The sequence below is a fragment of the Azospirillum lipoferum genome, from assembly GCF_024170005.1.
GTDB classification, from domain to species: Bacteria; Pseudomonadota; Alphaproteobacteria; order Azospirillales; family Azospirillaceae; genus Azospirillum; species Azospirillum lipoferum.
Genome location: NZ_JALJXJ010000010.1, coordinates 111,792 through 225,537, shown reverse-complemented (window position 1 = coordinate 225,537; position 113,746 = coordinate 111,792). Strand labels below are relative to the sequence as shown.

The 113,746-nt window shown below is 67.0% G+C and carries 99 protein-coding genes and 1 tRNA gene (2 of these 100 only partly in view); 37 read left to right on the top strand and 63 right to left on the bottom strand.

The window, feature by feature from the left end; all coding sequences use genetic code 11:
- Positions 1-333, bottom strand: partial view of an NAD(P)-binding domain-containing protein gene (locus J2848_RS22660; RefSeq protein WP_246193978.1) — the 5' portion only. The gene continues 159 nt to the left of window position 1, outside the view; only the first 333 of its 492 coding nucleotides appear in the window; the start codon lies at positions 331-333; the stop codon falls past the left edge of the window.
- Between the two features lie 184 nt (positions 334-517).
- Positions 518-1,300, bottom strand: coding sequence for an NUDIX hydrolase (locus tag J2848_RS22655; RefSeq protein WP_170307101.1), 783 nt, complete (start codon positions 1,298-1,300; stop codon positions 518-520).
- Between the two features lie 201 nt (positions 1,301-1,501).
- On the opposite strand from J2848_RS22655, the gene pyk reads away from it, so the two are divergent.
- Positions 1,502-2,968 (top strand): pyruvate kinase, encoded by a 1,467-nt coding sequence (pyk, locus tag J2848_RS22650; RefSeq protein WP_149232570.1) that lies wholly within the window; start codon positions 1,502-1,504, stop codon positions 2,966-2,968.
- A gap of 44 nt (positions 2,969-3,012) precedes the next feature.
- Here the strand turns inward: pyk and J2848_RS22645 are convergent, their stop codons facing one another.
- Both J2848_RS22645 and J2848_RS22640 read right to left on the bottom strand, forming a co-directional pair.
- Complete coding sequence (locus J2848_RS22645; RefSeq protein ID WP_109086305.1) at positions 3,013-3,702, bottom strand: GntR family transcriptional regulator; 690 nt, start codon at positions 3,700-3,702, stop codon at positions 3,013-3,015.
- Positions 3,703-3,849: 147 nt separating this feature from the next.
- Positions 3,850-4,506, bottom strand: a complete 657-nt coding sequence (locus tag J2848_RS22640) for a thiamine phosphate synthase (protein ID WP_149232571.1) — start codon at positions 4,504-4,506, stop codon at positions 3,850-3,852.
- A gap of 353 nt (positions 4,507-4,859) precedes the next feature.
- Here J2848_RS22640 and oxlT point away from each other — a divergent pair, with 353 nt between their 5' ends.
- On the top strand, positions 4,860-6,167 hold the full coding sequence (gene oxlT / locus J2848_RS22635; protein ID WP_149232572.1) for an oxalate/formate MFS antiporter: 1,308 nt from the start codon (positions 4,860-4,862) through the stop codon (positions 6,165-6,167).
- A gap of 70 nt (positions 6,168-6,237) precedes the next feature.
- Here oxlT and J2848_RS22630 read toward each other — a convergent pair whose 3' ends face one another.
- From J2848_RS22630 to J2848_RS22615, 4 genes are all read right to left on the bottom strand, one after another.
- Positions 6,238-6,648 (bottom strand): flagellar basal body-associated FliL family protein, encoded by a 411-nt coding sequence (locus tag J2848_RS22630; RefSeq protein ID WP_149232573.1) that lies wholly within the window; start codon positions 6,646-6,648, stop codon positions 6,238-6,240.
- A 179-nt stretch (positions 6,649-6,827) separates the two neighbouring features.
- Positions 6,828-7,709, bottom strand: a complete 882-nt coding sequence (panC, locus tag J2848_RS22625; RefSeq protein WP_149232574.1) for a pantoate--beta-alanine ligase — start codon at positions 7,707-7,709, stop codon at positions 6,828-6,830.
- Positions 7,710-7,878: 169 nt separating this feature from the next.
- On the bottom strand, positions 7,879-8,043 hold the full coding sequence (locus J2848_RS22620) for a hypothetical protein (protein ID WP_042704268.1): 165 nt from the start codon (positions 8,041-8,043) through the stop codon (positions 7,879-7,881).
- A gap of 236 nt (positions 8,044-8,279) precedes the next feature.
- Positions 8,280-8,354, bottom strand: a tRNA-Val gene (locus J2848_RS22615).
- Between the two features lie 242 nt (positions 8,355-8,596).
- On the opposite strand from J2848_RS22615, the gene J2848_RS22610 reads away from it, so the two are divergent.
- The gene (locus tag J2848_RS22610) at positions 8,597-9,427 is read left to right on the top strand and encodes a DUF3108 domain-containing protein (protein WP_149232575.1); all 831 of its coding nucleotides are present in this window, start codon (positions 8,597-8,599) and stop codon (positions 9,425-9,427) included.
- Here the strand turns inward: J2848_RS22610 and J2848_RS22605 are convergent.
- Together J2848_RS22605 and J2848_RS22600 are read right to left on the bottom strand one after the other, a co-directional pair.
- Positions 9,372-9,647 (bottom strand): hypothetical protein, encoded by a 276-nt coding sequence (locus J2848_RS22605; RefSeq protein ID WP_211103201.1) that lies wholly within the window; start codon positions 9,645-9,647, stop codon positions 9,372-9,374. The genes J2848_RS22610 and J2848_RS22605 overlap by 56 nt on opposite strands.
- A 390-nt stretch (positions 9,648-10,037) precedes the next feature.
- On the bottom strand, positions 10,038-10,718 hold the full coding sequence (locus J2848_RS22600) for an HAD-IA family hydrolase (protein WP_149232576.1): 681 nt from the start codon (positions 10,716-10,718) through the stop codon (positions 10,038-10,040).
- Between the two features lie 397 nt (positions 10,719-11,115).
- On the opposite strand from J2848_RS22600, the gene glmU reads away from it, so the two are divergent.
- Entirely contained in the window at positions 11,116-12,468 is a 1,353-nt protein-coding gene (glmU, locus tag J2848_RS22595; RefSeq protein WP_149232577.1) for a bifunctional UDP-N-acetylglucosamine diphosphorylase/glucosamine-1-phosphate N-acetyltransferase GlmU, read from the top strand.
- Between the two features lie 52 nt (positions 12,469-12,520).
- The gene (glmS, locus tag J2848_RS22590; RefSeq protein ID WP_149232578.1) at positions 12,521-14,347 is read left to right on the top strand and encodes a glutamine--fructose-6-phosphate transaminase (isomerizing); all 1,827 of its coding nucleotides are present in this window, start codon (positions 12,521-12,523) and stop codon (positions 14,345-14,347) included.
- Between the two features lie 279 nt (positions 14,348-14,626).
- Here glmS and J2848_RS22585 read toward each other — a convergent pair whose 3' ends face one another.
- From J2848_RS22585 to J2848_RS22535, 11 genes are all read right to left on the bottom strand, one after another.
- Positions 14,627-16,462 carry a methyl-accepting chemotaxis protein gene (locus tag J2848_RS22585; RefSeq protein ID WP_149232579.1) on the bottom strand — a complete coding sequence of 612 codons (1,836 nt, stop codon included), beginning with the start codon at positions 16,460-16,462 and terminating at the stop codon, positions 14,627-14,629.
- A gap of 48 nt (positions 16,463-16,510) precedes the next feature.
- Entirely contained in the window at positions 16,511-17,617 is a 1,107-nt protein-coding gene (locus tag J2848_RS22580) for a protein-glutamate methylesterase/protein-glutamine glutaminase (RefSeq protein ID WP_149232580.1), read from the bottom strand.
- 3 nt (positions 17,618-17,620) lie between these two features.
- Complete coding sequence (locus J2848_RS22575) at positions 17,621-18,514, bottom strand: CheR family methyltransferase (protein WP_246193979.1); 894 nt, start codon at positions 18,512-18,514, stop codon at positions 17,621-17,623.
- Positions 18,511-19,008, bottom strand: a complete 498-nt coding sequence (locus J2848_RS22570) for a chemotaxis protein CheW (RefSeq protein ID WP_149232581.1) — start codon at positions 19,006-19,008, stop codon at positions 18,511-18,513. The genes J2848_RS22575 and J2848_RS22570 overlap by 4 nt, the downstream gene beginning before the upstream one ends.
- A gap of 75 nt (positions 19,009-19,083) precedes the next feature.
- Positions 19,084-21,300 carry a methyl-accepting chemotaxis protein gene (locus J2848_RS22565; RefSeq protein WP_149232582.1) on the bottom strand — a complete coding sequence of 739 codons (2,217 nt, stop codon included), beginning with the start codon at positions 21,298-21,300 and terminating at the stop codon, positions 19,084-19,086.
- An 83-nt stretch (positions 21,301-21,383) separates the two neighbouring features.
- Positions 21,384-21,836: a chemotaxis protein CheW gene (locus tag J2848_RS22560; RefSeq protein WP_149232583.1), complete on the bottom strand. Its 453-nt coding sequence runs from the start codon at positions 21,834-21,836 to the stop codon at positions 21,384-21,386.
- A gap of 71 nt (positions 21,837-21,907) precedes the next feature.
- The gene (locus J2848_RS22555) at positions 21,908-23,923 is read right to left on the bottom strand and encodes a chemotaxis protein CheA (protein WP_149232584.1); all 2,016 of its coding nucleotides are present in this window, start codon (positions 23,921-23,923) and stop codon (positions 21,908-21,910) included.
- Positions 23,920-24,288 (bottom strand): response regulator, encoded by a 369-nt coding sequence (locus tag J2848_RS22550; RefSeq protein ID WP_149232585.1) that lies wholly within the window; start codon positions 24,286-24,288, stop codon positions 23,920-23,922. Before J2848_RS22550 ends, J2848_RS22555 begins: the two co-directional genes overlap by 4 nt.
- A 5-nt stretch (positions 24,289-24,293) precedes the next feature.
- On the bottom strand, positions 24,294-24,617 hold the full coding sequence (locus tag J2848_RS22545) for an STAS domain-containing protein (RefSeq protein ID WP_149232586.1): 324 nt from the start codon (positions 24,615-24,617) through the stop codon (positions 24,294-24,296).
- Positions 24,618-24,841: 224 nt separating this feature from the next.
- Positions 24,842-27,928, bottom strand: a complete 3,087-nt coding sequence (locus tag J2848_RS22540) for an efflux RND transporter permease subunit (protein WP_149232587.1) — start codon at positions 27,926-27,928, stop codon at positions 24,842-24,844.
- Positions 27,928-29,061, bottom strand: a complete 1,134-nt coding sequence (locus J2848_RS22535; protein WP_149232588.1) for an efflux RND transporter periplasmic adaptor subunit — start codon at positions 29,059-29,061, stop codon at positions 27,928-27,930. Before J2848_RS22535 ends, J2848_RS22540 begins: the two co-directional genes overlap by 1 nt.
- A gap of 140 nt (positions 29,062-29,201) precedes the next feature.
- On the opposite strand from J2848_RS22535, the gene J2848_RS22530 reads away from it, so the two are divergent.
- From J2848_RS22530 to J2848_RS22505, 6 genes are all read left to right on the top strand, one after another.
- On the top strand, positions 29,202-30,017 hold the full coding sequence (locus J2848_RS22530) for an oxidoreductase (protein WP_149232766.1): 816 nt from the start codon (positions 29,202-29,204) through the stop codon (positions 30,015-30,017).
- 145 nt (positions 30,018-30,162) lie between these two features.
- Complete coding sequence (locus J2848_RS22525) at positions 30,163-31,464, top strand: MATE family efflux transporter (protein ID WP_246193980.1); 1,302 nt, start codon at positions 30,163-30,165, stop codon at positions 31,462-31,464.
- A gap of 67 nt (positions 31,465-31,531) precedes the next feature.
- Positions 31,532-32,110: a TetR/AcrR family transcriptional regulator gene (locus tag J2848_RS22520; RefSeq protein ID WP_149232590.1), complete on the top strand. Its 579-nt coding sequence runs from the start codon at positions 31,532-31,534 to the stop codon at positions 32,108-32,110.
- 47 nt (positions 32,111-32,157) lie between these two features.
- On the top strand, positions 32,158-32,820 hold the full coding sequence (locus J2848_RS22515; RefSeq protein WP_246193981.1) for a TetR/AcrR family transcriptional regulator: 663 nt from the start codon (positions 32,158-32,160) through the stop codon (positions 32,818-32,820).
- 123 nt (positions 32,821-32,943) lie between these two features.
- Positions 32,944-33,693, top strand: a complete 750-nt coding sequence (locus J2848_RS22510) for a DUF6683 family protein (protein ID WP_149232592.1) — start codon at positions 32,944-32,946, stop codon at positions 33,691-33,693.
- A gap of 8 nt (positions 33,694-33,701) precedes the next feature.
- Positions 33,702-34,136, top strand: a complete 435-nt coding sequence (locus J2848_RS22505; protein ID WP_149232593.1) for a hypothetical protein — start codon at positions 33,702-33,704, stop codon at positions 34,134-34,136.
- Positions 34,137-34,156: 20 nt separating this feature from the next.
- Here the strand turns inward: J2848_RS22505 and J2848_RS22500 are convergent, their stop codons facing one another.
- On the bottom strand, positions 34,157-35,041 hold the full coding sequence (locus J2848_RS22500; protein ID WP_149232594.1) for a LysR substrate-binding domain-containing protein: 885 nt from the start codon (positions 35,039-35,041) through the stop codon (positions 34,157-34,159).
- 148 nt (positions 35,042-35,189) lie between these two features.
- Here J2848_RS22500 and J2848_RS22495 point away from each other — a divergent pair, with 148 nt between their 5' ends.
- Both J2848_RS22495 and J2848_RS22490 read left to right on the top strand, forming a co-directional pair.
- Positions 35,190-36,395, top strand: coding sequence for an MFS transporter (locus tag J2848_RS22495; RefSeq protein ID WP_211103202.1), 1,206 nt, complete (start codon positions 35,190-35,192; stop codon positions 36,393-36,395).
- 43 nt (positions 36,396-36,438) lie between these two features.
- Positions 36,439-37,200 carry an SDR family oxidoreductase gene (locus J2848_RS22490; protein ID WP_149232596.1) on the top strand — a complete coding sequence of 254 codons (762 nt, stop codon included), beginning with the start codon at positions 36,439-36,441 and terminating at the stop codon, positions 37,198-37,200.
- Positions 37,201-37,225: 25 nt separating this feature from the next.
- On the opposite strand, the gene J2848_RS22485 is transcribed toward J2848_RS22490, so the two are convergent.
- Positions 37,226-37,954, bottom strand: coding sequence for a GntR family transcriptional regulator (locus J2848_RS22485; RefSeq protein ID WP_149232597.1), 729 nt, complete (start codon positions 37,952-37,954; stop codon positions 37,226-37,228).
- 125 nt (positions 37,955-38,079) lie between these two features.
- Here J2848_RS22485 and J2848_RS22480 point away from each other — a divergent pair, with 125 nt between their 5' ends.
- Genes J2848_RS22480 through J2848_RS22450 form a run of 7 tightly spaced genes read left to right on the top strand, consistent with a single transcriptional unit; the run spans position 38,080 to position 46,781 of the window.
- Positions 38,080-39,453: a M20 family metallopeptidase gene (locus J2848_RS22480; RefSeq protein ID WP_149232598.1), complete on the top strand. Its 1,374-nt coding sequence runs from the start codon at positions 38,080-38,082 to the stop codon at positions 39,451-39,453.
- Positions 39,450-41,036, top strand: a complete 1,587-nt coding sequence (locus J2848_RS22475; protein ID WP_149232599.1) for an ABC transporter substrate-binding protein — start codon at positions 39,450-39,452, stop codon at positions 41,034-41,036. The genes J2848_RS22480 and J2848_RS22475 overlap by 4 nt, the downstream gene beginning before the upstream one ends.
- Positions 41,037-41,040: 4 nt before the next feature.
- On the top strand, positions 41,041-41,988 hold the full coding sequence (locus J2848_RS22470) for an ABC transporter permease (RefSeq protein WP_149232600.1): 948 nt from the start codon (positions 41,041-41,043) through the stop codon (positions 41,986-41,988).
- A complete protein-coding gene (locus tag J2848_RS22465) occupies positions 41,981-42,811 on the top strand; it encodes an ABC transporter permease (protein ID WP_149232601.1) in 831 nt (276 codons plus the stop codon). The genes J2848_RS22470 and J2848_RS22465 overlap by 8 nt, the downstream gene beginning before the upstream one ends.
- Positions 42,808-44,394 (top strand): ATP-binding cassette domain-containing protein, encoded by a 1,587-nt coding sequence (locus J2848_RS22460; RefSeq protein WP_149232602.1) that lies wholly within the window; start codon positions 42,808-42,810, stop codon positions 44,392-44,394. The genes J2848_RS22465 and J2848_RS22460 overlap by 4 nt, the downstream gene beginning before the upstream one ends.
- Positions 44,395-44,412: 18 nt before the next feature.
- Positions 44,413-45,639: a M20 family metallopeptidase gene (locus J2848_RS22455; RefSeq protein WP_149232603.1), complete on the top strand. Its 1,227-nt coding sequence runs from the start codon at positions 44,413-44,415 to the stop codon at positions 45,637-45,639.
- Complete coding sequence (locus J2848_RS22450) at positions 45,636-46,781, top strand: M24 family metallopeptidase (RefSeq protein WP_211103203.1); 1,146 nt, start codon at positions 45,636-45,638, stop codon at positions 46,779-46,781. The genes J2848_RS22455 and J2848_RS22450 overlap by 4 nt, the downstream gene beginning before the upstream one ends.
- 88 nt (positions 46,782-46,869) lie before the next feature.
- On the opposite strand, the gene J2848_RS22445 is transcribed toward J2848_RS22450, so the two are convergent.
- The 8 genes from J2848_RS22445 to J2848_RS22410 all read right to left on the bottom strand — a co-directional run bounded on the left by J2848_RS22445 (position 46,870) and on the right by J2848_RS22410 (position 54,593).
- Positions 46,870-47,583 (bottom strand): histidine phosphatase family protein, encoded by a 714-nt coding sequence (locus J2848_RS22445; protein WP_149232604.1) that lies wholly within the window; start codon positions 47,581-47,583, stop codon positions 46,870-46,872.
- Positions 47,580-47,978, bottom strand: coding sequence for a DUF6285 domain-containing protein (locus J2848_RS22440; RefSeq protein ID WP_149232605.1), 399 nt, complete (start codon positions 47,976-47,978; stop codon positions 47,580-47,582). The genes J2848_RS22445 and J2848_RS22440 overlap by 4 nt, the downstream gene beginning before the upstream one ends.
- Positions 47,979-47,991: 13 nt before the next feature.
- Entirely contained in the window at positions 47,992-49,038 is a 1,047-nt protein-coding gene (locus tag J2848_RS22435; RefSeq protein WP_149232606.1) for a phosphotransferase family protein, read from the bottom strand.
- Positions 49,035-50,231 (bottom strand): acyl-CoA dehydrogenase family protein, encoded by a 1,197-nt coding sequence (locus J2848_RS22430; protein ID WP_149232607.1) that lies wholly within the window; start codon positions 50,229-50,231, stop codon positions 49,035-49,037. The genes J2848_RS22435 and J2848_RS22430 overlap by 4 nt, the downstream gene beginning before the upstream one ends.
- Positions 50,232-50,252: 21 nt before the next feature.
- Positions 50,253-51,020, bottom strand: coding sequence for an SDR family NAD(P)-dependent oxidoreductase (locus tag J2848_RS22425; RefSeq protein ID WP_149232608.1), 768 nt, complete (start codon positions 51,018-51,020; stop codon positions 50,253-50,255).
- Between the two features lie 356 nt (positions 51,021-51,376).
- Positions 51,377-52,876, bottom strand: coding sequence for a tripartite tricarboxylate transporter permease (locus J2848_RS22420; protein ID WP_149232609.1), 1,500 nt, complete (start codon positions 52,874-52,876; stop codon positions 51,377-51,379).
- A gap of 14 nt (positions 52,877-52,890) precedes the next feature.
- On the bottom strand, positions 52,891-53,433 hold the full coding sequence (locus J2848_RS22415; RefSeq protein WP_170307102.1) for a tripartite tricarboxylate transporter TctB family protein: 543 nt from the start codon (positions 53,431-53,433) through the stop codon (positions 52,891-52,893).
- Positions 53,434-53,519: 86 nt separating this feature from the next.
- On the bottom strand, positions 53,520-54,593 hold the full coding sequence (locus J2848_RS22410) for a tripartite tricarboxylate transporter substrate binding protein (protein WP_149232611.1): 1,074 nt from the start codon (positions 54,591-54,593) through the stop codon (positions 53,520-53,522).
- A gap of 112 nt (positions 54,594-54,705) precedes the next feature.
- Here J2848_RS22410 and J2848_RS22405 point away from each other — a divergent pair, with 112 nt between their 5' ends.
- A complete protein-coding gene (locus tag J2848_RS22405) occupies positions 54,706-55,005 on the top strand; it encodes a hypothetical protein (protein ID WP_149232612.1) in 300 nt (99 codons plus the stop codon).
- Positions 55,006-55,076: 71 nt separating this feature from the next.
- Here J2848_RS22405 and J2848_RS22400 read toward each other — a convergent pair whose 3' ends face one another.
- The 7 genes from J2848_RS22400 to J2848_RS22370 are packed head-to-tail and all read right to left on the bottom strand — an operon-like array spanning position 55,077 to position 64,786.
- Complete coding sequence (locus J2848_RS22400) at positions 55,077-56,423, bottom strand: MmgE/PrpD family protein (RefSeq protein WP_149232613.1); 1,347 nt, start codon at positions 56,421-56,423, stop codon at positions 55,077-55,079.
- A 35-nt stretch (positions 56,424-56,458) separates the two neighbouring features.
- Positions 56,459-57,655, bottom strand: coding sequence for a CaiB/BaiF CoA transferase family protein (locus J2848_RS22395; RefSeq protein WP_246193982.1), 1,197 nt, complete (start codon positions 57,653-57,655; stop codon positions 56,459-56,461).
- A 19-nt stretch (positions 57,656-57,674) separates the two neighbouring features.
- Entirely contained in the window at positions 57,675-58,880 is a 1,206-nt protein-coding gene (gene pcaF, locus J2848_RS22390; protein WP_149232615.1) for a 3-oxoadipyl-CoA thiolase, read from the bottom strand.
- A 27-nt stretch (positions 58,881-58,907) separates the two neighbouring features.
- Positions 58,908-60,965: a 3-hydroxyacyl-CoA dehydrogenase NAD-binding domain-containing protein gene (locus tag J2848_RS22385; RefSeq protein ID WP_149232616.1), complete on the bottom strand. Its 2,058-nt coding sequence runs from the start codon at positions 60,963-60,965 to the stop codon at positions 58,908-58,910.
- Between the two features lie 10 nt (positions 60,966-60,975).
- On the bottom strand, positions 60,976-61,830 hold the full coding sequence (locus J2848_RS22380) for an alpha/beta fold hydrolase (protein WP_211103204.1): 855 nt from the start codon (positions 61,828-61,830) through the stop codon (positions 60,976-60,978).
- A gap of 15 nt (positions 61,831-61,845) precedes the next feature.
- Positions 61,846-63,933: an acetate--CoA ligase family protein gene (locus J2848_RS22375; protein ID WP_149232617.1), complete on the bottom strand. Its 2,088-nt coding sequence runs from the start codon at positions 63,931-63,933 to the stop codon at positions 61,846-61,848.
- Between the two features lie 28 nt (positions 63,934-63,961).
- Positions 63,962-64,786, bottom strand: a complete 825-nt coding sequence (locus tag J2848_RS22370) for an enoyl-CoA hydratase/isomerase family protein (protein ID WP_149232618.1) — start codon at positions 64,784-64,786, stop codon at positions 63,962-63,964.
- Positions 64,787-65,002: 216 nt separating this feature from the next.
- Between J2848_RS22370 and J2848_RS22365 the strand changes: the two genes are divergently transcribed.
- The 3 genes from J2848_RS22365 to J2848_RS22355 all read left to right on the top strand — a co-directional run bounded on the left by J2848_RS22365 (position 65,003) and on the right by J2848_RS22355 (position 68,517).
- The gene (locus J2848_RS22365; protein WP_149232619.1) at positions 65,003-65,821 is read left to right on the top strand and encodes an IclR family transcriptional regulator; all 819 of its coding nucleotides are present in this window, start codon (positions 65,003-65,005) and stop codon (positions 65,819-65,821) included.
- A 581-nt stretch (positions 65,822-66,402) separates the two neighbouring features.
- Entirely contained in the window at positions 66,403-66,903 is a 501-nt protein-coding gene (locus tag J2848_RS22360) for a tripartite tricarboxylate transporter TctB family protein (protein ID WP_149232620.1), read from the top strand.
- 84 nt (positions 66,904-66,987) lie between these two features.
- Entirely contained in the window at positions 66,988-68,517 is a 1,530-nt protein-coding gene (locus J2848_RS22355; protein WP_246193983.1) for a tripartite tricarboxylate transporter permease, read from the top strand.
- A 130-nt stretch (positions 68,518-68,647) separates the two neighbouring features.
- Here J2848_RS22355 and J2848_RS22350 read toward each other — a convergent pair whose 3' ends face one another.
- The 5 genes from J2848_RS22350 to J2848_RS22330 form a co-directional block, all read right to left on the bottom strand.
- Entirely contained in the window at positions 68,648-69,679 is a 1,032-nt protein-coding gene (locus tag J2848_RS22350) for a glycoside hydrolase family 3 N-terminal domain-containing protein (RefSeq protein ID WP_149232622.1), read from the bottom strand.
- Positions 69,680-69,706: 27 nt separating this feature from the next.
- Positions 69,707-70,507 carry a DeoR/GlpR family DNA-binding transcription regulator gene (locus J2848_RS22345; protein WP_149232623.1) on the bottom strand — a complete coding sequence of 267 codons (801 nt, stop codon included), beginning with the start codon at positions 70,505-70,507 and terminating at the stop codon, positions 69,707-69,709.
- Complete coding sequence (locus J2848_RS22340) at positions 70,504-71,142, bottom strand: HAD family hydrolase (RefSeq protein ID WP_149232624.1); 639 nt, start codon at positions 71,140-71,142, stop codon at positions 70,504-70,506. The genes J2848_RS22345 and J2848_RS22340 overlap by 4 nt, the downstream gene beginning before the upstream one ends.
- Positions 71,143-71,387: 245 nt before the next feature.
- Positions 71,388-72,275 carry a sugar phosphate isomerase/epimerase family protein gene (locus J2848_RS22335; RefSeq protein WP_149232625.1) on the bottom strand — a complete coding sequence of 296 codons (888 nt, stop codon included), beginning with the start codon at positions 72,273-72,275 and terminating at the stop codon, positions 71,388-71,390.
- On the bottom strand, positions 72,272-73,393 hold the full coding sequence (locus J2848_RS22330) for a Gfo/Idh/MocA family protein (RefSeq protein ID WP_211103205.1): 1,122 nt from the start codon (positions 73,391-73,393) through the stop codon (positions 72,272-72,274). The genes J2848_RS22335 and J2848_RS22330 overlap by 4 nt, the downstream gene beginning before the upstream one ends.
- Before the next feature lie 66 nt (positions 73,394-73,459).
- Between J2848_RS22330 and J2848_RS22325 the strand changes: the two genes are divergently transcribed.
- Entirely contained in the window at positions 73,460-74,284 is an 825-nt protein-coding gene (locus J2848_RS22325; RefSeq protein ID WP_149232626.1) for a helix-turn-helix domain-containing protein, read from the top strand.
- Positions 74,285-74,341: 57 nt separating this feature from the next.
- Here J2848_RS22325 and J2848_RS22320 read toward each other — a convergent pair whose 3' ends face one another.
- On the bottom strand, positions 74,342-75,031 hold the full coding sequence (locus tag J2848_RS22320) for a hypothetical protein (protein WP_149232627.1): 690 nt from the start codon (positions 75,029-75,031) through the stop codon (positions 74,342-74,344).
- Between the two features lie 403 nt (positions 75,032-75,434).
- Here J2848_RS22320 and J2848_RS22315 point away from each other — a divergent pair, with 403 nt between their 5' ends.
- From J2848_RS22315 to J2848_RS22280, 8 genes are all read left to right on the top strand, one after another.
- A complete protein-coding gene (locus J2848_RS22315; RefSeq protein ID WP_149232628.1) occupies positions 75,435-77,237 on the top strand; it encodes a thiamine pyrophosphate-binding protein in 1,803 nt (600 codons plus the stop codon).
- Positions 77,238-77,353: 116 nt separating this feature from the next.
- Positions 77,354-78,664: a histidinol dehydrogenase gene (gene hisD / locus J2848_RS22310; protein ID WP_149232629.1), complete on the top strand. Its 1,311-nt coding sequence runs from the start codon at positions 77,354-77,356 to the stop codon at positions 78,662-78,664.
- Between the two features lie 142 nt (positions 78,665-78,806).
- Positions 78,807-80,054: an ABC transporter substrate-binding protein gene (locus J2848_RS22305; RefSeq protein ID WP_149232630.1), complete on the top strand. Its 1,248-nt coding sequence runs from the start codon at positions 78,807-78,809 to the stop codon at positions 80,052-80,054.
- A gap of 99 nt (positions 80,055-80,153) precedes the next feature.
- Positions 80,154-81,044, top strand: a complete 891-nt coding sequence (locus J2848_RS22300) for a carbohydrate ABC transporter permease (RefSeq protein WP_149232631.1) — start codon at positions 80,154-80,156, stop codon at positions 81,042-81,044.
- Between the two features lie 49 nt (positions 81,045-81,093).
- Positions 81,094-81,975, top strand: a complete 882-nt coding sequence (locus J2848_RS22295) for a carbohydrate ABC transporter permease (RefSeq protein ID WP_246193984.1) — start codon at positions 81,094-81,096, stop codon at positions 81,973-81,975.
- A gap of 4 nt (positions 81,976-81,979) precedes the next feature.
- Positions 81,980-83,077, top strand: a complete 1,098-nt coding sequence (locus J2848_RS22290; protein ID WP_149232633.1) for an ABC transporter ATP-binding protein — start codon at positions 81,980-81,982, stop codon at positions 83,075-83,077.
- Between the two features lie 11 nt (positions 83,078-83,088).
- The gene (locus tag J2848_RS22285; RefSeq protein WP_149232634.1) at positions 83,089-84,585 is read left to right on the top strand and encodes an FAD-dependent oxidoreductase; all 1,497 of its coding nucleotides are present in this window, start codon (positions 83,089-83,091) and stop codon (positions 84,583-84,585) included.
- Positions 84,586-84,587: 2 nt separating this feature from the next.
- Positions 84,588-86,228 (top strand): GMC family oxidoreductase, encoded by a 1,641-nt coding sequence (locus tag J2848_RS22280; RefSeq protein ID WP_149232635.1) that lies wholly within the window; start codon positions 84,588-84,590, stop codon positions 86,226-86,228.
- 123 nt (positions 86,229-86,351) lie between these two features.
- On the opposite strand, the gene J2848_RS22275 is transcribed toward J2848_RS22280, so the two are convergent.
- Genes J2848_RS22275 through J2848_RS22265 form a run of 3 tightly spaced genes read right to left on the bottom strand, consistent with a single transcriptional unit; the run spans position 86,352 to position 88,069 of the window.
- Complete coding sequence (locus J2848_RS22275; RefSeq protein ID WP_149232636.1) at positions 86,352-86,666, bottom strand: YciI family protein; 315 nt, start codon at positions 86,664-86,666, stop codon at positions 86,352-86,354.
- Positions 86,667-86,691: 25 nt separating this feature from the next.
- Entirely contained in the window at positions 86,692-87,324 is a 633-nt protein-coding gene (locus tag J2848_RS22270; RefSeq protein WP_149232637.1) for an FMN-dependent NADH-azoreductase, read from the bottom strand.
- 43 nt (positions 87,325-87,367) lie between these two features.
- Positions 87,368-88,069: an alpha/beta fold hydrolase gene (locus J2848_RS22265; RefSeq protein WP_211103206.1), complete on the bottom strand. Its 702-nt coding sequence runs from the start codon at positions 88,067-88,069 to the stop codon at positions 87,368-87,370.
- A gap of 266 nt (positions 88,070-88,335) precedes the next feature.
- Between J2848_RS22265 and J2848_RS22260 the strand changes: the two genes are divergently transcribed.
- The gene (locus J2848_RS22260) at positions 88,336-89,370 is read left to right on the top strand and encodes a GlxA family transcriptional regulator (protein ID WP_149232639.1); all 1,035 of its coding nucleotides are present in this window, start codon (positions 88,336-88,338) and stop codon (positions 89,368-89,370) included.
- Between the two features lie 291 nt (positions 89,371-89,661).
- Here J2848_RS22260 and J2848_RS22255 read toward each other — a convergent pair whose 3' ends face one another.
- The 13 genes from J2848_RS22255 to J2848_RS22195 all read right to left on the bottom strand — a co-directional run bounded on the left by J2848_RS22255 (position 89,662) and on the right by J2848_RS22195 (position 106,955).
- On the bottom strand, positions 89,662-91,059 hold the full coding sequence (locus J2848_RS22255; RefSeq protein WP_149232640.1) for a sensor histidine kinase: 1,398 nt from the start codon (positions 91,057-91,059) through the stop codon (positions 89,662-89,664).
- Positions 91,052-91,738, bottom strand: coding sequence for a response regulator transcription factor (locus tag J2848_RS22250; RefSeq protein ID WP_149232641.1), 687 nt, complete (start codon positions 91,736-91,738; stop codon positions 91,052-91,054). The genes J2848_RS22255 and J2848_RS22250 overlap by 8 nt, the downstream gene beginning before the upstream one ends.
- 2 nt (positions 91,739-91,740) lie before the next feature.
- A complete protein-coding gene (locus J2848_RS22245) occupies positions 91,741-94,755 on the bottom strand; it encodes an efflux RND transporter permease subunit (RefSeq protein WP_149232642.1) in 3,015 nt (1,004 codons plus the stop codon).
- A complete protein-coding gene (locus J2848_RS22240) occupies positions 94,752-95,939 on the bottom strand; it encodes an efflux RND transporter periplasmic adaptor subunit (protein ID WP_149232643.1) in 1,188 nt (395 codons plus the stop codon). The genes J2848_RS22245 and J2848_RS22240 overlap by 4 nt, the downstream gene beginning before the upstream one ends.
- A gap of 19 nt (positions 95,940-95,958) precedes the next feature.
- Complete coding sequence (locus tag J2848_RS22235; RefSeq protein WP_170307103.1) at positions 95,959-96,780, bottom strand: MipA/OmpV family protein; 822 nt, start codon at positions 96,778-96,780, stop codon at positions 95,959-95,961.
- A 149-nt stretch (positions 96,781-96,929) separates the two neighbouring features.
- Complete coding sequence (locus J2848_RS22230) at positions 96,930-97,895, bottom strand: D-2-hydroxyacid dehydrogenase (protein ID WP_149232645.1); 966 nt, start codon at positions 97,893-97,895, stop codon at positions 96,930-96,932.
- Between the two features lie 18 nt (positions 97,896-97,913).
- A complete protein-coding gene (locus J2848_RS22225; RefSeq protein WP_149232646.1) occupies positions 97,914-99,374 on the bottom strand; it encodes an amidohydrolase in 1,461 nt (486 codons plus the stop codon).
- A gap of 58 nt (positions 99,375-99,432) precedes the next feature.
- Positions 99,433-100,317 (bottom strand): DMT family transporter, encoded by an 885-nt coding sequence (locus tag J2848_RS22220; RefSeq protein ID WP_149232647.1) that lies wholly within the window; start codon positions 100,315-100,317, stop codon positions 99,433-99,435.
- 56 nt (positions 100,318-100,373) lie between these two features.
- Positions 100,374-101,873: a M81 family metallopeptidase gene (locus J2848_RS22215; RefSeq protein WP_246193985.1), complete on the bottom strand. Its 1,500-nt coding sequence runs from the start codon at positions 101,871-101,873 to the stop codon at positions 100,374-100,376.
- A 78-nt stretch (positions 101,874-101,951) separates the two neighbouring features.
- Positions 101,952-103,187, bottom strand: coding sequence for an aminotransferase-like domain-containing protein (locus tag J2848_RS22210; protein WP_149232649.1), 1,236 nt, complete (start codon positions 103,185-103,187; stop codon positions 101,952-101,954).
- Between the two features lie 49 nt (positions 103,188-103,236).
- Positions 103,237-104,829, bottom strand: a complete 1,593-nt coding sequence (locus tag J2848_RS22205; protein WP_149232650.1) for an ABC transporter substrate-binding protein — start codon at positions 104,827-104,829, stop codon at positions 103,237-103,239.
- Positions 104,830-104,881: 52 nt separating this feature from the next.
- Positions 104,882-105,409 (bottom strand): ureidoglycolate lyase, encoded by a 528-nt coding sequence (locus tag J2848_RS22200; RefSeq protein ID WP_149232651.1) that lies wholly within the window; start codon positions 105,407-105,409, stop codon positions 104,882-104,884.
- 70 nt (positions 105,410-105,479) lie between these two features.
- Positions 105,480-106,955, bottom strand: a complete 1,476-nt coding sequence (locus tag J2848_RS22195; protein ID WP_149232652.1) for a M81 family metallopeptidase — start codon at positions 106,953-106,955, stop codon at positions 105,480-105,482.
- Between the two features lie 203 nt (positions 106,956-107,158).
- On the opposite strand from J2848_RS22195, the gene J2848_RS22190 reads away from it, so the two are divergent.
- The 3 genes from J2848_RS22190 to J2848_RS22180 all read left to right on the top strand — a co-directional run bounded on the left by J2848_RS22190 (position 107,159) and on the right by J2848_RS22180 (position 110,737).
- Complete coding sequence (locus J2848_RS22190) at positions 107,159-108,133, top strand: LysR family transcriptional regulator (RefSeq protein WP_149232653.1); 975 nt, start codon at positions 107,159-107,161, stop codon at positions 108,131-108,133.
- Positions 108,134-108,211: 78 nt separating this feature from the next.
- Positions 108,212-109,270, top strand: a complete 1,059-nt coding sequence (locus tag J2848_RS22185; RefSeq protein WP_149232654.1) for a dipeptidase — start codon at positions 108,212-108,214, stop codon at positions 109,268-109,270.
- A gap of 96 nt (positions 109,271-109,366) precedes the next feature.
- Positions 109,367-110,737 carry an FAD-dependent oxidoreductase gene (locus J2848_RS22180; protein WP_149232655.1) on the top strand — a complete coding sequence of 457 codons (1,371 nt, stop codon included), beginning with the start codon at positions 109,367-109,369 and terminating at the stop codon, positions 110,735-110,737.
- A gap of 43 nt (positions 110,738-110,780) precedes the next feature.
- Here the strand turns inward: J2848_RS22180 and J2848_RS22175 are convergent, their stop codons facing one another.
- The 3 genes from J2848_RS22175 to J2848_RS22165 form a co-directional block, all read right to left on the bottom strand.
- Positions 110,781-111,953, bottom strand: a complete 1,173-nt coding sequence (locus J2848_RS22175; RefSeq protein ID WP_246193986.1) for an ABC transporter substrate-binding protein — start codon at positions 111,951-111,953, stop codon at positions 110,781-110,783.
- A gap of 173 nt (positions 111,954-112,126) precedes the next feature.
- Positions 112,127-113,692, bottom strand: coding sequence for an acyl CoA:acetate/3-ketoacid CoA transferase (locus J2848_RS22170; RefSeq protein ID WP_149232657.1), 1,566 nt, complete (start codon positions 113,690-113,692; stop codon positions 112,127-112,129).
- Positions 113,689-113,746, bottom strand: the 3' end of a protein-coding gene (locus J2848_RS22165; RefSeq protein ID WP_149232658.1) for an enoyl-CoA hydratase/isomerase family protein. The gene runs 686 nt beyond the window's last position; only the last 58 of its 744 coding nucleotides appear in the window; the start codon falls outside the window, past its right edge; it ends in the stop codon at positions 113,689-113,691. Before J2848_RS22165 ends, J2848_RS22170 begins: the two co-directional genes overlap by 4 nt.

The following is a 113,746-nucleotide window of genomic DNA, read 5'->3' as shown; positions in this document are numbered from 1 at the left end:
ACTGCCGCCCAGATCGATGATGGGATTGATGGTGAGGCCGGGGCGTACCCGCGCATCGGCCAGCAGGACGCCCAGATCGGCGAGCCGCAAGGCGTTGGCCGAAACCTCAGCGGGCGACAGGGACGACAGGTCGATCACCAGCGCGCCCGGCGCCAGGGCGGTGGCAAAGCCATCGTCGGCGAACAGGGCGGCCTCGGCCGCGTGGGCATCGGGCAACAGCATCATCACGACGTCGCAGGCCCCGGCACGGTCGCGGAACGCGCTGCGGCCATGACAGTCGTGGTGCAGCCGGTGCCCGGCCTGCCGCAGCCTGTCCATGATCGCATCGGCCATCTCCCCATCCCCGATGAACCCGACATCCATTGCGCGATCCTCCTGCCTCCGCCCCGGCACCATTATCGGGCGCCGTCATCCGGCGCCGAGCGTCAGTCTGGAGATTGATTGCGCATTCCGCGTCGCACAATAGCACCATCGCGCAATTTTCACATCGCGGAAACCCGCCTAGGCTTGCCTAATCTTACCCAAGCCTAACATGCTCGGCAGCGGTCTCCAGTGGCGAAAAGCCGCAGCCGGCTGGGATCCGGAACGCCGGACCGGCCGGCGCTTCCACCAGCCGCGGCAGGATCGGCGGCGGAAATCCGCCATCGCTTCGGGCACAGGCCAGCGCCGCCGCCACGTCGGCACAGCCGGCCAGTCGCAGCAGGGTCATCCGGGTGGCGAAGACCAAGCGTCGCCGCCCGGCCTCCTCCTCCGCCAGCAGGCGGCGCGGGGTGGCCCACAGCGCACCGACCGCCTCGCCGCCGTCGCAGACCGGCTGCTGTCCCTCGGGCGCGGGGGCCAGGAAGAACAGCGTGTCGAAGCGGCGGGGCAACATCTCCGGTGTCACCCAGCGCGCCAGCGGCGCCATGCGGCCGAGGGCGGGGACCGCACCCACCCGCGCCAGCGCAACGGCGAATCCCTCCCCCGCCGCCAGCGCCCGGCGCAGCCCGTCGAGCGCGGTCGGGGTGAGGGGATCGCGGGAAAGCAGCAGGCCGCACTCCTCCGCGCACTCCCGCAGGGCGGCGACGCGATGCGCGAGATCGGCCGGCGGGTCTCCGTCCGGCCAGCGGGTGTGCCAGTGCGGATCATGGTCCGCCGCCTCCAGCCGGCCGCCGGGGAAGACGGTGGCGCCGGGGGCGAAGCGCAGGCCGGGATGGCGTTCCATCACCAGCAGTTCCAGCCCCTCGGGTCCATCCCGCAGCAGGATCAGCGTGGCGGCGGGATGGGGCGGAACGGGGCTTTCAGGTACGGTCTCGGACATACCCAACTGTCGCCGACGGGCCGGGCGGCTGTCCATCTGCGGCGGGAGGAACCACTCTCACGATGCGGAATAAGGAGCGGGCGCCGTTTGACCATCCGGCCTAGCACTTCCAGCATCGGACCAACACCGAACCTCAACTCATCATCGTTCGCCAGTCCCGCCCCTTTTTCGTGAAGGGCCGGGTGGAGGAAGGCTGTCGTCATGCCGTTTCACCGCAGCACAAAGATCGTCGCCACGCTGGGCCCCGCCAGCTCGTCGGAAAGCCAGATCACGGCCCTGGCGCGGGCCGGTGTGAATGTCTTCCGCCTGAATGCCAGCCACGGCACCCAGGCCGAACATGCCGAGCGCTTCGCCCGCGTCCGCGCCGCCGAGAAGACCGTGGGCCGGCCGATCGGTGTCCTGCTCGACCTCCAGGGGCCGAAGCTGCGGGTCGGCACCTTCGGCTTCGGGCCGGTGGAGCTTTCCATCGGCGACCGCTTCCGCCTGGATCTCGACCGCCGGCCGGGCGACAGCCGCCGCGTCTGCCTGCCCCATGCCGAGGTGTTCGCCAGCCTGGAACCCGGCCTGGACCTGCTGCTGAACGACGGGCGCATCCGCCTGCGCGTCCTCGATTGCGGCCCCGACTTCGCCGAGACGGAGGTGGTGGCCGGCGGCATGCTGTCCGACCGCAAGGGCGTCAACGTCCCCGGCGCGGCGCTGGCGCTGAGCGCCCTGTCGGAGAAGGACCGCAGCGACCTCGCCTTCGGGCTTGAGCTTGGGGTGGACTGGATCGGCCTCAGCTTCGTCCAGCGGCCGGAAGACATCCTGGAAGCGCGCGAGCTGATCGGCAACCGGGCGCATGTGATGACCAAGATCGAGAAGCCGGCCGCCCTGCCGACGCTCGACCGCATCATCGAGCTGTCCGATGCGGTGATGGTGGCGCGCGGCGACCTCGGCGTCGAACTGCCGCCGGAGGACGTGCCGGGTTTGCAGAAGAAGATGATCCGGCTGAGCCGTGCCATGGGCAAGCCGGTGATCGTCGCCACCCAGATGCTGGAATCGATGGTGTCGGAGCCAACCCCGACCCGCGCCGAGGCCTCCGACGTCGCCAATGCCGTCTATGACGGGGCCGACGCGGTGATGCTGAGTGCCGAATCCGCCTCCGGCCGCTATCCGGTGGAGGCGGTGGCGATGATGGAGCGCATCGTCCGCCGGGTGGAGGGCGATCCGCTCTACCGCCGCATCATGGACGCAGACCATCCCAGCCCGGAGGCGACCGCCCCCGATGCGCTGACCGCCGCCGCCCGACAGGTCGCGGAGACGATCAGCGCCGCCGCGATCGTCACCTACACCACCACCGGCTCGACCACGCTGCGCGCCTCGCGCGAACGACCGAGCGTGCCGATCCTCGGCCTTAGCGCCAACGAGGCAACGGCACGGCGGCTGTCGCTGGCCTGGGGCGTCCATGCCGTGCTGACCGACGACGTGGCGAATTTCTCGGAGATGGTGGGCCGCGCACTGACCGCAGCGGCGGATGCGGGCATCGGCCGGTCGGGGCAGGCGCTGGTGGTCACCGCCGGCGTGCCGTTCGGGACGCCGGGCAAGACCAATGCCCTGCGGGTCGTGACCATCGACGGGGACGACGTGCCGAAGGTGGAGACGGCGCAGAGGGAGACGATAACGGCCTGAGATCCGGCAGGTTCAGGGCGGCGCAAGCCACCCTGGCCTATCCCTCACTCCAGGAAGTCGCAGTGCTTCTCCACATGCGCGGCCAGCCCCATGGTGTGCTCGCGCACCAGCCGCTCGGCGAGGTTGGCGTCGCGGTCCTCCAGGGCCTTGATGATGGCGCGGTGGTCGTGGATGGAGCGTTCGGCCCGGTCCTCCTGGCCAATGGTCAGCTTGCGGATCGCCCGCATGTGGATGAACAGGTTGTCGGTGACGTCCTGGATCAGCTTCGACCCGCTCAACTGGATGATGCTTTTGTGGAAGGCGATGTTGGCGTCGGAATATTCGCTGACATGATCCTTCGGGCTGCGCTGCTCGAAGTTGCCGAACAGGTCCCACAGCTTGTGGATCTCCGCCGCCGGGGCGTGTTCGGCGGCCATGCGGGCGGCCATGCTTTCCAGCGCGGCCCAGACCTGGATCATCTCGATGATCTCGGTCTTGGTCTTGCGGACGACGAAGATGCCGCGGCGCGGCTGCAGGCGGATGAAGCCCTCCTGCTCCAGCAGGGTCAGCGCCTCGCGGATCGGGGTGCGGCTGACGCCGAGCTTGTCGCTGAGCTGCCGTTCGTCCAGCCGGATCTCACGGTCATGGTCATAGATGTCCATCTCCGTGATCGCCTGCTTCAGCGCGTGATAGACCTGACTGCGGAAGGTGGTTCCGGTGTCGAGGGGCTGGACGTTGAGAGCGGGAACGGTCATGGAGTCGATGTCCTCATGTCTCGCCGGACGTTGCGGCGCACCCGGCCGGGTCCCGGTTCGGGACCATTGGCGTTTTCGTATCCTACATACCAGATGCATGCAAGGCGTTGAAATGTCCAGGGGGACAGGCGTGAAACCCGCCTGAGGTCAAGCGTGGGGCAGTGTCGCGGATCCAGCCGGCGCCAATGCTGCCAGCAGCGGCGCCAGCGCCTGCGCGTCGCGCATCGCCAGCCCCATCACCGCGACGCCCGCCGCCCCGGCGACACGGCATTCCGCCACCGCATCCGCACGGTCGAGGCCGCCCAGCCCGATCACCGGCACACCCCTCGCCACGCCCAACGCCACCCATCGCCGCAGCCCGGCGGCGCCCAGGCAAGGCCCGTAGCCCGGCTTGCTGGCGGACGGGAAAACCGGCGAGAGCGTCACGTAATCGGCCTGCCCGGCCGCCCGCTCCATCGCCTCGGCACCGTCCGAGTCGTGGAACGACAGGCCGATCAGCGCCCCCACCCCCAGCAGCGCGCGGGCCGCGGCCGGATCGCCGTTGGAGGGGAGATGCACCCCGTCCACCCCCGCCGCCGCCGCCAGTGCCGGATCGCCATGCAGGGTGATGCGCGCACCCCAGGGGCCTGCCCGCACCACCAGGGCGCGAGCCAGCTCCACCCGCTCTCCGTCAGGCAAATCCTTGTCCCGCAAGGACAGCCAACGCACACCGCATGCGAACAGACGCTCCGCCACCTGCGGCAGCGGCCGGTCGGCCAGCCTGCGATCGGTGATCACCAGCAGCGGCGGCTCGGGCAGCGACATGGGACCACATCCTTCTGATCGGCCGCTCATCATCACAGGACGTGGCGCTTTCGGCCAGCCCGCGGATCAGGATTTTTCCAGCTGGCGGAAATCCAAGGGATTCACATCGACATTTCGCATGCATGTTGCTGGGACAACAAATGGTTCGTATTGACATCATCCGACAAACTGACGATCGTGAGGGCGGGCATGGGGCATTTGGCATGCCAGCAACCATAAGTTGGTGTTAGGGCGCCCCATCCCGGTCGCCTTTTTTCCGGACCGGATACCAGAACCAAAGAATGCGGCCACACAAAAAGCCAAGGGTCCGGCGGTCCGAACAGAACATGTCGGGTGCAATGGGGAGGAAGGACATGGTGCGTGACGCGCACGGCAATACGGCCCAGGTCGCACCCTGGGGCGGGCGCTGGATGCAGCTGGCCATCGGCATCGTCTGCATGTCGATGATCGCCAACCTGCAATATGGCTGGACCCTGTTCGTCGAACCGATCGACGACAAGCATGGCTGGGGCCGCACGGCGATCCAGGTGGCCTTCACCATCTTCATCGTCACCGAAACCTGGCTGGTGCCGGTGGAGGGCTGGTTCGTCGACAAATTCGGCCCGCGCATCGTCGTGCTGGTGGGCGGCGCGCTGTGCGCCCTGTCCTGGGCGCTGAACGCGGTGGCGGACTCGCTGGTGCTGCTCTATCTGGCTGCGGTGATCGGCGGCATCGGCGCCGGCGGCGTCTATGGCACCTGCGTCGGCAACGCGCTGAAATGGTTCCCCGACCGGCGCGGGCTGGCCGCCGGCCTGACAGCCGCCGGCTTCGGCGCCGGCTCCGCCCTGACGGTCGTGCCGATCGCCACCATGATCGAGACCTCCGGCTTCGAGACCACCTTCATGACCTTCGGTCTCGGCCAGGGGCTGGTGATCCTGGTGCTCGCCTGGTTCCTGGTCGACCCGCCCAAGCTGGGCTATGGGCAGGCGCGCGGCGGCTCCGCGCCGCAGCGCCGCCAGTATGCCCCGCAGGAGATGCTGCGCACGCCGGTCTTCTGGCTCATGTACGGCATGTTCACCATGGTCGCCGCCGGCGGCCTGATGGTGACCGCCCAGCTCGGCCCCATCGCCGCCGACATGGGGCTGGTCGATGCGCCGGTCAGCATCCTCGGCCTGACCCTGCCGGCACTGACCTTCGCCCTGTCGATCGACCGGGTGATGAACGGCATCACCCGTCCCTTCTTCGGCTGGGTGTCCGACCATATCGGGCGCGAGAACACGATGTTCATCGCCTTCACCATCGAGGCGGTCGGCGTGATGGCGCTCAGCGCCTACGGCGCCGATCCGGTGGCCTTCGTCATCCTGACCGGTCTGGTGTTCTTCGCCTGGGGCGAGATCTTCAGCCTGTTCCCGGCCTGCTGTGGCGACACCTTCGGTTCGCGCTTCGCCGCCACCAACGCCGGGCTGCTCTATACCGCCAAGGGCGTGGCCGCCCTGCTGGTCCCCGTCGGCAACCTGATGGTAGAGGCGACCGGCAGCTGGCAGACCGTCTTCTACAGCGTCGCCATCGTCAACGCGCTGGCCGCCTTCCTCGCCCTGTTCGTCCTGAAACCGCTGCGCGCCCGCTATGTCGCGGCAGCCAGCAGCACCGCCCCGCGCCTGACCACCCGGCTGGCCGACTGAAAACCGACCGATCGACTGCAAGAGCCGGCCCCCGGATGCATTCCGTCGGGCCGGCAACTTTTTTGGGGTGTTACCGGACCACCATCCGGTCCAGCAGGATTTCCTTCACCCGCACCCCGCGCAGTTCGCGGTCGAGCACCCCGGCGATCGTGGTCTTCATCAGCATCGCCCCCTCGGCGCCGGTCAGCTGCTGCGGATCGATCTGGCGCATGCGGTCGGACAGCCGGTCGGAGATGCGGGGCACATAGGGATCGGCGACCTTGCCGTCCACCGCCGGGTCGATTTCCAGCAGAACCTTGACGTCCACCATCCGGGCATCGCTGCCGCCCAGGCTAAAGGTCATCATCGGCAAGGCGGCGTATTTCTTGTCGGGCCCCTGATGCGCCTGCGACGCCGGTGCGCGACTGCGGCTGGCCACGACGGCACCGGTCGCCCCAAGCGCGGCCAGCACCAGCAGCAGGCCAGTCAGAAGGAGCGGCATCAGGGAAACCGTTTCCCCATGCCGGTTGCGACGAACGAGCCGCAAGATCGCCTTTCCGCCCCCATCGCGGGGGTCACGAGACCCGTCGGGGGCCATGCCCACAATGGAATGCTAGGCGCGCAACAAATGCCGGTCAAATGCCGATAGCGGGGTTCGCCAGCATTCCCGGCCCTCCTTCGTCAGCCGACTGGGATCACAGGCACATTGTCGATCAGCCGGGCCTTGCCCATCCAGGCGGCGGCCAGCAGACGGGCGGGACGGGTGACGGCGGTCACCGGCTCCAGCGTTTCCGCATCGCGCAGTTCGACATAATCGATGGTGCCGAAGCCGGCCTCGGCGATGCGGCCGCGGATGCCGGTCAGGGCGCCGTCGACCTCGGCGCCACGGGCGAGTGCATCGGCCGCCGCGGTCAGCGCCCGGTTCAGTTCGGGAGCGCGGGCACGCTCGTCGGCGCTGAGATAGGCGTTGCGCGACGACATGGCGAGCCCGTCGGCCTCGCGCACCGTCGGCAGCCCTTCGACGCGGACGGGAATGTCGAGGTCGCGGGTGAAGCGGCGGATCACCATCAGCTGCTGGTAGTCCTTCTCCCCGAACACCGCCACGTCGGGCAGCGCCTGGAGGAACAGCTTGGTCACCACCAGCGCCACGCCGCCGAACATCTGCGGCCGGAAGGCACCGCACAGCCCCTCCGCCGGGCCGCCGACCGAAATGGCGGTGGCAAACCCCTCCGGATACATCGCCCGCACCGTCGGCGCATAGAGCGCGTGGCAGCCGGCCGACGCCAGCTTGGCGGCGTCGCCGCTCTCGTCGCGCGGGTAGCGGTCGAAATCCTCGTGGGGAGCGAACTGGGTCGGGTTGACGAAGATGCTGGCGACCACCCGGTCGGCCAGCGCGCGACCACGCCGCACGAGGCCCAGATGCCCGTCATGCAGCGCGCCCATGGTCGGAACCAACGCGACGGTCAGCCCTTCGCGGCGCCAGGAGGCGACCTGGGCACGCAGGTCCTCCACCGTCCGCAGGACCGGCAAGGGACAGGAGGTCGGGGCGATGGTCGGCGTCATGGCGTCGGTCCTTGCGCGGCGAAAACGGGCGCTGGATAACCCGACGGACCGTTCCTGTCCAGAAAAGCTTTCCGCAGGACAGACTGTTTCCCGAACATCATGGTTCGGCGCCCGCGGCGGAGAGGGCGGCCTCCTCCCTCCGCCGCGGTTTCGGATCGACGCCTAAAGATCAGCGCTTGATCGTGATGCCGACGAGATAGGCGAGATTCGCCCAGGCCAGCAGCGTCGCCAGCAGCGCGGTGAAGGACGGAACGAAGACCACCGAACCGATGATGACGGCGAGGACAGCGACCAGCAGGGCGAGGGAGAGCAAAGCGATACGGGTATCGTCCATGTGAGTTGGCTTTCAGAAGCGGGTGACAGGGATGGTGTCCTGTCTAGCCTATTGCAGCGCAAAAAGGGCTGATCTGCGTCAATCCACCGCGGATTCACCGATCACATGAGCATCTTATAATGCATGTTTTTCGTGTGGTTCGCGCACCCGGCACGACTTGCATCCGGCGGCCATGACGTGCCGACCGATGCCCAGAAACAAGAAAGGCTCCGGACAATGTCCGGAGCCTTCTTTGATGGTGGGCGCGACAGGGATTGAACCTGTGACCCTTCGCGTGTGAAGCGAATGCTCTCCCGCTGAGCTACGCGCCCGAACCCTGAAACTTTTTACCGATCTCTTTAGCGTCGCGACCGTCTTTCGCCGGCCCCGCCGCTGCGGTGGGCGGGTTTCTACGGCCTTCCCCGGCAGGTGTCAAGCATCAGATTCATCCCCATCTTAAAAAAGAATTTGCTGCCCGCAGGAGACCCGGACCGTGCCCCAGCCCAGCCCCCGCCGCCTCCCCCACGTCACCCGACCCTGCCCTGGCCGGCCAACCCTTGCCCGAACAGCCCTGATGGCGGCCGGTCTGTCCCTGCCCTTGCTGGCGCTGTCCACGCTGGTGGCATCGGCGGAACCGGTGAAGGCGACCTACCGGGTCTTCGTCGGCGGCGTCACCGCGCTGGACGTCGATGCGATGCTGGACGTGGCCGGCGACCGTTACCGCATCGCGGTGTCGGCGGTGACCGGCGGCACCATCGACCGGCTGTTCAACTGGCGCTCGGACTCGCAGAGCGACGGCTATGTCCATGGCGACGATCTCCGGCCGGCCAGCCATCGCCAGACCAGCCTGCTGCGCGGGGAACCCCGCAACGTCACCCTGACCTACGGGCCGCAGGGCGACGTCTCCACCAGCGTCACGCCGCCGCCGGAGAAGGACGACCGCGAACCGGTGCCGCCGGCCCTGCAGCGCGACACGCTGGACCCGCTGACCGCCGTGCTCGACCTGCTGTTCGCGGTGGGGGCGAGCCAGAACTGCAACCGGTCGCTGCCGGTGTTCGACGGCCGGCGGCGCTATGACATGGTGTTCAGCGAGGTCGGACGGCGGATCGTTGACCCGTCGCGCTACTCGATCTTCTCCGGCGTCGCCCAGCAATGCCGGGTGACCTACAAGCCGGTGGCGGGCTATGCCCGCTCATCCTCGGGTGGCCGGTTCTGGCAACGGAGCAACCCGGCGGACCGGCCGCCGGTCGATCTGTGGCTGGCGCCTGTCGCCGCCGGCTATCCGCCCCTGCCGGTGCGGCTGGAGACGGACAGCGACTTCGGCAGCGTCGTGGTCCACCTGACCGGCGTCACGCCGCCAGCGGCAGACCGCCGGGCCGGGGCGTCGCCGCAGCCGGGGCGCTGACTGGGGGAATCACCGGGGCAACCGGCCTGACGGCGCCGGGGGAGCGGGTGTCCAGGATCATGTCGGACGACACCATGCCGGCGCGCCGCACCGCCTCGCCTATCGCCGAAACCGACGGCCAGAGGAAGCGGCCTTCCAGTTCAAGCAGCCTGCCGTCCAGCAGCGCCGCAAAGCCGCCCAGTTTGCCCATATGAACGATCCGAGCCATGCGAGAAGCCATGGTGGAGTTCCTTCCCATCGGCGACCGCCGTGACGCTGGCCGGACAGCGGCATCCTGCGACGCCGTCCGACCCGCACCCGGCAGGTTCTTGATTGCTTGTCGTGCCTGCCGGCTGCGGCGAGCGTCAGCAGCAGGACGGTGGCGGTGAAGGCCAGCGAACCGGCCGTCAGGGCATTGTCCTGCATCATGGCGCGTCCTCCCCGGCTCGGCGTCCTGTCGCCCGACACTATCGGATCGACCCTATCAGCTTAGGGGCTTTACCGTTTCGGCACGCGGGTCCTGAGGGATACCCCTGCTGTCCAAAAGGATAGTATCGGTGTATGCAACGGTCCGTGCGCCGCCCGGTCGCGGCGACAGCCCCGGCCGGCGCTGTTCGTCAGGCAGCGTCCATCACGAGAAAGCCAGTCGCATCAGCCCCTCCGGCAGGTCGGCAAAGCGGTCGAGGATCAGATCGGCGCCCAGTTCCTCCACCGGCATGCGGGGATAGCCGTAGCTCATGGCGACCACCGGCACGCCTGCCGATCGTGCCGCCTTCACGTCGTTGCCGTTGTCGCCGATCATCGCCGCCCGCGCCGATCCATCCTGGGCATCCAACTGCTCCAGCACCCAGGTCAGATGACGGCCGTCCGGCTTCTTCACCGGCAGGGTGTCGCCGCCGGCAACCGCGCCGAACAGCCCCTCCAGCCCCATGATGCCCAGCAGCTTGCGGGTGATCCGCTCCGGCTTGTTGGTGCACAGACCCAGCCGCACCCCACGCGCCGCGAGCGCCGCCAGGGTCTGCGCGACGTCGGCATAGAGCACCGGCGGTTCAGCGTCGTCATAGTAGGTGTCGAGATAATGGCGCAGCACCGGCTGCACCGCTTCGTCCCCCAGCGGCTCCCCCGTCGCGGCGAAAGCCTGCCGCACCAGCATCGCCGAGCCGTCGCCGACCATCGTCCGCACCTGCGCCTCGGTCAGGGCGGGGCGGCCGAATTCGGCCAGGGTGCGGTTCAGTACGCGGGTCATGTCGGGCGCGCTGTCGATCAGCGTTCCGTCGAGGTCGAAAACGAGCGCCTGGAAGGGAAACGGCATGGAAAGCCCCGCAATCTGCCATGGATCTGACGATGTCCCGTGGATAGCACGGGGTCCTGCCGACCAACCACCCGCATGGCAGCAACCCAGGCCAGACATGCAGCGGGCCAAACATGTATCGCCAATTGTCCAAAAACCGTCCGAAGCGTCTATCTCCGGCGTCCGGCTTTCCCCAGACCTAGCCCGGCGCGGCTATGACAGGCTGAAACAAAAGTTGACTTGGGCTTCCACGGCGTGCTGTGGCACACCACTCTCGGAATTGCGGATGGTGCGGCACCCACTCCGGAAGAAGCGTCGTCCGTTCCGGCAGTGATGTCTTAACCTTTCCCGGCTCAAGTACGGCGTCCTCATCGACCGGTTTCCCCCTCCACCTCAAGGCTCGACCAGGAACACCACCATGGCCCATCGTCCGCTCGCCTGCGTGATTCTCGCCGCCGGCAAGGGCACACGCATGAAATCCGATCTGCCCAAGGTGCTGCACCGGGTTGCCGGCCGGCCGATGGTCGGACATGTGCTGGCCGCGGTGAAGACGCTCGACCCCGACCATGTCGTCGTCGTGGTCGGCCCCGGTATGGACAGCGTGGCCGCCGCCGTCGCCCCCTACCCCACTGCGGTCCAGCATGAGCAGCGCGGCACCGCCGACGCCGTGCGCGCCGCCTTCGGCCTGCTGGAGGGCTTCACCGGCGACGTCATCGTTCTGTATGGCGACACGCCGCTGGTGACGCCGGACACGCTGCGCGCCCTGGTGCAGGCGCGCCGGCAGGCGAGCGATCCCGCGGTGGTGGTGCTGGGCATGCGGCCCGACGATCCCGGCGCCTATGGCCGCCTGATCCTGAACGCCCGCGGCGGGCTGGAAAAGATCGTCGAGTATCTCGACGCCAGCGAGCAGGAGCGCGCGGTCACCCTTTGCAACGCCGGCCTGATGGCGTTCGACGGCGCCCGCATGTTCGATCTGATCGGCAGCGTCGGCAACGACAACGCCAAGTCCGAGTACTACCTGACCGACGTGGTCCAGATCGCGCGGCGCGCCGGCATGGCCTGCGCCGTGGTCGAGGCCGCCCCAGCCGAGGTGGTCGGCGTCAACTCCCGCGCCGAGCTGGCCGAGGTGGAGAAGCTGCTGCAGCGCCGCCTGCGTAAGGCGGCGATGGACAACGGCGCCACGCTGATCGATCCAGACAGCATTTTCCTCAGCGTCGACACCAGGCTCGGCCGCGACGTGGTGGTCGGTCCCGGCTGCTTCTTCGGCGCCGGGGTCACCGTCGGCGACCGGGTGGAGATCAAGCCCTACTGCCATCTGGAAGGCGTGCGCATCGACAGCGGCGCCGTCATCGGCCCCTATGCCCGGTTGCGCCCCGGCGCCGAGATCGGCCCGGACGCGCATATCGGCAATTTCGTCGAGGTCAAGAACGCGGTGATCGAGGCCGGGGCCAAGGCCAACCACCTGACCTACATCGGCGACGCCCGCGTCGGGGCCAAGGCCAACATCGGCGCCGGCACCATCACCTGCAATTACGACGGCTTTGCCAAGAGCCGGACCGAGATCGGCGCCGGCGCCTTCATCGGGTCGAACAGCGCGCTGGTCGCCCCGGTCGTCATCGGCGACGGCGCCATCGTCGGCGCCGGCAGCGTGGTGACGATGGCGGTGGAAGCGGACGCGCTGGTCGTCGCCCGCGGCAGCCAGAAGGCGTACGCCGGCTGGGCACAGCGTTTCCGCGAACGGAAGCAAAACGAGAAAGCAAAAAAGTCGTAAGGTCGGTTCGGGTCTTCTCTCCGGTCGGCATCTTTTCAGGAGCATCAGGTCCATGTGCGGCATCATCGGCATCAACGGCATTCACGACGCGTCCCCCCGGCTGGTGGAAGGCCTGCGCCGGCTCGAATACCGCGGCTATGACAGCGCTGGCGTCGCCACCCTGGTGAACGGCCACATCGAGCGCCGCCGCGCCGAGGGCAAGCTGAGCAACCTGGACCTGAAGCTGCGCGACCTGCCGCTGTCCGGCAATGTGGGCATCGGCCACACCCGCTGGGCCACCCATGGCGGCCCGACGGAGAACAACGCCCACCCGCACGCCACCAAGCGCGTCGCCGTCGTCCACAACGGCATCATCGAGAATTACCAGGAGCTGAAGGACGAGCTGACCGGCCACGGCTACGTCTTCGAAAGCGCCACCGACACCGAGGTGATCGTCCACCTCGTCACCTATTACCTGGACCGGCACGGCATGACGCCGGTCCAGGCCTCGGCCGCCGCCTTCAAGCGCTTCACCGGCGCCTTCGCGCTGGTGCTGATCTTCGCCGGCGAGCATGAGCTGATGATCGGTGCCCGCCACGGCACGCCGCTGGCCGTCGGCTATGGCGACGGCGAGATGTATCTGGCGTCCGACGCCTTCGCGCTGGCGCCGCTGACCAACCGCATCTGCTATCTGGAGGACGGCGACTGGGTCGAGGTCAGCCGCACCGCCGCCATCGTCCACGACGCCGCCGACACGGTGGTGGAGCGGCCGGTGAAGACCACGGCGGTGTCCGGCGCCCTGATCGGCAAGGACGGCTATCGCCACTATATGCTCAAGGAAATCTACGAGCAGCCGCAGGTCATCGGCGACACCCTGAACGCCTACATCAACCCGGAGACCGGCACTTTCACCCTGCCGGACTTCCCCTTCGACCTGGCTGGTGCCTCCAAGCTGACCATCGTCGCCTGCGGCACCGCCTATTACGCCGGCTTCGTCGCCAAATACTGGTTCGAGACACTGGCCCGCATCCCGGTCGAGGTCGACATCGCGTCGGAATTCCGCTATCGCGAGGCCCCGCTGCCGCCGGGCGGCATCGCGCTGTTCATCTCGCAGTCGGGCGAGACGCTGGATACGCTGGAAGCCCTGCGCTACTGCAAGCGGCAGGGCCAGAAGATCCTGTCGATCGTGAATGCCCCGGAAAGCACCATCGCCCGGGAATCCGATGCCGTTCTCTACACCATGGCGGGTCCGGAGATCGGCGTCGCCTCGACCAAGGCCTTCACCACCCAGCTGACCACGCTGGCCTGCCTTGCCGTCACCGTCGGCCGAGCCCGCGGCGCCATCGACCAGGAGCGGATGCAGCAGATCGCCCACGCCCTGCGCGAGGTCCCCGCCCGCGCCGCCGACGTTCTTGCCCATGACGAGCGGCTGAAGGAGCTGGCGCAGGAGGTTTCGGAGGCCCGCGACGTGCTCTATCTCGGCCGTGGCGCCATGTACCCGCTGGCCCTGGAAGGGGCGCTGAAACTGAAGGAGATCAGCTACATCCACGCCGAGGGCTACGCCGCCGGCGAGCTGAAGCACGGTCCCATCGCGCTGATCGACGACAATGTGCCGGTGATCGTGCTGGTCCCGTCCGATGCGCTGTTCGAGAAGGTGGTGTCGAACGTGCAGGAGGTCTGCGCCCGCTCCGGCAAGGTGCTGCTGCTGGCCGATAGGAAGGGTATCGACAAGCTGAAGGACAAGGTCCGCTGGTCGGTCGAACTGCCGGCCTGCGACCCGCTGGTGGCGCCGCTGCTGTATGCCATTCCGGTGCAGTTGCTGGCCTATCATACAGCGGTGCTGAAGGGCACCGACGTGGACCAGCCGAGGAACCTGGCGAAGAGTGTGACGGTGGAGTAAGGGGTGTTGAGTGCGGGCATTGTTGTCTGCGGACAAAGATGTCCGCACATGGACAATAAAGCCTGCGCATGCTTCAGCCCTGCGGCGTTCCCGGAAAGGCGTTTCCTCAATTGAGGAAACGCTTCCGAGGGAGCGAGTCTCGGGCCGGGGTGACCTGTCCCTTGCGCACCATCACCATGATCCAGTGGCCGGCGATGGTGCGGCATGCGGGATGGAGGCTCTTAAATAAGCCGTCAGGAAATCCGGGGCGTTTCAAACCGCCGGGCCGGGCCACGATCATCACAGAAAGAATTCGTCAGTATCGCCGCCCTTGTCCCCGGTCTCTTCCATGTGATGGACGCCAACGAATTCCGCGTGCGTTTTCCGCTCCCGTTCCGCGGTATAAAGGTTGCCGAACAACCGATGCAGGTTGTCAACGACTCCTGGAGCGGGGCTCTGGTTGATCGTCACGCTTGCCTCCATCCGCTCGACAAAGCGGCGGGCGAAGGCCTCCAACCGCTGCTCGATCGCAAGGCGATCCATGGTGCCGGTCAGAAGCCTGGACACCTCCAGACAGTCCGCGGTCAGGCCGGACAGGGACCGCATCTGGTCGGCATGCAGCCGGTTCAGGCAGTCCATCGAACTCCTCATCTCTCCGGCCAGTTCCTTGGCCGACCGTTGATCGGTCCCCGACCGCAGGTCCAAGGCATTCGCACGCCGGGCTGCCGTCTGGATGGCCTCGGTGATCGCCTTCGACACATCTTCGGTCCGCCGGCTGCACGCGCGCAACTCCTGCGCCACCACGCCCAATCCGCGTCCCTCGGTTCCAAGGCGCGTGCATTTCAGCGTCGTATTCAGCCCCATCAGCCGCATGTCGGTATCGATCGACCGGATGGCCCGGACATCACGGCCCATGGCATCGAAGCCGTGCGAAACCTCGACCACCCGCTCCCTGAGAACGTCGTCGGACCGGCAGTAGTGATGCAACAGGTCCAGGGCGCGATCGACGTCCTGCGCAACATCGGCGAGAACGGAGCCATCGGTGCTCCCGGCAGCACCGGGATCGCCGCGGCCCGAACCGAACAGCTCCGCCGCCTCACGGGCGATGGCGTCGGCATCGCGGACAAGCGCGTCCAGATTGGCCTTCAACGAAGCCACCTGACTGCCGAAATCGCCGTTCGCCTCCTCATATTGACGGATCTGCAACGCGCAGATCGCCACCGACAGATCGGTCCGGTGATCTCGGTCCAGATCCGCGAGCCATCGCAGATCCTGCGGCAACGCCGCTGCCTTGGGCGGATCCCGGGGCGGGTCCGCCAGCAGCCCGAGCACATCCAGCGCCGTCCCGATGTGGGCCAGCCGCTGGCAGGTGAGGTCGCCGACCTGAAGATCGCTGATGCAACGGGCGATCCGCTGGCCGATCTCGCCGGCACGCCCGGCGAAGCGGCGGGCAGCCTGCTGCGCGGTGTTGCGGCAGGCGGTCAGCGTGTCCAGGCTGCCCTGCAGCCGGCGTCCGACATCGTCCAGGCGCGTCCGGTTGTCGCGCTGGAAGATGGCGGCCCCATCCCTCGCCGTCGAGATGGCGGTCCGCAATTCCGCAAGATGGCCGACCGCCTGTGTCGTCGCCTCCTCCGCCAGACGATGGAGCCGATCGATCTCACGATTGAAGACGCTGAAATCGTCGCTGCCGGACCGGATCTGAACCGATTGGACCTTCGCGTTGATCGCCAGGGCGGTGATCTCGCCGATGATCCGGGACAGGCTGCCGAGCAGGGCCGCCATCTCGGCGCCCGATTCGTCCAGGCCGGTCAGGTCATCCAGCGTTTGCCGGAGGTTGGCCACCAGCCCGTCCGTCACCCCGCGGACCCTGCCCAGCCGGCCGGACGCATCGGCGCCGTCTTCCTTGTCGATCAGCGCGGACAGCGTGCGGAACCGTTCGCCGATCGCCTCCATCCGGGCCAGCGTTTGCGACAGCGTCTCGCCGACCGCCAGGAACGCCGCTTCGATCGGCGCCGACGCGTCGTGCAGTTCGGTCTTCAGCGACCGGACCACCCCGATGTCGAGACCGGATGGCAGAGCCCCGGTGCCGGCGCGGGAGAGGTCCCCGAAGGCCGCCCTGTCAAGGATGCTGTCCATGCCGAAACCCTTACGCAGTCAATTGTGCCGGGAGGAAAGCGAGCGTCGTCATGATCGGTCATGCCGCAGAATCTCGCGGGCGATCGCGGACAGGCCGACCACTTTCCCGACCCCGCCCCGGGCGATCGCCTCCTTCGGCATTCCGAAAACGACGCAGCTCTCCTCGTCCTGGGCCAGGGTGAAGGCACCGGCTTCCTGCATCTCGCGCATCCCGGTGGCGCCGTCGTCCCCCATGCCAGTCATGATGACACCGACCGCATTGCCGCCGGCGCAGTGCGCCGCCGAGCGGAACAGCACGTCGACCGACGGCCGGTGGCGGGAGACCAGCGGCCCGTCCTTCACCGCCACCAGATAGCGGGCCCCGCTGCGTTGCAGCAGCATATGGCGGTTGCCCGGGGCGATCAGCACCTGTCCGCGCAGCACGGTGTCGCCGTCGCGCGCCTCGCGCACCGTAACCTCGCACAGGCCGTCGAGGCGGCGGGCGAAGGCGGCGGTGAAGCTTTCCGGCATATGCTGGACCACGACGATGCCCGGACTGTCGGCAGGCAGCGCCTCCAGCACCTCGCGCAGGGCTTCGGTGCCGCCGGTCGAGGCGCCGATGCAGACGACGCGCTCGGTGGTCCGGGCCATCGCCCCCTTGCCGGGTGCCGGCATCATGACGTCGGCGCTCAATTTCGGTTCGGGGACGCGGGGGCGTCCGGTCCCCCTTGCGGCGACGGTGGCAATGGCGGTGGCGGTGCGCGGGCGCGGGCGGGCGCGGGCAGCCGCCTTGACCGTGTCGCAGATGCGGACCTGGGCGTCGAGCAGGCTCTGGCGGGTGTCGATCCGCGGTTTCAGGATGACGTCGACGGCCCCGGCTTCGAGCGCCTGCATCAGGGTCTCGCTGCCGTCCTCCACCAGCGAGGAACACATCACCACCGGTATGGGATGCTGGCTCATCAGCTTGCGCAGGAAGGTGATGCCGTCCATGCGCGGCATCTCGACGTCCAGGGTGATGACGTCCGGCGCCTCCTCCGCGATCCGGCGGACGGCGGCGTAGGGATCGGCCGCGGTTCCCATCACCTCGATCTGCGGATCGGACGACAGGATGTCGGTCAGGGTCTGGCGGACGGTCGCGGAGTCGTCGACGATCAGCACGCGGATCCTCTGGCCCATCGCTCAGCTCCGGATGAAGATGGCGGAGCCGGCCTGTTTCAGCGGCAGGTCCATGTTGGTGATGGTCTCGCTGTGGCCGATGAACAGGCAGCCGCCGGGACGCAGATGGCCGCACAGCTTCTCCAGCACCTTTTTCTGCGTCATCTTGTCGAAGTAGATCAGGATGTTGCGGAAGAAGATGACATCCATGTCCGTCGGGACCGGATAGGTCGGGTCCATCACGTTGAGCCGGCCGAAGCGGACGGACTGGCGGACCCGCGGCACCAGCCTGACCGTCAGATCGTCCGGATCGCGCGACCGCATCAGATAGCGGGAGGCGAAGGGTTCGGGCACCATCCGGGCCATATCGGCGGGATAGACCCCCATCCTGGCCGTCGCCAGCGCCTCGGTGCAGATGTCGGTCGCGATGATCTCATGGCGGATCGGCATGCCCGCACGCTCCTGCTCCAGCAGCAGCATGGCCACCGTATAGGGCTCCGCCCCGGTCGAGCAGGCGGCGCTCCAGATCTTCAGCGGGCGGTCGCGGCCGGGATGATGGGGAAGACGGGACAGTGCCGGAATGGCGGTGCCCATCAGGTAGCGGAAATGATCGATCTCGCGGAAGAAGTCGGTCTTGTTGGTGGTGACGGCGTCGATCAGGTCGACCAGTTCGCTCTCCAGCCCGCCGCCGTCCAGCACATGGCGGCAATAGGCGTTCAGGTCCGGCAGGCCCAGGATGCGCAGCCGGCGCCGCAGCCGGCCCTCCACCATCGTCCGCTTGGTCGGCGGCATGCGGATGCCGGTGTGGCTTTCGATGATGGCGGCCAGCCGGCTGAAATCGCGCTGCGACAGGCCATCATGGGCTGGCGGCCGTGCCGCTGCGTCGACCAGCGGCGGGGCGTCGACATCGATCATCATGCGGCGTCCGCCACGGTCAGCAGGGCCACGTCGTCCTGGGCGAACAGACGGGCGATGTCGAAGACGATGACGAAGGTTCCGTTGGAACGGCCGATCGCCTGGATGCAGTCGGACCGCCAGCGCCCCCCCACCTGGGGCGGCGTTTCCAGATCCTGGCCATCGAGCGACGTGACTTCGAAAACCCGGTCGGCGACCACACCGACGGTCAGCGAAGCCTCCTGCCCCTGCTGCGGCACGTCGAGCACGATGATCCGGGTGTTGGCGGTGGGCGGCACCGCCGGCAGGCCCAGCTTGACCCGCAGGTCGACGGTGGGCACCCCTTGTCCCCGCACGTCGATCATGCCGACCAGGAAGGGCGGCGCATGCGGCAGGCGGGTGATCGGCTGGAGGTCGAGGATCTCGCGCACGATGCCGACCTCAATGGCGAACACTTCGCGATCGATGCCGATCGTCACATATTGCGCCGGTTCGCGGGGCGCGGTCGCGCTGGTCATCTGCGGCTTCCGGTTCGGGGGACGGGACGGCACTGAAGGGAGCGGCGCCGAATGCGCCGCCCTTTGCCGGTGCGATCACATCGCGGTGTAGCGGGCATCCATGTCGTCGGGCCCGTTGCCGCCTTCGAGCGCGATCTTCACCCCGCGGTCCTTGCCGTTCAGCTTCGCCGCCGGCTTGTGCGACAGGGGGATGACCGCGGCGGGGCGGCGGGCGGCGGCAGCGGGCGCCGGCCGTACGGGAGCCGCCTGGGGTGCCGGGCTCCGGGTCATGGCGCGGGCGGCGGCCTTCTCCTCCACCGTGAAGTAGGAGATCGTGTCCTGAAGCTGGGTCGCCATCGAGGACAGCTCCTCCGAAGTCGCCGCCATCTGTTCCGACGCGCTGGAGTTCTGCTGCGTCACCTTGTCGAGCTGCTGGATCGCCTGGTTGATCTGCTCGGCGCCGATGTCCTGCTCGCGGCAGGCGGCGCTGATCTCCTCGACCAGTTCGGCGGTCTTGCGGATGTCGGGCACCAGCCGGGCCAGCATCTGTCCGGCCTCCTGGGCGATCTTGGTCGATTCCGCCGACAGGGAGCTGATTTCGGCCGCCGCCCCCTGGCTGCGCTCGGCCAGCTTGCGCACCTCGGAAGCGACGACGGCGAAGCCGCGGCCATGCTCGCCGGCCCGCGCCGCCTCCACCGCGGCGTTCAGCGCCAGCAGATCGGTCTGGCGGGCGATCTCCTGCACGATGCTGATCTTCTCGGCGATGGTCTGCATCGCCTGCACCGCCTTGTTGACCGCCTCACCCGAGGCCTGGGCATCCTTGGACGACTGGCGGGCGATCTTTTCGGTCTGGGTGGCGTTCTCGGCGTTCTGCTTGATGTTGGCGGCCATCTCCTCCATCGAGGCCGAAGCCTCCTCGGCGGCCGACGCCTGTTCGGTGGAGCCCTGCGACAGTTCCTCGGAGCTGGCCGACAGCTGCTGGCTGCCCGCCGCCACGTTGTCGGAAGCGGACAGCGCATCGGTCACGACGCCGCGCAGCTTCTCCAGCATGGTTTCCAGCGCCATGCCCAGCGTGTCCCTGTCGGACAGCGGACGGGCCTGGACGGTCAGGTTGCCGCGGGAAATCTCCTCGGCCACATCGGCGGTCGCCCGCAGGTTGGCGGTCATGCTGTTGAGCGCCGTCACCAGATCCTTGATCTCGTCGTCGCTCGACACCTCGACCTTCTGGCCGAGGTCGCCGACCGCCACGGCGTCGGCCAACCCGACCGCCTTGCCGAGACCGCGGGCGATGGAAATCGCGATGTAGGCGCCGGCGGCGATGGCGATCAGCAGGGCAAGGGCGACGGCGCCAATGGTGATCGCACGGATCTGGGCGTAGGTGGCCTCCGCCGCCTGCTTGTCCGCCGCCATGCCCTTCTCGGCATCGGCGACCAGTTCGTTGGCCACCTGGCCCAGCTTGGAGGCGGCGGTGCGCACCTCGCCGACGGAGAGCGCCAGCGCCTTGACTTCGGTGTTCTTCACGGACAGGGCAACGGCTTCATTGATGATGCGTTCATAAACACGATAGCGGTCGATGAAGGTGTTGAAGGTCCGGATGTCTTCGTCGGACGTCAGGCGCCCACGGATGTTGTCCTGCTGCTGGGAGATGCTCTTCATCACATCGGGAAACGGCTTCAGCATCGCCGTGGTGGCCGCGTCGTCGGAAACGAGCAGGGCGTTCCTGATGATGACGCGCGCATTGGCCCAGTCCGTCGTCATGCGCCGGACCAGGTGAGCGATGGCGATCTGGTCCCCCGTCGCCTGGGAGCCATTTTCCACGCGGTCAAGCAAAGGCCGCAGGGCTTCCTGCGCCGCCGCGACCGAGTCATTGCCGGCACCGGTCAGCAGTTCGGCACCCTTTGCATTGGAATGGACACGGCCGATCGAGCGGACCTTGTCCTGGGCATTGGTGAATTCCGTCATCAGGGCTTCGACCTGCGCCGCCTTGCGGGTACCCTCGGCGTCGGCAACGCGCCGGTACTGTTCCAGGACCCCCTTGAGTTCCTCCCGGCGGGTCAGCATCCCCTTGTCGAAGCGGTCCATGTCCTCTTCGCTGCTCGACAGCAGGAAGTTCTTCTCCTCGCGCTGGATCAGATAGACCAGCGTCGGCATCTGACGGGCGACGTTGATCCGCTGGGCCGAGACATCGACCAGCCTTTCGATCTTATCGTTCAAATCGGACAGACCGTTCAGGGCGATGCCGGCGGTGGCGGCGGACAGCAGGATGACCGTGCCGAAGGCCGCGACGATTTTGGCTTTGATGGAGATGCGCATGGTCGTTCCTTGCTCCGCGGACCAGTACGGCGTGTCCGATGAATGGGACGGCGCCGGCCGGTCTGGTTTCCGTTGGCCGGATTTCAGTGAGTCGTGAAGATCCGGACGATGTCCGGAATGACGATGAAGTCGTCGCCGCGCTTGCCGATTCCCTTGATCAGTTCGGGGTTCCAGCGCATGCCGATGTCCGGGGTACCCTCGATCGAGGCGCCGGAGATGCTGGTCACCTCATGGACCTTGTCGGCCAGCAGCCCGACGACCGTCGGCTCCTCGTCCAGCTCGATCTCGACGACGACGATGCGGGTATCGATGGTCGGCGGCGTGCACTCCATGCCGAACCGGATCCGCAGGTCGGCGAGCGGCACCACCTTGCCCCTCACGTTGATCAGATGGCTGACCAGCGGCGGCGCGCCCGGAACCTCGGTCTGCGGCACGATGTCCAGGATCTCGTGGACCGAATTGGCGTCGATGGCGAAGATCTCGCCACCCAGCCCCAGGGTCAGCGCTTCGAAGGATCGGGTCTCGGTGTCGGTCATGTCGACCTCCTGACGTCAGGCTCTTGAAGAGATGCCGGTGCGGCGCGGCCGGGCCGCTGCCCGGCGGATTGTCACGAGGCTTCGCGCCGCTGCTCCTGGACCTGTCCGGCGGCGACGATCTGGGCGATGTCCAGGATCAGCGCCACCGAGCCGTCGCCCAGGATGGTGGCGCCGGAGAAGTTGGCGACGTCGGCGTGGAGCTTCGACATCGACTTGATGACGGTCTGGTGGTCGCCCAGAACCTGATCCACCACCAGCCCGACCCGCTTGTCGCCGGAGGAGATGATGACGACCTTCTGATAAAGATCAGGGGGATGGCGGACGCCGAAGCTGTCGCGAAGCCGCAGGAACGGCACCAGCGCACCGCGGATGTTCAGGAAATTGCGGTTGGCGTGGCGGCGCTCGACGTCCGGCGGCAGCTCCACGCATTCCTCGACGGCGAACAGCGGAATGACGTAGCGGCCCTGCCCGACCCGGACCAGCAGGCCGTCGATGATCGCCAGCGTCAGCGGCAGGCCGAGCGTGATCTCGGTCCCGCCGCCGGGGGTGCTGGACACCTCGATGGTGCCGCGCAGCCCGTCGATCGTGCGCTTGACGACATCCATGCCGATGCCGCGTCCCGACACGCTGGTCAATGTCCGCGCCGTCGAGAAGCCGGGATGGAAGATCAGCTGGAACAGCTCGGCATCGGACAGCTTGGCGCCGGGCGGGATCAGATCCTGCTCCTCGGCCTTCGCCCGGATGCGGTCGCGGTCCAGCCCGCGCCCGTCGTCGCGGATGGTCATCAGCACGCGAGTGCCCGCATGCCGCGCCGACAGGTGGATGCGGCCCTGCGGCGGCTTGCCCGCCGCCACCCGGTCGGCCGCCGGCTCCAGCCCATGGTCCAGGCTGTTGCGGATGATGTGGACGAGCGGGTCGTTCAGCCGCTCGATCATCGTCTTGTCCAGTTCGGTCTCCTCGCCGGACATCGTCAGGACCACGTCCTTGCCGAGTTCCTGCGACAGGTCGCGAACCAGCCGGCGGAACCGGCCGAACAGCGATTCCACCGGGACCATGCGGATCCCCATGGTGATGTCGCGCAGCCCGTTGGACAGCCGCTCGATCTCTTCGGTAACGGACTTGATCTGAAGATCGACACTGTCGGAAATCAGCTGTTTCAGGCGGGCATGGGCAATCACCAGCTCGCCGACCTGATCCATCAGATCGTCGAGCCGCTCTGCCGGCACGCGGATCGAATTGGTCGCCGGATGCGCCTTTCCCTTCTCGGCGGCGGCATCCGCCTTCGGCACGGCCGGCTCCTTCGGCGGAACATGCCCGGTCACGGCGGACGGTTCCCGCGAAGGCGGAGCGGGCGGCTCGGACGCCACCACCGCAGATTCCGGCTCCGGCACTGATGCCGACACCGGCTCGATGGTCAGTTCGGTCTCGTCGATCACGAAGATGAACACGTCTTCGATGGTCGAACGCGGGTGGGCGGTGGTGAGGATCACCTGCCACGCAATGTGGCAGTGGGTCGGCTCCAGCTCCTCCAGCGGCGGAACGTCGTCGGTCAGGGCGACGATCCCGGCGTCCCCCAGCTCGCGCAGTTCGTCAAGCAGCAACAGCGGGTTGGTTCCGCGCTCCAGCGCATCGGGAGCGAGCCGGAAACGGACCCGCCAGGTCGCCCGGCCTTCCGCATCGTCATGCTCCTGACGAAGGGAGGCGGACATCGCGGCGCTGCCGCTCTGTTCGGCCAGCCGGGCCAGGATCGCGTCGCCGGCCTCGGCGTCGGCATTAGCCGGGTCGTCGATCAGGGTGCGGATATGGTCCTTGGCGGCAAGGGCGATGCCGATCATCGCGGTCGTGGCGGCCAGTTCACCCTTGCGCATCCGGTCGAAGGCGCTTTCCAGATGGTGGGTGAAGCTCGCTGCGGCCTCGAACCCGAACATCGAACCGGAGCCCTTGATCGTATGCAGGGCGCGGAACGCGGTGTCGAGCGGCTCGCGGTCGGTGGGGCGCTGTTCCAGATGGAGCAGCGCCGTTTCGAGGTCGACCAGCAGTTCCGCCGCCTCCTCGCGGAAGATCTGGCCTGGATCGGCGCCGGTCATGCGCCGACGATCTTTTTGACGACACCCAGCAGCTGGTCCTGCTGGAACGGCTTCACGATCCAGGCGGTGGCGCCGGCCGTTTTGGCTTCGGCCTTCTTGCCGGCGTCGGACTCGGTGGTCAGGAAGACGATCGGAATGCCGCGATAGGCCGGCAGCATCCGCAATTCACGGATCAGTGCCAGACCGTCCATGTTCGGCATGTTCAGATCGGTCAGCACCATATTGAAGCTGCCGGACTTCGCCTTAGCCAGAGCGTCGCGCCCATCCGCGGCCTCCACCACCTGATAGCCGGCAGAGGACAGGGTCAGCTTGACCATCTGACGCATGCTCGCGGAGTCATCGACGGCAAGGATGGTTTTCGTCATGTCTTTTATGATTCCCCCGTCCAAAAATCCTGGCCGGAGCGCGGGCTCCCGGACCTGGCGATGAATCCCCCACGCTCAAGTGCGTCGCATAGCGGTTGGGCGAGCGGCTGCCGTATCCGCAGTTCCACGCCACGCCGCAGTGCCGATATCCGTGCGGAGAGGAGCGATTGCAGGAAACAGACATCCACCTCTGTGACCGACCGGCAGTCGATCTCGACGACGGGAGCTGTCTGCAACGCTTCCTGCAAACGATCGCGTATGGCTTCAATCGCCGCAATCGTCGCCGGCCCTTCACAGGCAACCGTGGTTTGTTGAGGCGGCTCGGACATTCACAGGCTCCAGATGATGCGGATGGCTGATCTTCCGCAATCACCTTCACCCTATCGCCTATGACTATCCGAAGAAATCTAGGGACGGCCCCGATGCGACATAATGATAACCCCTAGACCGTATTCACGGAAATTTAGTTATTCCGCTTCGCCTCGCATTCGGATGACGGATCGAATGCGAGGCGGCTCCCCTTCCTGGAGAACCACCTCGAAAGTCCGTCAGATCACGCCGAGACGGGCATGGGAGCTTGACGCTCGCCGACGGCCGCCGGCTTGATGCGGAACCATGCCGCATAGAGAGCGGGGAGGAACAGCAGGATCAGCACCGTGCCGACCGCCGTGCCGCCGATCAGCGTGTAGGCCATCGACCCCCAGAATACCGAGTGGGTGAGAGGGATGAAGGCCAGCACCGCGGCAAGGGCGGTCAGGATCACCGGCCGCGTCCGTTGTACCGTGGCTTCGATGACGGCGTGGTAGTCGTCAAAGCCGGCCGCCTGGTTCTCCTTGATCTGTTCGGTCAGGATCAGCGTGTTGCGCATCAGGATGCCGGCCAGACCGATCAGCCCCAGGATGGCGTTGAAGCCGAAGGGCTGGTTGAAGGCGAGCAGCATGGGCACGACGCCGACGACACCGAGCGGTGCCGTCAGCAGAACCATGGCCATCATCGAGAAGGACCGCACCTGCAGCATGATGAAGACCAGCATGGCCGCGATCATGACGGGGAAGACCTTGCCGAGCGCCGTGTTGGCCTTGGCGGCTTCCTCGATCGATCCGCCCATTTCAATGCGATAGCCGGCCGGAAGCGAGGCGATCAGCGGCTGAAGGGCCATCATGATCTGCTTGGAGACCTCCGGAGGCTGGGTCGCCTCGTTGAAGTCCGAGCGGATCGTGATGACGGATGTCCGGTCCCGGCGCTTCATCATCGGTTCCTCCAGCCTTATGTCCGCGTGGCCGATCTGATCGAGCGGGATCTGCTGGCCGTTCCGGCTCGTCAGCGAGAAATCCGCCAGACGCGCCGGATCCAGGCGTTCGCCGCCAGCGCTGCGCGCCACGATGGGGACATTGCGGATGTCCTCGCGGACCTGGGTGACGGCGATCCCGCTGAGAAGGAATTGGAGTTGCTGGCCGACTTCGGCCGGCGAGAGACCGATGAGGTTCAGGCGATCCTGGTCGGGCGTGAAGCGGAGTACCGGCGTGCGGTTGCCCCAATCCCGGTTGGCCTGCCGGACATCCGGCACGCTCCGCATGATGGCGAGGGCCTTTTCGGAAATGGCGTAGAGCTGCGCCGGATCCGGACCCATCACCCGGAATTCGACCGGGAACGGCGTGTAGGGTCCGAACACGAGCTGGGTGACGCGCACATAGGCCTCGGGCACCAGTCCCTGCGCCACAATCCGCCGCAGCCGGTGCTTCAAGGCCTCGCGCGCCTCGGCGTCCGGCGTGAGCACGACGATCTTGGCGAAGGCGGGATCGGGCAGTTCCGGCGACAGGGCGATGAAGAAGCGGGGAGCGCCCTGCCCGATATAGCTCGTGACGATCTTCGCCTCCGGCTGATCGGCCAGCCAGCGTTCGATCTTCTCGACCGACACGGTCGTCGTCTCGATGCTGGTGCCTTCCGGCAGGCGGATCTCCACCAGCACCTCGGGGCGGTCGGAGGTCGGGAAGAACTGCTGCTTCACACCGCCCATGCCGACGATGGCGGCGGCAAAGGCGAGGCCGACGATGCCGCAGGTCAGGGCCTTGTGGCGCACGGCGACGGTGATGAGCCGCCGCAGGCGCCGGTAGTTCGGGGTGCCGTAGATCGCCGCGTGACCGCCGGCGACCGGTTTGATCGCCGGCAGCATCCTGACGCCCAGATAGGGCGTGAAGACCACCGCGACGATCCAGGAGACGATGAGGGAGAATCCCACGACCCAGAAGATGTTGCCGGCATATTCGCCGGCGGTCGAGCGCGCGAACCCCACCGGCAGGAAGCCGGCGATCGTCACCAGCGTTCCGGACAGCATCGGCGCCGCCGTGTGGCTCCAGGCATAGGCCGCCGCCCTGATACGGTCGACGCCCTCCTCCATCTTCACCACCATCACCTCGATGGCGATGATGGCGTCGTCCACCAGCAGGCCGAGCGACAGGATCAGCGCGCCGAGCGTGATGCGGTCGAAGAAGCGGCCGGTTTCCAGCATAATGAGGAAGACGACGGCGAGCGTCAGCGGAACGGCCGCCGCCACGACGATGCCGACGCGCCAGCCGAGGCTGAGCAGGCTGACCAGCAGCACCACGCCGAGCGCCATCGCGAACTTCACCATGAACTCGTCGACCGCCGAGGTGATGTTGACGGCCTGATCGGTCACCTTGTCGAGCGTCATCCCGAGCGGCAGCGACCGCGCGATGCCCGCGGCCCGTTCCTCCAGCGCCTTGCCGAGTGCCAAGCCGTCCCAGCCCTCCTGCATGACGGTCGCCAGCATGACGGTGGGTTCACCCTGATGACGGATGATGTAGGTCGGCGGATCCTCGTAGCCGCGGCGGACCTCCGCGATGTCGGACAGCTTCAGCGTCCGCCCGGCGGCGACGATCGGCGTGTCGGCGATCGCCTGCACCCCGTCATAGGCACCGTCGATCCGGATGAAGACCTGCGGCCCCCTCGTGTCGATCGAGCCGGACGGTGTGACGGTGTTCTGCCGCTGCAAGGCGGCGATAATGTCCTGGGCCGACACGCCGAGCGTCGCCAGCTTGGCATAGGAGAACTCGACGAAGATCCGTTCCGGGCGTTCGCCCAGGATGTTGACCTTCTTGACGCCCGGCACATGCAGCAGGTCCTGGCGGATCGCCTCGGCCTGCCGGGCCAGCTCGCGCATCGGCATGCCCTTGGCCTTCAGCGCATAGAGCGCAAAGCTCACGTCGGAATATTCGTCGTTGACGAAGGGGCCGAGCACGCCGGACGGCAGGTTGCGCGTCTCGTCGCCGATCTTCTTGCGGGCCTGATAGAATTCCTCCTGCACCCTGGCCGGCGGCGTGCTGTCCTTCAGCGTGAGGGTCATGTAGGCATAGCCGGGCCGCGTGGTGGTCTCCACCCGGTCGTACCAGCTCAGTTCCTGAAGGCGCTTTTCCAGCGGTTCGGCGACAAGATCCTGCATCTCGCGCGCCGTGGCCCCCGGCCACACGCTGGTGACGGTCAGGGTCTTGATGGTGAAGGCGGGATCCTCCGCCCGTCCGAGCATGACGAAGGCGAAGGCGCCTGCCGCCGCCAGCAGAAGGATGAAGAACAGGGTGACCGCCCGTTCACGGACGGCAATGGCGGAAAGATTGAGGCTCATCACTTGCCCCCGCTCTCGGCGGCGGTCCTGACAGCCGTCCTGACACGGGCACCCTCCTGGAGAAGATGGGCGCCGAGCGATACCACCGGATCGCCGAGGCCGAGCCCGGAGATCACGGCGGTTTCGCCACTCACCCGAACCAGCCGGACCGGCTGGAAGCGCACCGTCGAACTGGCGCGGTCCAGGGTCCAGACACCGGTCCTCCGGCCGTCGTCCAGCACCGCTCCCAGCGGCACCTGCATGTCCGCCTGCCCCGTCGGGCCTTCCAGCCGGCCCGCCAGCCGGATGGTGACCGTCGCGCCGAGCGGCGCCGCCGCAGCATCGCCATCGAGCACATAGCGCGCCTCGTAGGTGCGGGTCTGGGCATCGGCGGCGTCCGACAACTGGCGCAGATGCGCGTCGTAACGCTGCCCGTCGGCGCCATAGAGGCTGGCTTCGGCCGGCGAGCCGATTTGCGGCCGGATGGTTTCCGGCAGCGCCACCACCGCCTCGCGGGGGCCGGCCTGGGCGATCCGGACGACGGTCTGGCCGGCGGCGACGACCTGCCCCGGCTCGCCGAGCGTCTCGACCACCGTTCCATCGCTGTCGGCCACCAGGACCGAGTAGGTCGCCTCGTTCTCGGCGACCCGGGCGTCCGCTTCGGCGCTGGCGAGCTGTGCCCTGGCGGTGTCCAGCGCGGCCTTCGCCTGTTCGTGACGCTGGCGGGAGGCCCATCCGTCATTGACCAGGCTTGCGTATCGCCGTTCGTCCGCCTGGGTCTGAACGACCGCCGCACGCGCCGCGGCAACCGCGTTGCGCTTGGCCGTGAGCGCGAGGCGCAGGTCGGTCTCGTCGATGCGCATCAGCGGCTGGCCGGCCTTGACCGGCTGGCCGACCGTCGCCAGCCGCTCGATGATCTTGCCGGGGACGCGGAAGCCGAGATTGCTCTGCACCCTCGCCCCGACGACGCCGGTGAAACCGCGTTCGGATCCGGCCACCCGAACCGCCGCCGAGAGCCGGACGATCGGCGCGTCCTGCCTGGGATCGCTCACCGCCGACGCCTCCTGTGTGTGCATGGACAGCGTCACGACTGCAACCGCACCCAGCGCCGCCGTCAGAACGCCCCCCAACACGATCATGGGTCTCTTTTTCATGCCCGCCGCCTCAGCCAAATTAGATTGCGTACGACATCTATATCGATTATAGAGTTCGAACGCAATCTAAATGGCGGACGCTCTTGCATGGCAGCGCCGCTTCCGGGGCCGAACCCGGCACAAAGAGGAAAGTGAACCCAATGGATAAGACCAATCGCGGCGTGGCTCTGGTGACGGGAGCATCGTCCGGTATCGGATACGCGGCGGCCAGGGCTCTGCGGGCAGCAGGCTTCGACGTGTTCGGGACCAGCCGTCACACCACCGCCGAAGGACCCGACGGTGTCACCATGCTGCCCTGCGACGTCACCGACGACGCCTCCGTGGCGGCCCTCGTCGACGAGGTGCTGGACGATGCCGGCCGCATCGATCTGCTGGTCAACAATGCCGGGGTCGGTCTTTTCGGTGGTGCGGAGGAATCCTCGCTTGCGCAGGCGCAGGCGCTGTTCGACGTGAACATGTTCGGCGTCATCCGCCTGACCAACGCCGTGCTGCCGATCATGCGGCGCCAGAAAAGCGGCAGGATCGTCAATCTGAGTTCGGCGCATGGATTCATTCCGGCGCCCTATTTCGCGCTCTATGCGGCAACGAAGCATGCCGTGGAAGGCTATTCCCAATCGCTTGACCACGAGCTGCGCACGCTCGGCATTCGGGTCGCGCTGGTCGAGCCCGCCTATACCCGAACCTCTTTCGATGGGAACCTCATCAAGCCGGATCGGTGGATCAATGCTTATGAGGCTGCGCGCGCGGGCATGACCGTGGCCATGGGGGACGCGATCAGGAAGGGCGATACGCCCGAGACCGTGGCCGAAACCATCGTGAAGGCTGCGACGGACTCCGAACCGAAGCTGCGCTACCCGGCAGGAAAGCTGGCACGGCAGGTCAGCGTCCTGCGCCGTTTCGTCCCGGCCTCCGCCTTCGACAGGAGCCTGCGCAAGATGCTGCGGCTGCCGGTCTGATGGAGGAAATGCCATGACCGCCCTGTCCCGCCAGGAGGGTCCGGCGCCCCCAGCGCCCCAAGTGTCCACCTATAAAGTGCCGCCAGGCGTTCTTGCCGGACCAGTCGCACCGGCAATGCTCCGTCTCGCAGTACCGACAACGCTTGTGCTTGTCATCCAGACGCTGGTCGGGGTGGCCGAGACCTGGTTCGTCGGCTTCCTTGGGACCGAGGCGCTCGCCGGGGTCGCCCTGGTCTTCCCCGTGCTCATGCTCATGCAGATGATGGCGAATGGCGGCATCGGCGGCGGTGTCTCCTCGGCCGTCGCGCGGGCCTTGGGAGCGAAACGCCATGACGATGCCGAAGCGCTGATCTGGCATGCGGTCGTCCTGGCCTGCGCGTTCGGCCTCCTCTTCACCGCGGCGGCTCTCCTTGCCGGACCGATCCTCTATCGGGCGATGGGGGGAACGGGACCGGCGCTGACGGCGGCACTCACCTATTCCGGGGTCGTGTTCGCCGGCTCCATCCCGGTCTGGGTCACCGCCCTGCTGTCGTCGGCCCTTCGCGGCGCCGGGAACGTGACGGTGCCGGCCCTGGTGATCTCGTCCGGCACCGTGCTCCTCATCCTCCTGTCGCCGGCCCTGATCTTCGGCTGGGGGCCCTTGCCGCGTCTCGGCGTTGCCGGCGGCGGGGTTGCGGTGGTCGTCTACTACCTGTTCGCCACGCTTGCGCTGACGCTGTATCTGCGGTCTTCGTGGAGCCTCGTGAAGCTGAGGGCCGTTCCCCTGCGCGCGAGGCTGTTCAAGGACATCCTCGGGGTCGGTTTCCTGTCGGCGGTCGGCACCGTCCAGGTCAATCTCACCGTCACCGTCGTCACCGCTGCGGTCGGCCGGTTCGGCGCCGACGCCATTGCCGGATACGGCATCGCCTCGCGCCTCGATTACCTCCAGATTCCGCTGATCTTCGGGCTCGGCACCGCCATGGTCACCATGGTCGGCCACAACATCGGGGCAGGGCAGCTGGCGCGGGCGCGCCGCGTCGCCTGGATCGGCGCTGCCATCGCCTTCGGAATGACCGAGGTCATCGGCTTTGCCGCCGCGATCTTCCCGCAAGCCTGGATCGGCCTGTTCAGCGACGATCCCCGGGTGCTGGCGATGGGCACCCTCTATCTGCGGACCGTGGCGCCGGTTTACGGTGCGGTCGGGCTGGGGTTGGCGCTCTATTTCGCCAGCCAGGGAGCGAAGCGCGTCCTGCTTCCCGTGCTGGCCGGCACCGTCCGCATGATGATCGCGGCCTTCGTCGGCTGGTCGGCCGTCACCTGGTTCGGTGCCGGACTTTCGACCCTGTTCCAGATCACCGCTCTGGCGGCGGTCTCATATGGGCTTCTGACGGCGGCAGCGATGATCGGCGGGGCCTGGGGCCGGCATCCCATTCCCCATCCGCTACCCCGGAGACGTCCTGCGGAATAGGTGGAGAATTGTGTCCGTCCTCCATATCTCCTATAGAGGTCGGTCGAAATCTAAAGAGGGGCATACCATGCGTGTGAGTCGCGTTCAGGCTGAGGAAAACCGGCAGACTGTCATCAACGTGGCGAGCCGTCTTTTTCGGGAGCACGGCTTCGACGGCATCGGCCTCAAGGATTTGATGGAGGCGGCGGGCCTGACCCAGGGCGCCTTCTACAAGCAGTTCGCCTCGAAGGAGGATTTGGCGGCTCAGGCGTCAAGCCGGGCACTGGAGAGCGCCTCCTGCCGATGGACGACGGCGGCCAGCGCAAATCCGGAGGATCCGCTTGGCACGGTGATCGGCTTCTATCTCAGCGCCGGGCATCTTGCGGAAAAGACGGACGGCTGCCCGATCGTGGCGCTCGGTTCCGATGCCGCCAGACACGGTGCCGCGGTGAAGGCATCGTTCGAAGCCGGGATCAGGACACATCTCGACGTCCTCGAGCACCTGATTTCGGAAACGCAGGGGGAGGAGTTCAAAACCAAGGCGATGGCGATTCTTTCGATGATGGTCGGTGCGCTGACGCTCTCGCGCGTCGTCAACGACCCCGGCCTTGCCCAGGCCTTTCTGGATACGGCCGCCGCGCAGGTCCGCAACATTGCCGCGGCGTGAACGGGTGCAATCGCAACGGGCTTTGGCGCATTGGAAAAGATCTGATCATGCCGGTCGGTAGTTCCACCCGGCGGACCGCAATCCTGACGATCGCCGGCCGGACCTTTCTTCGGCAAGGTTACGCCGATGCCTCGATGGACTGCATCGCCGCGGAGGTGGGCGGCTCCAAGAGTACGCTCTATCGGTACTTCCCCTCCAAAGCGGCACTGTTCGCAGCGTATGTCGAGGAGGTCGGGATCTTGGCCTGGACCGCTCTTGCCACGGTGACTGTAGAGGAGAAGGAACCCGAAGCCGTCCTGGAGGACACGGCGCGCGCCTATCTGGACTTGATCCTGTCGCCATCCGCGCTTGCCGTGACCCGCCTGGTGATGGCTGAAACCGGTCGTTTCCCGGAGGTCGGCCGCATCTTCTACAAACGCGGGATACAGAGCACGGAACGGCAGATCGCGGCCATCCTGCAGCGTCTGGCGGAACGGAGCGACGCGCCGGATCGGGACTGTCTGGCACTGCCCGGTGCTGCCGCTCATTTCCGGGCTCTCTGCGAAGCCGGACTGCACGAGGAATGTCTGTGGGGTCTGTACGAAACAGTCTCGCGGGAAGACGTCGCAAGCGTCGCCCGACAGGCGGTTGCCTGCTTCCTGCACGGCCGGTCCGGACAAGGGCGGCGTGATGGTCGAGAACAACGGACCGAAGGTCCGCCATCGACCTGAAATGTCTACCACTTAAGCGGACTGGAAGACCGCCGGAGGTGAAGGAACAATCCACGCCTTTCCGCCCGTTCCGTTCGGCGGCGGCAAGGCACCAAACGGCAGGGCATAAAAGGACATCGGTCCATGTCATTGCGCTTCACCCGCCCCCTGGCGCTCGTTGCGTTGATGCTTGCCCTGCCCCTGGCCGCGCCCGCATGCGCGCAGGACATGCCGACGGTGCTCCCGAACAACTACGTGATGTCCGACATCCTGAACAGGCAGAGGGTCGAGACGGCGATCAATTCGGGCCGCGACGGTGCTGCGCGGTCTGCACGACAGCCGGCACCTCCTGCCGGCTCGGCGCTGGCCGCCACGACCTACCGCGCATCGCCCGAGGTGAGCGCCCGCGTGCGCCGCCAATTCGCCGACTGGATGGGCCGGCAGGCCGGTGCGGAGGGCGGTCGACGCATCGCCGAGGCCATGGCCAGGCGTGATCCGGTGAGCAACTGGGCGCAGATCGTCAGCGGTGATGGGCTGCGTCCGGGCGACATCGCCGACGCCATGGCCGGCTACTGGATTCTCAACTGGGTGATGGCCAACGGCGCCGACAGCAACCGCGCCCAGGCTCAGGCCGTCCGCGACCAGATCCGCCCGATGATCGCGTCCAACCCAGGATACGCCCGTCTCAACGACGCCCAGCGCCAGGAACTGTCCGAAGTGCTGATGCTGAACTTCCTGATCCAGCATGCGGCCTACATGGACGCCATGAAGCGCGGTGACCGCGACACCGCCCGCCGGTTGGGCGACGCGGCGGTGGCCCGTTTCCGCAACGAGATGGGGGTCGACCTGCGGCGGCTGGAACTGACCGGAACCGGCTTCGTCCCGGCCGGCTAGGATACCCGATGCCGAAGAGTTGGATCCTGGCCCTGGCCGCCGTTTCCATCCTGCTGGCTGCCGCCTGCACTCCCGACGTTCCTCTGCCCCCTCCCCCGGCCGAAGCGCGGCTGTTGACGGAGTCGGGCGCGCACGAACAGCGCCTCGACGACGTCACCCGGGAACTCCGCGACGCTCTGGAGGCCCGGTTCGACCGCATTGAGGTCAAGGCCTACAGGCTGCCCCCCGGGACAGCCTGGCCGGACGTCACCGCCCATTATCGGGATGCCCTTGCGGGCTGGGATGCCGAGCCCGCTCTGCCGGAGAGGATTCGCGCGGGCCATGCGCGGGCCTGGAAGCGTTACGGCGCCCTGGTCGCCATCGCTCTCATCGATACGCCTGTGGCAGGTCAGCGTCGCGACTACACCATGCTCGTCGTCGCGACGAAATCGCAGGGGGCATGAGCGGCTCATCCCCATGGTCCTCACGCTTCTCCGGCAAGCCAGTCGACGAAGCCGGCAACCAGATTACCGGCATCGGCGTGACGGGGAACCAGTGCCACGTACCCCGTCCTCGGAACCCGGATCTCCGGCAGCGGCGTCATCAGCCTTCCGCCGGCGACGTCGATCTCCAGCATGGGCAACGGGCCGATCCCAATGCCGAGCCCATCCTCCACCGCCTGACGCGTTACGAAGAAGTGATCGAATATCTGGCGCGGAAGTCCGGTAAGATGCTGAAGCCCTGCCGCTGCGAGCCAGTCCGTCCAATCGCCGGCACGGGTTTCGCTTGCAAGCAGCGTGTGTCCCTCGATGTCGGCGGGCTTCAGGATCGGCCGTTGCGCGAACAGCGCCGGACTCATGATCAGCGTATCGACATCGTCCAGCACCGGAACGACGCGATGCTGAGGCCACGCATGTTCCCGGGCAACGCCGCGCCGGATCGCCACGTCGACGCCGCCGCGCAATTCCTCGAACACGGTCGAAACCGTCGCGACCACGACTTCGACCTGCGGATGGTCGGCATGGTAGCGGTTGAGCCGCGGGATCAGCCAGCGCATCGCGAAGCTGGTCGGGGCGCTCACGCGCAGGATGCGGCGCGCGTCGGGCCGGCCGCAGGCTTCCGCCGCGACGGCCAGGCGGTCGAAGGACAGACCGACCTCGGCGGCGAAGATTCTCGCCATCGGCGTCGCCACCATGCGGCGTCCATCCTTCACGAAGAGCCTCTGCCCTAGCCAGCTTTCGAGTGCCGCGATCTGCCGGCTCACCGCGCCATGGGTGAGGCCGAGTTCGGCCCCGGCTTCGGCATAGCTGCCGGTCCGGGCCGCGACCTCGAAGATACGCAAGGCATTCAAGGGGGGAAGGCGGCGCATGGGCGATCCGTGAGGGCGATCCGTGAGAAAAACGAACGGTATCTGTGAGACAAAGCATACTAGTCGCCGAAATCTCACACGTATACCATGCCTTCGGAGTGAATCCAGCCGGGCAATGCCTGTTGCGCCTCCGGGAAAATCATTGAAGATGAAATCGAGACACTGGTGGACCGAGAAGAAGAAAAGCCTGACGAGCGCATGCCTCGCTCATGCGCTGCATGACGGATACACCGACGGTCTCTATGCCTTCCTGCCGGTATGGCAGGCGGAGTTCGGCCTGTCCTATGCCGCGCTTGCCATCGTGCGCGCGCTCTATTACGCGACGATGGGAGGGTTGCAAATCCCGGCCGACCGCGCGCTGCGCGGTCTGTCGCCACGGGCAGCGCTGATCCTGTCGACCGTGCTCGCGGCGACGGGCTTGCTGATCATGGCCTCGCCGTTCGGCTTTGCGGGTCTCTGCGTCGGCCTCTTCGTGGCCGGTATGGGATCGAGCATCCAGCACCCCTGCGGCTCGATGCTCGTCACGGCAAGTTATGGCGCGGCATCGCGACAGCCGCTCGGCATCTATAATTTTGCGGGCGATCTTGGGAAAGCCGCGTTGCCGGCACTCGTCGCGGTGCTGTTGCCGGTTCTCGGCTGGCAGCCGGTGCTGGGGCTGATGGCGGTGCTTGGGATCGTGCTGTCGGTCGCCCTGGTGCCACTGGCGCCGTCGGTCCCCATCGCCAGGACCGCCGGGACGGGGGCGGCCATGGGCCAGCGCCAGGGCCGCGGCGGCTTCGGCATTCTGACGGTGATCGGCGCGCTCGATACGGCGACCCGCATGGGCTATCTGCTCTTTCTGCCCTTCCTCATCCATGATCAGGGCGGGGACACCACGACGGTCGGACTGGCGCTGGCCCTGCTGTTCATCGGCGGTGCGTTCGGAAAGGCGACGTGCAGCCTGCTCGGGGAGCGGCTGGGTGTCGTTGGCAGCGTCATGCTGACCGAAGCCGCCACGGCCTTGCTGATCGCGGCGACGCTGTTCACGTCGCTGACGCCGACGCTCATTCTGCTGCCGCTGCTCGGCATCGTGCTCAACGGCACCTCTTCGGTGCTCTACGGCACCGTGCCGGAGCTTTCCGACGGCGATACCGGCCGGGCCTTCGCGGTCTTTTACACCAGTGTCATTGGTTCCGGCGGCCTGGCACCGATCCTCTACGGCGCCATCGCCGATCACAGCAGCCAGACGATCGGCGTGCTGGCCTCGGCGTTGACCGCCGCCCTGATCGTTCCGCTCGTCCTGACGCTGAGGCCACATCTGAGCGCCTCCGGTGCGGAGCCGCATGGTAAGCCCGGCTTCTCCCGCTCCGCATGACCGTTAGCCACCACATGGCCCCCACCACACGGAGAGTCTTCCAATGACCACCGTCTCTCAGGCGCCGCTGATTCTGATAACGGGCGGAGGGCGCGGCATGGGTGCTGCGACCGCAAGGCTTGCCGCCGCCCAGGGCTACGACGTCGCGATCAGCTTCGTCGCCGACGAATCCGCCGCCCTTGCGGTGGCGGCGGACGTGGAAGCCCTGGGGCGCCGGGCCTTGGCCGTGCGCGCCGACAGCGCCGATCCGGCTCAGGTCGTCCAGATGTTCGCCGCGATCGACCAGGAGTTCGGCCGGATCGACGTCCTGGTCAACAACGCCGCGGTGCTTGCGCGGCAGTCCCGGACCGAGGATCTCGACTTCGAGCGGATGCAGCGCATCTTCGCGGTCAACGCGATCGGCCCGATCCTCTGCGCGCAGCAGGCGGCCAAGCGAATGTCCCATCGCCACAACGGGCGGGGCGGCGTGGTGATCAACGTCTCGTCGGCAGCGGCCCGGCTCGGCAGTCCGAACGAATATGTCGACTATGCCGCCTCCAAGGGCGCTCTCGAAACATTCACGATCGGCTTCGCCAGGGAGGTCGCGCGGGACGGCATCCGCGTCAACTGCGTCCGGCCCGGGCACATCTACACCGACATGCATGCCAGCGGCGGGGAGCCGGGGCGGGTGGATCGCGTCAAGGATACGATCCCCATGGGAAGAGGCGGCCAGCCGGAAGAGGTCGCGCGGGCGATCCTGTGGCTGGCAAGCGCCGAGGCTTCCTTCATCACCGGCACCTTTCTCGATGTCACCGGCGGCAAGTGAGCAACGGCAGCCGCGCCAGGAACTCTCACCGCACTTCATTCACATAGCGGTGGTCGTCCGTCAGGGTGCGGTGATGGCTGATGATGGTCAGGGTTCCGGTCTGGTCGAACGCCTCCTCGTCGATGACCAGAAGCGGCGTCGGATCCGGAAGACCGAGGTCGGCGCGATCCTCGGCGGTGGCGAGCCCGGCCGAAACCCGCTCCCGCACCGCGGAAATGCGGATGCCGTGGACGTCGAGCAGATGGATGTAGAGCCGCTGCGGCACCAGTAACGGTTCCAGCGGGAAATCGGGCACCCGGCGGGCGACCAGCGCGATGTGGGAGCGCATCACCGCCCGCCCCTCCACCCGGCGCAGCCGCGCAATGCGGATCAGCGGCTCCCCCGGGGTTTCGCCCAGCAGAGCGGCCTCGGCGGCGGTGGCCGGACTGCGCGAGATATCCGTCACCACCGCCTCGGACGACAGCAGCCGGCCGTCGCCGCCATGCAGGCGGTAATACTGGAAGAAGAAACGCAGGCTGTGCTGCGGCGTGCGCCCGGTGACCACCGTCCCGGTCTTGCGCCGGCGCATCAGCATGCCATCCGCGGTCAGGTCGGCCAGCGCACGGCGCATCGTTCCCACGGCGACCCCGTAATCGGCGGCCAGCGCGACCTCGCCCGGCAGCACCATGCCGGGCGGCCATTCACCCAGCAGAATGGCTTCCGCCATGCGGCGCTTGACGTGCTCGTAGAGTGGAATCGGCAGGTCGCTCGCCATGTTCGCCGTCTTTTTGTTCACTGCTGCCTCAAAAATAGCCGGAAATTGCTGGAATCTTGATGATTGACAAAGATTTGTGCGCCGGTCACATTTCTTTATAGAATATAGAAAATGGCGAGCGAGTCATGGACAATCGGCACGGCAGCGACCAGCCCACCGGTGACGCCTCCCTTGATGCGGCGATGGCCTGGATCGCGCGGTCGGCGGAAGCCGCCGTGGCCGATCTCGCCCGCATGATTGCTGTCGACACGTCCTTTCCTCCCGGTGCCGGCTACGATGCCTTCGCCGACCTGATGGATGAACTGATCGCCCCGCTGGGCTTCCGCTCCAGCCGGGTCATCGTCCCCGACGCCCTGTGGCGGGTGCCCGGCGGGCCGGCGTCCGGCCGGCGCACCAATCTCATCGGCGAACGGGAGACGGGCAAGCCCGTTCTCGGCCTGTATTTCCATGTCGACACCGTGCCCGCCGCTCCCGGCTGGGACAAGGACCCGCTCCGCCTGACCCGCGAAGGCGACCGGCTCTACGGGCTGGGCGCCGCCGACATGAAGGGTACGATCGCCGCCGTGCTGCTGGCTCTGCGCGCCGCCGGGGCCTGCGGCCTGCCGCTCGCCTACGACCCGATGCTGCTGTTCTGCACCGACGAGGAGGGCGGGCTTTATCCCGGCGTGCGCCATCTCGCCGAGCAGGGGCTGCTGAAGGGCCATGTCCTGAACTTCAACGGCAGCGCCGCACCACGCATCTGGTCGGGCTGCTTCGGCCTGTTCAACCTGCTGATCCGGCTGCACGGCCACACCGTCCATGCCGGCGAGGGCAACCGCTCCGGCTCCGGCGTCAATGCCATCGAGGCGGCGCTGCCGCTGCTCCGGGCCTTGACCGACCTCAAGCCGGTGGTGGCGCGACGGACCTCGGCCCTGCCCCCGCCGCCGACCGCGTCGGGGCCGCTGGCCGCCCGGCTCGACATCGCCGCCGCCCGTGGCGGCATCTGCGGCGGGCAGGTCCCCTCACTGTTCGAGATCCTGGTCTGCCGCCGCTATGCGCCGGAAGAGGATTATGAGGAGGCACGAGCCGAGATCGAAACGGCCGTTTCCCGTGCGATGGCAGGCAGCCCCGGCATCGCGGTGGACATCCAGCTGGTCGGCCACCTCGCCCCGACCGGCGATCCGACCGGGCCGCATTGGCCGCGCTGGCAGGCGGCGCTGTCGGCCGGCTTCGGCTACCGCCCGGACGAGTTCCGCGCCTGGGGGGCGGCGAGCTGCTCCGACTTCGGCTGGGTCCAGCGCACCGGCATGCAGGAGGTGCTGCTGACCGGACTCGGCCGGCCAGAGAGCAACGTCCATTCCCCCGACGAACACACCACCGTCGCCGACATCGTCGCATTGGCGCAGAGCGTGCTGGCCTATCTGGCCGCCGGCTTCGCCCCCGAACTGATCCCCGAAAAGACCGATCCGAACGCCGTGCCGACCCCAGGCCGCGGCCCGCAGAAGGAGTCCGACCGATGAGTTCCGTGACCCGCCGCCTCTTCCTCGCCGGGACTGCCGGCCTCGGCGCCCTGCCCACCTTCGGCCTGTCAGGTACTTCGCCGGCCTTCGCGCAGCAGAGCGCCGCGCGCCGCGGCGGCGTGCTGCGCATCTCGGTCGATCAGGCCGCCAGTGTCATCCACCCGCTGCGCACCCGCGTGAACCCGGAATATCTGGTGGCCGAGCTGCTCTATTCCGGCCTGACGCGGTTGGCCGCCGGCATGAAGGTGGAGCCGGACCTCGCCGAATCCTGGGCGCCCGACCAGACGCTGACCGAATGGACCTTCGTCCTGCGGCAGGGGTTGACCTTCCATGACGGCTCGCCCTGCACCGCCGCCGACGTGGTCGCCACCTTCACCGCCATCCTCGACCCCAAGACCGCCTCGCCGGGCCGCACCAATGTCGGCCCGATCAAGGAGGTGGTGGCGAAGAGCGAGCGGACCGTGCTGTTCCGCCTGACCTCGCCCTATGCCGACCTGCCGGTGGCACTGGCCTACACCAACGCCCGCATCGTCCCGGCCAAGGTGATCGAGACCGACCTCGACAGCCTGTCGCGCAGCGCGGTCGGCACCGGCCCGTTCAAGCTGGTCTCCTTCGAACCCGACCGCAAGATCGTGGTGGAGCGCAACCCCGCCTATTACGACCCGGCGCGCCCCTATCTCGACCGGGTCGAGGTGCTGGTCTACCCCGACCGCACCGCCGAAGCCTCGGCGCTGATCTCCGGCGACATCGACCTGATGCTGGGCACCGCCCCCGGCGAATACCAGCGGCTGGAGAAGGCCTCCGGCGTCAAGGCGTTGCGCGTGCCGTCGGGCCAGTTCCTGAACGTCAACATGGGCTGCGACCAGAAGCCCTTCTCCGACCCGCGCGTCCGCAAGGCGCTGGCGCTGTCCATCGACCGCGAGGCGATGGTGGGCTTCGTCGCCGGCGGCTACGGCACCCCCGGCAACGACACGCCGATCAGCCCGGCCTACCGCTTCTACCGCGAGCAGCCGCTGCGCAAGGCCGACCTCGCCCAGGCGAAGAAGCTGCTGGCCGAGGCCGGCTACCCGAACGGCGTCGACCTGACCATGATCGCGTCGGACAAGCCGGGCACCCGCACCGAACTGGCAGTCGCCATCCGCGAGATGGCAAAGCCCGCCGGCTTCCGCATCCAGGTGCAGACCATGCCGCACGCCACCTACCTGGATCAGGTGTGGAAGAAGGGCAATTTCTACGTCGGCTTCTACAACATGCAGGCGACCGCCGACGCGGTCTTCTCGCTGCTCTACACCTCCGACGCCGCCTGGAACGAGACGCGCTGGAACAACAAGGACTTCGACGCCCTGGTCGCCGAGGCGCGGGCCAAGACCGACGAGGCCGAGCGCGCCGCCCTCTACGCCAAGGCCCAGCAGCTGATGCATGACGAGGTGCCGTCGGTCATCCCCGTCTTCTTCGATCTGCTGGCGGCGCGGCGCGACTATATCGAGGGCTACGACCTGCACCCGCGCGGGTCGGTGTTCCGCCTCGACTTCGTCTCGCTCGGGGCGGCGGCGCCCCCAAGCCGCGCTGATAAGCGGGGTTGAGGTCGTGAGCGCGTCCTGGCTCCTGCGGCGGCTGGCGCTGATCCTCTACACGGTCTTCATCGTGTCGGTGCTGGTCTTCGGCATCACCCAGGCGCTGCCGGCCGACGCCGCCGTCACCCTGCTGGGCGAGAACGCCACCACCGAGGCGCTGAACGCGATCCGCGAGCGCCTCGGCCTCGGCGACCCGATCTGGTGGCAGTATCTGCGCTGGGTCGGCCATGCCGCGACCGGCGATTTCGGCCTGTCGATGCGCACCGGCCAGCCGGTGGGGCCGGAGATGCTGACGGCGCTCGGCCGCTCGCTGCTGCTGGCCGTCGCCGCCATCCTGGTCATGCTGGTGATCGCCGTGCCGCTGGGCATGGTGGCGGCGGTGCGCCAGGGCAAGCTCGCCGACATGGCGACCGGGCTGATCTCCTATCTCGGGGTCTCCTTCCCGGAATTCGTCACCGCGACGCTGCTCGCCATGCTGCTGGCCGACACGCTGCAATGGCTGCCGGCCACCGGCTACGTCTCGCCGCTGGAGGATTTCGGCGGGGCGGTTCGGCATCTGGCGCTGCCGGTGCTGACCGCCTCGCTGATCCTGGTGGCGCATGTCGCCCGCATGGTGCGGTCGGAGACGCTCGACGTGCTGCACAGCGACTATATCCGCGCCGCCCGGCTGAAGGGGCTGCCGGAGCGCACGGTGCTGGTCCGCCACGCCCTGCGCAACGCGCTGCTGCCGGTGGTCACCATCGTGGCGCTGGATGTCGGCTATCTGCTGGGCGGCATCATCGTCATCGAGGAGATCTTCGCCATTCCCGGCATCGGCCGGCAGCTGATGGTGGCGGTCACCGCCCGCGACCTGCCCTCGATCCAGGCCGGTGCCCTCATCATGTCGGCGACCTACGCCGTCGCCAACACGCTGGCCGACGTCGCCTACGCCGTCCTCGACAAGAGGATCCGCTATGACTGACCTGCTGCGCCGCCTGATGCGCACGCCACAAGGCGCCATCAGCCTGATCCTGCTGGCGGTGCTGGCCGCCGCCTGCCTGTTCGGCCCCTGGCTGGCGCCCCACGATCCGGAGAAGATGGACTTCCTCGGCCGCTTCCGCCCGCTCGGCGCCCAGAACTGGTTCGGCGCCGACCAGTTCGGCCGCGACGTGCTGAGCCGTCTGCTGGTCGGCGCCCGTTCCACCCTGCCGATGGCGCTGGCCGCCACCCTGCTCGGCACCGTCGCCGGGGCGGTGGTCGGCACCGCGTCGGCCTATCTCGGCGGGCGCTGGGACGAGGCGATCATGCGCACCATCGACGCGGTGATGGCGGTCCCCGGCCTGCTGCTCGCCCTGCTGCTGGTCAGCACGCTCGGCAACGGCGCCGGCAACGCGATGCTCGCCATCGCCGTCACCTTCGCGCCCGGCATGGCGCGCGTCACCCGCGCGGTGGCCCTCACCGTCCGCGGTCAGGACTATGTCAAGTCGGCCACGGTGCGCGGCGAGAGCGCGTCCTGGATCGTCTTCCGCGAGATGCTGCCCAACGTGATGGCCCCGGTGGTGATCGAGGCGACGATCCGCGTCTCCTTCGCGGTGATGCTGTTCGCCACCCTCAGCTTCCTCGGCCTCGGCGCCCAGCCGCCGGCCTCCGAATGGGGCCTGATGGTGGCGGAGGCGCGCCAGTACGTCCATCAGGCGCCCTGGATGATCATCGCGCCGTCGCTGGCCATCGCGACGACCGCCATCGCCTTCAACCTGCTCGGCGACGGGCTGCGCGACGCCATGAACCCGCGGGACGAACGATGACCGCAGTCCTTTCCCTGCGCGACTACACGCTGGATTACCTCACCGGCAGCCGCCCCTTGCGCGTCCTCCAGGACATCAGCCTCGACATCGCGCCCGGCGAGGTGCTGGGGCTGGTCGGCGAATCCGGCTCGGGCAAGAGCACGCTGGCCTGGGCGATCATGCGGCACCTGCCGAAGAACGCCCGCGAGCTGTCGGGCAGCATCCGGCTCGGCGATACCGACCTGCGCGGCCTGCCGCCGCGCGAACTGACCCGCATCCGGGGACGGCGCATCGGCATGGTGTTCCAGGATCCGTCGACCGCGCTGAACCCGACGCTGACCGTCGGCCGGCAGGTGACGGAGACGCTGGTCAACAACCGCGGCCTGACCCGGCGTGCCGCCTGGGATCTGGCGCTGGAGCTGCTGGGCCATGTCGAGCTGCGCGATCCGGACGCGCTGATGCGGCGCTATCCGCACGAGATCTCGGGCGGCGAGAAGCAGCGCATCCTCATCGCCACCGCCTTCGGCTGCCGGCCGGAACTGATCGTCTTCGACGAGCCGACCACGGCGCTCGACGTCATCACCGGCGCCCGCATCCTCGACCTCTTCGCCCGGCTGCGCGCCGAGACCGGGGTGGCGGCGCTCTACATCTCGCACGACCTCGCCCTGGTCTCGCGCGTCGCCGACCGGGTGGCGGTGATGAAGAAGGGCCGGCTGGTGGAGGAGGCGCCGGCCGCCTCGATCTTCGCCCGCCCCGCCCACGAGGAAACCCGCAAGCTGGTGGCGGCGGTACCGCGCCCGGAAAACCGGCTGGTCCACGACCGGCCGGGGGACCGCGTCCTGCTCGCCGCCGAGGCGGTCTCGGTCCGCTATGCCCGGCCGCGCCTGTTCCGCCCTCCCCCGCCGCCGGCGACCCACGCGGTCGGCTTCGACATCAGGGCCGGCGAGATCCTGGGCATCGTCGGCGAGTCCGGCTCCGGCAAATCCTCCATCGCACGGGCGCTGACCGGGCTGGCCGACTTCTCCGGCGGCATCCGCTTCGACGGCCGGCCGATTGGCTCGGCCCGCGACATGGACGGCGCTTATCGCCGCGCGGTGCAGATCGTCTTCCAGCACCCCGACGGCTCGTTGAACCCGCGCCAGACGGTGGGCGAGATCCTGTCGCGCCCGCTGAAACTGTTCGGCACCGGCCCGGCCAATTTGAGTGGCGAGATCGGCCGGCTGCTGGAACAGGTGCGCCTGCCGGCCGCCTACGCCACGCGCTGGCCGCACCAGCTCTCCGGCGGCGAGAAGCAGCGCGTCGCCATCGCCCGCGCCTTCGCCGCCAAGCCGTCGCTGGTCATCTGCGACGAGATCACCGCCCCGCTCGACGTCTCGGTCCAGGCCTCGATCATTGAGCTGCTGCTGGCGCTGCGAGCCGAGACCGGGGCCGCCTATCTCTTCATCACCCACGACATCAACCTGATCCGCCAGATCGCCCACCGCATCGCCGTGATGCGCCGGGGCGAACTGGTCGACCTGCTGCCCATCGACGCGGTCGACGCCGACCATGTCCACCCCTACACGCGCGACCTGATGGCCGCCTCGCCGACCCCGGTCGGCTGACCCTTTAGGATCTCCCCCATGGACACCGCAGAGATTCTCGCCCGGCTCGACACCGATGCCGCCCTCGCCTTCCTGGCCCGCATGGTCCAGCACAAAAGCTACAGCCAGACCGAGGGCGAGCGCGAACTGGCCCGCTTCATGGCCGCCTCCATGTCGGCGCTGGGGCTGGAGGCAGAATTGACGCCGGTGCCCGGCGGGCGGGTCAACGCCGTCGGCCGCTGGCGCGGCACCGGCGGCGGCAAAAGCCTGTTGTTCAACGGCCACATCGACACCAACCCGGTGACCGAGGGCTGGACCGTCGATCCCTGGGGCGGCAAGATCGACGACAAGTTCATCTACGGCATCGGCTGCTCCAACATGAAGGCGGGCGACGCCGCCTATTTCTGCGCGGTCAAGACCCTGATGGACGCCGGGGTGAAGCTGCGCGGCGACGTCATCCTGACCTATGTGGTGGGCGAGCTTCAGGGCGGTGTCGGCACGCTGGCGCTGATGGAGCAAGGGCTGCGCGCCGACTGCTTCATCAACAGCGAGCCGACCGACCTGCAGGCGATGACGATGCACGCGGCGGCGCTGAGCTTCGTCATCGAGCTGGTCGGCGACACCCGCCACCTGTCCAAGCGCGAGGAGGCGGTCGACGCCATCTCCGCCGCCTGCGACCTGATCCCACGGCTGAATGCGCTCTCCCTGTCCGGCGCCAAGTCGCCGGAGCACGCGACGATCAACCGCGTCCATGTCGGCGTCGTCCACGGCGCGTTGGGCAAGGAGCTGCACGAGTGGCGCTCGCCGCAGGTCGCCGACTTCGTGCGGATCAAGGGTTCGGCCCGCTACGCCACCGGCCAGAGCGAGGACGGGGCGCTGGCCGACCTGCGGCGCGAGCTGGACGCGCTGGAGGTGCGCTTCCCCGGCCTGAAGGCCAGCGTCTTTTCCGAGGACCGCGGCGGCACCCCGACCATGCCGACCTTCGAGGTGGCGAAGGACAGCGCCATCGTCCAGGCGGTGAACCGCGCCTACCGCGCGGTGCGCGGCACCGACCAGCCGACCGGCGCCATCACCCCGCCCGGCTTCTACGGCACCGACGCCGGCCATCTCCAGCATGCCGGCGGCATGGAGGGCGTCGTCTGCGGCCCCGGCGGCCGCTACAACACCATGCCGGACGAGCGGGTCGACATCGACGACTATCTCGACATGATCCGCGTCTACATGCTGACCATCCTGGAGATTTGCGGCCCGGAGATCTCCGGATGAAAGCCGGCTCGTCCGCAGCACGCTTCGCGCCGCGGATGGCCCGGCTGCGCGAAGCGATGGCGGCCGGGGGCTGCGATGCCTTCCTGGCCGACCATGCCGAATTGATCGCCTGGATCAGCGGCTACACCGTGTCGGAAACGCTCTACCGCGCCGTCATCGTGCCGATGAAGGGCGGCCCTTGCTTCGTCCTGCGCTCCATCGACGCCGGCCCCTGTCGCGCCGGGGTGTGGTTCGACGACGTGGCGACCTTCGACGACCACGAGGACCCGCATGGCGCGGTAGCCGATGCGCTCGCCGCACGCAGTCTCGCCGGCGCCAGGATCGGCGTCGACCCGCTGTCCTACGGCCACACCGTCGCCACCGCACAGCGCCTTGCCGGATTGCTCCCTGCCGCCTGCTTCGTTCCGCTGCCGGGATTGAGCGACCGTCTGCGCGCCTGCAAGTTCGCCGACGAGATCGACGCCATTGCGGCGGCGGCAGCCATCGCCGACCGCTGCATGCTGGGGCTGGAAGGCCATGTCCATCCCGGCCAAACAGTACGGGAGGTGGCGGCGATGGCGGCGGCGGCGCAGCTCCGGCTCGGCGCCGACGATGGCGGGCCGGGGCCGATTCTGGTGTCGGGCGGCCACGGAAGCGGGGGCCATGTCGATTTCCTGCACGGCAGCGGCCTCGACCGGACGCTGACACCGGGCGACATCCTGCATGTCGAGCTGACGCCGCGGGTCGGCAACTACGGTGCCCGGCTGATGCGGCCGGTCTTCGTCGGAGACCCGCCGGCCGGAGCGGCGGAGACCTTCAGCCGTCTGGAGGCGCTTCAGGACCGGCAGATCGCCGCCATGCAGCCGGGGGCCCTGGCGCGCGATGTCGATGCGCTGTTGCGGACGGCGGTACTGGCCGCCGGGCTGCGGGCCGATTACGGCAACGTGACCGGCTATGCCATGGGCCTCTACGCCCGCACGCCACGGCCGAGCGACTTCTCTCAGTCCTTCCATCCCGCCGCCGGCTTCGTTCTGGAACCGGGTCAGGTGTTCCACATGTACGCGTCGGCACGCGGCGTCGCCGTGAGCGAGACCGTTCTGGTGACCGACAGCGGGCCGCGCCGGCTGACGGCCTGCCCGCGCCGGCCGATGCACGGCGCATGAAACCGATCTTGCCCCGGTTTGGTGGGGCAAGATCACGCCGCTGAACTCCACCGAATAGCAAGAGCATCACGCGTATACGAACGGCGGTTCAGTCCAGATCCAGCAGGGGGCCGAAGGCCTCCTCCAGGCTGCTACGGTGCAGGCCGAGCTTGGCAGGATTGCCGGGCGTCACATTCATCGCGCGGATCAGGCGCCGGACCAGCCGACCATCCGCCACATCGACATCGATGATGTTGAGGCACCCGTAATCCTGCTCGAAAGCAGACAGGGCCGACAGGCCGGCGCCGCAGGCCCAGGACAGCAGCATGCGGTTCACGCCGTCATGGGCGACCAGCGCCAGATGGGTCCAGCCCGGCTGCCGCACCAGCGCCTCGAAGGCGGACACCACCCGGTCGCGCACGGCGGCGAAGCCGTCACCACCGGCAAAGCGGCCGTCTTCCGTCGCCGTTTCAAAGCCGTAGACATACGCGGCCTCGCGGCGTTCCTTCGGCACCTCCGACAGCCGGCCGGCGCGGATTTCCAGGAAGTCGGGGTGGTCCTCCACCGCCAGGCCATGCGGCGCGGCGACCAGTTCGGCCGTCTGCCGCGTACGGGCGAGGCCGGAACACAGCACGCGGTCCAGCGGCACCGCCGCCAGCAGGGCGCCGGCGGTGCGCGCCTCCTCCCGCCCGCGCCCGGTCAGGGCCGCCAGCTTCGGGTTCAGCGGCTTGCCGGCTTCGTCGTAATAGGCGACATGGCCGTGGCGCAGCAGATAGAGGCGCCGGCGGGCCGCCGTTCCTTCCAAGGGCGGGAGCAGGCTCATCGGCCGTCCCCCCGCCGCTCGTCCCCCTGCCCTTCGGCGGCCAACCGTTTGGGGTTGCTCACCGCCAGCCTTGCCCGCGTGATGTCCTTCAGCACCGCCCGCAAGGCCGTCTGCCGGTCGGGCGCGTCGAAGCGACCGGCGCCGATGGCGGCGCAGAGCCGCGGCAGCAGGGTCGGAAGGTCGCCGTCCTCGCCCAGCAGGCCGCCGACCGCGGCGGCCAGAGCCGGCTCGGCCCGGGTGCCGGCGGTCAGTTCCCGCTCGGCAGTCCCCAGCGCATTGGCGATCATCAGTGCGGTGAAGCGCTGCTCGGCCGGCACCACCGGCAGGATCGCCTCGCGGAAGCTGTGCAGAGCGATGGCGACCAGATCGCGGGCACCGGGATCGTCGTTGATCATGCCCCATCTCCGATCATAGGGATGCTCCGACGCCGTCGAGGTGGCGCAGGAGGTCCATTTCGATGTCCGGCAGCATCCGGCCGGTCAGCGCCAGTTCCAGCGACGGCTCGGTGCCGGAGAGGTGGCGGTCCGCCTGCTGGATGGCGATCACCGCCCAGCGCATGCAGGCGGCGGCCTCCCAATAGGCGACGGCCTTCGGGTCCACCCGCCGTCCGGCGGTTTCCTCGTAGCCGGCATAGAGGTCGGCACGGTCGGCGATGCCGCCGGCCTCGCGGTCGTTGCGGCCGAAGCGCCAGCAGGCGGCGCAGAACCAGCCCAGATCCTCCATCGGGTCGGACCAGCCCGCGAACTCCCAGTCGATGACTGCGGTCAGCCGGCCGCCCCCGATGGCATCGTCAACCATGTAGTTGCCGGTGCGGTAGTCGCGATGGCACAGCACCAGATCGCCGGGCGGCGGCGCGTTCCGCTCCAGCCAGCGCAGGCCATAGGCCAGCACCGGATCGCTGGCGGCATGGCGCCCGGCCCAGCGACGGAAATCGGCCGTCGCCTGCAAGGCCGCCGCCGGTTCGGGCAGCGCCAGGAACCCCAACCCTTTCGCACCCGGCCGCACCCGATGGATCAGGCCAAGCTGCCGGCCGAGTTCGCGAGCCAGAGCGCGCTGCGGCTCCTCGCTCTTGACGATGCGGAAGCCGGCGGCGATGCCGGATGCCCGCCGCATGATGTAGAAGGGGGCGCCCAGCATCGCCGGATCGGCGCCGACGAACAGCGGTTGCGGCACGGTGGCGCCGGCGGCGAAAACGGCGCGCAGGACGGCGGCCTCCTCCACCTTGCCCAGGCTGGCCGACACGCCCGACGCTGAGCCGGTGCGCAGCACGCAGGCATGGCGGCCGGACAGCGGCCCGCCGTCGATCTCCAGCGTCACCGCGAGGTTGAGCGAGATGGCGCCGCCGCCGAGCCGCCCCTCGTCGATGACGGCGACCGATCGCGCCCCGGCCTGCCCGGCCAGCCAGAACTCCAGCGCCGTTTTCCGGACAGGCTCCAATTCGGGAGCGCCGCTCATTGCCAGCTCCAGAAATCGTCGCCCTCGGCAAGGTAGCTGCGGCTCAGCACCATCTTGTGGACCTCCGACGCGCCGTCGACCAGCTTGGCCTGACGGGCGTACCGGTAGATCCATTCCAGCACCGTGTCCTTGGAATAACCGCGCGCGCCGCAGAGCTGGATCGCCGTGTCCGCCGCTTTGAACAGCGTGTCGGCGACCTGGACCTTGGCCATCGACACCTCCTTGCGGGCGAAGCTGCCGCTGTCCAGCGCGTGCGCCGCCTTCATGGTCAGCAGTCTGCCGATCTCGATCTGCATCGCCGTCTCGCCCAGCATCCACTGCACGCCTTCATGCTCGGCCAGCGGCATGCCGAAGCTCTCGCGTTCCTTCACGTAAGCGCTGGCAATCTCCAGGCAGCGCTTGGCGAGGCCGGTCCAGCGCATGCAGTGGGTCAGCCGCGCCGGCCCGAGCCGGATCTGCGTCGCCTTCAGCCCGTCGCCGACCTTCATCAGCACATTCTCGTCGGCGATCTCCAGACCGTCGAAGATCAGTTCGCAATGGCCGCCATGCTCCTCCGGCCCCATGATCGGGATGCGGCGCTCAATCCGCCAGCCGGGCTGGTCCTTGTCGAACAGGAAGGCGGTCAGGCCCTTGCGCGGATCGTCCGACGTGCGCGCCATCAGGATGAAATGCTGGGCGACGCCGGCCCCGGTGATGAACCATTTGCGTCCGGTGATCACCCAGCGGTCGCCCTTGCGCTCGGCCTTCGTCTTCATCATCGACGGGTCGGAGCCGCCGCCCGGATGCGGTTCGGTCATGGCGAAGGCGCTGCGCACCCGCCCCGCGACGATGGGGGCGAGCCAGCGCTCCTTCTGCGCCGGGGTGCCGACCATGCTCAGGAGCCGCATGTTGCCGTCGTCCGGGGCGGCGGCGTTGAAGCAGACCGGCCCGAAGATCGAGCGGTTCATCTCCTCGTAACAGGCGGCGACGCCGACCATCGGCAGGCCCTGGCCGCCGGCCTCCTTCGGCAGCTGCAGGGTCCACAGGCCGGCCGCCTTCGCCTTGGCGCGCAAGGCTTCCAGCGGCGCTTCGGCGATGTTCTCGTGCTCGTCCCAATTGGCGCGGTCGGCCTCGACCGGCAGGATCTCGTCCTCGACGAAGGCGCGGACGCGGCGGCGATAGTCTTCCAGCTCCGCGGGAAGGGTGAAGTCCATGGAACCGCTCCTGATCGTTACTTACAGCGAGGAGACCAGATGGCCGCCATCGACGGCCAGCACCGACCCGGTCATGTAGGCGCCGGCATCCGACGCCAGCAGAAGCAGCGGGCCGTCGAGATCGGCCAGCCGGCCGAGCCGGCGCTGCGGGATGCGCTTGACCAACGCCTTGCCGGCCTCGCTGGAAAAGAAGTCGGCGTTCAGCTCGGTCTCGACATAGCCGGGGCAGAGCGCGTTGACCCGGATGTCATGGCGGGCCAGTTCCAGCGCCATCGCCTTGGTCAGATGTACCAGCCCGCCCTTGGCGGCGACATAGGACGAGACCTGGCCCGCGACCCGCAGGCCGAGGATGGAGGCGATGTTGACAATGGCCCCGCCCCGCTTGTCGTCGCGCATGCGCTGGGCCACCGCGCGCGCCACCCGGGCGCAGCCGGTCAGGTTGGTGTCGATCACCCGCTCCCACTCCTCCTCGCCCATGTCGAGGAAGGGGCGCGTGGCGGTGACGCCGGCATTGTTGACGAGGATGTCGAGGCGGCCCAGCGCCCCCCACGCCTCTGCCACCGCGGTGGCGACGGAGGCGGGATCGGTGACGTCCATGGCGACGACGGCGGCGCTGCCGCCGGCCGCTTCGATGGCGGCGCGGGTTTCGGCCAACGCGTCGGTCCGCCGGGCGGCCAGCGCCACGCGGGCGCCCGCCTTCGCCAGGACACCGGCGAAATGACGGCCGAGGCCGCTCGACGCGCCGGTGACCAGCACCGTCCTGCCGGTCAGGTCGATGGTGACGCTCATGCTTCCTCCCCTGGTCGGGATCGCTTGCGGCGGGTGGACACGCGCTGAACAGCGCCCCTAAAAACGAGCGAGCGCTCGCTTTATATCTCCGACAGCCATCCTATGCAAGAACGATCGGCATCGCAAACGATGGGACGGCCGCTACGTGACGGGGCCGACGCTGTCGGCGGACAACTGACAGGACCCCAACCAGACCTCCCTGACCAAGACTGGCCCGCCGGCCTTCGGCTGCATCTCCGTGCAGGTGTTCGAGGATGCGCTGGACTTGCCTTGGCGGGCCACGCCCTGGCGATCAGTGGAGGAACGGAACCATCAAATCCGTGATCGTCATCATCGTCTCCACTGAATGGGGCCGGTCATTCGCTGAACGCTTCCTCCCGCTTGGCGCGGATGCCCGGCAACACCACGACGATCAGCAGCGCCACCGCGCACGTCAGAAGCGCGAGGCTCAAGGGATGGGTGACGAATACCGAAGGGCTGCCACGGCTGAGAAGCATCGCCCGGCGCAGATTCTCTTCCAGCATCGGCCCCAGCACGAAGCCGAGCAGCAGCGGTGCCGGTTCGAAATCCAGCTTGATGAGGCAGTAGCCGAAGGCCCCGAACAGCGCCATGACGAAGACGTCGAAGGTGCTGTTGCCCGCGCTGAAGGCGCCGATGCAGCAGAAGGCGATGATGGCGGGGAACAGCAGATGATAGGGGATCTTCAGCATCCGCACCCACAACCCGACCAGGGGCAGGTTGAGCAGCACCAGCATCAGATTGCCGACCCACATGGACGCGATCATTCCCCAGAACAGCGTCGGTTCCTTGGTGACGACATTGGGGCCGGGGGTGATGCCCTGGATGATCATTGCACCGATCATCAACGCCATCACCGGGTTGCTGGGGATGCCCAGCGTCAGCATCGGGATGAAGGAGGTCTGCGCACCCGCATTGTTCGCCGATTCCGGAGCGGCGACGCCCTCGATGGCTCCCTTGCCGAACTGTGCGCCGTTCGGCGAAATCCGCTTTTCGAGCGTGTAGGCGGCGAAGGACGACAGCATGGCCCCTCCGCCGGGCAGAATTCCCAAAAGGGATCCCAATCCGGTTCCACGCAGCACCGGACCGACGATGCGCTTCAGATCGTCACGGGTCAGCATCAGTCCGCTGACGCTCTTCACCTGAAGACTGCGGCTGTGTTCGTGTCCCAGGTTGCGCAGGATTTCGCCGATGCCGAAGAGGCCCATGCTGACCGCGACGAAGTTCAAGCCGTCGGCCAGTTCCGGCAAATCCATGGTGAAGCGCTGCGCGCCGCTTTCCACATCGGTGCCGATCAGTCCCAGCAGCAGCCCGAGGAAGATCATGGCGAAGGCCTTGAGCAACGATCCGCTTGCCAACGCCACCGAAGCGACCAGCCCCAGCACCATCAGGGAGAAATACTCCGCCGGACCGAATTGCAGGGCAAGCATCGCCAAGGGCGGCGCCGCCACCGCGATCAGCACCGTCGCCACGGTGCCCGCGAAGAAGGAGCCGAGGGCCGCGCTGGCCAGAGCCGCCCCCGCCCTTCCCCGCTTCGCCATCTCATAGCCGTCGATGGCCGTCACCACGCTGGAGCTTTCGCCGGGCAGATTGATCAGCACCGCCGTGGTGGAACCGCCATACTGCGCCCCATAATAGATACCCGCCAGCATGATCAGGGATGATACCGGGTCCAGACCGAAGGTCAGCGGCAGCAGCATGGCGATGGTGGCGACCGGCCCCAAACCGGGCAGAACGCCGATGGCGGTCCCCAGGAACACGCCCATGAAGCAGTAAAGAAGGTTGAACGGACTGAGAGCCGTGGCGAACCCCAGACCCAGATTGCTGAAAAGCTCCATCGTGGATGCCCCCGTCAGCGCGCGATGGTGGAAAAGGCCGAGGCCGAAACGGCCAGGGTCGAAACGGCCGGATCGGCGGCCGACCAGTATCCGGCCGTCAGCCACGGTCCGATCAGCGGCAGCGGCAGACCCAGCAGGTGGATGAACAGAAAGGCGCAGACCGCGGCCAGACCGGCCGACAGCGGAAGCGCGCTGCGCAGCCTGGCGTACCGGCTGGCCCAGGCGGCGGCGAACACCACGACGGTGACGACCGGCAGCAGACCGACGCCGCGCACGGCCCCCCCGAACGACAGCAGGGAGCCGAGCACCAGGATCACGCCCCGCCACGGCGTCTGCCCCAATACCCACCCGGCGGACGGTTGACGCATCGCCAGCAGCGCGATGACTGATCCCAAAGCGACCATGATCGTGCCGAGGATCCGGGGGAAGTAGCCCGCCCCCATGCGCAGGGCGCTGCCCGGATCCAGATCGCCGCCCAGCCACAGGAAAGCGCCGCCGATCCCTGCCATCAGCATCCCGCCAAGCACGTCCCGGGGATTTTCAAGGGACGAGGCCATGCTATCCTCCATTGCTTCATTTTCAGGCGCTGTTCGTTCGGCCGCGGCAGGACGCGTCAGTTCGCCCCCTGCCCCGCCCGCGCCCCTCAGTTCAGCTTGATGTTCTGGGACTTGACGACGTCGCGCCAACGGGCGGCTTCGCCGTGGACATAAGCCGCGAAGTCCTGGGGCGTACCGGGCGTAATGACCAGCCCCTCGACCGTCTCCAGTTTCTTGAAGGCATCGGATTGGATCGCCTTGTTCAGCGACGCGTTGAGCCGGTCGATCACCGCGGCCGGTGTTCCCGCCGGCGCGTAGACTCCGTACCAGGCGTCGGAAACGTAACCGGGGACACCGGACTCCGCGACTGTCGGCAGGTCCGGGAAGGCCTTCGACCGCTGAGCGGACGTTACCGCCAGAGGGCGAAGGCTTCCGGAGCCGATGTGGCCCGACACGCTCGCCACGCTGGAGAAGACGACCTGAACCTGGCCGGCCAACAGATCGGTGACCGCCGGAGCAGCCCCCTTGTACGGAACATGGACGATCCTGGTGCCGGCCAGATGATTGAACAGCTCCGCAGACAGGTGAGCTGAAGTTCCATTGCCGAAGGACCCGAAATTCAACTCGCCTGGATGGGCCTTGGCGTAGGCGATCAGGTCGGACAGCGTCTTGAACTGGGACGACGTGTTGACGACGGCGATGTTGTAGGATTTCGCCACCAGACCCACCGGAGCAAAGGCCTTTTCGGTGTCGAAGGGCAGTTTCGCGTTCAGGAAGGGATTGACCGCGTGGGCGAAGGACGCCATCAGCAGCATGTATCCGTCCGGCGCGCTGTTGGCGACGATGTTGGTGCCGATGATGGTACCGGCGCCGGGACGGTTGTCGACGATCACCGGCTGCCCCAGATCCTTCGACATCTGTTCGGCCAGAATGCGCGTCACCGTGTCCGTGCCGCCGCCGGGCGCGAACGGCACCACGATGGTGACGACTTTGTCGGGATAGGCGGCCGATGCCGGCAGGACCGGCGCGATGGCCGGAACGACGGCCAGAAGCGTCGCTGCCGTCAGGGTCCGCAACCAGGGAAACCAGGAACCGTGCGCGGCTCTGGCGGTGCCGGTCGCCGGAGGTTCCACGCCGAGATTCTGGCCGTGGTTTTGGCCGGGATTCTGATTGTGCGGCATCTCTGTTTCCTTCATGTGGCTTTGCTGCAAACTCCCGCCCCGGGCATGAAAGGATGGCTTCCGGCATCGCCGTTGCTTCCGCAAGGTCTGGGGTCGGGCTGCTGATTTGCGGATGCTCCGCATCACGTCCAAGCGTCTGGCCGCCGCGCAAGTCCTCGGAGCCGATCGAAGCCTAGGAGCAGGACGTGTTCGTCGTCGTCGACATTTCGAAGCGGAGGTCGATGGCGATCCAACGCTGCCCGACAGCCCGGTGCAGGGAAACCTGCCTGCCACCCTCCAGCTGCCCGGAATGCGTTTCCATCATCGGCGCAAGCGTCCGCGCCACTTTGGTCTTAAAAGCTCTGCAAGCATGAAGGTCATCGTTGCCTCCCGGATTTTGTTGGATACCGTTGAGGGTGGAGTATACGCATGACCAATCATATCTGCACCCCGCTGATTCCATCTGATGGAATTGAAGAAAGGTGCTGGCGCCGATGGAACCGGTTACACTCCGGCAAAACCGATTGGTCCGGGCAGCGTCCCACCGGTCATGACGACACCCTTGAGCCTCCCCGACTCTTCGGGATCGAGCACGCTTCCCGCCAATTCCTGGTACTTGCGCAGGATCTCCTCGTCGGTGAGCGGGGCTTCCGGATCGCCTTTGCGGACAAGCTGCGTGTGGTTAATCTCCCGGCCGTCGCGCAGCCGCACCGCAATCCGGGCCATTCGCCGGCGGGGATAGGCCGCGGACAGGTCGGGCGCCTCCGTGACGACGATCCTCTGCATCAGGGCACGGATATCCGCCCGCACCAGCATGTTCGGTTCAAAGGCCGCCAGACGGACCGCACCGGTCAGCATCTGTGCGGCGAGGCAGTATTGCAGGCTGAAGCGGGCGTCCTGGGATGAGACCGGCGCCGGCCGGTCGCACATCTGTGCCGTGGCGGCATAGCCCTCGACCATGATCGATGCGACGGCATCGGGGGACAGCGCCTCCTCCTCCATGATCGCCCGCATCCCGTCCAACGCCGGGAAGATGTGGCCGCAACAACCGTGGTTCTTGACCGTCGTGCGGGTAATCGGCGTCCATTGCCCGACCCCCTCCAGCGCCGCGTCCCAGTCGCCGGCGGATGCACTCGTCGCCGCCGCATAGCCCCTGGCACCGTCGAGCGCGCCGGCGGCGGCGGTCACCCCGGCCGCCGCCGCGAAGGCCGCCAGCAAACCCGCATCGGCGGCGTGGCCGGGATGCATGGCCTTGGCCATGCCTTCGCCCTGGAGATTCTGCTGGTGACCGCCGGCGAAGCTGGAGGCGAGGCCGATGGCATGGCCGATGGCCGCTTCATCGCAGTCCAGCAGCACCGCGCCCGCCACCGCGGCACCGATGGTGCCCACCGTCGCCGTCGTATGCCAGTAGGCATAGTGGCTCGGCTGGATCGCCAGCGAGACCCGGCAGCCGACCTCGTAGCCGGCGATCAGGGCTCGGTGGAAGGTCTCCAGCGGAAGTCCGCGATCCTGGGCCAGCGCCAGGGCCGCGGCGACCGTCGGGCTGCCGGGATGATAGCCGCCGTCGCGGAAAATATCGTCGAATTCGACCGTGTGGCTGGCCACGGCGTTGATCAGTGCGGCGTGCCGGACAGTTCCAGGCCGGCCATCCACATAGCACCAGGCGCGCCCCGTCCCCCGCTGCGATGCCAGCGCACCGGCCAGCAGCGTCGCCGGCGGCTGCACGCAGCCTGGAAGCGTGGTGGCGAACCAGTCCAGCACCGCGCGCCGCGCCGCCCATTCGACATCCGCCTCCAACGGCCGGCGCCGCCAGTCCGCCGCGATCGCGGCCAGTTCCCGTACTGCGTCCATCGGGCTTCCCCTCTTTTCCGATACCGGCGTCGATTTTATCCGTTGATCACCCCGTTGCGGCGCAAGCGCGCGATGTCCTCGTCCGTATACCCCAACCCTTGCAGGATGGCCGCGCTCTGCGCGCCCACCGGCTGCGGCGGCATGGTCAGGGCAGGCGGGCTGCCGGACATGGTGAAGCCGGCCATCGGCACCGTCAGCCCGTCGAGTGCGCTGCCCGGCGCCTCATGGCGGTGCAGCAGACCGCGGGCCGCCGCCTGCCCATCCTCCAGCGCCTCCTCCAGCCGGCGAACACGGGCGGCCGGGATGCGGTTCTCGGTCAGGAAACCCTCCCACTCCGCCGCCGTCCGGGTGCGGAAGATGTCCGCGAGCACTGCCCGTTCCTCCGCACAAGCGTCGAGACGTTCACCATTCTCGTGTTTGATCAGGTCGGCGCGGCCGAGCGCCCGCCACAGCCGCTCCTGCTGGCGCAGGTTCGACGCGCTTACCATGATCGGGCCATCGGACGCCTCGTAGCAGCCGACGGTGGCGAAGGGATACTGGTTGCCTTTCGGTTTCGGCGGGCTGCCGTTCCACAGATAGCCGGTGACATAGGGGCTGCACAGCATCAGGGCGACATCGTGCATCGACACGTCGACGTGCTGGCCCCGCCCGCCGTTCCGTTCGCGCTGGAACAAGGCGGCGGCGATGGCGAAGGCCGCCGTGGTACCGGTGGCGTAGTCGACGACCGGCGCTCCGCATTTCAGCGGACCACTTTCGGGTGTTCCAGTCATCGCCATCATGCCGGAATAGGCTTGGATAACGCCGTCATAGGCCGTCTGTTCGCGGCGTGGACCCGTCTGTCCGAAACCGGAAATGGAGCAATAGATCAGGCCGGGATTGAGCCGGGACAGATCGTCGTATCCCAGCCCGAGCGCCTCGAAAGCACCCGGACGGTAGTTCTCGACGAAGACGTCCGCCGTTTCGATCAGGCGTTTGAGGATGGCACGCCCGGCCACGGTCTTGAGGTCGAGCGCGAGGCTCGCCTTGCCGGAGCCCTGGGCCAGATAGGCGGTGCCCAGCCCAACGGCGTCGAGAGCGCGGTCCGATCCCTGCAATCGCGACTGGTCGGGATCGTCCGGCGCTTCGACCTTGATCACCTCCGCCCCCAGCACCGCGAGCTGATAACTCGCGAAGGGACCGGCCAGCACATGCGTCGTGTCGATGATGCGCAGCCCGTGCAATGCCCTCGTCACCGGAGTTTCCCGCATGCTTTCACACCCGTTCCAGGATGACGGCGACGCCCTGGCCGACGCCGATGCACATGGTGCACAGAGCATAGCGTCCACCACCACGGTGCAACTGGTGGAGGGCGGTGAGGACGAGCCGTGCGCCCGACGCGCCCAGCGGATGGCCAAGCGCGATGGCGCCGCCGTTGGGATTCACCCGCGGGTCGTCATCGGCAAGCCCGAGGTCGCGCAGCACCGCCAGCCCTTGCGCCGCGAATGCCTCGTTCAGTTCGATGACGTCGATGTCCGCCAGCGACAGGCCGGCGAGCGCCAGCACCTTGCGGGTGGCCGGGGCCGGCCCCATGCCCATGATGCGCGGCGGGACCCCGGCGGTCGCCATCGCCACCACCCGGGCGCGCGGCGTCAGGCCATGCCGGGCGGACGTGCCCTCGTCGGCCAGGATCAGGGCGCAGGCGCCGTCATTGACGCCGCTGGCGTTGCCGGCGGTGACCGTGCCGTCCGGCCGGACCACGCCCTTCAGCTTGGCCAGCGCCTCCAGGCTGGTGGCGCGGGGGTGTTCGTCCCGCGTCACCAGGACAGGGTCCCCCTTCTTCTGGCGGACCGGCACCGCAACGATCTCGGCGTCGAAGACTCCTGCGGCCTGTGCCGCCAGCGCCTTCTCCTGGGAGGCCAGCGCCATGCGGTCCTGGGAAAGCCGGTCGATGCCGAAATCGGTCGCAACGTTCTCCGCCGTCTCCGGCATGGAGTCGACGCCGTACCGCTCGCGCATCAGCGCGTTGACGAAGCGCCAGCCGATGGTGGTGTCCTGCAGGCTGGCGTCGCGCGAGAAGGCCGTCGCCGCCTTGGGCATGACGAAGGGTGCCCGGCTCATGCTTTCGACGCCACCGGCGATCATCAGCGCCGCCTCGCCGCTTTTGATCGCCCGCGCGGCGGTGCCGACGGCGTCCAGCCCCGACCCGCACAGGCGGTTGACGGTCGAGCCGGGGACGCCGAGCGGAAGCCGGGCGAGCAGCGCCGCCATGCGCGCGACGTTGCGGTTGTCCTCGCCCGCCTGGTTGGCGCAGCCGAGGATGACATCGGTCACTGCCTCCCAGTCGACGGACGGGTTGCGCGCCATCAGCGCGGCCAGCGGGACGGCGGCCAGATCGTCGGCACGCACTGCCGACAGCGACCCGCCATAGCGGCCGAAGGGCGTTCGGATGCCGTCGCAGATGAAGGCATGGGAAGTCATCACTGGTCTCCGGATGGGAGGAACGGGTCAGCCAGGGGTGTGGCCGAGCAGCGGGGCGGGATCGGCACGGGTGAAGCCGGGTCCGCCGAGGCCGGCCAGCCAGTCGAGGTCGCGCTCCAGCGCCGCGCGGCCACGCTCGCGGGCCAGGAAGACGGGACCGCCCTCCCAGCGGGGAAAGCCGTAGCCGTTGGTCAGCACCAGATCGACGTCGCCAGGCCGGGCCGCCACGCCCTCGGCCAGCAGAAGCGCGGCCTCGTTCATCATGGCGAGCAGGGCGCGGCGCCGGATCTCGTCATCGTCCAGGGGCCGCCGCGCGATGCCCTTTTCGGCGCTGGCGCGGTCGATCAGGTCGCGAACGACAGGGTCGGGCTGCCGTCCCCTGCCGCCGTCGGCATAGAGGTAATAGCCGGCCCCGGTCTTGCGGCCCAGCCGGCCGGCTTCGCACAGCCGGTCGGGAATGGTGACGTAACGGGCCTGGGGATCGCGGGTCGCCGCCTGCGCCTGCCGCATGCGCCATGCGATGTCGAGGCCGGACAGGTCCGCCACCGCGAAGGGGCCCATGGCGAAACCGAAGGACTCCAGTGCCGCATCGACCTGTTCGGGATAGGCGCCCTCCTCGATCATGAACTCGCACTGGCGGCGGTAGGCCGCATAGATGCGGTTGCCGATGAAGCCGAAGGCGTTGGCGGTCAGGACCGGCAGCTTGCCCAGCCGTTTGCCGACGGCAAGGCCGGTGGCCAGCGCGTCTGCGGCACTCGCCGTCCCCCGCACCACCTCCAGCAGGCGCATAACGTTGGCCGGGCTGAAGAAATGCAGGCCGATGACGTCCCGGGGCCGCGTCGTCGCCGCCGCAATGGCGTCCAGATCGAGATAGGAGGTGTTCGACGCCAGCACGGCACCCGGACGCGCCACGGCGTCGAGGCGACGGAACACGTCCTGCTTGACCGCCAGCTCCTCGAACACCGCCTCGATGACCAGATCGGCACCGGACAGCAGCGTCCAATCGGTGCCGGCGGTCAGCCTTGAATTCCGGTCGGCCGCCGCCGCCTCGTCGAGCTTGCCCACGGCGACGCGGCCGGCATAGTGGTCGGCGATGCGCCGAACGCCGCGTGCCAGCGCCGCATCGTCGCGTTCCACCAGAACCACCTGGAACCCTCCGTCCAGAGCGGCGATGGCGATGCCGGTGCCCATGGTGCCGGCGCCGACGACGCCGATGCGTTCGACCTTCCTCGGCACGGCGTCGGCCAAGTCGGGGTGCCGCGCCGACTCCCGTTCGGCAAAGAACAGATGCCGCAAGGCTCTGGCATCGCGCGATACCCGCAGTTCCTGAAAAGCGGCGCGTTCGCGTGCCAGCCCCTCATCGATGGGCAGCCGGGCGGCGGCGGCCACGGCCTCCACGGCGGCGCGGATCGCGGGACGGTTGCGGCCGAGCTTCAGCGCGTCGCGCGTGGCGGCGGCGACCTTGCCGTCATCCGCCGCCGGCACCTCGCGGTCGCGCAACAGGGCCCTCCCATTGCCAAGCCGGCGGGCAAAGGCGACCGCCGCCGGGCGCAGGGCACCGTCGACCACCTCGTCCACAAGGCCCAGAGCCAGGGCCTTCGCCGCCGGCACCCGCTCGCCCGATGCGATGAGCCGGATGGCGGTGGGGATGCCGACGATCCGCGGCAGGCGCTGGGTGCCGCCGGCTCCCGGAATGATGCCGAGCGACACCTCCGGCAGCCCGACTAGGGTTCCGGCCAGGGTGATGCGGCCGTCGCAGCCGAGCGCCAGTTCGAATCCGCCGCCGAGGGCGGCGCCGTGCAGCGCCGCGACCACCGGTTTGCCGCAGCTTTCGATGGCCGCGATCACCGCCGGCAATTGCGGTTCCTGCAAGGGGAGGTCGAACTCCCGCAGATCGGAGCCGGCGACGAAGGTCTTTCCGGCACCGATGACGACCGCCGCCCGGATGGCCGCGTCTTGGCCGATCTCCTCGATGGCGGCCAGCAGTCCGCGGCGCACCGCGACGGAACCGGCATTGATGGGGGGATTGTCGATGACGATGATGGCGACGTCGCCATCCCGTTCGATGCGGATTGCTTCGGTCATGCTCTGCGTCTCATGCAAGTCGGGGGCTGTCCGCGTCGCCGTCCAGCCAGTCGAGAAGGAGACGGTCGACCGCTTCGGCCGCCTCGTATTGAACCCAGTGCCCGGTGTCGACGACGATGCGGGCATGCCGGCGGGGATGCCCATCGGTCAGCAGATGGGCCAGCGCTGCTGGATCGCCGGTCACGTCATGCTCACCCCACAGGAGCAGGGTCTCTCCTTCAAACCGGTCGAGTTGGGCGAACAGACTGTCGCCGCGGGAGAAGGGACGGCTGTGGAAGCGGGCGCGACGGCAGGACTCCGTGTGGATGAAGACGGCGAGGTCGTCGATGCGCTCCGCGTCGTGGATCATCTGCATAGCGAGATTGTGCCGCATCCGCTCAGCCAACTCCGCGCCCGCCGCGTCCTTCCAGCGCATCGGCTCGCCACGGGGGCGCCGCACGCCGCCATGCCCGGCAGTACCCAGAAGGGCGAGGCGGGAAACCTTGCCCCGCCCTTCCGAACCCCGCCGGGCCGCCGCATGGGCGGCGACCAGACCGCCGAAGGAGAAGCCGGCGATGGCGACCTCGGTTCCCGCGCCGACGCACCCGTCCAGCGTCGCGACCAGCGCATCGACGAGGCTGTCGAGATCGGGGCGGACGGGGCGGTCGGACTCGCCGTAGCCCGGCAGGTCGACGGCCCAGACGGTGTGCCGGACGGACAGGGCATCGATGTTGCGCGCCCAATGCATCCAGCTGCCATGCCCGCCATGGACCAGGACCAAAGGCGGCCCGGCGCCGAACCGCCGCCAGCGCACGGATCCGCCGGCGAAGGCGACGTCATGCCGCTCCGCCAACCGTTCGAGGCGCGCGATCGGCTCAGGCACCATCTTGCGGCCGCCGGTTCAATGGCCGATCACGGCGACGCCGTCGGCCGCCTTGACGCCCTGCCCCGCCGGCAGCACGAAGACCGGGTTGATCTCCGCCTCCACCAGGCGGTCGCCCAGTTGCGCGGCAAGCTGCGAGAAGGCGGCGACGGCGTCCGCCAGGGCATCGACATCGCCCTTCGGCCGACCGCGGTAGCCGTCGAGCAGTGGCCAGCTTTTCAGCTCGCGGATCATCGCCAACGCTTCGGCCCGGTCGAGGCCGCCGGGTGGGACGAGGCGCAGGGTGGTATCCTTGAACAACTCGGCAAGGACGCCGCCCATGCCGAGCAGGATCGCCGTGCCGAGCGGATCGCGGTGGAGGCCGAGGATGATCTCGGTGCCGCCGGTGACCATTTCCTGCACCAGGAAGCGCTCCGGTGTGGCGCCGGCCCGCATCGTCACCTCGCCGGCCATCTCGCGCAGCCGTCCGGCGACCGCTCCGGCGGAAACGCCGACCGCGACGCCACCGACGTCGCTCTTGTGGGTGATCTCGCCGGACAGGATCTTCAGGACCACCCGCTCGCCCAGTTCTCCGGCCGCGGCCGCGGCTTCCTCCGGCGTGGCGACGACCCGCTCCCGCACCCCCGGGACGCCGAAGCGTGCGAACAGCGCCTTCGCCTGCGCCTCGTCCAGCGATCCTGACGGCAGATCGTCGAGCGACACGGGGGAGGAGGTCGGCATCGCCGTGGTCGTTCCCGTGGCGGGTGCGGAGGCGCGCAGCAGCGCGTCCAGCACGGCAGCACAGCTTTCCGGCGCGGTATAGGCCGGCACGCCGCTCTCGTTCAGCAGAGTGACGAGGTTGGGGGCGTGCGGGCTGACATAGGCAAGGATCGGCTTGCCGCTGTTGGCCATGCAGTCCTTGATTGCCCCCACCATCAGTTCCGGCATGGCGAGCGCCGACGAGCCGACGATGACGACCAGCGCGTCGTAGGTCGGGCTGTCGAGCAGGGCATTGATGGCGCCGCGCAGAAGATCGGGCTTGAGACCGGCCAGCGTCACGTCGATCGGGTTGCGGTCGAGGGCAGCCTCGTCGCCGCTCTGCAAGGCGCGCAACCGGTCGGCCGTCACCTCGTCGGGAGCCGGCGTCTCGAAGCCCGACACGCCCAGGGCGTCGGACACCAGCGTGCCGGCGCCCCCGGTGGAGGTCAGGATGGCGACGCGCCTGCCGGCCAGCCGGCGGCCGGTCGCCAGACCGGCGGGAATGTCGAGGAAGTCGGCGAAGGTCTGGGCGCGGATGACGCCGACCTGCCGGAACAGGGCATCGTACATGCGGTCGGCGCCGGCCATCGCGCCGGTATGGGAAACGGCGGCACGGGCGCCGGCCTCGGACCGGCCGATCTTGAAGGCGACCACCGGCTTGCCGGCCTCGGCCGCGCGCAGGCAGGCGGCGCGGAACTTCCCCGGATTGCGGACTGCCTCGACATAGAGGGCGATGACGCGGGTCGCCTCGTCATCGACCAGATGGTCGATGAAGTCGGCCAGTTCGAGATCGACCTCATTGCTGGTCGAGACCAGCTTGGACATGCCGATGCCGCGCGCCGCCGCCCGCGACAGCAGCGCGCCGAGAATGCCGCCGCTCTGCGACACCAGCCCGACGGCACCTGTCGGAAAGCGGTCCATCTCCAGGGCGCCGCTGGCCGACAACGGGATGTCGTCGGTCAGGTTCACCAGCCCGATGGTGTTCGGCCCGAGGATGCGCATGGTACCTGCGGCGTCCTGCAATTCCCTCTGCCGGCGCTGCCCGGCCTCGCCGGTCTCGCCATAGCCGCTGGCGAGCACGATGGCGGCGGCGGCTCCCTTCTCGGCGAGTTCCCTCACCGCCTGGTTGGCGCGCTCCGCCCCCAGGCAGATCATCGCCACGTCCGGAGCCTCGGGCAGCGAGGCGATGTCCGGATAGCAGCGCAGGCCGCCGATGCTGTCGACACGCGGGTTGACCGGATAGATCGCGCCGGTGAAGCCGTGCTTGCGCAGGTAGGCGACCGGCCGGCCGGCCGTCTTGCCGGCATCGGCGGAGGCGCCGATCACGGCGACGCTGCGCGGGGTGAAGAGACGGGAGATGGCGTTCATGGTCTGGAGAGTCTCCGGATGGCGGTGTTCAGGAGGCTTTGCTTGCGGTCCGCTCGGTGCGCCCGGCCAGGAAGCTCATCACCGATTCCCGGTGTTCGGTGCTGGTGTAGCAGATGCCCTGCGCCTGGCTGCCCATGGCGAACACCTGACCGTCGGTCAGCTCGAAGCTCTGGTTGATGATCGCCTTGCCAAGGGCCAGCGCGGTGCCGGATCCCTTGCCGAGTTCGGCGGCCCAGGCCTGCGCCTCGCCCAGCAGGCGGTCGGCGGGGACGAGGCGGTCGGCGATGCCGAGTTGCAGGGCCTCGGCGGCCTCGACCTTCCGACCGGAGAAGATCAGCTCCTTGGCCCGCGCCAGCCCGACCCGCCGGGGCAGGAAATACATGCCGCCGCCGTCAGGGATGATGCCGCGCTTGATGTAGGACCAGGTGAAGCTGGCGTCATCGGCGGCGACGATGAAGTCGCAGGCCAGCGCGGTGTCGGCCCCCAGCCCGGACGCGGCGCCGTTGACCGCGGCGATGGTCGGCTTGGGCATGCTGTGCAGCAGCGACTGCGTGTGATGGACCCGCTGCTGGCGGTGCCAGCCGTTGAAGCCGATCTCACCCGCCGGCGCCTGCATGCGCCGTTCCATGCCGGAGATGTCGCCCCCCGCACAGAACCCCTTGCCGTTGCCGGTGATCACCAGCGCCTTGACGGTCTTGTCGGCGGCGACGGTTTCCAGCGCGGCGATGAACTGGCTGCGCATGTCGTCACTCATCGCGTTGCGCTTTTCCGGACGGTTGAAACGGATCGTTGCGACGCCGGACTGGACGTTCAGTTCGATCAGGGGCAGTTCGATCAGGGCGGTGGATGTCATGGTTCCGGTTTCCCGAACGGAAGAAGGGAGGGGATGCACGGCGCGCCGGAGCGGCGTCAGGCCTGAACGTGCTTCGATGGGGGCGGTGCTGCCGCCGGGCGCTTCCGGAATGGTGCGGCGGCCGGCGGATTTTCTGTGCTCCGGACGATTTATGCTCTTGCCCCGTCCTGCCCGGCAACCCATCAATTCCATTCTGTGGAATGCGGGGAGGCAGAGATGGACGCTGGGGGAAAGCCGCGCAAAGCGTCGGCCCGGCTCGATGGACAGGCACAGAATCGGTCGCTGGAACGCGGGCTGGAGATCCTCAAGGCGTTTCGGCCGGGCGCCGACGTGCTGGGCAACAGCGAACTCGCCGAGAAGACCGGCATCGCGAAAGCGACGGTCAGCCGGCTGACCCAGACGCTGGTCACGGCGGGGTTGCTGGTTCACGATCCACGGGCGCGGGCTTATCGCCTGGGAGCCACGGTCCTGAGCCTCGCCCTGGCCGTCAGGCTCGGCAATCCGGTGCTGCAGGCGGCACTGCCCCTCATGCGCAGCGCGTCGGACCGCTTGCGGGTCAATGTCGGGCTGGCCACAGCGGACCATGACGAGATGGTCTATCTCGACTCCGTCCGCTACAATCGCAAGAGCGCCCTGCGCACCGTGGTGTCGGGCCAGCGGGTGCCGATCGAGCTGACCTCGCTGGGGCGCGCCTATCTGGCGGCGGTGTCCGAAGACCAGCGGGTGGCGTTCCTCCGGCGCCTTCAGACGCGGCGGCCGGCGAAGTTCGCCGTCCTGGAGCAGCAGATCGTCGAGGCGATCGATTGCGTGAAGCAGAACAGGTATTGCGCGGCGGCCTGGCAGTTGGAGGTGGTCGCCCTGTCCACTCCGCTCGTCATTTCGGGACTGCCGGTCTATGTCGTGAACATGAGCCTCTCCACGCCGGAACCGCTTCCCAAGGTGGTGGAGCGCCTGCACGCTCCCCTTCTGTCCCTGCGCAGCTCCATTCTCGACGCGATGGACCAGAGCCTGGCGGAGACATCCCCGCCGCTGTAGTCGCTTGCCGCCGAGGGAGGCACCTCGCTGGTCCGGACGGCGCTGCCTGCCAGCATCGACGACGACCAGCGCCCTCGGCCGGCCCCACCAGTCAATTCCACCAGATGGAATTGACTGGATGCGGACACGGTTTGGCAGACGTATACTCAGCATCCAGCAGCATTCGGGAAAAACTGGGAGGATGCGATGGGCTCTGCGTGTGGCCGGCGCTTGGAATCAGGGTTGAGCACTGCCCGTGGCGGGCCGCTGGCCCTGTCGCCGGGGATCGTTCCTGCCCTGGCCGGACACCACGCACGGTGATCGCCCTCCTTGACGAGGCCGTGATCCAGACCACCGGTTCAATCCTCCTCCATCCCGAAGACGGGCTCCCACAAACGGGATCCTGAGTCAGGCGGGCATAAGTCGTCGACGGGACGCTTCCGGGTCGGAGACCGTCTCCGGGCGCAGCGGTGTCCCGATTTCCAACAGCACGCGCAGTTTCGAACGATGGTCGAACGCTCATGCGGCGGAGGCGCCGGTGAGGCGTAGGGCATCCACGCGCCGCGCGACAATGGCCGTGCGCGATCGAAGGGAGAGTTCACATGCAAAGCCTCAAACCGTCCTGCAAGGAGCGGATCGGCGCCGCCCTGCTCATCGCCATGGGGCTCGGCATCATGAATGCCGGGTATTCCTATGAGCTTGGAACGCTCCGCCATATGGGGCCGGGTCTGGTTCCGTTTGCGCTCGGGGCGATGCTGTCCCTCGTGGGGCTGCTGATCGGAGCGACGACGGGCGGAGGCGACCGCGCACGCCGCCTGCCTGGGCATGAGGTGGGGCATGGAGCAGGGCAGGGGGAAGCGCAGACGGATGCCGACTGGCGTGGCTGGCTCTGCATTCTCGGCGGCGTCGTGTCCTTCGTCCTCCTCGGCCATTTCGGTGGCCTCGTCCCAGCCAGTTTCGCCGCGGTGTTCCTCTCCGCACTTGGCGACCGGGAAGCGACCCTCAGGGAATCGGCCGGACTGGCAGCGGCGACGACAGCGGCCGGGGTCGCGATCTTCCATTACGGCTTGCACCTGCAACTGCCGCTGTTCCGATGGGGCTGACCCGAGGGACGCGTTCCACTTTCGTCACAGCGCGTCGCAACGGCCACGAGGTGGCCGCCACCAATGAATTCAAGAGGGGAAACCTTGGAACAGAGCCTGACGGATCTGCTGTACGGCTTCAGCGTTGCGCTTGAACCGGGAAATCTCATGTGGTCGGTGTTCGGTGTCCTGATCGGCAACCTGATCGGCGTGCTTCCCGGCATGGGAGCCCTGACCACCATCTCCATCCTGCTGCCGCTCACCTACTTCATCGCGCCGGTTCCGGCGATCCTGATGCTGGCGGGAATCTTCTACGGCTCGCAGTATGGCGGGGCGATCGGGGCCATCCTGCTGAACCTGCCCAGCCACCCACCGCATGCGGTGACCTGCCTGGACGGCTATCCGATGACCAAGGCCGGACGCGGAGGTGCGGCACTGGGCGTGACGATGATGGCCTCCTTCTTCGCGGCGTCGGTCGGGATCATCGTGATGATTTTCCTATCGCCGCTGCTGGTGGACGTGGCGTTCAAGTTCGGGCCGACGGAGATCTGCTCGATCATGCTGCTCGGTCTGCTGGCCGGCGCCACGATGTCGCGCGGTTCCCCGTTGAAGGGCATCGCCATGACCTTGTTCGGACTGATCTGCGGCGCCGTCGGCACCGACGTCATCACCGGCACCCAGCGCCTTACCTTCGGTCTCACCGAACTTGGTGACGGGATGGAACTGACCGCACTCTGCATGGGTCTGTTCGGCGTGGCGGACTTCCTGGTCACCATCAACCGGGTGGCGGCGAAGCCGGTCAGGGTCAAGGTCCGGATGGCGGACATGAGGCCCACCCGTGCCGAATTGAAGCAAGCCTTCTGGCCGATGATCCGGGGTACGGCGATCGGCACGCTGTTCGGCGCCATGCCGGGAACCGGCCCGACGATCACCACCTTCATCGCCTATGCTTTCGAGCGCAAGCTGTCCAAGACGCCTGCCCGCTTCGGCACCGGCGCGATCGAAGGCGTCGCCAGCCCCGAGGCATCCGCTCACGCCAAGACACAGGTCGATTTCATTCCCACCATGTCGCTCGGGATTCCCGGCGACGCGGTCATGGCGCTCCTGCTCGGCGGCCTGATCCTCAAAGGCATACAGCCCGGTCCGCAACTGATCACCGAACACAGGGACATCTTCTGGGGGCTGATCGCCAGCTTCTGGATCGGCAACGTGCTGCTCGTCGTGCTCAACGTCCCGCTGATCGGCGTCTGGGTGCGGATGCTGCAGGTTCCGTTCAAATTCCTCTATCCCACCGCCCTGCTCTTCATCTGCATCGGCGTCTACAGCACGCGCAACAGCCTGTTCGACGTGGCGGAAGTCGCGGCTTTCGGGGCTCTCGGAGCCGTCTTTCTGAAGTTGGAGTTCTCTCTGGCTCCAATCATTCTCGGCTTCGTGCTCGGCCCCATGCTGGAGGAGAACTTCCGCCGGGCCATGCTGCTGTCGCGTGGCGACGCAATGGTGTTCTTCGAACGGCCGATCAGCGCCGGCTTCATGACCGCATGCGGCCTTCTGCTCGCCGTTCAACTGGTCAGCTACTGGCGCAAGACGATCCTTGCAGCGCCCGCGCCGCAGCCGGAAGAACTGATGTCCGAATAAGCCCCCTTGGGTGATTGTCGCGCGACTGTCGCGCGAATGTCCGATGCGGCCCGTGCCGTTGTCATCGATGCGGCGGGCAGCGGGCACCGTCTCGGCGACTATCTGCGAAAATGACGGGGGAGCCGCCGTATCACCGGGCAGCGACAGCCCGCACCCGTTCCGCCGCCTCGCTGAGGCGTTCGGGGGGGAGGCGTCCCTCCCCGGCAGCCTGCGCCACGGCATGGCACAGCGACGACAGGTGAGGGCCGCCGGCGATCAGGAGCAGGTCGGCGCCGGCGGCCAGTCCGGCAAGCGCGGTGTCGAGCACGCTCCGCCCGCGCATGGTCGCGGGTGCGTCGAGATCATCGCTGACGATCAGACCGCCGAACCCGAAGCCGGTTCGCAGCAGCCCGATCACAGCCGGTGATACGCACGCGGCATTCTCCCCATCCACGGCAAGGACGGGAGCCGGTCCCACCATCACCGCCGCGGTTGCGGCAGCAATGGCAGCGGAGAAGGTCCGTGCGTTCTCCATCACGGTGTCCATCGGCGTGGAAAGTGACACGTCCGTGATTGCCGGGTCGGCATCCAGCCGGTCGTATCCGGGAAAATGTTTGGCGACGGCGGTGATGCCCGCGCGCTGGACGCCACGGATGTAGGCGCTGCCGATCCGTGCCACCTCGGCCGGAAGCGGGCTTATCGTGCGTCCCTTCAGCCATGGGTTTCCGCCGGTCACCACATCCATGATCGGAGCCAGATACATGGTGACGCCAAGCGCCCGCGCGGCCCTGGCATTCTCGTAGCAGCGCTCCTCGATCTCCCGGTCGGCCATTGTCGTGGCCTCTTCAAGAGTGGGCAGGTCGGGAACCAAGCCCTCCAGGCGGCGGATGCCGGCAAGCTCCTCGTCGACGGCGATGATAACCCCGCCCCTCCCGCCGGTAAGGCGGTCGAGCCTGTCCCGAAAGAAGGCGGCGGATTCGGTTCGACGGCGCTCGTCGCTCATCCGTCGTGCCAGATATTCCGCGCGGGATTCACCGACCAGGATCGAACGCCCCCCTTTCGCCAGGAACGGAGTGACGACGGCATCGATGTCCCAGTTGTCGAAGGCTGGCAGAAAGACGGCATGAGCGTCTTGCAGGAGGTCACTGTTCACGGGCTTGGCCTTTCGGAGGGCTGATTCCATGGCGAATCGCCTGGATGGTTGCCGGGATCACCCGGCATCGATGAGGGTGATTCCGGCTTCGCGGATACGGTCGGCGAAATCCGCGTCCGGTGTTTCCGTGACGATGGTGAATTCCACCGGGATCGGTCCGATGAGGTGGGCAGCGGTCTTGCCGAGCTTGTCGGCGGTTGCCAGCAGGATGGTCCGGGTGGCCGCCTTCATCATCGCGCTCTTGATGTAGGCATCCTCGAAATCATCGGCCCGCAACGTCAGGTCAGGGTCGATGCCACAGGCGCCCAGGATGCAGAAGTCCGCCTTGACGTTCCGGATCGCATCCAGTGCCGTGGCGTCGAGGGAACTGCGTGTATGCCGGTTGAGGCGCCCGCCGATCAGGACCACTGTGATGCCCGGATGGTCGAGGGCGGCCGCCGCGATGTCCACTGCCGAAGTGACGACGCGGAGGCGAAGATCGGTCGGCAGCGCGCGGACGAATTCCAGAACCGTCGTGCTGGAATCGAGCAGCACGACGGCTTCATCGGAGATCAGGCCGCAGGCGGCCGTGGCAATCCGGCTCTTGGCGGCGCTGTTCACCGAGCGGCGGCGTTGGAATTCCAGGGGGGCCGGGAGCAGGGAGGCAGGGTTCAGCTTTGCCGCACCGCCGTGGAACCGCTGGACCAGCCCGGCTTCGGCCAAGTCGCGCAGGTCGCGACGGATCGAATCCTCCGAGACGCCAAACTCCTCCGCCATCGTGCCGGCCAGCACGCGCCCATCCCTGTTCACCCGTTCCAGCAGGATCGTCTTGCGCTCCTCGGAGGAATAGCGCGGCCCTTCGTTTCTGCCGGACGTCATGATGCGGCTCGGGCCGGGAGTGCCTGGACGGGCAGAAGCGCGCGCGCGTGCAGATCGGCGGCAAGCCGTCCGGCATCGGTGAAGAGGATCGCGTCAAACCCGATCGCCGCAGCGGCGGCGACGTTCGCGGCATTGTCGTCGATGAAGAGGCAGTCTGCGGCGTCCAGCCCGGCGCGTGCAAGGAACAGATGGAAAATGGCGGCATCGGGCTTGACCATCCTCTCGCGCCCCGAGACGACGAGCACATCGAACAGGTCCAGGACAGGATAGCGCGCCGCTGCGATGGGAAAGGTTTCTGCCGACCAGTTCGAGATCGCATGGACCGGAACGCCGGCGGCCTTGAGCCCGCGCAGAAGATCGGCGGTTCCGGGGATTTCCCCGACCAGCATCTCCTCCCACCGGTCGCGATAGGCGGCGATCAGCGCCGCCTTGCCTGGATGCAGTGCGCTGAGGGTGGCAATTCCGTCGGCGAAAGGCATTCCCGCGTCGAATTGCTGGTTCCATGCCGACGTGCAGACGGAGCCGAGGAAATCCGCGACCGCCGCATCGTCCGGCAGCAGCCGGCGATACAGATGGGCTGGGCTCCAGTCTATGAGCACACCGCCGATGTCGAACACGATTGCCTTGGCTGACATGATTCCACCCCTGCTTGAATGTGCACTTTTATGCACGAAGACGCGGAAACTATCAACACAAATGCGTATGTCCGCGCGTATTTGCGTTTTCAGGCTGAAATGCGCAGCGGCAAGCGCATATGACGGCAGCGTTGGAAGCAAGTCGGGCTTACACGGCCTGAGTTTCAGGTCGGCGACGGCTGCCGGACCCGCGGCAGCGCTGCCAATCATGTCCGCCCCTCTCGGGCAATCAGATCAGGGGCAGATCAGGGCGCGCTTCGGATCAGCTCCTTCATCGTCGCCAGCAGGTGTCTGGCAACTTCGTAGCTGTTTTCCTGATGCTGGCGACGGCAGAACAGTTCACAGCTCCACCAGCCACGATAGCCGGTGGCCTGAACCGCCTGCACCCACTCCTTCAGCTTCAGCACGCCCGAGCCGGTAGGAACGTTGCGCAGAACGGATTCGTCCGGAATCCCACCCTGGAAATCCAGGGAGTCGCAGACATGGACGCCATAGATCAGATCCTTGTCCAGCGTGGCGAGGCGATCCGGCGTGTCTCCGGACGTGTAGCAGTGCCAGAAATCGATAACGAGCCGGATGTTCGTGCGATCCGCTTTTTCGATAAGGCGGAGTTGCCGGTCCATGGTGTTCAGCGGCGTCCAGGACAAGGATTCGAGGTAGAGCAGGAGGCCGTATCCGGCAGCCAGATCGGCGAGTTCCCTCAGATTCGATGCCGTCAGGGCGATCTGGGTTTCGACCGGCAAGCCGACCAGTCCCCGATAGAGTGTTGGGGCCGTCAGGGCGGCATCCCGGTGGAGAGCGTCGGTATGGAGCGGGCCGGTGATGACCTGGACTCCCCTGGCGCCGACGGCGTCTGCGAGTTGGAACAGGGCATCGGCTTCCTGCATCAGCGCAGTCTTTCCCGTGCCTTGGCGCTCGATGTCGATCAGGAACCCGATCCCGGGGATCTCGGTATCACCGATCAGACTCTTCAGTTCGGCAATGGCGAAACCGGCATCCAGATAAGAACGGATCTTCCCTCCGGACGTCTCCAATCCATCGAAGCCCACGGTTCGCGCAATGTCGAGATCCATGGCGAGCGTTGCCTGCTTCGACGCGAGAGAGTGGTACATCAGTTTTTGCCGACTATTCATCTTGAATTCTCCGCTGCCCTTCCAGTGAGACCGTGTCCGGGAAATGCCTGAAGTTGAATTCCCATCGGCCGGCCTTTCCTGGCGGACATCGCCACGGCCTCCGCCGTGCGCAGGGCGGCGACACTGTCCTCCCCACTGGCAAGCCAGGACGGTCCGCCGTTTTCCGCACTTGCGAACCCTTCGATCGTGACGAGCGGGAGATCTCTGTCACGGACCGGTATCAGTTCGTTCCTGCCATTCAGCCGCCGCTGCAAGGTCGCCGCCCCTCGCCCATTCAACGTGCCGTTCGCCGCCAGAACGCCCCGGTCGCCGGCGACCAGCACCAGGCTTTCGATATCGGCCGTTCTGAAACTCTCATGCACCTGCAGAGCGCTGCCGTCGCTCATTCGGATCGCGTAAGCCAGGTGATCTGGCGGTTCTTCGCGTGACCGTGTGAGGGCCACCGCCTCGATCGGTTCCATCCCGGTCAGGAAGCGGGCGAGGTCAATATCGTCCGTGGAGGCGTCCAGATGGATCCGGCGGTCGCCGTCCTGGCACAGGTTCCTGCGGGTGGGGGCAGGCTGATACGGGCCGCCTCTGATGATCAGGGTCGATTGAACGGTCCCGACCTCGCCCTCGCCGATCAGGCGCTTCATCGTCTGATGAATGGTCGAGGCACGGAACGGCTGGTTGACGACCAATCTGACCTCAGCCTCCCGGCACACATGCACCAGGCCGGCCGCCGTCCGACTGTCCTCCGCAATCGGACCATCGCACAGGATATGTCTGCCAGCCGCCGCCGCTGCGCAAATGTAATGCTGCCGGCGCCTTCGGGAGGCGCTGACATAGGCGAACCTCACCGATGGGTCCTTCCAGACCGACCGGAGATCCGTCGTCGCCTGGGGGATGCCCAGATCCCCGGCGAAGTGACGGGCATCCTGTCTTCTCCGGCTGACCACCCACAGTGGCACCTGCCCGATTGCACGGATGGCGGTCACCATGTGTTCGGCTGCAATGGTTCCGGTTCCCATCACCGACCAGCCAAGTTCCCCGCTCGCCACCACCAGAAATACCCTCCTCATTTGACGTTCAGTAACTTTCGCTGATGCGGAAATCAAAATATTTACTTCGTATTCCATTGAAATTGATTTTGATCGGTCGTATGATCGGCATCACATTTCTTCAATCTTTCCTGGGGAATAGCCTTGAAGAAGGCAGAAGAAAATCCCGGCGCTCTGGCTGTGAATCTCAGACTGCTCTGCAATAGACACGGCTCGGTTGCAGCCGTTTGCCGAAAAATCAACGTCAATCGACAGCAGTTCAATAAATACCTTTCCGGGACGCATATGCCATCGGCAGCCAACCTGCGGATCATTGCCAACTATTTCGGCTTGAGCGTTCCCATTCTGCTGTCAGATCCAGAAGAATTTCAGACTCTCATCGATGGAAATTTCTTTCACGCCATGGCAACCGTTCGGCAATTGCCGGAGTTCTCGCGCTTTGTCTCCAACATGATTGTCGAGAACAACTCCCAGGACAATGACATCGCCGGCGTCTATGATCGATACCAATTCTCGTCCATTTACAAGGGCTTTATTCTGAAATCCGCTTTCTGCATATACAAAAACAAGGATTTCCTGCAGCATTATTATGTAGAAAGATTCCCAAGCTTTGACGACCCCAGAAAGATAGAGTATGTATTCAAATATTATGGATTCTGTTTTCCTGTTGCCGACCGGCTGTTCACGGCGGATTTCGAAGGCATACAATCCAACGAGCTGACTTTCGGCGTCTATGCCCAGGTGAAGCGCAACTCGAAGAAATTCATGTTCGGCATCTCCAGCGGCATCGCGGCCAATGTTCTAAGACAGCCCTACTCCACCAAGGTGGTCCTGCATTATCGGGGGCCCGGCCTTCTCCGCCGGGAGCATCTGAAGGCGCTGACCGTCATGGACCGGAACGATCCGGCCATTCCCCGCGAGGCCTTGCAGTATCTTGGCGACGGCTCCGACATGATCCAGATGGCCTGATCACCGGAGTGGCGGGGCGCGGTTCCAACCGGAACCGCTCCACCCCCGGCCCCCCCGTCAGGGATGCAACTCGATCGCCAGCCAGACACACTCCGTGTCCGCATAGTATCGATGCCACGGGTAGGTCCAACGGTTGTCCCCGGCAACCCGGCAGAAGGGATCATGCGAATAGCCGATGGGCATCACCACGTCCTCGTACAGGGACGCCGCATCGCGCTCCTTGAACTTCTGCATGCGGCCGGTGCCGTGGATTTGGGTGTGGGTTTCCAGGAACGGGTGTTCGTTGTGGATGAAGCAGTCGGTATCGCCGGGAGCCCACCACAGGTTCAGCTTTACCGTGAATTCCTGAAGATGCTCCGGCACGCTCCGTTCGTTCGTGAACACCCGGGCATCGGTCTTCACTGTACCGATTTCATCCTGTGCCGAAATGAACAGCGGCGTGTCGCGCGGAAAACTGGCGATGCGATTGCCCAGCCAATCCCATCCCCGGAACATCACGCCACCAAGATTGGTCGGCTGACGCACCTTGATCAGGGCTGCCCGCTCGGCCGATCTGATGCGCGCGCCCTTGAGCCAGGTCGATTTCCAGGCCGGCACGACCGCCGGATGCTCATCGCCGGTCACCATCGGGGAAGGGCTGACGTTCACGACAATGGCGTCATCAACGACATAATCCACAACATTCTCGACCAGCTTCGCGACGATGAAGGAGTCGGCGAATGCAAGATCTCTCGTCTTGTTCTGCACGGGTAAGCCTGCCTGTAGATGGATGCGCGATGCTTCAATGAAGCCACAGCGAAGGCTGACGCAGAAGTGCGCGGACTCATTAATTTAGTCGCGAAACGACGCATCCAGTGCGTCACTTCGCGAAGCTGCGCCCCCGGAACACGGATGGGCCTGCCCAATCCGGTAGCAACAATGATTGTTGATCGGGCGGTCGGATCGGATTTTGTCCGGGATTCCCTGCAAAGCGCCTTCGCATCCGACGCACTTTCCAGGAATTTGTGCGTCACCTCGCGCCAGTGAAAGCTGCTTTGCGAAATTGCGCCCCCTCCCCTGTGCAACGGACACTCAAAACGCATTCGAGGTTTGCACCCCACGCCAACCGCGGCGTCTGGGTCGGAACATCACAAGCTGGAAGGGCGTCACGATGAAACTGACGGGTGGCCAGGTCGTTGCCAGAGCGCTGAAGGAATACGGTGTCGAATATGTGGCGGGTGTTCCCGGCCACGGCATCTGGTCGCTGTTCGACGCTTTTCTCGAAGAAGGCTCGCAGCTTCCCTTTATCCAGGTCATGCATGAACAAAGCGCCGTCCACATGGCGGACGGCTATTTCCGTGCCAGCGGCCGTCCGATGGCCTGCTCGACGTCGATCGGTCCGGGCGCGACCAACACGATCATCGGTCTTGCGACCTGCTATGCGGACTCCATCCCGGCCTTTTTCGTATCCGGCGGTCCGGCGACCCATATGAAGGGTCACGGCGTGATGCAGGAGATCGAGCGCCAGAACGAGAACGCCTTCCCCCGCATCACCGAGCAGGTCACGAAGCGGGCCTACAAGGCCGGTCGGGTCGACGAGCTGCCCTTCATCATGCATCGTGCCTTCAACACGATGTTGAGCGGCCGCCCCGGCCCGGTTCATGTCGAAGTGCCGATGGACATTCAGGTCGAGGCGGCCGACGTCGATATCCATCCGCTCGATCTGCGCATGGCGCGCGGCGTCGCCTATCCGGATCCCCAGGCAGTCGAGCGAGCGGTGAAGCTGCTGCTGTCTGCGGAACGTCCCGTGATCGTCGCCGGCGGTGGGGCGATTTCCGCCAACGCCTCGGAAGAGCTGACCCGGCTTGCCGAGAAGCTCGGTGCCGCGGTCTCGATCACCTGGAACGGCAAGGGCGCCATTTCCGAGGATCATGCGCTGTTCATCGGCGCGGTCGGCCAGACCGGCACCTCCTGCGGCAACGGCATCACGGCCTCGGCGGACGTGGTCATGTCCGTCGGTTGCCGCTTCACCGACTGGTCGGCGTCCAGCTACGCCAAGGGCGTCAGCTTCTCCATTCCTCCGGGCAAGCTGATCCACATCGACCTCGACCACCACGAGATCGGCAAGAACTACCCGACCGAGGTCGGCATCGTCGCCGATGCCAAGGCGACCCTGGCCGCCATGCTGGCGCTGATCTCCGACGCCGACGCCGCCAAGGCCGTCTCCCGCCGCGAGAGCTTTCTGGCCGATGTCCAGAAGGCCAAGGCGGATTGGGAAGCGATGCTCGCTCCCCGCCGCGACAGCCGCGAGGCGCCCTTCACCTCGCAGCGCCCGCTGGGCGCATTGCGCAAGGTGATGAACCGCGACGGAATCGTCGTCGTCGGTTCCGGCAACACGCAGGGTGCCGTCAAGCAGACCTTCCCGGTCTATCACCCCCGCACCCATCTCACCTCCGGCTCCTTCTCGCCGATGGGGTGGGCGGTACCGGCGGCCATGGGCGCCAAGCTGGCCATGCCGGACCGCCAGGTGGTGTCGATCACCGGCGACGGCGACTTCATGATGTCCCTGCCGGAACTCGGCACGGCGGTGATGAACAACATACCGGTCGTGTTCATGGTCCAGAACAATCAGGGCTACATGTCGATCCGGGGCGGCCAGCGCAAGTTCCTGGGACGCCACATCGCATCGGAATTCAACCATCACAAGGGCAACGGCGAGCCCTACAGCGCGGACATCGCCGCGGTCGCGAAGAGCTTCGGCGTCGAGAGCTGGAAGGTGACCGCCGACGAGGATCTCGAAAAGTCGCTGAAGGCGGCGCTCGATTGCGGCGGCCCGGCACTGGTCGAGGTGATCACCTCCCGCGATGCGGCCGGTCCGTTCGCCACCGGCTGGTGGGATTTCCCGTCGCCCGCCTACTATGAAAAGGAACAGCAGGCTTACGCCGAGAAGCGCGCCCTCGAACAGCACCTGTGATCGCTGTCCGACTTTGACGGCGGCGCGCACGACGGGCACGCCGCCCCCCGATCTTCCCCGATTTGCAAATTCCGGCAATGCGGAGCGTTCGCTTCCGCAAACGAAGAGCTGTTCCCATGATCAGACACATCAAGTCGGCGCGTTCAAAGGCCGACAACAGCCTCGACAGCGCACTCACCAGAACGGTGCAGGAGCTTCTGGCAAAGGTCGAAAAGGAAGGCGACAAGGCGGTCCGCGAACTCTCGGTCCGCTTCGACAAGCTCGATCGCCCGTCCTACCGTCTTTCCAAGGCGGAGATCGACGCGTGCATCAATTCCCTGACCAGGCGTGAGCGCAAGGACATCGAGTTCGCGCAGGACCAGGTCCGCAAATTCGCCGAGGCCCAGAAGGCGACCCTGTCGAATCTGGAGATCGAAACCCTTCCCGGGGTGTTTCTGGGGCACCACAACGTTCCGATCCAGAATGTCGGCTGTTATGTCCCCGGCGGCAAGTATCCGCTGCTCGCATCGGCACATATGACGATCCTGACGGCCCGTGTTGCCGGCTGCGAACGGGTGATCACCTGCGCCCCTCCCTTCGATGGCAGGATTTCCGAGAAGATCGTCGCCGCCCAGGCATTGGCCGGAGCCGACGAGATCTACTGTCTGGGTGGGGTGCAGGCGGTCGCAGCCATGGCCTACGGCACAGAAAGCATCGCACCGGTCGACATGCTGGCCGGTCCGGGCAACGCCTATGTCGCCGAAGCCAAACGGCTGCTGTTCGGAAAGGTCGGCATCGACCTGTTCGCCGGGCCGACGGAAACCCTGATCATCGCGGACGACAGCGTCGATGGCGAGCTGGTCGCCACCGACATCCTCGGACAGGCCGAACATGGCGTCAATTCACCCGCGGTCCTGATCACCAACTCCGAAAAGCTGGCCCGCGATACCCTGGCGGAGGTGGAGCGGCTGCTGAAGATCATTCCCACTGCGGCGATCGCGGCGAAGGCTTGGGAGGATTTCGGTGAAATCATCCTCTGCGATACACTCGAAGAGATGGTGTCCGAAGGCGACCGGGTGGCGTCGGAGCACGTCCAGGTCATGACGCGCGACCCCGGCCATTTCCTGGACGCCATGAAAAACTATGGCGCCTTCTTCCTCGGTGCCCGTACGAACGTCTCCTATGGCGACAAGGTGATCGGCACCAATCACACGCTGCCGACCAACCGGGCCGCCCGCTACACCGGTGGGCTCTGGGTCGGAAAATTCCTGAAGACCTGCACCTATCAGCGCATCGAGACCGACGAAGCCTCCGCCCTGATCGGGTCCTACTGCTCCCGTCTGTGTCTGATGGAAGGCTTCGCCGGCCACGCCGAGCAGGCGAACATCCGGGTTCGCCGTTACGGCCGACAGGATGTCGGTTACGGCATGCCGGCCGCTCCTCTCTGACCCGTCGGCACCGGACGCCGGTCGGGCCACCGCCATCCCGGCATCCCGAACGGCGTTCGGACGACGTCCAGCATGCGTCGCGAGGAACCGGTCAACGGCCCGCGATTCCGTCTTTCAAAAACCAACAGGGAAGTTCACGCAAATGTCGAAAATCTTTGCAGGTCTTGTTGCAGCCGTGATGTTGATGCCGGTCGGCGCACGCGCCCAGGGCGCCATCGAGGTGATGCACCATTGGGTTGCCGAAAGCGAAATCGAGGCCCTGAGCGTGATCCGCAAGGGGGTGGAGGCCAAGGGGTTCCAATGGAAGGACTCCGCCGTCGGCGGCATGAGCGGGGCCAATGTCCAACAGGCGCTCCGCGCTCGGCTGACCGCCGGTGATCCGCCGGGCGCAATGCAGTTTCTCGGCTGGGAAGGCGTGCAGTGGGCCGAGCAGAATGTGGTTCGCGATCTGAACGACCAGGCGAAAGCCGGTGGCTGGCGCAATGCCCTTCCGCCGCAGCTGCTGCCCTTCCTGACGGCGCAGGAGACCTTCATTGCTGCCCCGATCAACATGCACCGGCAGAACTGGGTTTGGGCCAACAAGAAGATCTTCGACGATGCCGGCATCCCCATTCCCAAAAGCTGGCCGGAATTGATCCAGGCCGGCAGGAAGCTGAAGGAGCGGGGCGTCATTCCGCTGGCGATGGGTGACGAGAGCTGGCAGGTCGAGGTCATCTTCGATGCCCTTCTCGCCGATCTGAACGGCCCGGAATTCTATAGGAAGACGGCCATCGACCTCGATCCGAAGGCGCTGGGCAGCCGCGAAATGGTCAAGGTGTTCGACATGCTCCGCGAGGTCCGCGGGCTGGTCGATGCCAACTTCGTCGGTCGCGATTGGGCCGTCGCCACGGGCATGGTCATCAACGGCCAGGCCGCGATGCAGGTGATGGGCGATTGGGCCAAGGGCGAGTTTCTGGCCAAGGGGCTGAAGCCGAACAAGGATTTCTACTGTTTCCCGACCCCTGCCCCCGTCACCTCGTTCCAGTACCTGATCGACAGCTTCGGCATGTTCAAGGTCAAGGATCCCGCCGTTCAGAAGGCTCAGATCGCATTGGCCGAAACCGTGATGGATCCGGCGATCCAGAAGCGCTTCAACCTGATCAAGGGGTCGATTCCCGCCCGGACCGACGTCCCGGTCGACGAGTTCGACGATTGCGCCAAGCTGGCCTTCAAGGACCGGGCCGAGGCGATCGCAAAGGGCGGCATGATCGGGGCGATGACCCACGGCTTCGCTTCGAGGCCTGAGTTCGCCGCTGTCTTCGGTGATGTGGCGGGTCAGTTCTTCGTCGGCACCATGAGTTCCGACGAGGCCGTCAAGATGCTCGTCCAGGGCATCGAAAACGCTCGCTGAGGATATGGGGCCGGAAACCCGTCCTCTTTGGCGATGCCCGGTCCCTTTCCCAGCCACGCCACCCAGCCCTTCGACAGACCATCCCACTGGAACCGGCACATGAACGCATCCAGGCAATCCTCACGATTGGCCGCTTGGCTGCCACGTCTTGTCGTGGCCCCCAGCTTGCTGATCGTCCTCGTCACCGTCTATCTGTTCATCGCTTGGACCGGCGTCATTTCGGTCACCTCGTCGAAATTTGTTCCCGTCTACGATTTCGTAGGCCTGGAACAGTTCGCGCGCCTGTGGGCGACACCACGATGGCACATCGCCGTTGAAAACCTTTTTATCTTTTCAACCTTGTTTCTTGCGATTTCCATCGGGCTTGGTCTGTTGATGGCCATTCTTCTCGACCAGCATGTCCGGGCGGAAGGATTCCTGCGGGCGGTTTATCTCTATCCGATGGCGCTGTCCTTCATCGTGACGGGAACCGCCTGGAAGTGGGTGCTGAATCCCGGCCTGGGCATCCAGAAGGTCGTCAACGATCTCGGCTGGGCGACGTTCCGCTTTGACTGGATCGCCGATCCGCAGATGGCCATCTACACCGTCGTCATCGCGGGAGTCTGGCAATCGTCCGGCTTCGCAATGGCGATCTTTCTCGCCGGCCTGCGCGGCATCGACAATTCCGTCATCAAGGCGGCTCAGATCGAAGGGGCCAGCCTGCCGCTGATCTATCGCCAGATCATCATCCCGATGCTGCGCCCGGCGATGCTCAGTGTGGTCGTCCTGCTGAGCTACATCGCCATCAAGAGCTTCGATCTGGTGCTGGCCCTGACGAACGGCGGCCCCGGCGCGGCAACGGAGCTACCCTCTACCTTCATGTTTTCCGCGACCTTCCGCCGGAACCAGATGGGCGTCGGTGCCGCGAGCGCGGTGATGATGCTGATGACCGTCGCCGCCATCATCGTTCCCTACCTCTACTCCGAACTTCGGGAGCGCAACAATGGCTGAGGCAATATCGACGCTGCCCTCCCCCAGCCCGGCTCCGGGTTCCGGACGCGTGACGAAAACGGATGAGACACCCCGGTACAATCGGGCATGGATCGGCCGACTGTTCATCTACGCCACGCTCATCGCCATGGCGGCGGCCTATCTGATGCCGCTGTGGGTCATGGTCACCACCTCGCTGAAGCCGCTTGAGGAGATCTACGGTGGCTCCTTCATCGGATTTCCGCAGAACTTTACATTGGATGCGTGGCGTGTCGCGTGGTCGCAGGCCTGCATCGGCACCGAATGCACCGGGCTGAAGCCCTACTTCGTCAATTCGCTGCTGATCGTGATTCCCGCCGTTGTCCTGTCGACCGGCATCGGCGCGATCAACGGCTACATCCTGACAAAGTGGCGGTTTCCGGGAGCCAACCTCGTGTTCGGACTCCTTCTATTCGGCTGCTTCCTGCCCTATCAGGCCATCCTGATCCCCATGGCCCGCACCTTGAGCCTGATTGGTCTGGCGGGATCGATCCCTGGACTGATCCTTGTCCATGTTTCCTACGGCATCTGCTTCACGACGCTGTTCTTCCGGAACTATTTCGTGACCCTGCCTGACGATCTGACCAAGGCGGCGCTGGTGGATGGCGCGGGTTTCTTCCGGATTTTCTGGAGCATCATCCTGCCCACGTCGATTCCGATCATCGTGGTGTCCTGCATCTGGCAGTTCACCCAGATCTGGAACGACTTCCTGTTCGGCGTTTCATTCACCTCGGGCGCCCACAGCCCGATCACCGTGGCACTGAACAACATCGTCAATGTGACCACCGGCCGCAAGCAGTACAACATCGACATGGCCGCCGCGATGATCGCCGGCATTCCCACCCTTCTGGTCTACATCGTCGCCGGACGCTACTTCGTCCGCGGATTGACGGCTGGCGCCGTGAAAGGCTGACGCAATGTCCACTCTTGAAATTGATCGTGTCCGCAAGTCCTACGGTTCTCTGGAAGTGCTGAAGGAAGTCAGCATCTCCATCGACACAGGCGATTTTCTCGTGTTGCTGGGGCCATCCGGATGCGGAAAATCGACCCTTCTCAACATGATCGCCGGGCTTGAGACGATTTCCGGCGGAGAAATCCGGATCGCGGGGCGCGTCGTCAACGACCTGTCACCCAAGGACCGCGACATCGCGATGGTGTTCCAGTCCTACGCTCTCTACCCGACCATGACGGTCAGCCAGAACATCCAGTTCGGCATGAAGATCCGCGGCGTGCCCAAGGCCGAACGCGCCAAGGCCGTCCAGGCCGCCGCCGACATGCTGCAGATCACCCACCTGCTGGAGCGCAAGCCCTCGCAATTGTCCGGCGGCCAGCGGCAGCGCGTCGCGATGGGCCGCGCCATCGTCCGTCAGCCCAGGCTGTTTCTGTTCGACGAACCTCTCTCCAATCTCGATGCGAAACTCCGCGTCGACATGCGGACCGAGATCAAGCGACTGCACGCGCGCCTCGGCACGACGATCGTGTATGTGACGCACGACCAGATCGAGGCGATGACGCTGGCAACCCGCGTCGCCGTGATGAAGGGTGGCGTCGTTCAGCAGCTCGACGAACCGCAAACCGTCTATGACCGGCCGGCCAACGTCTATGTCGCCAGGTTCGTCGGTTCCCCATCGATGAATGTCATTCCCGGAACCCTGCGGGTCGAGGGAGACAAGGTGATGGCGGTGATCGAGGTTCAGAACCGTCCCCCGGCGACGATTTCCGGGATCGGCCTGTCCAGGGACGCCGCGGCCCGTTACGCCGGTCGCCCGGTTCTGGTCGGCATCCGGCCCGAGTTGTTCAGCGTTGCGAACGGCCAGCCAGGCACAATCACCGTGGATATCGACGTGGTGGAACCGACCGGTCCCGACACGCTTGCGGTCTTCCAGCTCGGCGGGGTCGAGGTCACGGCCCGTCTGCCTCCCAAGCAGGTCGAAGCAGGAACCGCCACCATGCTGGCGGTCGATACCAGCAAGCTCGTGCTTTTCGATCCGGCAACGGAAAATCTGATCAAGTGAGGATACAGTCGATGCAGCAGGTCGCGGACATCGTCGTCATCGGCTCCGGTATCGGTGGCAGCTCGCTGGCTCACAGCCTGGCGGATACCGGAAAGCGTATCGTCATCCTGGAGAGAGGCGAACATCTCAAGGATACGCCTGAATCGCGGGACGATGTCGCGATCTTCCAGAAGGGATACTACAAATCGAGCGAGGAGTGGATCGGGACGGACGGCAAGCCGTTCCTGCCCGGAAACTATTATTATGTCGGGGGGAATTCGAAATTCTACGGTGCGGTCATGTACCGTTACCGGGCTGAGGATTTCGAGCCACGCCAGCATATCGGCGGCCGGTCACCCGGCTGGCCGATACGCTATGCCGACCTCGAACCATGGTACGAACGGGCCGAGGAAATCTTTCAGGTTCACGGAGCCATGGGGCAGGATCCGACCGATCCCCCCCGCAGCCATCCCTTTGCCCACCCCCCGGTGCCCGATGAACCTGCGATCGCCGCCGTGCGCGACCGGTTGCGCAAGGCCGGCGTCCGGCCGTCGAGCCTGCCGCTGGCCATCAACGTCGACGAATGGCTGCGGCGCGCGCAGACGGGGTGGGATGCCTTCCCCAATACGGGCGCCGGCAAGATCGATGCGGAGAGCGGCCCCCTGACCAGTGCCCTGCGCCATCCAAACGTCAGCATCGTCACCGGAGCGACGGTGCTTCGGTTGGAGACCGATCAATCCGGCCGCCGGGTGACCGCTGCCATCTTCCTCAAGGATGGGGTGGAACACAGGATCGGGGCCGGGGTTTTCGCGGTGGCTGCCGGCGCAGTCCAGTCCGCTGCCCTCCTGCTGCGCTCTGCGAACGACGCCCATCCGCGGGGGTTGGCCAACGGCTCCGATCAGGTCGGCCGCAACTTCATGAACCACAACACGTCGGCGTTGCTGGCGATCGATCCATGGTCGGCGAACACGGCCGTCTATCAGAAGACCCTGGCCTTCAACGATTTCTACAACGGCGACCCCGTGACCGGCTATCCGCTGGGCAATGTGCAGCTTCTCGGCCGCATCACCGGGAATATCCTGAAAGCGAATTTGCCGGCCGCCCCCTCCTGGATCGCCGGTCTGATCGCACGTCATGCCTATGGCTGGTTTCTCACCAGCGAGGATCTGCCGAACCCGGACAGTCGCATCATGGTGCGGGACGGCCGGATCGTCGTGAATTGGGTCCGGTCCAACATGCAGGCCCATAAGGCGTTGATCGAGAGAACGCGCGCCGTGATGCGCAAGGCGGGCTTCCCGATTGTCCTGGTCCGCACGTTCGGCCGGAAAACGACGTCCCATCAATGCGGTACGGCCCGTTTGGGCGACGATGCGCGCACATCGGTCGTGAATCCGGACTGCCGCACACACGACGTCGAGAACCTGTATGTGACCGACGCATCGGTGCTGCCCACCTCGGCGGCGGTCAATCCGGCGCTGACGGTCGCAGCCCTGGCGATCAAGGCCGGGGCGGCCATCAAGGGAGTTTGAGAATGCTGGGATTGGCGTCCGCCCGGTCCTTCGGCGGGACATTCGCGCGAGAGTCGTACGACTACATCGTCGTTGGCGGCGGTTCGACGGGATGCGTGGTCGCTTCCCGCCTGTCCGAAGACCCGCATGTATCCGTGCTGCTTCTGGAGGAAGGGCCGGCCGACCATAATCCCTACATTCACATCCCCGGCGCCTACTACAAGACGGCGCAGGGAAGCCTGCTGAAGCGGATGCCGTGGGAACCGGGGCCCGATCAGGCGCGCGGGCAGACGCCGACCATGGTACAGGCCAGCGTTCTCGGCGGCGGCAGTTCCGTCAACGCCATGATCTATATCCGGGGGGTTCCGTCCGACTATGCGCGCTGGAGCGAACTGGGGGCGACGGGATGGGCGTACGAGGATGTGCTGCCCTATTTCCTGCGCTCGGAAGACAACAACCGCTTCTGCAACGAAGTCCATGCCGCCGATGGTCCGCTCGGCGTCTCGGACATCGATCACATCCATCCTCTGACGCGGGCCTGGCTGAAGGCGTGCCAGCAGGCCGGATTGCCATACAATCCCGATTTCAATTCCGGCAGCCAGGCCGGCTGCGGCCTCTATCAGATCACCGCGAAGAACGGACGGCGCAGCAGTTCGGCCATCGCCTATCTAAAACCGGCCCGCGACCGGCCAAACCTGCATGTCGCCACGGGCGTGCGGGTCACACGGGTCATCATCGAACGAGGCCGGGCGGTCGGGGTCGAATGCATCGCCGGGGGACGGGCGAGGATCCTGCGTGCGGAACGGGAAATCATTCTGTCGGCCGGCGCCATCAACACTCCCAAACTGCTGATGCTGTCCGGTGTCGGGCCCGCCGCGCATCTTGCCGGGCACGGACTTGCCGTGCAGTCGGATCTGCCGGGTGTCGGACGGAATCTGCAGGATCACATCGAGATCTCGCTGGTCTACCAACTCAACGGGCCGCACAGCTATGATCGCTACAAAAAACTGCATTGGAAGGCGGCCGCCGGCCTGCATTACGCAATGTTCAAAGGAGGGCCGGCCTCCTCGAACCTGATCGAAGGCGGTGCATTCTGGTGGGGCAACAGGGACGAGGAGATCCCCGATGTCCAGTTCTTCCTGGTGGTGGGAGCGGGCATCGAGGAGGGGGTCGACGCCGTTCCAGGAGGGAATGGCTGCACCGTCAACCTTGGACAGATCAGACCGCGGTCCCGCGGCGAAATCACGCTGCGCAGCGCCGATCCCACTGCCTTTCCGATCGTCGCGCCCAACTACTTCGGCGATCCCTATGATCTGGAGGCGGTGACGGACGGCACGCTCGCGGCGATGACCTTCATGGAGCAACCCGCGATCCGAAGCTATCTTGCGGCGCGGACCGTTCCTCCGCCTGCGATGCAATCACGTGAGGATATCAGAGCCTTCTGCCGGCACAACGCGCACGCGGCACTTCATCCCGCCGGCACCTGTCGAATGGGCAACGATCCATTGGCGGTCGTCGACCCGCAGCTTCGTGTCCACGGCGTTGAAAGCCTTCGCGTTGCCGATGCGTCGGTCATGCCAACCCTGATCTCGGGCAATCCGAATGCGGTCTGCATCATGATCGGTGAGAGAGCGTCGGATTTTCTGCGTGGCTGCGTTCCCTGACATGACATTCGGAGCGAAGTCGGGAATCCCGGGCAGGGCGGAGCGAAGGCCCGCAACTTGTGCGTCCTGGCGTGAGAAGGAGCCCCGATCCATCGGGGCTCCGCGTCGCGGGCTTCGTCCGGATTATTCCGCGAAGGCTTTGGCACCGGGAGCCCATTGCTCGGGAAAGCCGGCGGCGCGCAGCACCGGATCGCAGGCCCGAACGTCGAAATTCGCGACCCTGTGGCGATCGAACGGATCGTCCGTGATCATGCTCGCGATCTCCGACATATCCTCGGTATGGGCAAGAATGAACCCGCCATCCCCCTGCTGGAGCGGACCGGCGGCGAGGATTGCGCCGGCCTTGATGTAGCGAACCAGCCACTCCTTGTGGGCATCGAGATGCACTTTGACGTCCTCAAGGGGGCGGATGTAGGAAACCGTGATCGAAAACAACATGTCCGAACTCCGTTTGCATGTTTGGCTATGCAGCGGCCGGATGCAGGCCGGCGACCGCGTCGGCGATCGCCGCCTTGGCACGCCGGAGCCCTTCGGCACGCACCGTTTCGCCCTTCGACGCCCCTTCGGCCCGGACGACATGGACGTCGGTGATGCCGAGGAACCCGAAATAGGCGCGCAGATAGCTTTCCTGGAAGTCCATGCGGGCCAACGGGCCGTCGGCGTAGAAGCCGCCGCGTGCCGAAACGACGATGATCTGCTTGCCGCCAGCCAACCCGACCGGGCCCTTATCGGTGTATTTGAACGTTCGTCCCGCCTGGGCGATCCGGTCCATCCAGGCCTTCAACTGGCTGGGTACGGAGAAGTTGTACATCGGGGCGCCGATCACCAGCACGTCGCTGGCCAGGAACTCCGTCACCAGCGTTTCGGAAACGCGGTGCTCCATCAGCGTGGCGTCATCGAAATCGCCGACACCGGTCGGTCGGAAGCCGGCGGCGATCGCACCGTCCAGATGGCGGATTTCGTTCGCCACCACGTCGCGGCGCGTCACCTCGGCCGCTGGATGACGGGTGCGGATTTCGTCGATCACGGCGGCCGACAGTTCCCTGGTCAGGGAAGCATTGCCCAGAATGCTGGAATCGATGTACAGGATCTTCATTTGGACCTCGTCTTTTGATGGAGTTCTGTCCAGCTTGCGGGGACTATCGCGCCGCTTCCCTGGCAGCCTGGTCGATCAGCCGGGCCACCCGATCAGGTTGGGACAGCAGGGACATATGGCTGGAGGCGATGGACACGGTCTTCGCGCCGATGTGCTGCGCGATGGCCTGCTGCACGGTGGGGGGAAGCGCCTGATCCTGGGTCGTCCGCAGATACCAGCTTGGTTTCCCGCGCCAAGCCGCGTTCCGGATCTTGTCTGCGAAGCCGGCCGCCGCGATGGGCTGCTGGATCGAGGCCAGCGTGCGCGCCTTTTCCTTCGGCAGGTCCGCCGCCATGACCTGATGGAAGCGCTCGGGATCGTCCAACCAGATCAGACCATCGGCATCCGGCGTGAAGCCGCCCATCGGCGCCCCCAGCCTTTGCAGCAGATCGGCCACCGACTCGCCGCTGTCGGGGGCCAGGGCGGAGAGATAGACCAAGCCTTTGACGTTGGCTGCGTTTCCCGCCTGGGTGATGACGGCTCCACCCCAGGAATGACCGACCAGCAGAACGCCGCCGGTCTGCCGGCGCAGGACCTTCTCGGTGACGGACACGTCGTCCGCCAGCGAGGTCAGCGGGTTCTGCACGGCGGTGACATGGTAGCCCATGGCCTGGAGCCGGGAGACGACCGGAAGCCAGCTCGACCCGTCGGCAAACGCGCCATGCACCAGCACGATGTCGCGCAGGGCGGGAGCAGTCGCGGCCATCGCGGTCTGACCGCCGGCCAATGCCAGTGTCAGTCCGAGCGCCGTTGCGAGGCGCCGCAGCCATGGCGCCGCCGCGCCAGTTCGGTCCGCTCGAAGAGGGGGAGGTCGGCATATGTCGTGGAAGGGCTTCATGGTCGGGCCAGGCGATGCGGGAGATGGGGAAATCCTATCGCCGGCCTGCCGACGTCATAAGATGGCAAACTGGACAGAGTTCGTGCAAAACTCGCCAAAGCACCACCGAACAGCCGGGGGACAAGGAAAAGGTCATGCGTATTGCGATCCTTGCCGTTGACGGCAGCCTGCTATCCGCAATTGCCGGCCTGTCCGACCTTTTCTGGATCACCAATCAGGCATTGCGCGCGCCGCCCGAAGGGGTCGCGGCCGGCTTGCCGGACCGAACCGATCCCTTGTTCCAAACCACCATCGTCAGTGCGGACGGCAAGCCCCTGCGCGATCCGCAGGGCCGGTCGATCCCCTTGGATGGCGCGTTCGAGGACCTTGCCCGGTGCGATGCGGTCCTGGCCACCGGCATGGCTCTTGGTGCGAACGGGCTCCCGCCTGAATCCGCCTCGATCGCACGGGGCGCGGAGTGGATGAGAGCGTGTCACCGGCAAGGCACGCTGGTCGGCGGAGCCTGTGCCGGCACCTTCGTGGTGGGCGAGGCGGGTCTGCTCGATGGCAGGCGCTGTACGACCACCTGGTGGCTGCACCACGCCTTCAAGCGGCGATTTCCCAAGGCACGCCCGGTCTGGGGCACCGCATTGGAGGAGCAGGACGGCGTCATCACCACCGGTGGGCCGCTGTCCTGGGTCGATCTCGGCCTGCATGTCATCAGGCGTCTGGCGGGTGCCGAGATCGCCAAGCTGGCCGCCGACATCTCGGTTGCCGACAGCCTGCCATTGCCGCAGATGATCTATGCCCCGCGCGGATTCATCAACACCACCGATCCATTGCTTCTGCGCGCCGAGCAGATCGTTCGCCATGCCAGCCCCGGATTGACGGCCGAGGGGTTGGCGCATGCCCTGGGCCTGAGCGGGCGAACCCTGCACCGGAGGCTGAAGGAGCTGACCAACGAGTCACCCAAGGAATTCATCACCCGGGTCAGGATCGAAACGGCCTGCGTCCTGCTCGAAACGCCGGGCGCCAGCGTCAAGCAGGTCGCTCTCGCCTGCGGGTATGGCGAGGAGAGCGTCTTCCGGCGGGCCTTCGTCCAGCTCACCGGGATGACCCCGGCCGATTACCGGCGGTGGTCGGCGGGCAGGATGGCGGATGTCGCAGTGTCTGGCGGAGCCTCGGTCTGACGGTCGAAGGGCTGGTGTGCATTTGCACCCGGCGTTGACTCTTGACCGATTTGCTTCAACACGCTGAAGAAGCTCGAAAAAGCTCTGTTAGGGTGGGCTCCCGATCGGCGCCGAATGGAACCCCATCGTTTAAACAGAAATCCACACCTACAAAGAGTTACATTGATTTTGAAGGGCCCCCGCATCCAAGCCGGTCAACACCTGAAGTCCACGAGCGCGCGGTTCGAATGCGCGCCGCAGCGGCCATCTTCATCATCGCCAGCCGCTTCAGCGCATTCAGAAAACCGCCCCTTAACCGAGAGTGATCGTGAAGCAGGCACCGGGTGACGCATCGCGGACGTTGATCGACCATCGGTGGGCGAGCACGATTTCCTGGCAGATCGACAGCCCCAGGCCAGCCCCCTCGTAGGTTCTGGCAGAGCCCCGCCAGAAGCGGGTGAAGAGCCTGGGCATGTCCGCCGGGGCGATCCCCGGCCCCCGGTCGATGACCTGCAACGCTTCATTCGCAATGGAAACGGTCACTTCGCCGCCGGCTGGTGAATGGTCAATGGCGTTCTCGATGAGGTTCCGGAGCAGAATGAAGACCGCGCTGGCGTCAGCCATGGCGTAGACCGGCAGATCAGGCAGCAGAAGTTCGAGGCTGGTCCGGCTCCGCACCGCCTTGCGTTCCATATATCCCACCACGTCCAGGGCCACCGCGCAGAGATCGACCTGCTCGAAGCGGTAATTCTGGATCTCGCTGAGTTCGGCCAGATGCAGAAGTTGATGGACCTGCCGGGCCATCAGGTCGATGTCCTTCAGCAGCAGGTCGCGGGAAGCGAAGTCGTGCTCCAGCTCGATCTGGCCGCGGATCAGGGCAAGGGGGGTCTTCAGTTCATGCGCAGCCGAGGCCAGGAACTCCTGTTGAATCCGGAAGCCGTGCTCCAGGCGCCCCAAGGCTTGGTTGAAGGCGGTGATCAGCGGCCGGATCTCGACCGGAACGCCTTCGGTCGACAGCCGGCGGTGCAAATTCTCCGACGAGATGGTCGCCGCCGCATCGGAGGCGTCATGCAGGGGCCGGAGCAGGCGCCGGACCGCAAGGAGCACGATCAGCGTCACGGCCACCAGCCCGAGCACCGTCGTGATGAGGGCCGTCGGCCAGGAAATCACCTGGGTCCGCAGCAGGTGAAGCAGCCGGTCGGTCAGGCTCAGGTGGAGCGTGTAGGGGGTATCGGGCGTGCCGACCGCCACGGTGACCGAGCGGAAGAGGGTACCATCCTGCTCCGTGCGCGAAACGGTGCTTGCGGCATCTCCGTGTGCCTGACCCGGCGACCGGATCAACACCCGCCCGTCACGGTCTTCGATGCGGAAGTCGAGGTCGTCCTGGAGTGCCGCCGGAAGCCAGCGCAGGTCGGGCGGCAACTCGACCGCCACGGGCCGGCCCGCCGCGTCCCACCGGATGCTCTCCACCACCACCTCTGCCGCCTTCGACAGCGTGCGCTGCGACAGCAGATCGTAATGGGAGTCCTCGAAGCTGTTCGAGATCCAGTGGACCAGCAGGAAGACGACGGCGAATGCGACCACCAGCGCCCCGATCAGCTTGGTGGACAGAGACAACCGCTCCCACAGCCCCTCCCACGCGCGGGTCGCCGCAAGGCGCAACCGGCCGAGGGCGGCGGCCGGCCGCTGCGCGTCGCCGGGGTCAGGCATCGCCGGCGCTCTCCAGCAGGGAATAGCCCTGCCCCCTCATGTTGACGAGAACCACCCTGGACCCGATCCCCAGCAGCTTCTTGCGCAGCCGATGGATGGCGACGTCGAGCGCGTTCGGCGTCACCGCCTCCGACAGCCCCCAGGCCGTCTGCTCCAGACGCCGGCGCTGGACCATGCGCCCATTGGCCTGCATGAGGGAAAGCAGGATCTGAAGCTCGGCCGGCGCCAGCGCGACCGACGCGCCGCCGCAGGCGACCAGCCCCTCCTCGGGTCGGAGGTGCAGGTCGCCCAGCACCGGCTCCATGCTGCGGATCGCGGCCGGGCGCCGGATCAGCGCCTTGACCCGCGCAACCAGCTCCTCCATCGCGAAGGGCTTGCTGAGATAGTCGTCGGCGCCGTGTTCCAGCCCCTCCACCCGGTCATGCACCGCCCCCCGCGCCGTCAGGACGAGGCACGGCACGGCGTTGCGGCCATCACGCAGCCGGCGCAGCAGGCCGATGCCGTCGCCGTCGGGCAGGGTGCGGTCGAGGATCAGCGCGGCATACTCCTGCTGGCCGATCGCCTCCCAGGCGGATTCGATGTCGGTGAAGCAGTCCGCCTCGATCGCGACGCGGAGCAGAGCCTTGGCGACCAGATCCGACAGCCGGACATTGTCCTCGACGAGCAGCACGCGCGCCATTCCTAAACCTCCGCAAACCGGCGCCTCAACAGCGCTCCGAGATCGTCGAGGCAGCTGAAGACCACGGGGACGACGACCAGGCTGAGCAGAGTCGAACTCGCCAGCCCGCCGATCACCGCCAGCGCCATCGGTTGCCGGAAGGACGCATCGGCGCTGATCCCCAGCGCGATCGGCAGCATGCCGGCGATCATCGCCAAGGTCGTCATCACGATCGGCCGGGCCCGGCTGCGGCAGGCCTCCATCAGCGCCTCCCGCTGATCGCAGGCGCCGGCGCGCCGCTCGGCCAGGGCATGCTCCACCAGCAGGATCGAGTTCTTGGCCACCACACCCATCAGCAGGATCAGCCCGATCAGCGACGGCACGTTGAGTTCGGTCCCCGTCACCACCAGGGCGAGCAAGGCACCGCCGAGCGACAGCGGCAGGGCCGACAGGATGGTGACCGGCTGAAGGATATCCCGGAACAGAAGCGCCAGCACGCAGAACATGGATAATAGCCCGATCAGGATGGCGGTGCCGAACCCTGCCATCATCTCGCCCATGATTTCGGCGTCCCCGGTCTCGATGAAGCGTATGCCGGCGGGCAAGGATGCCATGGCCGGCAGCAGGCGCGCCGCGGCCAGGGCATCCCCCAGGGACAGCCCGTCGAGATCGGCCTGGATGGTGACAAAGCGCTCGCGGTCATAGCGGTCGATCTGCGCCGGCCCGACGGCGGGAAGCAGCTCCGCCACGGCGGAAAGCGGCACCAATCCGTGGCGTCCGTCGACCCGCAGCCCGGCCAGGGCCTCAAGGTCGCGCGATACGCCGTCGGGCAGGACCGTCCGGATGCGGATCTCGCGGCGGTCGAGCGAGAGCTTGGCGAGCCGCTCGTCGAAATCGCCGGTCGTGGCGAAGCGCAAGGTGGCCGCAAGGTCGGCGGTGCCGACCCCGAGTTCCGCCATTGCCTGCAACCTTGGCCTGACGAGGATTTCCGGCCGCTCCAGGCTTGCCGTCGAGACGACGTTGCCGAGCCCCCCCACCTCACGCAACTGCTGGGCCATCGTTCCGGCCGTGGCTATGAGCGCCGCCGCGTCGTTGCCGGTCGCGATGAGCTTCATCTGGTCGGCGCCGAGCGAAAAGCGCGCACCGGGCACCGGGAGCACGGCGGCCCTCACCTGCCGTTCCAGGACCTCCCGGACGGGCCGCTGGCCGGGCGGGCTGAACAGCAGGGTGAGCGTGCCGCGCCGGACCCCGTCGGCCGAACCGCCCTCGCCGACTGCGGCGAAGACGCGGGCCACGCCGGGGACGGTCATGGCCGCGTGGCGGCTGCGTTCCGCCACCGCCACCGACGCGGCCAGACTGCTTCCCGGCGGCAGTTCGAAGGTCATCTCCGCATAGCCTTCGTCGGCAGCCGGGAGAAAGCCGGTGCTGAGCATGGGAAGCAGCGACGCGGAGCCGAGCAGGACGAGCAGAGCCAACAGAAGCGTGATTGCCCGGTGTCCGAGGCACCAGCCGGCGCAGCCGAGATAGGCCGTCATCACCCGGCCTTCCGCACGGCCTGGGCGGCCATGCGGCTTCAGCATCCGGCTGGCCATGACGGGGGTCAGCAGCCGGGCGACGAGCAGCGACGCCAGCACCGCCGCCACGGCGGTCCAGCCGAACTGCTGAAAGAAGAGGCCGGGAACGCCATCCATCAGCGCCGTGGGAACGAAGACGACGACGATCGTCATGGTGGTCGCCGCCACCGCCAGCGCGATCTCGGCGACGGCGTCGACGGTGGCCTGCCGTCCGGTCTTCCCCAGACGGGCGTGGCGTTCGATGTTCTCCACTTCGACGATGGCATCGTCGACGAGAATCCCCACCACTACCGACAGGGCCAGCAGCGTCAGCATGTTCATGCTGTAGCCGACCCATCGCAGCATGAGAAAGGTCGGCAGGATCGACAGCGGCAGCGCGCAGGCGGCGATCCAGGTGGCGCGCCAGTCCCGCAGGAACAGCCAGACCACGAACACCGCCAGCGCCGCCCCCTCGTAGAGCATGGCCATGGCACCGTCGAACTGTTCGCGGGCGTGGGCGGCGCGGTCGGTCAGCAAGGTCACGCCGATCCGGCCGTCCGCCTGACGAATCCGTTCGACCTCGGCAGCCACGCTCTGCGCCATGGACACCACGTCGGCGCTGCGGGCGCGGTAGACGCGCAGGCCGACGGCCGGCCGGCCGTCGAGCAGCGCCGTCGATCGCGGCTCGGCGACGCCATCCCGGATGGTGGCGATCTGCGACAGCGTGATATGGCGCCCGTCGCCCAGGGGCAGCGCAAGGCTGCCGATCTCGGCCGGCTGGCGGAGGCCGGGCGTGGCCCGCAGCCGCCGCTCCACCATCCCCAGCCGAAGCAGGCCGCCGGAGATGTCCTGCTGCATCGCGGCAAGCGCGGTGGAGACCGTCGCGACGGTCAGGCCGAGCCCGGCAAGCCGTTGCGGATCCAGCTCCAGCCGGACCTCGCGGTCGCTATCGCCCACCCGCTCGACACGGCCGACGCCGGGCAACCGGCGCAACGCCCTGGCCAGCCTGTCGTCGACGAACCACGACAGTTCCTCCTGGGTGAGGCCGGGCGCCTCCAGGGCGTAGGTCACGACGGGATCGTCGTCGATGGCGGCGGCAATGACCTCCGGCGCCTCCAATTCCGGCGGCAGGTCGGGGCGGACGCGGTCGATGGCGTCCTTGCAATTGGCGAGGGCCTTCGTCAGCGACTTCGAAAGCTCGAAGGTGACGGAGAGGCGGATCTCGCTGTCGCGGATCGTGGTGGCGACGTGCTTGACCCCCTCCAGCGTGGCGATCTGGTCCTCGACCGGCCGGGCGACGGCGGCTTCGAGGCGGGCCGGCGCCGCGCCGGCCTGACGCAGCGTGATCTCGACGGTCGGGACCTCGACGCTGGGCAGGCTCTCGACCGGCAGCGCGTGAAAGCTCCACAGGCCCGCCAACGACAGGGCGGCGAACAGCAACAGCGACGGCAGCGGATTGTCGACGCTCCAGGTGGCGATGCTCATGGCTTTTCCCCCGCCGGCGGCACGACACGGACGTTCTGGCCCGGTTCGAGGAAACCCGCCCCTTCGGCCGCCACCCGGTCGCCCGAGCGTGCGCCCAGGACAATCTCGATGCGGCCGTCGCGCTGTCGTCCGGTGACGACCGGTTGCAGCTCGGCGACGGCGGTTCCCGCATCGCGGTCGAGGCGAAACAGATAGCTGCGGCCGTCACGCACGACGACGCTTTCCGCCGGTGCCACCAGCACGGTCGCCGGCCGTCGCTGAATGTCGCCGGTCACATACATGCCGGCACGGGCGCCGCTCCCCGGATGCAGATCGACGAAGGCGGTCAGGAGGCGCGTGTTTCCATCCACGATCGGCGCCAGCTCGCGCAGCCGCCCGGCGGCCTTGCCGCCGTCCGGGAGCGTCACCTCCACCGCCTGGCCGGCGGCCGTGCCGCCGGCCTGCTCGACGGTGAGCTGGGCCCGCCACTCCAGCCGGTCGTCCACGATCAGCCGGAACAGCTCCTCGCCGCTCGCGCTGACCGCTCCCAGCCGGGCCGGCCGGGCGCTGATCGTGCCGTCCGCCGGCGACAGGATGCTGGCGCGCTCGATCTGCAGGCGGACGGTGGCAAGCCGCGCCTCCGCCGCCGCCACCTGCGCCCGTCGGGTCGCGGCCTGGGTCCGGGCCTCCATCAGGGACTTCTCGCTGAGCGTGCTGGTCCCGGCGAGCCGTTCGGCCCGACGCAGGTTGGCCTCTGCCTCGGCAAGGGCGGCCTTGGCCTGCGCCAGTTCGGCATCGAGAAAGGCCCGATCCGCAAGCAGGCTGGCGACATCATACTGGGCAAGGCGCTGGCCTTTGCGCACCCGCTGGCCGAGCCGGGCCTCCAGCCCGACCAGCGGCAATCCGGCAACCGCCGTGGCGACGGTCGCCTCCTGCCAAGCCTCGATCGGACCGTCGGCCCTGATCTGCAGAGGCCAGTCCACCGGCGTGACGGTGGCCAGCCCGACCGTCAATCCCGTAGGAGCCGGTGCTGCGGCCGGTGCCACGACGGCGGCCGGTTGCGACAGGGTCAGCGTTCCCGCCGCAAGGCCGGCCAATGCCAATCCACCGCCGAGCACCGGCAACCATAGCCGCCGCCTTGGGGCCGGGAAGGCCATCTCCGGCAGAGCCGGGCGTCCGGCCGCATGCTTGGCTTCGTTCATCATGATGGCGATCCGGCGGCCGTCAGAAACGGTACGCCAGGCCGAGATAGGCGGTCGGCTGGAGCTTGCGCTCCGTCAGCGGGCTGTCGGCGGCGTCGCCGACCAGAAGGGTGGCGCCGACCGCTCCGCTCAGCAGCCAGCTGTCGGACAGGCTGTAGGTGCCGCTGAGCTTCAGGCCGACGTCATGAAAGCCGCCCTCGGCCTTGTAGGCCGTCATGGGGTTGCCAAGTGCCGTCGCACGCGCCGCCTCCCTGTCGCCGACCCCGAAGAAGGCGTTCTGGTAGCGGCCGTCGGCAAAGCTGACCCGGCCCCCAAGGGAGAGTTTCAGATCGCGGATCGGCGAAAAGCCGTAGGCGGCCCCGAGGACGAATTGCGTTCCGGAATCGGATCCGAACCGGTGGGTGACGTCCAGCGTGGTGGTGACCGGGTCGAGGTCGTAGGACAGCTTGGCCGAGACGACGGCCGCTCCCTCGATGTCGTCCAGGCCGCGCAGCCGGTCGTTGTCGCCGCTGTCCCGGCCGCCGCTGTAATTTACCGCGGCTTTGAGCTTCAACGGCCCCTCGGACAGCAGATTGACGCCGACCCCATCGACGGTCGAGAGGAAGAGACGGCCATGGAACAGCTTGTCGATCTCGATGACGGGAACCGGATCGACGCCCATGTGCCTAGCGCCTTCGTAATCGGGACGCAGGATGCCCCCCACCCCGAGCGTGACCGTGGCCGGTTCCCCTGCGGTGCCGACGAGCCAGTCGAGGTCCCAGAAATCGGCGGCGCCGGCCGGCACGGACAGGAGGGCGCCACACAGGCCGAGCAGGCCGGCGGCCCCCGGACGCAGTCGGGCCATGGACCGGGGGCGCCGCGGGAGGCAGCGGGAAGCGAGTTGCGGCATTCGTTTTTCCTTGAACGAGCATAGGACCATTGCATGGCCTGGTCGGACGCTAGTTCAGGGACTATTACGCGACACTTACGGGAACGGCCGCCAAAGGCATCTGGTCAATAGGCGCCACCCACCAGATTGCTTGGTTTGCCGGCGACGAAGTTCTCGATATTGTCGATCAGCTGATCCGCCAGCGTCTGTTGCGCCTCGTCCGATGCCCAGGCGACATGCGGCGTAACGATCACGTCCGGACGCCCGGCGATCCGCATCAGCGGGCTCGACGGATCCGGCGGTTCGACCTCCGCGACGTCGAAACCGACCCCGCCGATCAGCCCGTCCTCCAGCGCCGCCACCAAATCCTCCTCGACGACCAGACCGCCGCGCGCGGTGTTGATCAGCAGGGGCCGGCGGCTCATGCGGCGGAACTCCGGCAGTCCGATCATGCCGCGCGTCGCGGCGGTCAGCGGACAGTGCAGGGTGATGACGTCGCTGGTTTCCAGCATCTCCTCCCAGGGGGTGTAGAGGGGGCCGAGACCGCTTGCGCCCTTATGGGCGGCGAACAGCGGGACCATGCCGAAGGCGGCGGCGATCGCCGCCACCCGCTGGCCCAGCACCCCTTCCCCGACGATCCCGATCCGGGCGCCGCGAAGGTCGCGGATCGGGTGGTTGAAGAAGCAGAACTGCCCGGCCTGCTGCCAGGCGCCGGCCAGCACGTCCTGGCGGAAACCGACGAGGCTCCTGCGAAGAGCCAGGATCAGCGCGAAGGTATGTTCCGGAACCGTGTTGACGGCATAGCCGCGGATATTCGCGACGGCGATGCCGCGGTCCCGGCAGGCCTGCCTGTCCACGCAATCGGTGCCCGTCGCCGCGACCGCGATCAGCTTCAGGTCCGGCAGGAGCGCCAGTGTCTCCGCCGTGACCGGCACCTTGTTGGTGATCGCGATGGACGCGCCGGAAAGACGCTCCGCGACCTCGGCGGGACGGGTCCGCGCATGCTCCACCAGCCGATGGTCGAAGGAGGGGCGCCGCAGACGGATCTGCGGCGCCAGGGTGGCGCGGTCGAGAAAGACGATCCTGTGCATCGATCCGTCCTTCCGCCCTCAGGCCGCCGTCGCCTGAAGTGGCGCCTGAAGCGGCGGCTGGACATCCGCCGGGACCGGGCACTGGTAGGGACGGCCACCGGTGAGGGTGTGGAACTCCTCCTTTGCCTTGGCGATCAGGTCGGGATCGGCAAGGGCGTCCAGCGCCGTCAGCGCCAGGATCGACGCCGCGTTGGTCATGCCCTTGTGTGCGCCCGGCAGCTTGCCCTGGGCGACCAGCTGCCAGGAATGGAACGGCGTGCCCATCGCACAGGTCGCGCCCCAGAACTGCGCGGTCGGCACCACCCAGCTGACGTCGCCGACGTCGGTCGAGCCGAAATTGCGCGTGCGGGTGCCGTCGAACGGCGCCACACCGTCGTGCAGGCTGCGCTCCGGCCCTGCGCCGGAACCGAATCCCTTGGTGCGGACATGCCGGAGATCCTCCGCCGAGAGGGTTTCCATGAAGGCCTGCGCCGTCCTGAAATCATCCTCGTCGAACCGGACGCCCCCGACATCCTGCATGCGGCGATACAGGGCGTCGCCCAGGGTACGGTTGAGCAGCACGTTGGACATGCCGGACTCGACCCGCACCTCCACCGTCGTCTCCGTCATCAGGGCGGCGCCTTCCGCGATCTTCTTCACACGCTCGAACAGCTGCCAGAGCTGATCGAGGTCGGGGGCGCGAACGACGTAGGCGATCTCCGCATTCGCCTGGACGACGTTGGCGGCGCAGCCGCCGGCATCGCGGTAGGCGTAATGGACGCGGGCCTCCGGGATCATGTGCTCGCGCATGTAGTTGACGCCGACATTCATCAGCTCGACCGCATCGAGCGCGCTGCGGCCGAGATGCGGCGACAGGCCGGCGTGAGCCGCCCGCCCGGTGAAGCGCACCGAAGCCTGGAGGAAGGCCAGGGTGTCGGCGAAATTCATCCCGGTATAGGCCGCCGGATGCCAGGTCAGGGCGAGATCGACATCGTCGAAGGCGCCGCCGCGCGCCATGAAGGCCTTGCCGCCGCCGCCCTCCTCCGCCGGGCAGCCGTAATACCGCACCCGGCCGGGCAGGCCTTCGCGGGTCAGGGCCGCCGCAAGGGCGGCAGCGCCAAGCGCCGCGCCGGAGCCCAGCAGATTATGCCCGCAGCCGTGCCCCGGCGCCTCGGCGACTTCCGCCTGCGGCGCGGTGGCGCCGGCGACCTGGCTGAGGCCGGCCAGGGCATCGAACTCGCCGAGCAGCGCCACCACCGGCCCGTCGGATCCGGCTTCGGCCATGAAGGCGGTCGGCACCCCGCCGACATTGCGGGTGATCCGGAAGCCCTCGGCCGCCAGGGCCTCGATCTGCGCCTCCATCGACTTGAACTCGCAATAGCCGAGTTCGGCATATCCCCAGATCCGGTCGGAGAGGTCATGAAAGGCCGGGGCCTTCGAGTCCACGGCCTCCAGGATGGCGGTGCGCAGAGAGGTCGTATTGGACAGGCTGCTGTTCATGGTGAACATCCTTTCAAAATCATCGAAGGGAAGCCGCGAAACCGGTCAGTCGTTGCGGTCAATCATCGCCGGTGGCCTGCGCTGCGACCGTGCTGCCGCGCCGCCTTTCGCGCAGCAGGACCACGATGCCGCTGGCAATGATCACGGCCGATCCGACCCAGGTCCAAAGATCGGGCAGCTGTCCGAAGGCCAGCCAGCTCAGCACGGCGGCGCCGAAGATCTGCAAATAGATGAAGGGGGCGACGAAGGGTGCTGGCGCCACCTCGAAGGCGCGGACCAGGCAATAGTGACCGACCCCGCCGAGCGTGCCGAGCGCCAGAAACAGAACGGCGTCGCGGAGGTCGGCCGGCGGCACCCAGACGAAGGGAACCGGGATGCTGCTGAGGACGAAGCCCAGCAGCACCATGTAGGTGCTGGAGGTGGCGGACGGATCCTGTCCGGAGAGCTTGCGCGACAGGATCTGCGTCAACGCCGAGGTCATGGCGCTGAGGAAAATCAGGGCGGCCGACCAGTGCAGCGGGCTGTAGCCCGGCCGCACCACGATCAGCGCCCCGACGAAGCCGACGACCACCGCGCAAAGCCGCACCGGCCCGACCTTTTCGCGCAGCAGAAGCGGCGCCAGCGCCGTCACCATCAGCGGTGCGGTGAAGCCGATCGCCGTGGCGGTCGCCAGCGGGGTGTGCTCCAACGCATAGAACATGATCAGGGAGGAGGCGCAGAACAGCACCGAGCGCGCCGCCTGCAAATCCGGCCGCCGCGTGCGGAACAGCGCCCACCGGTAGCGCGGCAGGAAGACCACCAGCATGAACAGGAAATGGCCGGCATAGCGCAGCCATTGCAGTTCGGCGACCGGATAGCGGCCCCCGAGATACTTCACGGTGGCGTTCAGCACCGGGATCACGACCGCGGTGACGATCATCAGCAACACGGCCTGACCGGCCATGGTCCGGCGTGGCGCTGCCGGGGAACCGCTCCCGACCGTGCTTCGGGACGCGAAGCTCACGAGCCGGCCCCGCCGCCCTGCGCGGAGAACGGATCGGCGACCCGCGGCCAGTAATCCGGCGCGCGGCGGGTGTAGGGCAGCGAGGCGAAATCGGGCGCCACCGCCCCCGGCGCCGCGACATAGCGCACGTCGGCGGCAAGCGGCGCGAAGCCGGTATAGAAATGCTGCATCGATTTGACGACGATGATCCGCTTGTCGTCGAGCGTGCAGCCCAGGCCGGTGAAGGCTTCCGGCGAGTGGGTCTGCTGGCGCACCGAGGTGAGGATCAAGTCGATCCCCTTCCCTTTCCCCGGCTCGCAGCCGCGCACCCAGGCGCTCGCGCCGTAGCTGGAGCGCCCGCCGCCCAGGGAGCGCTGCGAATGGTCTTCCGACAGTCCCATGACGGTGACCCGCAGGTCCGCGGGAAGGCCGGAAGCAACGCCGGTCTTGCCGCCGACCCGCAGGTCGAACGTCGCCCCGACGCCGGCTTCCAGGCAAAAGCCGACCGCCACCGGATCCCAGTAGCAGCCGCTGGCCACCCCGGAAATTCCGCGCGCGATCAGGCGGTGAAGGATCGCGGTGTTGTCGGACGGTGCCCCGGCGCCGGCATTGTCGGCCACGTCGGCCAGCACCACCGGCCGGGAGCCATCGGCGGACGTCACGGCCAGAGCGATGTCGATGGCCTCGTCGATGGTGTCGTAGCGCTGGGGGGTGACGTCGCGCAGGTCCCAGATCCGGCGCGCGAACCGCTCGGCGACCTGTCGGGCCTTGTCCGGATCGCCGTCGGCCACGACCAGCATCTTGGCGCCGACGTCCGGAATGTCGGCCCAGGGGAAGCCATGCCCGAAGGAAACCGACAGGATGCCGTCCCGGCCCTCCTGGTCGGTCATCTCCTGCACCAGCGACCGCATCGGCTCGAAGGGTGGACGCCAGACCCCGATCATCCGGCAATCGTGGAGCGCCATCACCGGCCTGATCTCGCCGCGCTGCGCCGCTTTGCACAGCCGGTAAAGCTGCTGCGCCCGTGCCGGGATGTCGGTGTGCGGATACTCCTTGAAGGCGACGATGACGTCGGCATTCGCCCGCATCCGTTCGGTCAGGTGACAATGCAGGTCGATCTCGACGCCGACCGGCACGTCCGGACCGACGATGGCGCGGATTTTTTCGAGGACGTCCCCCTCGCAATCGTCGTAACCGTCGGCGACCATCGCGCCGTGCAGGAACAGCAGCACGACATCGACCGGCATGGCGCGGCGCAGATCGTCGAGGATTTCCTCGCGCAGCCCCTCATAGACCGGCTTCTGCGTGCTGCCGGCCGGGGTGGCGAAGGCGCACAGGCTCTCGGCGACCTCCCATCCATCGGCTTCCGCAAGGCGGCGCCATTCGATCAGCGGCACGTTGCCGAGCCTGGGGGGATGCAGGCTGCCGTCGCCGCGGAAGTACTCCCGGCCGTGGAAGGCCGTCCGGCCCGAGGGTATGGGGGAGAAGGTGTTGGTTTCCGTGGCAAGGGCTGCCATGAAAAGCTTCATCGCTAGGGTCCGATCGGCTGATTGCGCGGCCTGGAGGCCGCGTCGCGGGGGAAGGGACGGCCCGGCTCAGGCGTCGAGACGGCGGTTTCCGGCGATTGCCGGGACGCCGGTCTGCTGAAAGCAGATGCGGGCCAGCGTGGCGACGCCTTCGACGATCTGGTCCTCGGTCGGCAGGGCGAAGCACAGCCGCAGGAAGGAGCGGGCGGCCTCCGGCTCCACCGCCCAGGCCGGGCCGGGGTTGAACACCAGCCCGGCCTGCTCGGCCGGGCCGACCAGCGCACGGACATCGACATGGTCCGGCAGCTTCAGCCAGAGAAAGATCCCGCCCTTCGGCGCCCGGCATTCGACGGCGGTGCCGAACTCCCGCTCGACCGCCTCGATCATCACCCTCATCTTGGCGTGGAGCGCCGAGCGCAACCGCTCGATCAGCTCGTCCGGCTGCCGGGTCAGATATTCGGCGACGATCAGCTGGTCCAGCGCCCCGGTTCCCGCGTCGGTCTTGGCCGGAAGAATGCGGCTCATCACGGGCCATGGCGCGATCAGGTAGCCGAGCCGCACGGCGGGAGCGAAGGATTTGGAGAAGGATCCGATATGGAGCACCCGCTCCGGCGCCAGGGCCTTCAGGGCCGGGCCGGGGCTCTGGTCCGGCCAGACCAGATCGGCGTAGCAGTCGTCTTCCAGGATCGCGAGGTCGTGGAGCCGGGCCAGCGCGATCAGGATCTCCCGCCGGTCGGTCGGCAGGATGCTGCCGGTCGGGTTCTGCACGGTCGGGATCGTGTAGATGAATTTCGGTTTCACCCCGCCGGAGGCCAGCCATTCCAGCTGCGCGGCCAGCACCTCCACCACGATGCCGTCGGCATCCATCGCCATCGGCAGAACCCGCGCCCCCGCCGCCTGGAAGCGCTTCAGGGCGCCTTCATAGCAGTGCTCCTCGGCCAGGACGGTGTCACCCGGCGCGACCATGGTGCGGCAGAGGAAATCGATCGCCTGATTCGATCCGCTGGTGATCAGCACCTCGTCGATCGTCGTTATAATGCCGCGGCGCTTCGCAAGCTTGTCGACCACGCACTGGCGCAGGGCCGGGACACCGAGCGGCCCGCGGCCGAGATGATATTTGGCAAGATCGGCGCCCTCACGCCTGATGACGGCCGCCGCCGCCTCGGCGATCAGCTCCGCCGGCACCTGTCCCGGATCATTGTGCCCGCCGACGAACGGGTATCGGGGAAGGCCGGCCGGAAGCGGCACGGGAGCAGCCGCCCCGGGTGCGAGGAGGCGCGTGAAGTCGAACGACGCTGCGGACATGGCGACTGTGTTTCCCGGCTGCGGTTTCTGGCGGGGGCGGCGGACCGGCTCAGGCGACCTTGATGTTCCAGGCGAGCGGCAGGGGGGCCTTCAGCATGCCGGTCACGGTGCGCCGCCGGGCGGACGGCGTCTGGAACTGCCCCAGCGGAACGAAAGGCACCGCGGCAAAGGCATGTGCCTCGACCTTCCTGGTGATGGCGTCCTGTTCCGGTCCGGTTGCCGCCATCCAGTCGGCGCGCAGCTGCTCCATGACCGGGTCGGTCGGCCAGCCCGGCCAGCCCTGGCGGCCATTGCCGCGCAGGGCGAGATGGGTCGCCGGATCCATGATGTCGGTGACGCTGGTCCCGGTGTGGAAGATCGACCAGCCGCCCTTGTCCACCGGCTCCATGCTGGTGCGGCGCTTGAAGAAGGTGCCGAGATCCATCGCCTGCAACTCGACATTCACCCCCATGCGCTTCAGCAGATCTTCCGTCACCAGCGAGGCGGCATGCAGCCAGGACAGGTCGGTCGCGGTCAGGATCGCCACCTTCTCGCCCTTGTAGGAGGACTTCAGCAGCGCCTTGGCCTTCTCGAAATTGGCCGTCATGACCTCCGAGCCGGCACCGGTGGACATCGTCGTGCCGCAGAAGAAGGCCGACCGGCATTCCTTGTACAGATCGGGCATGCCGACCTGCGCCTGGAGGTAATCGACCTGATTGACCGCCATCTGGACCGCTTGGCGCATCTCCAGACGGTCGAACGGCGGCTGCAACTGATTGAAGCGCAGGATCGTCATGTAGCCGAGATCGTCGAACGCCTCGACGATCACGTCGCGATTCTGCTTCAGCAAAGGCAGCAGCGTCAGATCCGGCTGGCTGTACCAATCGACCTCGCCGCGCTGGAGCGCCGCGGTCGCCGTCGCGGCGTCGGGGATGACATGCCATTCCAGCCGGTCGACATGGACCATCTTGCCGCCGGAGGTGCAGTCGGGCGCCTCGTCGCGCGGAACGTAGCCGTCGAACTTCGCATAGACCGCGCGGCTGCCCGGCACCCATTCGTCGGCCAGGAAGCGGAAGGGACCGGAACCGATCGCCTCCTTGATCGCCACGTTCGGATCGGTCTGGGCGATCCGCTCCGGCATGATGAAGGGGGCCGGTCCGCCGATCTTGGCCAGCCCCTTGGTCAGCAGGCCGAAGCGCGACTTCAGCCGGAACTCCAGGGTGCGGTCGTCGACCGCCCGCAGCTCGTCGGTCAATCCGAAGATGGTCTGGCCCAGCGGGTCGCGGGCGCCCCAGCGCTTCAGGCTGGCGACGCAGTCGCGCGCCAGGACCTTCTCGCCGTCATGGAACTTCAACCCGTCGCGCAGCCGGATCGTCCAGGTCAGCCCGTCGGCGGACTGCTCCGCCCCTTCGGCCATCTGCGGCTTGACCTCGAACCGCGTGTTCATCCCGAACAGCGTGTCATAGATCTGGTAGCCGTGATTGCGGACGGGCGCACCGCTGGTCAGCACCGGATCGATGCCTGCCAGATTGGAGGGAGGGATGTAGCGCAGGACGTTCTTCCGCGCTTGCGCGATCGCCGGAGCGGCAATCGTCGCCGCCCCTGCCGCCACCCCTGCCACCGTTGCCGATCCTGCCAGAAACGCACGCCGTGAGAGTCCCATGACTTCCGCCTCCTGATGTGAAAGCTCCGCTTGTCGTGGCAGCGCCGGCAGCTCAGGCAGGCGGCCGGATCGCGATCCCCGTCTCGAACCGGTGGATGCTGCTGCGGACCGGGTTGGGCGTCGGGTTGTCGAACAGCTCGCTTTGCGTCGCTCGATCCGACAGGAACAGGAATTCCGATGGCTCCGAGCCTTCCGGATAGGCGTTCAGGCTGTGCCAGGTCCCGGTCTTGAACATGAAGCCCTGACGGTCGATCCTGAACGCCCGGAGATCGGAGGGGCTCGGCGGAGCATCGCTGGGCGGGGCCACGACCACGACGGCCGGAGAACCGCCGATATGCATGCGCGATTCCGTGACGTGCCAGTGCCGCTCGACGGCGCCGACAATCAAAGGCAGCGGCTTGAACGCGATGATCTGGACGATGGTTTCGGAGTCTGTGGACCAATCGAAGCGATGCAGCGTCTTGGTCGGCAGATCGAAGGTCGGCCGCTCGCGCACGGCAAGCAGCTCTCCGAACGGCGCGAAGGCCGCCGGCGTGAGGTCCTCGACATCAAGGGTATGAATGATCGTGTTGGTGGTCATGCTGAACCTTTCATCGCGCTTTCGGCGCACAGGATGGAATCCTTGGTCAGTTCTCGGGCCGCCGGGAGTCTCAGGCCGCCGGGACCAGGCGCATCGCCTGCGGCAGCTTCGTCCAGGGCAAGTCCCTGGGATCGGCCTTCATCGGTCCCGGCGCCTTGGCGATCAGGATCGCCTCGCTGATCGGTCCGAAATCGGCGCGGAAATGCACCGAACTCTTGTTCACCAGGATCTTCATCGCTTCCGGCTGGATGCCGACCATGCGGTAGAGGTTGCGGTCGAACATCTGCGCCTTGGTCGCGCTGACCACGACCCGCACGCCGTCGATACGCAGGCAGGCGGCCCCCTGAAGGTCGAGTTCGGTTCCCCGCAGCATCGGCCCCTCGAACACGCAGCGGCCGTCGCCGACCGTCTCCACCTCGAAGGTTCCGACGAACGGCTCGTCCCCCACGGTGCCGGAGCGTCCGCCGAGCGCCAGGGTCACCGTTCCGCCGGCCCCCGCCTCGACCGCGGCGGCGACCGCGGCCGGATCGTAGAAGACGCCGAGCGCAGCCCCCTCCGCCCGGCAGGCGACCAGGGCGCGCAGCATGCCGGTGGTGTCGGCATCGGCCCCGGCTCCCGGATTGTCCTGGGTGTCGGAGATGACCACCGGCCGGGCCGCGCCGGCCGACAGGCGCATCGCCTCCTTCACCGCGCTTTCCGGATCGAGGAACGTCACCGCCCATTGCGGCTCCGTCTCCAGGATGTGGCGGTAGACCGCCTCCACCGCGGCCTCGACAGCGTCCTGCGTCCGGCCATAGCCCCAGACGACCGGGCCGCATTCGGAGAAATCGGACGCGGGAAAGCCCGGTGCGAAGGACAGCGAGACAACATCCCCCACCTGCTTCTCCCGCAGCAGGGCGTAGGTCGACCGCGCCGGATCGACCAGCGTGCATTGTGCGTTGAGCGGGATGAGGAACGGCAGACGGCGGGCGGCCCGATAGAGAACCCCGCCGGCCTCCCGGCAGGCATCGTGCAGGGCCACTGCACGGCGTCCGGTCTCCGCCATGTCGACATGCGGATAGGTCTGGTAGCCGACGATCCCGGTCGCCAGCGTCAGCATCGCCTCGGTCATGTTGGCGTGGAGATCGACCGAACAGTAGATCGGCATCTCCGGCCCGACCACCGCGCGCAGCCGGCGCAGCAGTTCGCCTTCGCCATCGTCATGCAGTTCGGTTACCATCGCCCCATGAAGGTTGAGGTAGATGGCATCGAATGCGTGAGCCTTCGCCGCCGCGACGATCTCGCCGGCAATCCGCTCGTACGCGTCGGTCGTGACGTGCGCGGAGGCGCTGGCTCCTGCCCAGATCACCGGAATGATCTCGAACCCGCGCTGTTCCGCAGCCTGGATGAAGCCGCCGGTCGCCAGATTGACGTCGCGCAGCCGCAGCATCTCGCTGCCGCGCGCCATGGCCGGATAGCCTTCTCCATTCACGAAATTTTGATAGCCTGCCCTGGTAGGAGCGAATGTATTCGTCTCGTGCTCAAAGCCCGCGACCAGTACGCGCATGGTCTCACCAGTTCTGTCAGGAATTGCAAGGTCGGTCGGCAAGATATTCTTCCCGGAAACTCTAGTTCGCGATTACGAGGCGCGGGAAGAGCAGCTGGAGTTCTCCGGCGTTGCCGAAATGGGAACGCTGTGCGCGTCCTCCCGGCACAGGAATCCGCCGGTCACGCCGGTCAAGGACAAGGGCAAAGCCGCAGGGGTGCTCGATGCGGGAAATCAATCAGCGACGGTTGCGCTATTTCTTCGAAGTGCTGACCCACGGATCGATCCGCGGGGCGGCCAACGTGATCAATACGGCGCCATCGGTCATCGCCCGCCAGATCCGCCTGCTGGAAGAGGAGCTGGGCACCCCGCTGTTCGAGCGCGGGGCTTCCGGCGTCACCCCGACGGAAGCGGCCCACCATGTCCTCGACTATTGGCGCACCTGCCGGTCGCAGCAGGAGGATCTGGAGGAACGCATCGCCGAACTCAACAATCTGCAAAGGGGCAGCCTGCGTCTGGCGATCGGCGAGGGCTTCATCGACGATCTGATGGACCATGCGCTGCTGCCGTTCAGCAGGGACTATCCGAACATCCAGCTGACGATGAACACCATGACGGCGAACGACGTGGTCGCCGAAGTGACGGAGGACATCGCCCACATCGGCATCACCTTCAATCCGCCGCGTTCGGCGAAAATCCGCACGGTGATGAAATCGGTGCTTCCGCTCTACATGCTGGTCGGCGCGGAGCACCCTCTTTCCGCCATGCCGGGACCGATCACGATCCAGCAGGCCCTGGAATATCCGGTGGCGATGATGCCGTCGGCCTTCGGCATCGGCAAGATCATGGAAACCCTGGCCTATGTCGAACAGGTTCCGCTCACCGTCGCCTTCTCGACCAATTCGGTCCACAGCCTGGCGCGCTTCGTGCGGAACAACCGGGCGGTGACCTTTCTCGGAGCCCACAACGCGTTGGCCGCCGCGGAGGGCGGTGGCGTCGTCGCCCGGCGGGTCGACCATCCGCTGCTGCTGAGATCGGCGGCGCATCTGATCGTCAAGGTCGGCCGGACCCCGACCAGGGCGACACAGACGCTGGTCCAGCATATCCGCACCCGAACCCGCATCTTCTCGGCGGAGTTCCCAAACTCGCTCGAACCGCCCGGAGTTGCCCGGAATGCAACGGAAGACGTCGCAGAATAGACTTCTGCCAGCCGGAAAAATCGCGTCAAGATCCTGAAGGGCAGAAATAACTGCCGTACATCAGGAAGACCCCATCCCATGAACCCAGCGTCAATTCCGACCTTTGACGGCCATAACGACGTCGCCCTTCGTCTTTACCGCACCGCGACGGCCGATCCGGCCACGGCATTTCTTGGGGGACAGGACGAGGCGCACATCGATCTGCCCAAGGCCCGCGCCGGCAACTTCGCGGGTGGCTTCTTCGCCTTGTTCTCGCCCTCCTCGTCCCGCAACAACTACTCCAGCATGGCCGGCGAGCGCTACGACATCCCGTTGCCGCCGATGCTCGAACTGGAAGCGGCGCGCGATCCCATCGTGACCATGCTGTCCCTGCTCCTCCGGGTGGAGCGGGCCTCACAGGGGGCCGTCACCATCTGCCGCGATACCGGTGCGATCCGCTCGGCGATGGCGCGCGGCAGCATCGCCATGCTGGTCCATCTCGAAGGCGCCGACGCCATCGATGCCGACCTGCACATGCTGGACGTCCTGCACGCGGCCGGACTCCGTTCGCTGGGGCCGGTCTGGAGCCGCGACACGATCTTCGGCCATGGGGTGCCGGCGCGCTTCCCCAGCAGCCCCGACTGCGGCGGCGGACTGACGGCGGCGGGCGAGCGTCTGGTCCGCGCCTGCAATGACATGAAGATCATGATCGATCTCTCGCACATCACCGAACAGGGATTCTGGGATGTGGCGCGCCTGTCGAAGGCACCGCTGGTCGCCACCCATTCGAACGCCCACGCGCTCTGCCCGTCGTCGCGCAACCTGACCGACCGGCAGCTCGACGCCATCCGCGATTCCGGCGGGGTGGTGGGACTGTGCTTCGCCACCTCCTTCCTGCGCGCCGACGGCAACATGAACCCGGATACCGGCCTGGAGGTGGTGGTGCGGCACCTGGAGGGGCTGCTGGAACGGCTGGGCGAGGACCGGGTGGCGATCGGGTCGGACTTCGACGGCTGCGTCGTCCCGCGGGATATCGGCACGGCGGCGGGCATGCCGCTGTTCTACGAGGAACTGCGCCGGCGCGGCTACGGGGAAACGCTGCTCAACAAGATCGGCTGGTCGAACTGGCTCGACGTGCTGGAGCGGACGATCGGCTGAGAAGCCGCCAACCAGGCGGCGGTCAGAAAGCAGTCGACAAAGCCGGCGACCGCCGCTACCGTTGATCGACAACTGACATATCAAAAGGTGGGTACGATGTTTCAGGCGGACCTGTTTCCGGGCTGGACGACGGTGTGCCGTCTGGAGGAAGCCCCCGGCCTCCCCGTCCTGGCCGACGTCGACGTGCTGGTGGTGGGCGGCGGTGCCGCCGGGGTCGCCGCCGCGACGGTCGCGGCGGAGGCCGGCAAGTCGGTGATGCTTCTGGAACGGTACGGCTTCTGCGGCGGTGCGGCGGTCGCCGGCATGTCGGGCACGATCTGCGGCATGTATCTCGCCACCGACCGCAATGCCGGCCCCGAACAGGTCGTCTTCGGCTTCACAGAACGGTTCCGCCGGGCGATTTCCGAGCGGGGCGGCCTGACCGCGCCGCAAATCTACGGCAAGACCTGGACCGTGACCCACGACCCGCTGATGTGGCGGGAAACGGCGGATGCCTTTCTTGCCGCGGCCGGGGTGCGCGTGCTGTTCCACACCGCGGTGACCGGCGTCCTCATGGATGGCGACCGCTATGCCGGCGTCGTCATCGAGTCCAAGGCAGGGCGATCCACCGTGCGCGCCCGGCGCATCATCGACGCCTCGGGCGACGCGGCGGTCGTCGCCCGCGCCGGCCACCGCTATCTCTTCGGCGACAATGGCAAGATCCAGAATCCGACGATGTTCTTCCGTCTCGGCAACGTCGACATGGATCGCTACCTCGCCTATTACGGAGAGGACACCATCTGCCCGCCGAAACTGACCGAGGCCATCCAAAGGGCGAACGACGGTGGCGCCTACCGGCTGCCGCGCAACAAGATCTGGATTTTCCCGACCACCCGGCCGAATGAACTGATGGTCAACGCGACACGGCTGAGCGGCCGTGACGACCGCATGCTCAACGTCATCGATCCGGCCGATTTCACCGAGGCCGAGATGAGCGGGCGCCTCCAGGTCCGCGAATATGCCCGCTTCCTGCGCGACACGGTGCCGGGCTGCGAGAACAGCTATGTCGTCGATACCGGGGCCGAGGCCGGAATCCGGCAAACCCGCTCCATCGTCGGGGCCGAGACCTTGCGCAACAGCGACGTGGTCGAATGCCGCAAGCGGGCGGACGGCATCTGCCGCGTGCCCTGGCCGATCGAGCTGCATGCGGGCGACAAGCCCAAGCTGCACTGGCTGCTCGACGACTGGTACGAGGTTCCCTATCTGGCCCTGGTTCCGGAAGCGGGCGAGAACATCATCGTGGCCGGCCGCTGCCTGAGCGCCGAGCACGAGGCGCTGGCCTCGGCGCGGGTCACCGCCCAATGCTTCGAATATGGCCACGCCGCGGCGGTCGCCGCGGTGCTGTCCCTCGATGAGGATCTGCGGTTCCGCGATATTCCCGGCGCCCGGGTCCGCGAGCTGATGGCCCGCAACGGCAGCGCCTTCTGAGGGAAGAGGGAGCGGAGGCCCTGCGGCCTCCCCTCCTTCCCGCTCATTTCCTGACCAGAGGGCACTGGCTTTCGGAGAGCGGACGGACGACTTCGCCGGCGGGGATCCGGCGGACCAGCTTGTAATAGTCCCATGGCGCTTTGGAGTCGGCGGGCGATTTGACCTGGAACAGGTACATGTCGCGCGCCAGCTTGCCGTCCTCCCGCAGCACGGCGTTGTCGGTCATCATGTCCTTGACCGGGGTCTTGCGCATCTGTCCGGCAACCGTCATCGCATCGGTGGTGCCGGCCGCCGACACCGCTTTCAAATAATGCAGGACCCCGCTGTAGACGCCGGCCTGCACCATCGTCGGCATCCTGTTGGTCCGCTCATGGAAGCGCTTCGACCATGCCCGGGTCTCGTCGTTCAGATCCCAGTAGAAGGATGCCGTCAGCAGCAGGCCGCGTGCCGTGCTCAGCCCCAGCGCATGCACGTCGGTCAGGTAGACGACAAGCCCGGCCAGCGTCTGCCCCCCATCGGTCAGGCCGAACTCCCCGGCCTGCTTGATCGAGGTGATGGTGTCGCCACCGGCATTGGCCAGTCCGATGTATTTGGCGCCCGACCCCTGGGCCTTCAGCAGAAACGAGGAATAGTCGGGGGTATCCAGTGGGGCGCGGACCGAGCCGATCACCTTCCCTTTTCCGGCTGTGACGACCGCCGCGGCGTCCCGTTCCAGCGCCTGACCGAAGGCATAGTCGGCGGTCACGAAGAACCAGCTGTCCTCCGCCCCCCTGGTCAGGGCGCCCGCCGTTCCTTTGGCGAGGCCATAGGTGTCATAGGTCCAGGCAAAACTGTTCGGGGAGCATTTGGCATTGGTCAGGTCGGAAGAGGAGGCCCCGGAGAAGATGGCAAGCTTGCCCTTGTCCTGGGCCACCGCCTGAACCGCCAGGGCGACACTGGAATTGGGAATGTCGACGATGAGATCCACGCCCTTCTGATCGTACCATTCGCGGGCGATCGCCGAGCCGATATCCGCCTTGTTCTGATGGTCGGCGCTGATGATCTCGATCTTCATACCCTTGTTCGCGCCCGCGCTCGCCGCGGTGAAATCCTCGACCGCCAACCGGGCCGCTTCGATGCTTCCCTTTCCGCCCATGTCGGCATAGATGCCGGACTGGTCGTTGAGGACGCCGATCCGCACACCGGCGACCTCGCCCCGGGCCATGGCGGAGACCATGCATAGGGTCGCCGCCAAGCAAGAGAGTGCCTTTCTCTGCATCGTTTCCCACCCCATTCTTTTGATTGTTTGAAAAGACGGGCAAACCAGCGGAGCCGACGGTCGGCAAGCCGCAGCCGGCGGCCGGTATGGCCGCCGGTTGCGGTGACATCCGGTCGTCTCAGCGGCTTTGCTCAGCGAAACAGGGCCGCGTCCATGACCGGCAGCGGGTCGAGGATCTGGATGGGCTGATACTCCATCCGCTCCAGCACATGCCGGCGGACATCGACGCCCGGCGCGATCTCGCTGAGCACCAGCCCGTCGGACGTCACCTGGAAGACCGCGCGCTCGGTCACCAGGAGTGCCGACTGGTCCCTGTAGCGAACGCCGTCGAGGACGCGATAGGTCACGCTTTCGGCATCGCGGACGAACTTCGAGATCTTGCCGTCCTGCCGGATGTCGAGACGGCCGTCGGCAATCGCGATATCGAGGCCGCCGGTGGTGAAGGTGCCGGTGAAGACCAGACGCTTGGCATTCTGGGCGATGTCGATGAACCCGCCGGCGCCGGGGTTAGCCGCGCCGAACCGGCTGACATTGACCGAACCGTGGCTGTCGAATTGCGCGAAGGCCAGGGCGGCGAACTCGCAGAGGCCGCCGTCGATCGCGTCGAACTGGTAGATTCCGTCGAGGATGGCATCCGGGTTGATGTTGGCGGAAAACTGCCAGCCCGACATGACCACGCCGCCGTAGGAGCCATGCTCCGTCGTGAACCAGTAGTCGGCAAGGGCGCCGTCGTCGAACAGCCCCTGCTCGGCCATCACCAGCGGAATATCGGCGGCGGCGCCGAAGCCGAAGATCGACAGCTGGCGCTTGGCGACCTCGCGCGCGGCCCGGGCGGCGATCACCTTGTCCGGGCTCTGGGGCGGCTTAGGCAACGCCGACAACGGGGATCGCTGCCCGCTGAAATAGGCGGGGTCGAACGGTATGCCGGTGGACATCATCATGTCCGGATCGACCACCACCGCATCGACGAACATGCCGGGGATCGTCACCATGGAGGCCGGCCGTTCCCCCGACCCCGTCACCCGCCGGACCTGGGCGATCACCCGGCCGCCGCTGGCCTTGGCGGCGAGCACGAGGCCGATGTTCGAGGAGACCAGCGGCTCGTCCTCGAAGGACAGGTTGCCGTGCTCGTCGGCGGTCGACGCCCTGACGATCGCCACGTCGATCGGCCAGCTGGGATAATAGAGATAGGGCTTGCCGTCGAACTCCACCTTCCTGACCAGTTCCTCGGTCGCCCTGGCGGTGAACCGGCCGCCGCCATGCGCCGGATCGATGTAGGTGCCGAGCCCGACCTGGGTCAGATAGCCGGGCCCTTTGCGGGCCACCTCGCGCAGCCAATGCATCGATGCGCCGATCGGCCAGGAATAGGCCTCGACGCGGTTCTCGCGGATCAGGCGCATCAGCTCCGGGCGCCGGTTGGTCCTGGGATCGAGCGGATTGATGTAGGATCCGGCGATGATCCGCTTCATCAGCCCTTCCTGGGCGACATGGTCCATGCCCCTGATGCCCTGGGCATCACCGGTTCCCACCGGAAAATAGAAGGTCAGGTTCCGCGGATATCCGGTGGCGCGGAAGCGGTCGCCGAGCGCCTTCAGCACCTTGTCGGGCGTAACCCAGCCGATCACCCCGACCGAGGCGACCGTGGCGCCGTCGGCGATCCCGCCGACGGCCTCCGCAACATCGATGATCTTGCTCATGACTTCACCGTGAAGCGGTCGAAGGTGGCGCGGGCGGCGGGAGAGAGGCAATCC

What these genes read in the sequence shown, in the direction of transcription:
- J2848_RS22655 (WP_170307101.1), bottom strand. Translation starts at nt 1,300, where the DNA reads ATGTCCGAGACCGTACCTGAAAGCCCCGTTCCGCCCCATCCCGCCGCC.
- pyk (WP_149232570.1), top strand. Translation starts at nt 1,502, where the DNA reads ATGCCGTTTCACCGCAGCACAAAGATCGTCGCCACGCTGGGCCCCGCC.
- J2848_RS22645 (WP_109086305.1), bottom strand. Translation starts at nt 3,702, where the DNA reads ATGACCGTTCCCGCTCTCAACGTCCAGCCCCTCGACACCGGAACCACC.
- J2848_RS22640 (WP_149232571.1), bottom strand. Translation starts at nt 4,506, where the DNA reads ATGTCGCTGCCCGAGCCGCCGCTGCTGGTGATCACCGATCGCAGGCTG.
- oxlT (WP_149232572.1), top strand. Translation starts at nt 4,860, where the DNA reads ATGGTGCGTGACGCGCACGGCAATACGGCCCAGGTCGCACCCTGGGGC.
- J2848_RS22630 (WP_149232573.1), bottom strand. Translation starts at nt 6,648, where the DNA reads ATGCCGCTCCTTCTGACTGGCCTGCTGCTGGTGCTGGCCGCGCTTGGG.
- panC (WP_149232574.1), bottom strand. Translation starts at nt 7,709, where the DNA reads ATGACGCCGACCATCGCCCCGACCTCCTGTCCCTTGCCGGTCCTGCGG.
- J2848_RS22620 (WP_042704268.1), bottom strand. Translation starts at nt 8,043, where the DNA reads ATGGACGATACCCGTATCGCTTTGCTCTCCCTCGCCCTGCTGGTCGCT.
- J2848_RS22610 (WP_149232575.1), top strand. Translation starts at nt 8,597, where the DNA reads ATGGCGGCCGGTCTGTCCCTGCCCTTGCTGGCGCTGTCCACGCTGGTG.
- J2848_RS22605 (WP_211103201.1), bottom strand. Translation starts at nt 9,647, where the DNA reads ATGGCTTCTCGCATGGCTCGGATCGTTCATATGGGCAAACTGGGCGGC.
- J2848_RS22600 (WP_149232576.1), bottom strand. Translation starts at nt 10,718, where the DNA reads ATGCCGTTTCCCTTCCAGGCGCTCGTTTTCGACCTCGACGGAACGCTG.
- glmU (WP_149232577.1), top strand. Translation starts at nt 11,116, where the DNA reads ATGGCCCATCGTCCGCTCGCCTGCGTGATTCTCGCCGCCGGCAAGGGC.
- glmS (WP_149232578.1), top strand. Translation starts at nt 12,521, where the DNA reads ATGTGCGGCATCATCGGCATCAACGGCATTCACGACGCGTCCCCCCGG.
- J2848_RS22585 (WP_149232579.1), bottom strand. Translation starts at nt 16,462, where the DNA reads ATGGACAGCATCCTTGACAGGGCGGCCTTCGGGGACCTCTCCCGCGCC.
- J2848_RS22580 (WP_149232580.1), bottom strand. Translation starts at nt 17,617, where the DNA reads ATGGGCCAGAGGATCCGCGTGCTGATCGTCGACGACTCCGCGACCGTC.
- J2848_RS22575 (WP_246193979.1), bottom strand. Translation starts at nt 18,514, where the DNA reads ATGATGATCGATGTCGACGCCCCGCCGCTGGTCGACGCAGCGGCACGG.
- J2848_RS22570 (WP_149232581.1), bottom strand. Translation starts at nt 19,008, where the DNA reads ATGACCAGCGCGACCGCGCCCCGCGAACCGGCGCAATATGTGACGATC.
- J2848_RS22565 (WP_149232582.1), bottom strand. Translation starts at nt 21,300, where the DNA reads ATGCGCATCTCCATCAAAGCCAAAATCGTCGCGGCCTTCGGCACGGTC.
- J2848_RS22560 (WP_149232583.1), bottom strand. Translation starts at nt 21,836, where the DNA reads ATGACCGACACCGAGACCCGATCCTTCGAAGCGCTGACCCTGGGGCTG.
- J2848_RS22555 (WP_149232584.1), bottom strand. Translation starts at nt 23,923, where the DNA reads ATGACCGGCGCCGATCCAGGCCAGATCTTCCGCGAGGAGGCGGCGGAA.
- J2848_RS22550 (WP_149232585.1), bottom strand. Translation starts at nt 24,288, where the DNA reads ATGACGAAAACCATCCTTGCCGTCGATGACTCCGCGAGCATGCGTCAG.
- J2848_RS22545 (WP_149232586.1), bottom strand. Translation starts at nt 24,617, where the DNA reads ATGTCCGAGCCGCCTCAACAAACCACGGTTGCCTGTGAAGGGCCGGCG.
- J2848_RS22540 (WP_149232587.1), bottom strand. Translation starts at nt 27,928, where the DNA reads ATGAGCCTCAATCTTTCCGCCATTGCCGTCCGTGAACGGGCGGTCACC.
- J2848_RS22535 (WP_149232588.1), bottom strand. Translation starts at nt 29,061, where the DNA reads ATGAAAAAGAGACCCATGATCGTGTTGGGGGGCGTTCTGACGGCGGCG.
- J2848_RS22530 (WP_149232766.1), top strand. Translation starts at nt 29,202, where the DNA reads ATGGATAAGACCAATCGCGGCGTGGCTCTGGTGACGGGAGCATCGTCC.
- J2848_RS22520 (WP_149232590.1), top strand. Translation starts at nt 31,532, where the DNA reads ATGCGTGTGAGTCGCGTTCAGGCTGAGGAAAACCGGCAGACTGTCATC.
- J2848_RS22515 (WP_246193981.1), top strand. Translation starts at nt 32,158, where the DNA reads ATGCCGGTCGGTAGTTCCACCCGGCGGACCGCAATCCTGACGATCGCC.
- J2848_RS22510 (WP_149232592.1), top strand. Translation starts at nt 32,944, where the DNA reads ATGTCATTGCGCTTCACCCGCCCCCTGGCGCTCGTTGCGTTGATGCTT.
- J2848_RS22505 (WP_149232593.1), top strand. Translation starts at nt 33,702, where the DNA reads ATGCCGAAGAGTTGGATCCTGGCCCTGGCCGCCGTTTCCATCCTGCTG.
- J2848_RS22500 (WP_149232594.1), bottom strand. Translation starts at nt 35,041, where the DNA reads ATGCGCCGCCTTCCCCCCTTGAATGCCTTGCGTATCTTCGAGGTCGCG.
- J2848_RS22495 (WP_211103202.1), top strand. Translation starts at nt 35,190, where the DNA reads ATGAAATCGAGACACTGGTGGACCGAGAAGAAGAAAAGCCTGACGAGC.
- J2848_RS22490 (WP_149232596.1), top strand. Translation starts at nt 36,439, where the DNA reads ATGACCACCGTCTCTCAGGCGCCGCTGATTCTGATAACGGGCGGAGGG.
- J2848_RS22485 (WP_149232597.1), bottom strand. Translation starts at nt 37,954, where the DNA reads ATGGCGAGCGACCTGCCGATTCCACTCTACGAGCACGTCAAGCGCCGC.
- J2848_RS22480 (WP_149232598.1), top strand. Translation starts at nt 38,080, where the DNA reads ATGGACAATCGGCACGGCAGCGACCAGCCCACCGGTGACGCCTCCCTT.
- J2848_RS22475 (WP_149232599.1), top strand. Translation starts at nt 39,450, where the DNA reads ATGAGTTCCGTGACCCGCCGCCTCTTCCTCGCCGGGACTGCCGGCCTC.
- J2848_RS22465 (WP_149232601.1), top strand. Translation starts at nt 41,981, where the DNA reads ATGACTGACCTGCTGCGCCGCCTGATGCGCACGCCACAAGGCGCCATC.
- J2848_RS22460 (WP_149232602.1), top strand. Translation starts at nt 42,808, where the DNA reads ATGACCGCAGTCCTTTCCCTGCGCGACTACACGCTGGATTACCTCACC.
- J2848_RS22455 (WP_149232603.1), top strand. Translation starts at nt 44,413, where the DNA reads ATGGACACCGCAGAGATTCTCGCCCGGCTCGACACCGATGCCGCCCTC.
- J2848_RS22450 (WP_211103203.1), top strand. Translation starts at nt 45,636, where the DNA reads ATGAAAGCCGGCTCGTCCGCAGCACGCTTCGCGCCGCGGATGGCCCGG.
- J2848_RS22445 (WP_149232604.1), bottom strand. Translation starts at nt 47,583, where the DNA reads ATGAGCCTGCTCCCGCCCTTGGAAGGAACGGCGGCCCGCCGGCGCCTC.
- J2848_RS22440 (WP_149232605.1), bottom strand. Translation starts at nt 47,978, where the DNA reads ATGATCAACGACGATCCCGGTGCCCGCGATCTGGTCGCCATCGCTCTG.
- J2848_RS22435 (WP_149232606.1), bottom strand. Translation starts at nt 49,038, where the DNA reads ATGAGCGGCGCTCCCGAATTGGAGCCTGTCCGGAAAACGGCGCTGGAG.
- J2848_RS22430 (WP_149232607.1), bottom strand. Translation starts at nt 50,231, where the DNA reads ATGGACTTCACCCTTCCCGCGGAGCTGGAAGACTATCGCCGCCGCGTC.
- J2848_RS22425 (WP_149232608.1), bottom strand. Translation starts at nt 51,020, where the DNA reads ATGAGCGTCACCATCGACCTGACCGGCAGGACGGTGCTGGTCACCGGC.
- J2848_RS22420 (WP_149232609.1), bottom strand. Translation starts at nt 52,876, where the DNA reads ATGGAGCTTTTCAGCAATCTGGGTCTGGGGTTCGCCACGGCTCTCAGT.
- J2848_RS22415 (WP_170307102.1), bottom strand. Translation starts at nt 53,433, where the DNA reads ATGGCCTCGTCCCTTGAAAATCCCCGGGACGTGCTTGGCGGGATGCTG.
- J2848_RS22410 (WP_149232611.1), bottom strand. Translation starts at nt 54,593, where the DNA reads ATGCCGCACAATCAGAATCCCGGCCAAAACCACGGCCAGAATCTCGGC.
- J2848_RS22405 (WP_149232612.1), top strand. Translation starts at nt 54,706, where the DNA reads ATGCTCCGCATCACGTCCAAGCGTCTGGCCGCCGCGCAAGTCCTCGGA.
- J2848_RS22400 (WP_149232613.1), bottom strand. Translation starts at nt 56,423, where the DNA reads ATGGACGCAGTACGGGAACTGGCCGCGATCGCGGCGGACTGGCGGCGC.
- pcaF (WP_149232615.1), bottom strand. Translation starts at nt 58,880, where the DNA reads ATGACTTCCCATGCCTTCATCTGCGACGGCATCCGAACGCCCTTCGGC.
- J2848_RS22385 (WP_149232616.1), bottom strand. Translation starts at nt 60,965, where the DNA reads ATGACCGAAGCAATCCGCATCGAACGGGATGGCGACGTCGCCATCATC.
- J2848_RS22380 (WP_211103204.1), bottom strand. Translation starts at nt 61,830, where the DNA reads ATGGTGCCTGAGCCGATCGCGCGCCTCGAACGGTTGGCGGAGCGGCAT.
- J2848_RS22375 (WP_149232617.1), bottom strand. Translation starts at nt 63,933, where the DNA reads ATGAACGCCATCTCCCGTCTCTTCACCCCGCGCAGCGTCGCCGTGATC.
- J2848_RS22370 (WP_149232618.1), bottom strand. Translation starts at nt 64,786, where the DNA reads ATGACATCCACCGCCCTGATCGAACTGCCCCTGATCGAACTGAACGTC.
- J2848_RS22365 (WP_149232619.1), top strand. Translation starts at nt 65,003, where the DNA reads ATGGACGCTGGGGGAAAGCCGCGCAAAGCGTCGGCCCGGCTCGATGGA.
- J2848_RS22360 (WP_149232620.1), top strand. Translation starts at nt 66,403, where the DNA reads ATGCAAAGCCTCAAACCGTCCTGCAAGGAGCGGATCGGCGCCGCCCTG.
- J2848_RS22350 (WP_149232622.1), bottom strand. Translation starts at nt 69,679, where the DNA reads ATGGAATCAGCCCTCCGAAAGGCCAAGCCCGTGAACAGTGACCTCCTG.
- J2848_RS22345 (WP_149232623.1), bottom strand. Translation starts at nt 70,507, where the DNA reads ATGACGTCCGGCAGAAACGAAGGGCCGCGCTATTCCTCCGAGGAGCGC.
- J2848_RS22340 (WP_149232624.1), bottom strand. Translation starts at nt 71,142, where the DNA reads ATGTCAGCCAAGGCAATCGTGTTCGACATCGGCGGTGTGCTCATAGAC.
- J2848_RS22335 (WP_149232625.1), bottom strand. Translation starts at nt 72,275, where the DNA reads ATGAATAGTCGGCAAAAACTGATGTACCACTCTCTCGCGTCGAAGCAG.
- J2848_RS22330 (WP_211103205.1), bottom strand. Translation starts at nt 73,393, where the DNA reads ATGGAATACGAAGTAAATATTTTGATTTCCGCATCAGCGAAAGTTACT.
- J2848_RS22315 (WP_149232628.1), top strand. Translation starts at nt 75,435, where the DNA reads ATGAAACTGACGGGTGGCCAGGTCGTTGCCAGAGCGCTGAAGGAATAC.
- hisD (WP_149232629.1), top strand. Translation starts at nt 77,354, where the DNA reads ATGATCAGACACATCAAGTCGGCGCGTTCAAAGGCCGACAACAGCCTC.
- J2848_RS22305 (WP_149232630.1), top strand. Translation starts at nt 78,807, where the DNA reads ATGTCGAAAATCTTTGCAGGTCTTGTTGCAGCCGTGATGTTGATGCCG.
- J2848_RS22300 (WP_149232631.1), top strand. Translation starts at nt 80,154, where the DNA reads ATGAACGCATCCAGGCAATCCTCACGATTGGCCGCTTGGCTGCCACGT.
- J2848_RS22290 (WP_149232633.1), top strand. Translation starts at nt 81,980, where the DNA reads ATGTCCACTCTTGAAATTGATCGTGTCCGCAAGTCCTACGGTTCTCTG.
- J2848_RS22285 (WP_149232634.1), top strand. Translation starts at nt 83,089, where the DNA reads ATGCAGCAGGTCGCGGACATCGTCGTCATCGGCTCCGGTATCGGTGGC.
- J2848_RS22280 (WP_149232635.1), top strand. Translation starts at nt 84,588, where the DNA reads ATGCTGGGATTGGCGTCCGCCCGGTCCTTCGGCGGGACATTCGCGCGA.
- J2848_RS22275 (WP_149232636.1), bottom strand. Translation starts at nt 86,666, where the DNA reads ATGTTGTTTTCGATCACGGTTTCCTACATCCGCCCCCTTGAGGACGTC.
- J2848_RS22270 (WP_149232637.1), bottom strand. Translation starts at nt 87,324, where the DNA reads ATGAAGATCCTGTACATCGATTCCAGCATTCTGGGCAATGCTTCCCTG.
- J2848_RS22265 (WP_211103206.1), bottom strand. Translation starts at nt 88,069, where the DNA reads ATGGCCGCGACTGCTCCCGCCCTGCGCGACATCGTGCTGGTGCATGGC.
- J2848_RS22260 (WP_149232639.1), top strand. Translation starts at nt 88,336, where the DNA reads ATGCGTATTGCGATCCTTGCCGTTGACGGCAGCCTGCTATCCGCAATT.
- J2848_RS22255 (WP_149232640.1), bottom strand. Translation starts at nt 91,059, where the DNA reads ATGCCTGACCCCGGCGACGCGCAGCGGCCGGCCGCCGCCCTCGGCCGG.
- J2848_RS22250 (WP_149232641.1), bottom strand. Translation starts at nt 91,738, where the DNA reads ATGGCGCGCGTGCTGCTCGTCGAGGACAATGTCCGGCTGTCGGATCTG.
- J2848_RS22245 (WP_149232642.1), bottom strand. Translation starts at nt 94,755, where the DNA reads ATGAGCATCGCCACCTGGAGCGTCGACAATCCGCTGCCGTCGCTGTTG.
- J2848_RS22240 (WP_149232643.1), bottom strand. Translation starts at nt 95,939, where the DNA reads ATGATGAACGAAGCCAAGCATGCGGCCGGACGCCCGGCTCTGCCGGAG.
- J2848_RS22235 (WP_170307103.1), bottom strand. Translation starts at nt 96,780, where the DNA reads ATGGCCCGACTGCGTCCGGGGGCCGCCGGCCTGCTCGGCCTGTGTGGC.
- J2848_RS22230 (WP_149232645.1), bottom strand. Translation starts at nt 97,895, where the DNA reads ATGCACAGGATCGTCTTTCTCGACCGCGCCACCCTGGCGCCGCAGATC.
- J2848_RS22225 (WP_149232646.1), bottom strand. Translation starts at nt 99,374, where the DNA reads ATGAACAGCAGCCTGTCCAATACGACCTCTCTGCGCACCGCCATCCTG.
- J2848_RS22220 (WP_149232647.1), bottom strand. Translation starts at nt 100,317, where the DNA reads ATGGCCGGTCAGGCCGTGTTGCTGATGATCGTCACCGCGGTCGTGATC.
- J2848_RS22215 (WP_246193985.1), bottom strand. Translation starts at nt 101,873, where the DNA reads ATGGCAGCCCTTGCCACGGAAACCAACACCTTCTCCCCCATACCCTCG.
- J2848_RS22210 (WP_149232649.1), bottom strand. Translation starts at nt 103,187, where the DNA reads ATGTCCGCAGCGTCGTTCGACTTCACGCGCCTCCTCGCACCCGGGGCG.
- J2848_RS22205 (WP_149232650.1), bottom strand. Translation starts at nt 104,829, where the DNA reads ATGGGACTCTCACGGCGTGCGTTTCTGGCAGGATCGGCAACGGTGGCA.
- J2848_RS22200 (WP_149232651.1), bottom strand. Translation starts at nt 105,409, where the DNA reads ATGACCACCAACACGATCATTCATACCCTTGATGTCGAGGACCTCACG.
- J2848_RS22195 (WP_149232652.1), bottom strand. Translation starts at nt 106,955, where the DNA reads ATGCGCGTACTGGTCGCGGGCTTTGAGCACGAGACGAATACATTCGCT.
- J2848_RS22190 (WP_149232653.1), top strand. Translation starts at nt 107,159, where the DNA reads ATGCGGGAAATCAATCAGCGACGGTTGCGCTATTTCTTCGAAGTGCTG.
- J2848_RS22185 (WP_149232654.1), top strand. Translation starts at nt 108,212, where the DNA reads ATGAACCCAGCGTCAATTCCGACCTTTGACGGCCATAACGACGTCGCC.
- J2848_RS22180 (WP_149232655.1), top strand. Translation starts at nt 109,367, where the DNA reads ATGTTTCAGGCGGACCTGTTTCCGGGCTGGACGACGGTGTGCCGTCTG.
- J2848_RS22175 (WP_246193986.1), bottom strand. Translation starts at nt 111,953, where the DNA reads ATGGTCTCCGCCATGGCCCGGGGCGAGGTCGCCGGTGTGCGGATCGGC.
- J2848_RS22170 (WP_149232657.1), bottom strand. Translation starts at nt 113,692, where the DNA reads ATGAGCAAGATCATCGATGTTGCGGAGGCCGTCGGCGGGATCGCCGAC.